This window comes from Streptomyces kryoterrae, assembly GCF_054072135.1.
In genome coordinates this window covers 3,841,115-3,956,457 of sequence record NZ_CM133358.1, presented here as the reverse complement: position 1 = coordinate 3,956,457, position 115,343 = coordinate 3,841,115, and the positions used below count along the sequence as shown (strand labels likewise).

Annotated in this window: 97 protein-coding genes, 1 other RNA gene and 1 riboswitch (2 of these 99 running past the window's edge); of the genes, 69 read left to right on the top strand and 29 right to left on the bottom strand. The window is 70.7% G+C overall.

Annotated features, from left to right (window positions below; all coding sequences use genetic code 11):
• Positions 1-1,601, bottom strand: the beginning of a protein-coding gene (locus ACW4TU_RS16795) for an FHA domain-containing protein (RefSeq protein WP_457430159.1). It extends 2,032 nt beyond the left edge of the window; 1,601 of the gene's 3,633 nt are visible here — the first part of the coding sequence; the start codon lies at positions 1,599-1,601; its stop codon lies beyond the left edge, outside the window.
• A 438-nt stretch (positions 1,602-2,039) separates the two neighbouring features.
• Between ACW4TU_RS16795 and ACW4TU_RS16790 the strand changes: the two genes are divergently transcribed.
• The 4 genes from ACW4TU_RS16790 to ACW4TU_RS16775 all read left to right on the top strand — a co-directional run bounded on the left by ACW4TU_RS16790 (position 2,040) and on the right by ACW4TU_RS16775 (position 7,666).
• Positions 2,040-3,809 carry a serine/threonine-protein kinase gene (locus tag ACW4TU_RS16790; protein ID WP_457428628.1) on the top strand — a complete coding sequence of 590 codons (1,770 nt, stop codon included), beginning with the start codon at positions 2,040-2,042 and terminating at the stop codon, positions 3,807-3,809.
• 289 nt (positions 3,810-4,098) lie between these two features.
• Positions 4,099-5,391 (top strand): serine/threonine-protein kinase, encoded by a 1,293-nt coding sequence (locus tag ACW4TU_RS16785; RefSeq protein WP_457428627.1) that lies wholly within the window; start codon positions 4,099-4,101, stop codon positions 5,389-5,391.
• 235 nt (positions 5,392-5,626) lie between these two features.
• Complete coding sequence (gene prfB / locus ACW4TU_RS16780; protein ID WP_457428626.1) at positions 5,627-6,733, top strand: peptide chain release factor 2; 1,107 nt, start codon at positions 5,627-5,629, stop codon at positions 6,731-6,733.
• A 312-nt stretch (positions 6,734-7,045) separates the two neighbouring features.
• Positions 7,046-7,666 carry a hypothetical protein gene (locus ACW4TU_RS16775; RefSeq protein ID WP_457428625.1) on the top strand — a complete coding sequence of 207 codons (621 nt, stop codon included), beginning with the start codon at positions 7,046-7,048 and terminating at the stop codon, positions 7,664-7,666.
• Positions 7,667-7,772: 106 nt separating this feature from the next.
• Here ACW4TU_RS16775 and ACW4TU_RS16770 read toward each other — a convergent pair whose 3' ends face one another.
• Entirely contained in the window at positions 7,773-7,964 is a 192-nt protein-coding gene (locus tag ACW4TU_RS16770) for a hypothetical protein (RefSeq protein ID WP_457428624.1), read from the bottom strand.
• A 283-nt stretch (positions 7,965-8,247) separates the two neighbouring features.
• On the opposite strand from ACW4TU_RS16770, the gene ftsE reads away from it, so the two are divergent.
• The 7 genes from ftsE (at position 8,248) to ACW4TU_RS16735 (ending at position 17,797) form a co-directional block, all read left to right on the top strand.
• Positions 8,248-8,937, top strand: a complete 690-nt coding sequence (gene ftsE, locus ACW4TU_RS16765) for a cell division ATP-binding protein FtsE (protein WP_164321062.1) — start codon at positions 8,248-8,250, stop codon at positions 8,935-8,937.
• A gap of 74 nt (positions 8,938-9,011) precedes the next feature.
• Positions 9,012-9,932 carry a permease-like cell division protein FtsX gene (ftsX, locus tag ACW4TU_RS16760; protein WP_457428623.1) on the top strand — a complete coding sequence of 307 codons (921 nt, stop codon included), beginning with the start codon at positions 9,012-9,014 and terminating at the stop codon, positions 9,930-9,932.
• Between the two features lie 67 nt (positions 9,933-9,999).
• The gene (locus tag ACW4TU_RS16755; RefSeq protein WP_457428622.1) at positions 10,000-11,178 is read left to right on the top strand and encodes a S41 family peptidase; all 1,179 of its coding nucleotides are present in this window, start codon (positions 10,000-10,002) and stop codon (positions 11,176-11,178) included.
• Positions 11,179-11,290: 112 nt separating this feature from the next.
• Positions 11,291-11,773, top strand: a complete 483-nt coding sequence (smpB, locus tag ACW4TU_RS16750) for an SsrA-binding protein SmpB (protein WP_457428621.1) — start codon at positions 11,291-11,293, stop codon at positions 11,771-11,773.
• Between the two features lie 155 nt (positions 11,774-11,928).
• Positions 11,929-12,331, top strand: a transfer-messenger RNA (tmRNA) gene (ssrA, locus tag ACW4TU_RS16745).
• A gap of 265 nt (positions 12,332-12,596) precedes the next feature.
• Positions 12,597-17,057: an RICIN domain-containing protein gene (locus ACW4TU_RS16740; protein WP_457428620.1), complete on the top strand. Its 4,461-nt coding sequence runs from the start codon at positions 12,597-12,599 to the stop codon at positions 17,055-17,057.
• Positions 17,054-17,797 (top strand): hypothetical protein, encoded by a 744-nt coding sequence (locus ACW4TU_RS16735; protein ID WP_457428619.1) that lies wholly within the window; start codon positions 17,054-17,056, stop codon positions 17,795-17,797. Before ACW4TU_RS16740 ends, ACW4TU_RS16735 begins: the two co-directional genes overlap by 4 nt.
• Positions 17,798-17,888: 91 nt before the next feature.
• Here ACW4TU_RS16735 and ACW4TU_RS16730 read toward each other — a convergent pair whose 3' ends face one another.
• Both ACW4TU_RS16730 and ACW4TU_RS16725 read right to left on the bottom strand, forming a co-directional pair.
• Positions 17,889-18,098 carry a DUF397 domain-containing protein gene (locus ACW4TU_RS16730; RefSeq protein ID WP_457428618.1) on the bottom strand — a complete coding sequence of 70 codons (210 nt, stop codon included), beginning with the start codon at positions 18,096-18,098 and terminating at the stop codon, positions 17,889-17,891.
• A gap of 8 nt (positions 18,099-18,106) precedes the next feature.
• A complete protein-coding gene (locus ACW4TU_RS16725) occupies positions 18,107-18,952 on the bottom strand; it encodes a helix-turn-helix domain-containing protein (RefSeq protein ID WP_457428617.1) in 846 nt (281 codons plus the stop codon).
• Between the two features lie 229 nt (positions 18,953-19,181).
• Between ACW4TU_RS16725 and ACW4TU_RS16720 the strand changes: the two genes are divergently transcribed.
• The 9 genes from ACW4TU_RS16720 (at position 19,182) to ACW4TU_RS16680 (ending at position 26,379) form a co-directional block, all read left to right on the top strand.
• Positions 19,182-19,622 carry an ATP-binding protein gene (locus tag ACW4TU_RS16720; RefSeq protein WP_457428616.1) on the top strand — a complete coding sequence of 147 codons (441 nt, stop codon included), beginning with the start codon at positions 19,182-19,184 and terminating at the stop codon, positions 19,620-19,622.
• Positions 19,598-20,062: a hypothetical protein gene (locus ACW4TU_RS16715; RefSeq protein ID WP_457428615.1), complete on the top strand. Its 465-nt coding sequence runs from the start codon at positions 19,598-19,600 to the stop codon at positions 20,060-20,062. The genes ACW4TU_RS16720 and ACW4TU_RS16715 overlap by 25 nt, the downstream gene beginning before the upstream one ends.
• Before the next feature lie 19 nt (positions 20,063-20,081).
• A complete protein-coding gene (locus tag ACW4TU_RS16710; RefSeq protein ID WP_457428614.1) occupies positions 20,082-20,453 on the top strand; it encodes a holo-ACP synthase in 372 nt (123 codons plus the stop codon).
• 59 nt (positions 20,454-20,512) lie between these two features.
• Positions 20,513-21,988, top strand: coding sequence for an NAD(P)H-hydrate dehydratase (locus tag ACW4TU_RS16705; RefSeq protein ID WP_457428613.1), 1,476 nt, complete (start codon positions 20,513-20,515; stop codon positions 21,986-21,988).
• 77 nt (positions 21,989-22,065) lie between these two features.
• The gene (locus ACW4TU_RS16700; protein WP_457428612.1) at positions 22,066-22,956 is read left to right on the top strand and encodes a L,D-transpeptidase family protein; all 891 of its coding nucleotides are present in this window, start codon (positions 22,066-22,068) and stop codon (positions 22,954-22,956) included.
• A gap of 43 nt (positions 22,957-22,999) precedes the next feature.
• Positions 23,000-24,193, top strand: a complete 1,194-nt coding sequence (alr, locus tag ACW4TU_RS16695) for an alanine racemase (RefSeq protein ID WP_457428611.1) — start codon at positions 23,000-23,002, stop codon at positions 24,191-24,193.
• A gap of 113 nt (positions 24,194-24,306) precedes the next feature.
• The gene (locus ACW4TU_RS16690; protein ID WP_457428610.1) at positions 24,307-25,566 is read left to right on the top strand and encodes an alpha/beta fold hydrolase; all 1,260 of its coding nucleotides are present in this window, start codon (positions 24,307-24,309) and stop codon (positions 25,564-25,566) included.
• On the top strand, positions 25,529-26,080 hold the full coding sequence (gene tsaE / locus ACW4TU_RS16685; protein WP_457428609.1) for a tRNA (adenosine(37)-N6)-threonylcarbamoyltransferase complex ATPase subunit type 1 TsaE: 552 nt from the start codon (positions 25,529-25,531) through the stop codon (positions 26,078-26,080). Before ACW4TU_RS16690 ends, tsaE begins: the two co-directional genes overlap by 38 nt.
• A gap of 131 nt (positions 26,081-26,211) precedes the next feature.
• Positions 26,212-26,379 carry a hypothetical protein gene (locus ACW4TU_RS16680; protein ID WP_457428608.1) on the top strand — a complete coding sequence of 56 codons (168 nt, stop codon included), beginning with the start codon at positions 26,212-26,214 and terminating at the stop codon, positions 26,377-26,379.
• Positions 26,380-26,384: 5 nt separating this feature from the next.
• Here the strand turns inward: ACW4TU_RS16680 and ACW4TU_RS16675 are convergent, their stop codons facing one another.
• Positions 26,385-26,939 (bottom strand): hypothetical protein, encoded by a 555-nt coding sequence (locus tag ACW4TU_RS16675; RefSeq protein ID WP_457428607.1) that lies wholly within the window; start codon positions 26,937-26,939, stop codon positions 26,385-26,387.
• 110 nt (positions 26,940-27,049) lie between these two features.
• On the opposite strand from ACW4TU_RS16675, the gene tsaB reads away from it, so the two are divergent.
• From tsaB to ACW4TU_RS16635, 8 genes are all read left to right on the top strand, one after another.
• Positions 27,050-27,706, top strand: a complete 657-nt coding sequence (tsaB, locus tag ACW4TU_RS16670; RefSeq protein WP_457428606.1) for a tRNA (adenosine(37)-N6)-threonylcarbamoyltransferase complex dimerization subunit type 1 TsaB — start codon at positions 27,050-27,052, stop codon at positions 27,704-27,706.
• 20 nt (positions 27,707-27,726) lie between these two features.
• Positions 27,727-28,317 carry a ribosomal protein S18-alanine N-acetyltransferase gene (gene rimI / locus ACW4TU_RS16665; protein WP_457430157.1) on the top strand — a complete coding sequence of 197 codons (591 nt, stop codon included), beginning with the start codon at positions 27,727-27,729 and terminating at the stop codon, positions 28,315-28,317.
• Positions 28,310-29,410: a tRNA (adenosine(37)-N6)-threonylcarbamoyltransferase complex transferase subunit TsaD gene (tsaD, locus tag ACW4TU_RS16660; protein ID WP_457428605.1), complete on the top strand. Its 1,101-nt coding sequence runs from the start codon at positions 28,310-28,312 to the stop codon at positions 29,408-29,410. Before rimI ends, tsaD begins: the two co-directional genes overlap by 8 nt.
• Positions 29,407-29,661 carry a hypothetical protein gene (locus tag ACW4TU_RS16655; RefSeq protein WP_457428604.1) on the top strand — a complete coding sequence of 85 codons (255 nt, stop codon included), beginning with the start codon at positions 29,407-29,409 and terminating at the stop codon, positions 29,659-29,661. Before tsaD ends, ACW4TU_RS16655 begins: the two co-directional genes overlap by 4 nt.
• 201 nt (positions 29,662-29,862) lie before the next feature.
• Complete coding sequence (locus tag ACW4TU_RS16650; RefSeq protein ID WP_457428603.1) at positions 29,863-30,150, top strand: hypothetical protein; 288 nt, start codon at positions 29,863-29,865, stop codon at positions 30,148-30,150.
• Entirely contained in the window at positions 30,129-30,416 is a 288-nt protein-coding gene (locus tag ACW4TU_RS16645) for a hypothetical protein (RefSeq protein WP_457428602.1), read from the top strand. Before ACW4TU_RS16650 ends, ACW4TU_RS16645 begins: the two co-directional genes overlap by 22 nt.
• 35 nt (positions 30,417-30,451) lie before the next feature.
• Positions 30,452-30,649 (top strand): hypothetical protein, encoded by a 198-nt coding sequence (locus ACW4TU_RS16640; protein ID WP_457428601.1) that lies wholly within the window; start codon positions 30,452-30,454, stop codon positions 30,647-30,649.
• A gap of 79 nt (positions 30,650-30,728) precedes the next feature.
• Positions 30,729-30,959 carry a hypothetical protein gene (locus ACW4TU_RS16635; RefSeq protein ID WP_457428600.1) on the top strand — a complete coding sequence of 77 codons (231 nt, stop codon included), beginning with the start codon at positions 30,729-30,731 and terminating at the stop codon, positions 30,957-30,959.
• A 164-nt stretch (positions 30,960-31,123) separates the two neighbouring features.
• Here the strand turns inward: ACW4TU_RS16635 and ACW4TU_RS16630 are convergent, their stop codons facing one another.
• Positions 31,124-32,803 (bottom strand): hypothetical protein, encoded by a 1,680-nt coding sequence (locus ACW4TU_RS16630; protein ID WP_457428599.1) that lies wholly within the window; start codon positions 32,801-32,803, stop codon positions 31,124-31,126.
• A gap of 250 nt (positions 32,804-33,053) precedes the next feature.
• Here ACW4TU_RS16630 and pstC point away from each other — a divergent pair, with 250 nt between their 5' ends.
• The 9 genes from pstC to ACW4TU_RS16585 all read left to right on the top strand — a co-directional run bounded on the left by pstC (position 33,054) and on the right by ACW4TU_RS16585 (position 45,333).
• Positions 33,054-34,073 carry a phosphate ABC transporter permease subunit PstC gene (gene pstC, locus ACW4TU_RS16625; protein ID WP_457428598.1) on the top strand — a complete coding sequence of 340 codons (1,020 nt, stop codon included), beginning with the start codon at positions 33,054-33,056 and terminating at the stop codon, positions 34,071-34,073.
• Position 34,074: 1 nt separating this feature from the next.
• Positions 34,075-35,382 carry a phosphate ABC transporter permease PstA gene (gene pstA / locus ACW4TU_RS16620; RefSeq protein ID WP_457428597.1) on the top strand — a complete coding sequence of 436 codons (1,308 nt, stop codon included), beginning with the start codon at positions 34,075-34,077 and terminating at the stop codon, positions 35,380-35,382.
• Positions 35,383-35,444: 62 nt separating this feature from the next.
• On the top strand, positions 35,445-37,157 hold the full coding sequence (locus ACW4TU_RS16615; RefSeq protein ID WP_457428596.1) for a phosphate ABC transporter substrate-binding protein PstS: 1,713 nt from the start codon (positions 35,445-35,447) through the stop codon (positions 37,155-37,157).
• A gap of 8 nt (positions 37,158-37,165) precedes the next feature.
• On the top strand, positions 37,166-39,841 hold the full coding sequence (locus ACW4TU_RS16610; protein ID WP_457428595.1) for a hypothetical protein: 2,676 nt from the start codon (positions 37,166-37,168) through the stop codon (positions 39,839-39,841).
• Between the two features lie 142 nt (positions 39,842-39,983).
• A complete protein-coding gene (locus ACW4TU_RS16605) occupies positions 39,984-41,966 on the top strand; it encodes an Ig-like domain repeat protein (RefSeq protein WP_457428594.1) in 1,983 nt (660 codons plus the stop codon).
• 94 nt (positions 41,967-42,060) lie between these two features.
• The gene (locus ACW4TU_RS16600; RefSeq protein WP_457428593.1) at positions 42,061-42,987 is read left to right on the top strand and encodes a sortase; all 927 of its coding nucleotides are present in this window, start codon (positions 42,061-42,063) and stop codon (positions 42,985-42,987) included.
• Between the two features lie 154 nt (positions 42,988-43,141).
• Positions 43,142-43,918: a phosphate ABC transporter ATP-binding protein PstB gene (gene pstB / locus ACW4TU_RS16595; protein WP_457430155.1), complete on the top strand. Its 777-nt coding sequence runs from the start codon at positions 43,142-43,144 to the stop codon at positions 43,916-43,918.
• 207 nt (positions 43,919-44,125) lie between these two features.
• Entirely contained in the window at positions 44,126-44,419 is a 294-nt protein-coding gene (locus ACW4TU_RS16590) for a hypothetical protein (RefSeq protein WP_457428592.1), read from the top strand.
• Positions 44,416-45,333, top strand: coding sequence for a DUF3152 domain-containing protein (locus tag ACW4TU_RS16585; protein ID WP_457428591.1), 918 nt, complete (start codon positions 44,416-44,418; stop codon positions 45,331-45,333). The genes ACW4TU_RS16590 and ACW4TU_RS16585 overlap by 4 nt, the downstream gene beginning before the upstream one ends.
• A 29-nt stretch (positions 45,334-45,362) precedes the next feature.
• Here the strand turns inward: ACW4TU_RS16585 and ACW4TU_RS16580 are convergent, their stop codons facing one another.
• Genes ACW4TU_RS16580 through ACW4TU_RS16565 form a run of 4 tightly spaced genes read right to left on the bottom strand, consistent with a single transcriptional unit; the run spans position 45,363 to position 50,887 of the window.
• On the bottom strand, positions 45,363-47,678 hold the full coding sequence (locus tag ACW4TU_RS16580) for a beta-xylosidase/alpha-l-arabinosidase (RefSeq protein ID WP_457428590.1): 2,316 nt from the start codon (positions 47,676-47,678) through the stop codon (positions 45,363-45,365).
• A 59-nt stretch (positions 47,679-47,737) separates the two neighbouring features.
• Positions 47,738-48,646, bottom strand: coding sequence for a carbohydrate ABC transporter permease (locus ACW4TU_RS16575; protein ID WP_457428589.1), 909 nt, complete (start codon positions 48,644-48,646; stop codon positions 47,738-47,740).
• A gap of 4 nt (positions 48,647-48,650) precedes the next feature.
• On the bottom strand, positions 48,651-49,547 hold the full coding sequence (locus tag ACW4TU_RS16570; RefSeq protein ID WP_457428588.1) for a carbohydrate ABC transporter permease: 897 nt from the start codon (positions 49,545-49,547) through the stop codon (positions 48,651-48,653).
• Positions 49,544-50,887, bottom strand: a complete 1,344-nt coding sequence (locus tag ACW4TU_RS16565; protein WP_457428587.1) for an ABC transporter substrate-binding protein — start codon at positions 50,885-50,887, stop codon at positions 49,544-49,546. Before ACW4TU_RS16565 ends, ACW4TU_RS16570 begins: the two co-directional genes overlap by 4 nt.
• 141 nt (positions 50,888-51,028) lie before the next feature.
• Here ACW4TU_RS16565 and ACW4TU_RS16560 point away from each other — a divergent pair, with 141 nt between their 5' ends.
• The 5 genes from ACW4TU_RS16560 (at position 51,029) to ACW4TU_RS16540 (ending at position 56,611) form a co-directional block, all read left to right on the top strand.
• Positions 51,029-52,081, top strand: a complete 1,053-nt coding sequence (locus ACW4TU_RS16560) for a LacI family DNA-binding transcriptional regulator (protein ID WP_457428586.1) — start codon at positions 51,029-51,031, stop codon at positions 52,079-52,081.
• Positions 52,082-52,218: 137 nt separating this feature from the next.
• The gene (locus ACW4TU_RS16555; RefSeq protein WP_457428585.1) at positions 52,219-53,571 is read left to right on the top strand and encodes a glycoside hydrolase family 10 protein; all 1,353 of its coding nucleotides are present in this window, start codon (positions 52,219-52,221) and stop codon (positions 53,569-53,571) included.
• Between the two features lie 95 nt (positions 53,572-53,666).
• A complete protein-coding gene (locus ACW4TU_RS16550) occupies positions 53,667-54,740 on the top strand; it encodes an LCP family protein (RefSeq protein ID WP_457428584.1) in 1,074 nt (357 codons plus the stop codon).
• Positions 54,741-54,898: 158 nt separating this feature from the next.
• A complete protein-coding gene (locus tag ACW4TU_RS16545; protein ID WP_457428583.1) occupies positions 54,899-55,255 on the top strand; it encodes a YciI family protein in 357 nt (118 codons plus the stop codon).
• A gap of 72 nt (positions 55,256-55,327) precedes the next feature.
• The gene (locus tag ACW4TU_RS16540) at positions 55,328-56,611 is read left to right on the top strand and encodes an RNA polymerase sigma factor (protein ID WP_457428582.1); all 1,284 of its coding nucleotides are present in this window, start codon (positions 55,328-55,330) and stop codon (positions 56,609-56,611) included.
• Positions 56,612-56,675: 64 nt separating this feature from the next.
• Here ACW4TU_RS16540 and ACW4TU_RS16535 read toward each other — a convergent pair whose 3' ends face one another.
• A complete protein-coding gene (locus ACW4TU_RS16535; RefSeq protein WP_457428581.1) occupies positions 56,676-57,860 on the bottom strand; it encodes a class I SAM-dependent methyltransferase in 1,185 nt (394 codons plus the stop codon).
• Positions 57,861-57,950: 90 nt separating this feature from the next.
• On the opposite strand from ACW4TU_RS16535, the gene ACW4TU_RS16530 reads away from it, so the two are divergent.
• Complete coding sequence (locus ACW4TU_RS16530; RefSeq protein ID WP_457428580.1) at positions 57,951-58,901, top strand: polysaccharide deacetylase family protein; 951 nt, start codon at positions 57,951-57,953, stop codon at positions 58,899-58,901.
• Positions 58,898-59,698: a polysaccharide deacetylase family protein gene (locus ACW4TU_RS16525; RefSeq protein ID WP_457428579.1), complete on the top strand. Its 801-nt coding sequence runs from the start codon at positions 58,898-58,900 to the stop codon at positions 59,696-59,698. Before ACW4TU_RS16530 ends, ACW4TU_RS16525 begins: the two co-directional genes overlap by 4 nt.
• A gap of 31 nt (positions 59,699-59,729) precedes the next feature.
• Here ACW4TU_RS16525 and ACW4TU_RS16520 read toward each other — a convergent pair whose 3' ends face one another.
• Entirely contained in the window at positions 59,730-60,416 is a 687-nt protein-coding gene (locus ACW4TU_RS16520) for a hypothetical protein (RefSeq protein ID WP_457428578.1), read from the bottom strand.
• Positions 60,417-60,628: 212 nt separating this feature from the next.
• On the opposite strand from ACW4TU_RS16520, the gene groES reads away from it, so the two are divergent.
• A complete protein-coding gene (gene groES, locus ACW4TU_RS16515; RefSeq protein WP_006377800.1) occupies positions 60,629-60,937 on the top strand; it encodes a co-chaperone GroES in 309 nt (102 codons plus the stop codon).
• 121 nt (positions 60,938-61,058) lie between these two features.
• Positions 61,059-62,684, top strand: coding sequence for a chaperonin GroEL (gene groL / locus ACW4TU_RS16510; protein WP_457428577.1), 1,626 nt, complete (start codon positions 61,059-61,061; stop codon positions 62,682-62,684).
• A 125-nt stretch (positions 62,685-62,809) separates the two neighbouring features.
• Here groL and ACW4TU_RS16505 read toward each other — a convergent pair whose 3' ends face one another.
• The 3 genes from ACW4TU_RS16505 to ACW4TU_RS16495 all read right to left on the bottom strand — a co-directional run bounded on the left by ACW4TU_RS16505 (position 62,810) and on the right by ACW4TU_RS16495 (position 65,169).
• Positions 62,810-63,517, bottom strand: a complete 708-nt coding sequence (locus ACW4TU_RS16505) for an ester cyclase (protein ID WP_457428576.1) — start codon at positions 63,515-63,517, stop codon at positions 62,810-62,812.
• Positions 63,518-63,610: 93 nt separating this feature from the next.
• Positions 63,611-64,384, bottom strand: coding sequence for an SDR family NAD(P)-dependent oxidoreductase (locus tag ACW4TU_RS16500; RefSeq protein ID WP_457428575.1), 774 nt, complete (start codon positions 64,382-64,384; stop codon positions 63,611-63,613).
• Positions 64,385-64,506: 122 nt separating this feature from the next.
• The gene (locus tag ACW4TU_RS16495; protein ID WP_457430153.1) at positions 64,507-65,169 is read right to left on the bottom strand and encodes an MOSC domain-containing protein; all 663 of its coding nucleotides are present in this window, start codon (positions 65,167-65,169) and stop codon (positions 64,507-64,509) included.
• A gap of 129 nt (positions 65,170-65,298) precedes the next feature.
• Between ACW4TU_RS16495 and ACW4TU_RS16490 the strand changes: the two genes are divergently transcribed.
• Positions 65,299-66,198 (top strand): LysR family transcriptional regulator, encoded by a 900-nt coding sequence (locus ACW4TU_RS16490; RefSeq protein ID WP_457428574.1) that lies wholly within the window; start codon positions 65,299-65,301, stop codon positions 66,196-66,198.
• Positions 66,199-66,228: 30 nt separating this feature from the next.
• On the opposite strand, the gene ACW4TU_RS16485 is transcribed toward ACW4TU_RS16490, so the two are convergent.
• A complete protein-coding gene (locus ACW4TU_RS16485; protein ID WP_457428573.1) occupies positions 66,229-66,558 on the bottom strand; it encodes a WhiB family transcriptional regulator in 330 nt (109 codons plus the stop codon).
• 402 nt (positions 66,559-66,960) lie between these two features.
• On the opposite strand from ACW4TU_RS16485, the gene ACW4TU_RS16480 reads away from it, so the two are divergent.
• The 4 genes from ACW4TU_RS16480 to ACW4TU_RS16465 all read left to right on the top strand — a co-directional run bounded on the left by ACW4TU_RS16480 (position 66,961) and on the right by ACW4TU_RS16465 (position 71,367).
• Positions 66,961-67,572: a response regulator transcription factor gene (locus tag ACW4TU_RS16480; RefSeq protein ID WP_003948568.1), complete on the top strand. Its 612-nt coding sequence runs from the start codon at positions 66,961-66,963 to the stop codon at positions 67,570-67,572.
• A 256-nt stretch (positions 67,573-67,828) separates the two neighbouring features.
• Entirely contained in the window at positions 67,829-68,416 is a 588-nt protein-coding gene (locus tag ACW4TU_RS16475) for a sigma-70 family RNA polymerase sigma factor (protein ID WP_457428572.1), read from the top strand.
• Positions 68,417-68,623: 207 nt separating this feature from the next.
• Positions 68,624-70,126 (top strand): IMP dehydrogenase, encoded by a 1,503-nt coding sequence (guaB, locus tag ACW4TU_RS16470; RefSeq protein ID WP_457428571.1) that lies wholly within the window; start codon positions 68,624-68,626, stop codon positions 70,124-70,126.
• 116 nt (positions 70,127-70,242) lie between these two features.
• Positions 70,243-71,367: a GuaB3 family IMP dehydrogenase-related protein gene (locus ACW4TU_RS16465; RefSeq protein ID WP_457428570.1), complete on the top strand. Its 1,125-nt coding sequence runs from the start codon at positions 70,243-70,245 to the stop codon at positions 71,365-71,367.
• Positions 71,368-72,094: 727 nt separating this feature from the next.
• Here the strand turns inward: ACW4TU_RS16465 and ACW4TU_RS16460 are convergent.
• The gene (locus ACW4TU_RS16460; RefSeq protein ID WP_457428569.1) at positions 72,095-73,303 is read right to left on the bottom strand and encodes a nucleotide sugar dehydrogenase; all 1,209 of its coding nucleotides are present in this window, start codon (positions 73,301-73,303) and stop codon (positions 72,095-72,097) included.
• A 295-nt stretch (positions 73,304-73,598) separates the two neighbouring features.
• Here ACW4TU_RS16460 and ACW4TU_RS16455 point away from each other — a divergent pair, with 295 nt between their 5' ends.
• Positions 73,599-75,305: a glycerol-3-phosphate dehydrogenase/oxidase gene (locus ACW4TU_RS16455; RefSeq protein WP_457428568.1), complete on the top strand. Its 1,707-nt coding sequence runs from the start codon at positions 73,599-73,601 to the stop codon at positions 75,303-75,305.
• Between the two features lie 132 nt (positions 75,306-75,437).
• On the opposite strand, the gene ACW4TU_RS16450 is transcribed toward ACW4TU_RS16455, so the two are convergent.
• Positions 75,438-75,569 carry a hypothetical protein gene (locus ACW4TU_RS16450; protein WP_457428567.1) on the bottom strand — a complete coding sequence of 44 codons (132 nt, stop codon included), beginning with the start codon at positions 75,567-75,569 and terminating at the stop codon, positions 75,438-75,440.
• Positions 75,570-75,683: 114 nt separating this feature from the next.
• Between ACW4TU_RS16450 and ACW4TU_RS16445 the strand changes: the two genes are divergently transcribed.
• The 4 genes from ACW4TU_RS16445 (at position 75,684) to ACW4TU_RS16430 (ending at position 84,470) form a co-directional block, all read left to right on the top strand.
• Entirely contained in the window at positions 75,684-77,837 is a 2,154-nt protein-coding gene (locus ACW4TU_RS16445) for a serine/threonine-protein kinase (RefSeq protein ID WP_457430151.1), read from the top strand.
• A gap of 152 nt (positions 77,838-77,989) precedes the next feature.
• A complete protein-coding gene (locus ACW4TU_RS16440) occupies positions 77,990-80,890 on the top strand; it encodes a protein kinase domain-containing protein (RefSeq protein WP_457428566.1) in 2,901 nt (966 codons plus the stop codon).
• 129 nt (positions 80,891-81,019) lie between these two features.
• A complete protein-coding gene (locus tag ACW4TU_RS16435; protein WP_457428565.1) occupies positions 81,020-82,660 on the top strand; it encodes a serine/threonine-protein kinase in 1,641 nt (546 codons plus the stop codon).
• A gap of 97 nt (positions 82,661-82,757) precedes the next feature.
• Positions 82,758-84,470: a serine/threonine-protein kinase gene (locus tag ACW4TU_RS16430; protein WP_457428564.1), complete on the top strand. Its 1,713-nt coding sequence runs from the start codon at positions 82,758-82,760 to the stop codon at positions 84,468-84,470.
• A gap of 61 nt (positions 84,471-84,531) precedes the next feature.
• Here ACW4TU_RS16430 and ACW4TU_RS16425 read toward each other — a convergent pair whose 3' ends face one another.
• Complete coding sequence (locus tag ACW4TU_RS16425; protein ID WP_457428563.1) at positions 84,532-85,476, bottom strand: hypothetical protein; 945 nt, start codon at positions 85,474-85,476, stop codon at positions 84,532-84,534.
• Between the two features lie 219 nt (positions 85,477-85,695).
• On the opposite strand from ACW4TU_RS16425, the gene ACW4TU_RS16420 reads away from it, so the two are divergent.
• The 4 genes from ACW4TU_RS16420 to ACW4TU_RS16405 all read left to right on the top strand — a co-directional run bounded on the left by ACW4TU_RS16420 (position 85,696) and on the right by ACW4TU_RS16405 (position 92,655).
• Positions 85,696-87,189, top strand: coding sequence for a diacylglycerol/lipid kinase family protein (locus ACW4TU_RS16420; protein ID WP_457428562.1), 1,494 nt, complete (start codon positions 85,696-85,698; stop codon positions 87,187-87,189).
• Positions 87,186-88,958 (top strand): serine/threonine-protein kinase, encoded by a 1,773-nt coding sequence (locus ACW4TU_RS16415; RefSeq protein ID WP_457428561.1) that lies wholly within the window; start codon positions 87,186-87,188, stop codon positions 88,956-88,958. Before ACW4TU_RS16420 ends, ACW4TU_RS16415 begins: the two co-directional genes overlap by 4 nt.
• Before the next feature lie 213 nt (positions 88,959-89,171).
• Positions 89,172-90,803, top strand: a complete 1,632-nt coding sequence (locus tag ACW4TU_RS16410) for a succinic semialdehyde dehydrogenase (protein WP_457428560.1) — start codon at positions 89,172-89,174, stop codon at positions 90,801-90,803.
• A gap of 46 nt (positions 90,804-90,849) precedes the next feature.
• Positions 90,850-92,655: a GMC oxidoreductase gene (locus tag ACW4TU_RS16405; protein ID WP_457428559.1), complete on the top strand. Its 1,806-nt coding sequence runs from the start codon at positions 90,850-90,852 to the stop codon at positions 92,653-92,655.
• A 129-nt stretch (positions 92,656-92,784) separates the two neighbouring features.
• Here ACW4TU_RS16405 and ACW4TU_RS16400 read toward each other — a convergent pair whose 3' ends face one another.
• A complete protein-coding gene (locus ACW4TU_RS16400; RefSeq protein ID WP_457428558.1) occupies positions 92,785-93,798 on the bottom strand; it encodes an LAETG motif-containing sortase-dependent surface protein in 1,014 nt (337 codons plus the stop codon).
• 220 nt (positions 93,799-94,018) lie between these two features.
• Here ACW4TU_RS16400 and ACW4TU_RS16395 point away from each other — a divergent pair, with 220 nt between their 5' ends.
• Positions 94,019-95,173, top strand: a complete 1,155-nt coding sequence (locus ACW4TU_RS16395) for a hypothetical protein (protein WP_457428557.1) — start codon at positions 94,019-94,021, stop codon at positions 95,171-95,173.
• A gap of 583 nt (positions 95,174-95,756) precedes the next feature.
• Here the strand turns inward: ACW4TU_RS16395 and ACW4TU_RS16390 are convergent.
• Positions 95,757-96,026 carry a chorismate mutase gene (locus ACW4TU_RS16390; RefSeq protein ID WP_457428556.1) on the bottom strand — a complete coding sequence of 90 codons (270 nt, stop codon included), beginning with the start codon at positions 96,024-96,026 and terminating at the stop codon, positions 95,757-95,759.
• Between the two features lie 424 nt (positions 96,027-96,450).
• On the opposite strand from ACW4TU_RS16390, the gene guaA reads away from it, so the two are divergent.
• Positions 96,451-98,022, top strand: a complete 1,572-nt coding sequence (gene guaA / locus ACW4TU_RS16385; protein ID WP_457428555.1) for a glutamine-hydrolyzing GMP synthase — start codon at positions 96,451-96,453, stop codon at positions 98,020-98,022.
• A gap of 18 nt (positions 98,023-98,040) precedes the next feature.
• On the opposite strand, the gene ACW4TU_RS16380 is transcribed toward guaA, so the two are convergent.
• Positions 98,041-98,508 carry a pyridoxamine 5'-phosphate oxidase family protein gene (locus tag ACW4TU_RS16380; protein ID WP_457428554.1) on the bottom strand — a complete coding sequence of 156 codons (468 nt, stop codon included), beginning with the start codon at positions 98,506-98,508 and terminating at the stop codon, positions 98,041-98,043.
• 197 nt (positions 98,509-98,705) lie between these two features.
• Here ACW4TU_RS16380 and ACW4TU_RS16375 point away from each other — a divergent pair, with 197 nt between their 5' ends.
• Positions 98,706-99,500: a class II aldolase/adducin family protein gene (locus tag ACW4TU_RS16375; protein WP_457428553.1), complete on the top strand. Its 795-nt coding sequence runs from the start codon at positions 98,706-98,708 to the stop codon at positions 99,498-99,500.
• Between the two features lie 32 nt (positions 99,501-99,532).
• Here ACW4TU_RS16375 and ACW4TU_RS16370 read toward each other — a convergent pair whose 3' ends face one another.
• Positions 99,533-100,414, bottom strand: a complete 882-nt coding sequence (locus ACW4TU_RS16370; protein ID WP_457428552.1) for a DUF4429 domain-containing protein — start codon at positions 100,412-100,414, stop codon at positions 99,533-99,535.
• Between the two features lie 254 nt (positions 100,415-100,668).
• On the opposite strand from ACW4TU_RS16370, the gene ACW4TU_RS16365 reads away from it, so the two are divergent.
• Together ACW4TU_RS16365 and ACW4TU_RS16360 are read left to right on the top strand one after the other, a co-directional pair.
• Positions 100,669-101,946: a hypothetical protein gene (locus ACW4TU_RS16365; RefSeq protein WP_457428551.1), complete on the top strand. Its 1,278-nt coding sequence runs from the start codon at positions 100,669-100,671 to the stop codon at positions 101,944-101,946.
• Between the two features lie 263 nt (positions 101,947-102,209).
• Entirely contained in the window at positions 102,210-102,740 is a 531-nt protein-coding gene (locus ACW4TU_RS16360) for a DoxX family membrane protein (protein WP_457428550.1), read from the top strand.
• A gap of 57 nt (positions 102,741-102,797) precedes the next feature.
• On the opposite strand, the gene ACW4TU_RS16355 is transcribed toward ACW4TU_RS16360, so the two are convergent.
• Together ACW4TU_RS16355 and ACW4TU_RS16350 are read right to left on the bottom strand one after the other, a co-directional pair.
• A complete protein-coding gene (locus tag ACW4TU_RS16355; RefSeq protein WP_457428549.1) occupies positions 102,798-103,070 on the bottom strand; it encodes a hypothetical protein in 273 nt (90 codons plus the stop codon).
• Positions 103,057-104,571 carry a PspC domain-containing protein gene (locus ACW4TU_RS16350; protein WP_457428548.1) on the bottom strand — a complete coding sequence of 505 codons (1,515 nt, stop codon included), beginning with the start codon at positions 104,569-104,571 and terminating at the stop codon, positions 103,057-103,059. The genes ACW4TU_RS16355 and ACW4TU_RS16350 overlap by 14 nt, the downstream gene beginning before the upstream one ends.
• A gap of 143 nt (positions 104,572-104,714) precedes the next feature.
• Between ACW4TU_RS16350 and ACW4TU_RS16345 the strand changes: the two genes are divergently transcribed.
• A complete protein-coding gene (locus ACW4TU_RS16345; protein WP_457428547.1) occupies positions 104,715-106,043 on the top strand; it encodes an ATP-binding protein in 1,329 nt (442 codons plus the stop codon).
• A complete protein-coding gene (locus ACW4TU_RS16340) occupies positions 106,040-106,834 on the top strand; it encodes a LuxR C-terminal-related transcriptional regulator (protein WP_457428546.1) in 795 nt (264 codons plus the stop codon). Before ACW4TU_RS16345 ends, ACW4TU_RS16340 begins: the two co-directional genes overlap by 4 nt.
• A gap of 16 nt (positions 106,835-106,850) precedes the next feature.
• Here ACW4TU_RS16340 and ACW4TU_RS16335 read toward each other — a convergent pair whose 3' ends face one another.
• A complete protein-coding gene (locus ACW4TU_RS16335) occupies positions 106,851-107,987 on the bottom strand; it encodes a C40 family peptidase (RefSeq protein WP_457428545.1) in 1,137 nt (378 codons plus the stop codon).
• 475 nt (positions 107,988-108,462) lie between these two features.
• On the opposite strand from ACW4TU_RS16335, the gene ACW4TU_RS16330 reads away from it, so the two are divergent.
• A complete protein-coding gene (locus ACW4TU_RS16330; RefSeq protein WP_457428544.1) occupies positions 108,463-108,816 on the top strand; it encodes a hypothetical protein in 354 nt (117 codons plus the stop codon).
• Between the two features lie 53 nt (positions 108,817-108,869).
• On the opposite strand, the gene ACW4TU_RS16325 is transcribed toward ACW4TU_RS16330, so the two are convergent.
• Entirely contained in the window at positions 108,870-110,072 is a 1,203-nt protein-coding gene (locus tag ACW4TU_RS16325) for a C40 family peptidase (protein ID WP_457428543.1), read from the bottom strand.
• Between the two features lie 8 nt (positions 110,073-110,080).
• A riboswitch (cyclic di-AMP (ydaO/yuaA leader) is annotated at positions 110,081-110,255 on the bottom strand.
• Positions 110,256-110,549: 294 nt separating this feature from the next.
• On the opposite strand from ACW4TU_RS16325, the gene pcrA reads away from it, so the two are divergent.
• The gene (gene pcrA, locus ACW4TU_RS16320) at positions 110,550-113,093 is read left to right on the top strand and encodes a DNA helicase PcrA (RefSeq protein ID WP_457428542.1); all 2,544 of its coding nucleotides are present in this window, start codon (positions 110,550-110,552) and stop codon (positions 113,091-113,093) included.
• 89 nt (positions 113,094-113,182) lie between these two features.
• Here the strand turns inward: pcrA and ACW4TU_RS16315 are convergent, their stop codons facing one another.
• Both ACW4TU_RS16315 and ACW4TU_RS16310 read right to left on the bottom strand, forming a co-directional pair.
• Positions 113,183-114,739, bottom strand: a complete 1,557-nt coding sequence (locus ACW4TU_RS16315; RefSeq protein ID WP_457428541.1) for a M23 family metallopeptidase — start codon at positions 114,737-114,739, stop codon at positions 113,183-113,185.
• Between the two features lie 231 nt (positions 114,740-114,970).
• On the bottom strand, positions 114,971-115,343 hold the 3' portion of the coding sequence (locus ACW4TU_RS16310; protein ID WP_457428540.1) for a lipase family alpha/beta hydrolase. The gene runs 533 nt beyond the window's last position; only the last 373 of its 906 coding nucleotides appear in the window; its start codon lies beyond the right edge, outside the window; the stop codon is at positions 114,971-114,973.

Here is a 115,343-nt window from a genome sequence, read left to right as displayed (position 1 = left end):
TGGGCCACCACCGCGCGGGCCAGTCCCGCGAGCCGCGCGCGAGGCCCCGCCAGTCCCAGTGCTCCGACCTCACGCAGCCCGGCGGTCACCGGTACGGCGGGCAGCAGCCCCGAGCCGTCGGGCGCCGCGCGGTCCGCCGTACCGAGCCGGACCGTGAGCGCTTCCGGGTGCCTGGGGCCGCGCTCCCAGAGCCGGGGGCCGGGGCCCAGGGCCGTGAGCAGCAGCGCCGCCGGGTCGGGCCAGCTCTCCGGTGCCTGCGGCGGGGCGTCCGCGAACTCCGGGGCCGCCGCGTCGGACACCGGCCCCTCGTCGTCGTACACCTCGCCCTCGGTCGTCTCCTCCTCCGCGCGCCCGCCGGTCAGCCGTCGCGCCCACTTGGAGAGCCCGCCGCGCCTGCGCACACCCTGCGGGACGTCCGTGCCCCGGAGAGGCGTCCCCTTGCGGCCGCTGCCCGCGGAGGCCTCCGCGTCCGCCTCGTCGTGAGCGGGTGCCGGTGCTACCGCGGCGGCCCCGGACACCGGTCCCACCATGGAGAACCCGGCGCCGTGGGTGTCCCCGCCACCGCCCGATGCCCTGGCCGTACCCGCCGGGCCCGGGGCACCCCGGTTCTCGATCCTCGGTGCCCCGCCCTGCCCCGGGACGAGCGGCTGCGCCGCTTCCGCCGGACCCCGCGCACCACGCGATCCGGGTACGTCCCCGGCCGTTGCCCAACTCGCCGAACCGTAGGCGTGACGGGTCTCCCCGGAGGGCGGCTTCGCCGTGCCGCCGGGCTGCACGCGCGCGGAAGGCAGCGGCACCCGAGACGGACCGGACGGGGACGCCGTCGGGGAGGAGCGCCTGTTGTGGGTGTCCTCGGTGGTCTGCGACTCGTCCGCCGTCCGCTCCGGGGCCTTCGTGTGCCCTTCGGCGACGCTCACGCGTACGTGCCCCTCGCCGTCCGGGGTCGTGGCCACGCGTGCGCCGGCGTCCCCGGGGGGCGTCAGCCGGAGGGCCGACTCGCCGATGCGCAGCAGCGCGCCGGGTGCGAGGCGGACCGGGCGGGTGCCGAGGCGGGTGCCGGACAGCGTCGTACCGTTCGTGGAGCCGAGGTCCGCGACCCCTATGCGGCCGTCCTCCGCGACCGTGACCGCGCAGTGCAGCCGGGATACGTCCGGGTCGTCCAGCGGGACGTCGGCGTCGGCGGAGCGGCCGATGGTGATCTGGCCGCCGTGCAGGAGATGGACCCCGCCCGCGTCCGGTCCCGCGACCACGTGCAGCTGGGCGGCCACCTCGTCCGCCTCTGGGTGCGGCTCGGGTTCGGCGGGGGTACCGAGGGCGAGCACCGCGCCGTCGACCAGCGGGGGCTCGCCGAGGGTGCAGCGCTGGGTGTCGAGGCGCTGGTCGCCCGCGTACAGCACCACCGGGCCGCCGCTCTCGCGGCCCGGGCCGCGCTCGGGCGTGGACGGAACCCTGTCGCCCGCGACCACCGACGCCAGGGCCGAGGCGACCGCGGCGAGCGCCGTGCCGGCGGGAGCGGTGACCAGTACGTCGCAGCTCGCGGCACGCGCCCACGGCTCCGAGGGCGGCCCCAGCGGGTCTACGACGGTCAGCCGGATCTGCATCGCCGTCAGCGGTCCCTTCTGCACGGACACCCGGAAAGGAGGACGAAGCCACGCCACGGGTCCCACCACCGCGGACTTCCCCCACCGCACACGAGCACGTAGGCCAGTACTGGAGGCATCCTCGCACCTGCCACTGACAACGCGCCCGCCCCCCACCCATAAGTGATCTTGAATGGTCGCCTCTGCCCGCAAAAGTTCCTGACCAGTGACCCGCGGCTGTCCGTTTGGGATCGGTTTGGTAATCGATTTGAGATCGGTCACGTTCGGGATTAGGCAACCGGGGGGACCGATCGAGACGTCTTTCCGTCGAACGCGCGAAGGGAGCCGTACGTAGCCGTCTGTGGACGGCGGTCGTCGCCCAGGGTGTCCTGGGGACGCGGCACTACAGTGGGTCGGACACACCGTGTACGGGATGTACGTACGTAAGGGAGCCATGACGTGCGGCCGGTAGGGAGCAAGTACCTCCTTGAGGAGCCGCTGGGACGCGGCGCCACAGGCACCGTCTGGCGCGCCCGCCAGCGGGAGACCGCGGGAGCCGAGGCGGCCGTGCCCGGCCAGCCCGGTGAGACCGTGGCGATCAAGGTCCTGAAGGAGGAGCTCGCCAACGACGCGGACATCGTGATGCGCTTCCTGCGCGAGCGGTCCGTGCTGCTGCGGCTGAGCCATCCGAACATCGTCCGGGTACGGGACCTGGTCGTCGAGGGCGATCTGCTGGCGCTGGTCATGGACCTCATCGACGGGCCCGACCTGCACCGGTACCTGCGGGAGAACGGTCCCTTCACACCGGTCGCCGCCGCCCTCCTCACCGCCCAGATCGCCGACGCGCTGGCCGTCAGTCACGCCGACGGTGTCGTGCACCGGGACCTGAAGCCGGCCAACGTCCTGCTCATGCAGGACAACGGCCGGATGCACCCGATGCTCACCGACTTCGGCATCGCCCGCCTCGCCGACTCCCCGGGCCTCACCCGCACCCACGAGTTCGTCGGCACGCCCGCGTACGTCGCCCCGGAGTCCGCCGAAGGCCGTCCGCAGACCTCCGCCGTCGACATCTACGGCGCCGGCATCCTGATGTACGAGCTGGTCACCGGGCGTCCGCCGTTCGGTGGTGGGTCCGCCCTCGAAGTGCTGCACCAGCACCTCACCGCCGAGCCGCGCCGCCCCTCGACCGTGCCCGAACCGCTGTGGACGGTCATCGAGCGCTGTCTGCGCAAGAACCCGGACGAACGCCCCAGCGCCGAGAACCTCGCGCGCGGGCTGCGCGTCGTCGCCGAGGGCATCGGCGTCCACTCCAACTCGATGCAGATCGCGGCTGCCGACGGAGTCGTCCACCTGCTCGCACCGGATCCGACGCCGACCGTGGTGCCCGGCTCCGGCGACCCGACGCAGGTGCTGCCCTACGGCGCGGGCGCGGCGGCAGCGTACGACCCGAACGGCGCCACCAGCGTGCTGCCGCACACCGGAGGGCCCGGTTCCGTGGGCGCGATGGGCGCCGTGGGTGCCGCGGACCCCACGGCCGTCCTGCCGTCCATGCCGCAGAACCAGCCCGGTGGCCCCGGTGGCCCCGGTGGCCCCGGCGGGTCCGGAGGGCCCGAGGAGCCGCACCCCTGGCAGAACCAGCTGCGCGCGGCCCGGGACCGCAACGAGCAGACGCAGGTCCAGTACCTGGACCCCGGCGAGGACCCCCTGCGCCGCCGGCCCCAGCGACAGCCGGCCCGGCCGCCGCAGCAACAGCCCCAGCAGCAGCCGTACCAGCAGCAGCCCCCGCCGTCGCGTCAGCAGCGGGGTCAGCAGCCCCAGCCCGGCTACGGCTATCCCCAGGGACCGGGACAGGGCCCTGGGCAGGGCGGGCAGCCCCAGCACCAGCAGTACGCGCCGCCGCCCCAGCACCACCAGCCCCAGCAGCAGCCCCAGCGGTACACGCCGCCCGCTCCCGCCCAGGCGCCCCAGCGCCCTCAGCAGCCCGAGAGCCGGCCGACGCGTGAGCCGAGGGAACCCCGGCAACGCAGCGCCAACCGGATGAAGATCCCGGGGCTCGGCTGCCTCAAGGGGTGCCTTTTCACGATCGTCGTCCTGTTCGTCGCCGCCTGGCTGATCTGGGAACTGACCCCGCTCCAGGGGTGGATCGGGTCGACGAAGGGGTTCTTCGAGCAGATCGGCGACTGGTACGACAAGGTCAGCGAGTGGGTGTCGCGCCAGCAGAACCAGTAGCACGGAGGGTTTCCGGTCGGGCGCGGAGGTTTTCCCGTTACGGGGAGACGGTCCGCACAATCAGGTCGTAGCCGGGGCATTTGCGGATCAGGCGGGCGATGCTCCGGCCGTGTTCCGGTGCGACTCTGGGGATTTGTCGACACCTGGCGGGTGATTTCCGTCCCGGCGGTGAAGGTTGCCCCTCCGGACGCGTAGCTTTGTCGGCTGAGGTCGAGGTCTTGTCGGGTGAGGGTCCCGAGGGAGTCCCCCGGATCGGCGCCGTCGGCAACACGCGTCTGTAGGAGCAGTCTTGGCACGGAAGATCGGCAGCCGGTACACCGCCAACCAGATCCTGGGGCGGGGCAGCGCCGGCACGGTGTGGCTGGGCGAGGGACCCGAGGGTCCCGTCGCCGTCAAGCTGTTGCGCGAGGACCTGGCGTCGGACCAGGAGCTCGTCGGACGCTTCGTGCAGGAGCGGACCGCGCTGCTCGGCCTGGAGCATCCGAACATCGTGTCCGTACGGGACCTGGTGGTCGACGGGAACGACCTCGCGCTCGTCATGGACCTGGTGCGGGGTACGGATCTGCGCACCAGGCTCGACCGCGAGCGCCGGCTCGCCCCCGAGGCCGCGGTCGCGATAGTGGCCGACGTCGCGGACGGGCTGTCCGCCGCGCACGCCGCCGGGGTCGTGCACCGCGACGTGAAGCCGGAGAACGTGCTGCTGGACATGCAGGGCCCGCTGGGCCCCGGTGGCGCGCACCCCGCCCTCCTGACGGACTTCGGCGTCGCGAAACTCATCGACTCACCGCGGCGCACCCGGGCCACGAAGATCATCGGTACGCCGGACTATCTGGCGCCGGAGATCGTCGAGGGCCTGCCCCCGCGCGCGGCGGTCGACATCTACGCGCTGGCGACGGTCCTCTACGAGCTGCTGGCCGGCTTCACGCCCTTCGGCGGCGGCCACCCGGGCGCGGTACTGCGCCGGCACGTGACGGAGACGGTGGTCCCGCTCCCCGGTATCCCCGAGGAACTGTGGCAGCTGCTCGTGCAGTGCCTGGCGAAGGCGCCGGCGTCGCGGCTGCGGGCGTCGGAGCTGGGGGTGCGGCTGCGGGAGCAGCTGCCGTTGCTGGTGGGGATGCCGCCGCTGGACGTGGACGAGCCGGATGCGGAGGACGACGAAGCGCAGTCCGGTCAGGGACACGGCCTGGGCCATGGCCAGGTGCCTGGGCAGGGTTCGCGGGACGAGGTGTACGACGACGTGGCCGTGCCGGCGGGGGAGCGGGTACGGCGGGGTGCGGTGCCGCTGGTGCGGGGGGCGAAGCCGGACTCGAACCGGGACACCCACACGTCGATGCGGGTGCCCGGGCCGGACGAGCTGGCGGGCGGGGCGCTGGGCACGGCCCGCGTGCCGCGTCCCGTGGGTGCCCCGCGGCCCGGCTCGGCGCGGCACCGGGCTTCGGCGCGGCGGCGCAGGGTGACGTTGGGGGCGGCCGCGGTGGTGCTGGTGGCGGCGGTGGGGGTCGGTACGTGGGTGGCCCTGTCGGGCGACGACGCGGGAGTGACACCTCAGGAGACGAGAAACTCGGCCCCGGCGTCACCGTGAGGCCCCTGGAGGCTGCGCCCCCAGACCCCCGCATCGGCCCTGAACGGGCCTCGTCCTCAAACTCTCCCAGAGGGGGGACCCCCAGACGGGCTGAATTACCTGGGCCTGGGCTGGATATATGCGGCAAACGGGCGGGTGGGTGGGAAACACGGCCTGCACTGCATCAGCCTCGCCCCCCTGAAGCTCCGGGCGAGACCGAAATCCCGCCGCCCGGCGGAGCCGTTACGCTGGTGTCGTGGCAGTCGTCGATGTATCCGAAGAGCTCAAGTCCCTCTCCTCGACCATGGAGTCGATCGAGGCCGTCCTGGACCTCGACAAGCTGAGGGCAGATGTCGCCGTGCTCGAGGAGCAGGCGGCAGCGCCGTCCCTGTGGGACGACCCGGAGGAAGCGCAGAAGATCACCAGCAAGCTCTCCCACCTCCAGGCGGAGGTGAGGAAGGCCGACGCGCTGCGCAGCCGGATCGACGATCTGAGCGTGCTCTTCGAGATGGCCGAGGAGGAGGACGACCCGGACACCCGCGCCGAGGCCGAGACGGAGCTGACCTCCGTCAAGAAGGCCCTCGACGAGTTGGAGGTCCGCACCCTCCTCTCCGGCGAGTACGACGCCCGTGAGGCCCTCGTCAACATCCGCGCGGAGGCCGGTGGCGTCGACGCCGCCGACTTCGCCGAGAAGCTGCAGCGCATGTACCTGCGGTGGGCCGAGCAGAAGGGCTACAAGACCGAGATCTACGAGACGTCGTACGCCGAAGAGGCCGGCATCAAGTCGACCACCTTCGCCGTCCAGATCCCGTACGCCTACGGGACGCTGTCCGTGGAGCAGGGCACGCATCGCCTCGTCCGCATCTCGCCCTTCGACAACCAGGGACGCCGCCAGACCTCGTTCGCCGGGGTGGAGATCCTGCCCGTCGTGGAGACGACCGATCACATCGAGATCGACGAGTCCGAACTGCGGGTGGACGTCTACCGGTCGTCGGGCCCCGGCGGCCAGGGCGTCAACACCACCGACTCCGCGGTGCGCCTGACTCACCTTCCCACCGGCATCGTCGTCTCCTGCCAGAACGAGCGTTCGCAGATCCAGAACAAGGCGAGCGCGATGAACGTGCTCCAGGCCAAGCTCCTCGACCGGCGCCGTCAGGAGGAGCAGGCCAAGATGAACGCGCTCAAGGGCGACGGCGGCAACTCCTGGGGAAACCAGATGCGTTCGTACGTCCTGCACCCGTACCAGATGGTCAAGGACCTGCGGACGGATTTCGAAGTCGGCAACCCCGAGGCCGTGTTCAATGGTGAGATCGACGGATTCCTCGAAGCCGGAATTCGCTGGCGCAAGCAGCAGGAGAAGTAGAACTCCGCAGGACGCGCCCGAAGGGCGCCTTGTCGACAAAGCAACCGCCGCCCAGTGGGCGGCGGTTGCTTCGCGTCGGGAGATGTCTGGGTTTTACATCACACTCACAGGATCTGATGTGCGGCAAGCGAGGAGCAAGGGGACATTGCGCGCGCAACGACCTTGACGTGCTCTTGGAAAATCGGAAGGGTGAGGCTCGGCATGCGTATCTCTGGGGCGCATGTGAACCGGGGGTGCGCACTGCCGCCCCTGTCGATCACGGCCCCGAGCGCGGCTCCACTGATGAATTAGCTACATGGGGGTAGCAGCCATATGACGAACAAGACGCGGATCCGGGTCGCGCGGATCGCGGCCGGAGCGGTGATCGCCGCCGGTGCGTCCTTCACCGCCGCGGGCATAGCCTCCGCCGACGAGTGCGACCTGCTCGGAGTCTGCGCCGGTACGCCGAGCCCGGAACCGACCGTGACCGACCCGACCGGCGTCCCGACCGAGCCGGACCCGGAGCCCACCGTCTCCGACCCCGGGCCCACGCTGCCGGACCCGGAGCCCACTGTCTCCGACCCGGAGCCCTCGGAGCCCGACGAGCCCTCCACGGAGCCGAGCGAGCCCACCGAGGAGGACCCGACCGCGACCCCGTCCGACGATCCGACGGACGGCGACGAGACGGGCACCGGCGGCGACGGCTCCACCGGTGGCAACAGCAACACCGACCCCGACGGCGGCTCCAACACCTCCGCCCAGGAGGAGGGCTCCTCGGCCCTCACCGACACGGGCTCGGACACCTCGGCCCAGGGCTCGGGCGACGAACTCGCCGAGACCGGTGCCGCCGAGACGGGCTTCCTGATCATCGGCGCAGCCACCATGATCGCCGGCGGTGTCGCCTTCCGCGTCCTCCCGCGCCTCGTGGGCGGCCGTGGCGGCGCCGCGGCCTAGTGGTGCCCGTAGCGCCTGGCGGTAACCAGTAGGAGCAGTGCGCACGCGTAAGGGCCCGGAGCTTCGCGCTCCGGGCCCTTACGCGTTCACCAGGGCTGTGTTCGGGCTATGCGGTCTGATGCGCCACCAGTGCCAGTGCCGCGATCAGTACCGCCAGCAGTGCGATCAGGGCCATCGGGTTGAGCCCGCCGAACTGGCCGTCCTCCTGCAACCGCTGACGGCTGGCCCGGCAGACGCGACAGCGTCCCTCGTTCACGGGCGCCGCGCAGTTCGCGCACACCAGTCGGTCGAACGTCATGCGCTAGCCCTCCTTGCGCCGCTTCTACGTACACAACGCTTCCGGGGACGCAACCGTTCCCCGGTTCACGCTCCACTGTGCCAGGTTCCGCGGATTTCGGCGCGGCTCGCCTTATTCTGCCCAGCGCTTCCCCGGGTCAGTCCAGGTCGGGCGAGTGTGTGAGGCCGCTCACGACCGGCACAAAAGGGCACAACCCTTGTGCAAAGCACTCCCGTGCCTGCACTCCCGTGCTCGGTTCGCGTATGGTCACGGTCACCTGCCCCCGATGGTCCGTGGTGTATCCGTGATCCGATTCGACAGCGTCTCCAAGCTCTACCCCAAGCAGAGCCACCCCGCCCTCCGGGATGTCACCCTGGAGGTCGAGAAGGGTGAGTTCATCTTCCTCGTCGGGTCCTCCGGCTCCGGAAAGTCCACCTTCCTGCGACTGATCCTCCGCGAGGAGCGCGCCAGCCACGGTCAGGTGCACGTCCTGGGCAAGGACCTCGCGCGCCTCTCCAACTGGAAGGTGCCGCAGATGCGGCGTCAGCTGGGGACGGTGTTCCAGGACTTCCGGCTGCTGCCGAACAAGACGGTCGCCGAGAACGTCGCCTTCGCGCAGGAGGTCATCGGCAAGTCGAAGGGCGAGATCCGCAAGTCCGTGCCCCAGGTGCTCGACCTCGTCGGCCTGGGCGGCAAGGAGGAGCGGATGCCCGGTGAGCTGTCCGGCGGTGAGCAGCAGCGTGTCGCCATCGCGCGGGCCTTCGTGAACCGGCCCAAGCTGCTGATCGCCGACGAGCCGACCGGCAACCTCGACCCGCAGACCTCCGTCGGCATCATGAAGCTGCTCGACCGGATCAACCGGACGGGCACGACCGTGGTGATGGCGACGCACGACCAGAACATCGTCGACCAGATGCGCAAGCGCGTCATCGAGCTGGAGAAGGGCCGTCTCGTCCGCGACCAGGCGCGCGGCGTCTACGGCTACCAGCACTGACGGTCACGGTCACTGTCACTGGTGGTCAGTGACGCCGACGGTCCTCGGAGTTCCCGGAAAGGCTTGAGCCCGCCATGCGTGCCCAGTTCGTACTGTCGGAGATCGGTGTCGGTCTCCGTCGCAATCTGACGATGACCTTCGCCGTCATCGTCTCCGTAGCCCTGTCGCTCGCCCTGTTCGGCGGGTCGCTCCTGATGAGCGACCAGGTCAGCTCGATGAAGGGCTACTGGTACGACAAGGTCAACGTCTCGGTGTTCCTCTGCAACAAGAGCGACGCCGAGTCCGACCCGAACTGCGCCAAGGGCGCGGTGACCGGCGACCAGAAGAAGCAGATCCTCGCCGACCTGGAGAAGATGGACTCGGTCGTCGAGAAGGTCACGTACGAGTCCGCGGACGAGGCCTACAAGCACTACAAGGAGCAGTTCGGCGACTCCCCGCTGGCCAGTTCACTCACCCCGGACCAGATGCAGGAGTCGTACCGGATCAAGCTCAAGGACCCGGAGAAGTACCAGGTCATCGCGACCGCCTTCGACGGACGTGACGGCGTGCAGTCCGTGCAGGACCAGAAGGGCATCCTTGACAACCTCTTCGAGCTGCTGAACCTGATGAACAGGGCGGCGCTCGGGGTGATGGCGCTGATGCTGATCGTCGCCCTCCTGCTGATCGTCAACACGGTGCGCGTCTCGGCGTTCAGCCGTCGGCGTGAGACCGGGATCATGCGGCTCGTCGGCGCCTCCGGCTTCTACATCCAGGCGCCGTTCATCATGGAGGCCGCCGTGGCCGGTGCGATCGGCGGCGGACTGGCCTGTGTCTTCCTGATCCTGGGCCGGTACTTCACCATCGACCACGGCATGGCCCTGTCCTCGAAGCTCAACCTGATCACTTTCCTGGGCTGGGACTCCGTACTGACGAAGCTGCCGCTGATCCTCGCCGCGAGCGTGCTGATGCCCGCGTTGGCCGCGTTCTTCGCGTTGCGCAAGTACCTCAAGGTGTGACGCATGCCAAGGGGGCCGTTCGGACATCCGACCGTCCGGCCCTTCGCCTTGTCCTAGACTCACCGGCATGTCGGGCCGCGACCTGTTCACACAGCCCCGCCGTGCAGGCCGCGGGGCGGCTCTGACGTTGCTCTTCGCCAGCGTCCTGGTCGCCGGCGCGGCCACCGGCTCGCTCCCCGAGCCCACCGAACGGAAGTCCGCCCTCCCGGACACGGCCCGCTCCGCCGTCCCCGCCGGGCGCCACGAGGACGTCGCCGCCGCTGCCGCCGAGGCCATGGCCGACGGCAAGTCACCGATGGAAGCCGCCGAGCGCGCCGTCAGCCGCAGCGGGGACCGCTGGGGAGCGGTGTACTCCCCGGGGGACTACGAGGAGCTCGAGGAGGCCCTCGACGGCCGGTACACGGGCGTCGGGCTGTGGGCCCGGCGTGAGCGGGACGGCCGGATCGAGGTCACCAAGGTGCGCTCCGGGTCGCCCGCGGCCGTCGCCGGGATCCGTAGCGGCGACCGGTTGCGCAGTGTGGACGGCGAGGCGGTCGACGGACGGCCGGTCACCGAGGTCGTCTCCTTACTCCGAGGTGACGCGCAGGACGCCGCAGCCGGTACGACCGTCCGGCTCGGGCTGGAACGCGGCACGCGCGCGTGGAGCGAGACCGTACGCCGGGCCCAGCTCTCCACGGACTCCGCGACCGTGCGGCAGGTCGCCGCGAGCAAGGTCACCGTCATCCGGGTCGCCGCCTTCACCAAGGGGGTCGGCGACGTGGTGTGCGGCGCGGTGCGGGCGGCCCCGGCCGGCGCCGGGATCATCCTCGACCTGCGCGGCAACTCCGGCGGGCTGGTCACCGAGGCCGTCACCGCCGCCTCCGCCTTCCTCGACGGCGGCCTCGTCGCCACGTACGACGTCAACGGCGAGCAGCGCGCCCTGCACGCGGATCCGGGCGGCGACACCACCAGGCCGCTGGTCGCGCTGGTCGACGGCGGCACGATGAGCGCGGCCGAGTTGCTCACCGGCGCCCTCCAGGACCGCGGCCGGGCGGTCGTCGTGGGCTCCAGGACCTTCGGCAAGGGCTCGGTGCAGATGCCGAGCCGGCTGCCCGACGGCTCCGTCGCCGAGCTGACCGTCGGCCACTACCGCACCCCCGCGGGGCGCAGCGTCGACGGCGTGGGCCTCACGCCCGACCTCGACGCCGACCAGGGTGCACTGGAGCAGGCGGAGACCGTGCTGAGCGGTCTGGGCGATCCTTCGTAGCTTGCTCATAGCCCGTTCGTGGTCCGCTCGTGGTCCGGTGGTGGTCCCCACCCGGTCCCCTTGGTAATCGACTTTCCCTCCAGCGCCCTCCTAGTGCGAAAATGGCGGGACTATGGCTAAGGAAACAGGGCGCAAGCTGGTCGCCCAGAACAAGAAGGCACGCCACGACTACGCCATCATCGACACCTACGAGGCCGGTCTGGTCCTCACCGGTACCGAGGTGAAGTCGCTGCGTCAGGGGCGTGCCTCGCTCGTCGACGGCTTCGTTCAGCTCGACGGGAACGAGGCGTGGCTGCACAACGTGCACGTGCCGGAGTACAGCCAGGGCACCTGGACCAACCACAGCGCCCGGCGCAAGCGGAAGCTGCTGCTGCACCGCGCGGAGATCGAGAAACTGGAGTCGAAGTCGCAGGAGTCGGGTCACGCGATCGTGCCCCTGGCCCTCTACTTCAAGGACGGCCGGGCGAAGGTCGAGATCGCGCTGGCCCGAGGCAAGAAGGAGTACGACAAGCGGCAGACGCTGCGGGAGAAGCAGGACCGTCGTGAGACGGACCGGGCGGTCTCGGCCGTGAAGCGCAGGCAGCAGCACGCCTAGCACCGCGCGGCGGCTCGACCGGCGGCTCGACCGGCGGGCGGAATATTGGTGGCACGCGCGCGCGTTGGTCACGTACGATGGCAACCGCACCTCACCGAGGGTGCACCTCCCTCCTCGGAGGGACTCCTCTTCGGAGGGGATTGAAAAAACAACATGGGGATGATCGGTTTCGACAGCGGCTGTCGAAGCAGGTGAAGCGTGTCGAGGAAGCGGCCATGATCTCGTAAACCACAGGCCGAAAAAAATAATCGCCAATTCTAACAGCGATTCTTCCGCGCAGCAGTTCTCTCTCGCCGCCTGATTTCAGGTAGCGACGAGTCTGCTCCGCACTAATGGGAGTGTCAGCCCGGGAGTGTTCCCGACCCGGATCCTGGCATCAGCTAGGGGACTAAACCTTGATCCCGGTCACGGGGTGAAGAGGGAAATCTAACAGTGACTGGGCCCGTCGGCGACTTGTTCGCGTGATTGCCGGGGCCGAGAAAAGCACAGCGAACTGCACACGGAGAAGCCCTGATTCCGCACCGTTGGACGCGGGTTCGATTCCCGCCATCTCCACAATTCCCATGTTATGCAGTGCACGCAGTGTCCAAGGGCCCTGTCGCTTTCGAGCGGCGGGGCCCTTGGCGTTCCCGCCCTCGCGTCGTCATACGGCTGTGTCTTGTGTGGCGCGTGTGACATGTCTATGGTGATCTCCGCGCATCAGGCGGACCCGACCCGTTCGCCATCGCGCACATCAGACTGCGCACGGGGGGAACCGCCGCCAGGTCTGCCTCTTCGGACGGGCAGGACAGGTGACCCCTGCCTGCACGTGTTCACGAGGGGGATGTTCTCTTTGTTGTTGCGAAGATCGACAACGCGCTTCGCGCGTGTGGTTCCGGTCGTTCTCTCCATAGCCGTCCTGAGCGTGGTCACCGCCCGGCCCGAGCTGGCCGCCCGCTACGCCGACGACGCCGCGCCCGTGGCCGCCGCCACCGACAGCTACGACGGATTCGACAGCGCCGCCGCGGAGCAACTGCGCCAGGACCAGTGCCTGATGGCCGACGCGCTGCGGCTCGGTGGCCCGGGCATGTTCAGCACCGCGCAGGACGCGCTCAACCAGACCCCGGACAAGCTGCGCACGGCGGCGAACCGGGAGTACTGGAACACCACTCCGCTGTCGACGGCGTTCGAGCAGGACAGGGCCGCCGCGAGCAAGGAAGGCAGCGCGCTCTACGACCGCCTCGACGTGTGGCAGAAGCCGGTGTCGGATCTGTCGTACCCGGGCGGGTTCACGAGCGTCGCGGACTTCCGGGACCCGCCGGGACTGCCCGGCAGCAAGGAAAAGGACTTCTTCCAGCAGACCGGTATCTCCCAGTGGATCTGGGAGCAGTTCTGGAAGACCGAGGGCGATCTGTACGAGGATCCGACCCCGGCGGCCGACGCGGCCACGGTGACGGCCGTCAAGAACCTCGGTACCCCGCTCTACGGCGCCAGCCCGTCCGGCTCGGATCCCAACTGGAACCAGGCCTACGAGGAGCACCAGGCCTGGGACAACCTCGTCAACTGGAGCATGGAGCCGACGGGTTCGGACAACGCCCGGCTCTTCCTGGCGTCGGGCGGGTTCCCGCGTACGGCCGCCGAACCGGGAACCGTCGAGTACCGGCTCGCCGTCGAGGACCTGAAGACCCGGTTCGCGGCGTGCGGTTGGCGCGGGCCGGTCGACCCGAACAAGGTGCTCGGCAAGCAGGTCGCCGCGGCCTCGGCGGAGTGGCAGCAGGAGATCGCCGCACAGGCCGCGCCGCGCAACCAGATCCTGACCGCCAACCGTGACGCCGTGAAGGCGCTCGCGGCCGGTTCGAAGGCGCTCGGCGAGATGCTGGGCCAGTCCTGGATCGCCGATCACCTCACCCGCTGGCAGAGTTACTGGTCCGCCGGTGGTCCCGGTTGGATCGGCACCAGCCCGATGGTCATCCACGCGAACGGCGCCGCCGACAAGTGCCTCGAAGTCGCGGGCGCGGGCAAGACCAACGGCTCGATCGTGCAGATCTACACCTGCAACGGCGGCGCCGGTCAGAAGTGGCAGATCAGCGGCGACACGCTCCTCAACGTCAACTCCGGCAAGTGCCTGGAGGTGAAGGGCGCCGGTACCGCCAACGGGACCGCCGTCCAGATCGGGACGTGCAGCGACAAGAACGCCGCCCAGAAGTGGGAGTACGACACCCACGCCACCACGCGGCTGTTCAACCCGGGCACCGGCAACTGCCTCGACCTCGCGACGTACGCCAACAGCCGCGACGGCCGGATGTGGGACTGCGCGGGCACCGTCCCGCAGAAGTTCGACATCACGCCGTCCGGTCACCAGGGCACCGACGACCTGGACTACCCGGTGACGGCCGACTTCACCAAGGTGAAGGCGCGCATCACCGCCGCCCGCGCCGAGTCGGTCAAGCAGCTCGCGGTGATCAAGGCGCAGGCGGCCGCCGCGAAGAAGTCGGCCGCGGCGACGGACACGGCTCAGCAGGCCGCGTACGCGATCGCCGACCGGGCCGGTGCCCCCAGGGGCCGCGCGTTGCTGGTCGGTCTACAGAAGGCGCAGGTCACCAAGGCGTCCTCGGCCGCGCTGGACGCGCTGGTGAAGGCCGGTGAGACCGCCGACGCGGCCACCCGTGCCGCCGCCGGCGACAGCGCGACCATCGCCGCCCGCGCGGTGACCCAGACGGCGGCTTCGAAGGCGGCGTTCCGTACGGCCGCCGCGCAGCAGGCCAGGGAGCAGGCGAAGGCGGCTGCCGACGCCGCCGCCGTGCAGGCGCAGGCCGCGAAGGCGGCCCGGGATCTCGCCAAGGCGAAGCTCGTCGAGACGCAGGCGGCGGAGGCGGACGCGAAGGCCGCCGCTGCCGAGGCGCACGCGCAGCGGCTGAACGCGGAGAAGGAGGAGCTGACGGCGAAGGCGGAGAAGGAGACCGCCGCGCAGAAGCAGGCCGAGGCCGCGCAGCACCGGCTTAACGCCGAGGGGTACGCGACCGAGGCCACCAACGCGAAGGGCCGGGCGGAAGCCTCCGAGACGACGGCGCGGGAGCGCCGGCAGGACGCGGAGACGGCGCGGGACAACGCCAAGGGCAAGCGGGACGACGCGTGGGACGCCGAGAGCCGGGCCAACACGGCGCGGGCGAAGGCGGACGCGAAGGAGGCGTACGCCCAGGCGCACGACGCCGACGACCAGGCGACGGCGTCGCGGACGGCGGCCGACGCGGCTGACTCGGCCGCCACGGACGCGGAGTCGGCCGCGGCGTCGGCCCGTGGCGAGGCGAACGCGGCGACGCGGGCGGCGGCCGACGCCGACGCGGCGGCGACGCGCGCGGAGGCCGCTGCCAAGCGGGCCCGTGCGGCCTCGGACGCGGCGAACGCCGCGAAACTGAAGGCCGACGCGGCGGTCCGTACGGCGACGGCCTCGGCGGCCGACGCCATCAAGGCCTCGCAGGTGGCGGCCCAGGCCGCCAGTACGGCGGTGCAACTGGCCGACGAGGCCGACAAGCACGCGGCCGAGGCGAAGGTACACGCCGACGTTGCCAAGGCGGAGGCCGTCAAGGCGGTCGCGGGCGCGGCGGAGGCCGTCGGTCACGCGTACGCGACCGCGCAGGCGGCGGAGGACGCCCGTAACTCGGCACAGCAGGTGGCGGCTCCGGCGAACGACGCGATCCAGCTCGGTTCGCCGTACGTCACCACGGACTCGGCGGCGGGTCTCGCGGTGCTGACCGGACAGTCGACGAAGACGATCGCCGAGCAGCAGGTGGCGGTCGCCGACGCGCACGCGGCCAACGCGGCGCAGGTCGCGACGCAGGCCCAGAGCACCGCGAACGCGGCGACGGGCGACGCGAAGGCGGCCCTGGTACTGGCGTCGGAGGCCGCCGGATTCGCCGTGCAGGCGCGCAAGTCGGCCAAGGAGGCGCTGGGTTACTCGGCGGAGGCGGCTTCGTACGCGGCCGAGGCACAGAGGTCACTGGCCCGCACCATCGAGTACGACCAGCAGGCGACGGCGGACGCGGCAGCGGCCGATCGCTCCGCAGGCCGGGCAGAGGGCTACGCCAAGGACGCCCGCGCCTCCGCCGACCAGGCGGCCCTGGACGCGGCAGCGGCCCGCACGGCCGCGTCGCAGGCCGAACAGGCGGCGAAGGACGCCCGCGCGGCGGCCGACCGGGCGGACGCGGAAGCGACGCTCGCGGAGGAGGCGGCGAAGGACGCGCAGAAGTACGCGGACTCGGCGCAGGAGGCGGCCGACTCGTCGGAGCGCAAGGAGGCGAACCAGACGGTCGCCGAGGGTTCCGGCTCCGGAATCGAGGGTGTCTTCACCGTCATCGACAAGATGACCGACGCGGCACCGGCCGAGCAGCTCAACCAGTGTGACTACGTGCCCCAGGGCTGCACGGTGACGTACCAGCTGCACCTCAACCTGACGGTCAGTTACTACTACTGCGCCAACCCCGATGTCCCCGCCACCGAGACGGGCTGTCCCAAGGCGGACTGGGTATTCCTCGACACGAAGTCGTTCGAGGACCAGGACCAGAAGTGGACCCACCACTTCAGCTTTGGGGACATCACCCGGATCGGTTGGCAGGCACTCTTCGGTGAGAAGGCCGGCGCGATCCTGTATGAGATCGTGCTGGGTGACGTCGCCAAGTGCTCCCACGGCGACAAGTCCAGCTGCGCCTGGGCTGCCACGCTCGTCGTGCCGCAGTCGATGTTCACGAAGCTCGCAGAGGCGGTCAAGCTTGCCGAAGGCGTCGAACTGGCTGTCAAAACCGGTGAGAACGCCGCTCAGATACTCGCGGACCTGAAGAAGATCTACGGCGAGAAGGGCGCCCTCGATGTCGCCAATGCCACCGGCGCGGCGGGTATGGGGCTGCGGATCGCGACCTCCGTGGCGGAACGGTCCAGGATCGCCCGTGGCGCACTTGACACCAAGCTGCTGGAGCAGCTCAGGGACGCCGGCGCGAAGATCAACAGGGCGAACACGATCTGGATCGTCAACTACGCCAAGCCCGGTCTGCCCATCGCCTGGCTGGAAAAGGGCAACGTCGACGCGGGCCTGACTCACATAATCTTCCGGCACGCCGGAGAGTTCGCACAGGTGGGGGTCAGGGTGGAGGACATCCCGGCCGTCGTGTCGAAGGCCCTGACCGAGGGCACGAGGGTCGGCACCCAGGCATCCGGCAGGCCGATCTACGAGGTCGTCTTCAACGGCAAGACCCAGCGTCTGGCCGTTAGCGTGAGCGACAACGGATTTGTGATCGGAGCCAACCCCGCATGACCTTCGAAGAACCGCGACACCTACTCGTGCAGGCGCGGGGCGAAACTTCTCCGCTGTACGGGACGGAGGACCCCTGGGCCTACGACGACCTGGGCGCCTTCACCCGTTCCGTCCCGCTGGACGACGAGCGGCTGCTCCTCCAGGCGGATCTCGTGGACGCGTTGCGTTCCTGGTCCCTGTCTCGTCCGCCGGGCGGGTTCACCTCCCGTCCGGAACTGCGCGAGCATGTCAAGCGAGGACTGGCGGTCACCCAGCGGCTGGCCCGGCAGCTCGGACCGGCGTGGTCAGTGCGGTTTTGGGACGAGCGGCACGGCACGGCGAAGTGGGTGTGCTGGGGGTGCGACCGGCTTCACTGGGAGCGTGACAGCCACGGCACGCCTCCGCACCCGGTCGACCTCACCGTCGAGGGCGAGTTCAAGTTCGGTCCGTTGCGCTCGGAGGGGTTTGGAGACTTCTTCCCTGACGATCCGGCCGCAGCGCTCGCCCTCTCCGACGGCCTTGTCACCAACCTGTACGAGTGGGCGCGGACCATCGACACCACGGTGAACCTGGACTTGCGGGACCGGGAGGAAGGCAAGTACGACGACGCGTGGGAGCGGCTGTTCCGCGAAGGGGCGGAGCTGGCGAGGCGTGTCGCGCACGAGGTGGGCCCGGAGCGGACAGTGACCTACAAGGGTGTGGCCCATGGTGGTCTGGCCGCGCTGACGTCGGTCAGCTGGCGAGGGGACCGCCAGGTGTAGCGGCAGGTACGACCCACGTGCAGATGTGCGTTGGATGTGGCCGGTGGGGTGGGAGGACTCGTGAACCTCCGCTTCACCGGCCACGCTGTATTCAGCGGGGTGAAGAGGCTTGCCCAGGGGGCGACTTGAGGGCGCCGAGGAAGGGGGCGAAGGCGGAGGGCGAGAAGGTGAGGGTGCGGGTGGTCGGGGCTTTGGAGTCGCGGATGGCTGTGTGGGTGGGGGAGTTGGCTATCTCCACGCATTCGTTGCCGTCGCCGCCACCGGAGTACGACGACTTGCGCCAGGTGCCATGGGTAGTCATCGGGCGCCTCACAGCTCCTTTGCCAACTTGTTGATGAAGTCACGCGAGCGTTCGGGTTCGAGTGACACGGCCTCTATTTTATGGAAGAGCGTTCGAAACGCGTTGAGCTGAGCTTCGGAATCGATGAAGACCGTGCCATGGGGTGCGTCACGTACAACCGTGTCCAGCTTGGGTACGGACCCACTCACGTAGGTCATCGCGTTTCCAGCGTGGGAGAAGCCGTCCAGGTCAAACGGGATCACCCGCACGGTGATGTGGTTCGCTTCGGACAGCTCCAGAATGCGGCCGAGTTGAGCCCGCGACACCGCACGGTCGCTGACCCTGATGCGCAGGGCTGCTTCGTGGATCACGATCTCGACAGGGGTAGGATCCGGGCCTTCGATGATCGCGCGGCGCGCCATGCGGTGCTGTACCCGCAGCTCCAGCTCTTCGGAGGCGAGTTCGGGGATCCTGTCGGAGAACACCGCACGGGCGTAGTCCGTCGTCTGCAGCAGGCCCGGCACGTACACGATGGCCACGTGGCGCTGGAGGCGGGAGTGGTGATCCAGCTCGGACAGGTCCAGGAAGGAAGTGGGCAGCAGGCCCCGGTATTCCTCCCACCAACCGCGTGTCCGATCGGTGGCCATCGCGACCAGAGCCTCGATGAACTCCTCATCTGTACAGGCGTAGTGGGACGCGAGGCGGCGCAGGCGCTGCTCGCTCACTCCGGCGAGTGCGGACTCGATGTGGGTGATCTGCGCGGGGCTCACTCCGAGCAGTGTTGCCGCCTGGCGGGAGCTGAGGCCTGCCGCTTCGCGGAGTCTACGTAGCTCGGTTGCCAAACGTGTCTGGCGAGCCGTTGGTTCGCGCCTCAAAACTCTCGACCGCTCCTAGGTTCAGCGCGCCTGCGGGCGCGACTCGTTCGGGTCAGATTACGCGACCGGCTTGCTGCATCTCTATATTTAGATCTACCGTCAGTGATGCGACGCACACCCTGCGGAACGCCTGGATCCCCGGAAGCGCACCACTCCGTCCTGCCACGACGGCTGCGGCATGCCACCACCCGCCCGACCGCGACCCCCACCACCGAACGGGAGTTGACGCATGCCCGAAATCGATGCCGAACCCGAGTTCACATCCGATCCCGAGTCCTGGGAGTACTCCCTCTACATCCCCAACGACCCCCGAGCCGTCACCGTCAGCCGCCGCACCCTCCGCCTCATCCTCACCATGCACGGACTGATCGGCCTCGTCGACGTCGCCGAACTCCTCGCCACCGAGTTGGTGTCCAACGCCGTACGGCACACCAAGGGCCCCGCCGCCCTACGCGTCCGCTGGTCAGCCGGCGTACTCCGCATCGGAGCCTGGGACGCCGACCCCAAACCACCCGAGCCGCCCCAGGAGTTGGGTCAGCTCACCAACTCGGAGGACGGGCGTGGGCTTGGAATGGTGCGGGCCTGTGCCGATCTCTGGGGATGGCAGCCGCTGAGCAGGTTCGGGAATCGCGGCAAATTCGTGTGGTGCGAGCTGCGGGCCGCCGCGTGATGCGCCCGGAACTGGAAGAGGAGGTCTCCGGTATCGCCACGGGGCTTGTGGCGGCCATGGCTCTGGTGGGCCTCTCGCCCGAGAGGGCCATGGCCGAACTGCACCACCGTCTCAAGGAGATCCTCGAACGGGATGGGTTGTCGCCCGGAGAGATCGCGTATCTGCGGGGAAAGGTCGAGAACTGGCCGCCGGGATACGCCGAGCGGTGGGCCATCGGCTACGCGAACGGCCTGGCGAAGGGGAAGGCCAGCACGATTCTGACCGTGCTGGAAGTAAGGAGGCTCCCCGTCTCCGACGACATCCGCGACCGCGTCACCACCTGCGCCGACCTTGCCCGCCTCGACGACTGGCTCGACCGCGTCGGCACTGCGGAGCGCGCCGAGGACCTGTTCGCCGGGGACCCGGAGGTTGTGCCGGGTCGTGCTCCTGAACAGGGCTGACGGATCGTAGAGTGCCCGGATGAGCATCATCGGAGTCGGGATCGACGTCGCCGAGATCGAACGGTTCCGGGCCTCGCTGGAGCGGACGCCCGGGCTGGCCCAACGGCTTTTCCTGGAGAGCGAGTTGCTGCTGCCCAGCGGTCAGCGGCGCGGTGCTGCCTCGCTTGCCGCGCGGTTCGCCGCGAAGGAGGCGCTCGCCAAGGCGCTGGGCGCTCCGGGCGGCATGCTGTGGACGGACGCGGAGGTCTGCGTCGAGGACAGCGGGCGGCCCTGGCTGAGAGTCACGGGGACGGTGGCCGCGCGTGCGGCGGAACTCGGGGTGCGGTCGTGGCATGTCTCCCTCAGCCATGACGCGGGGGTGGCTTCGGCTGTGGTGATCGCGGAGGGATAGGGCCCCTTGTCCGGCGGGCTCTGCGGGCCGGTCAGCCGGTGGTGCGGGAGACTCGACGTATGCGAACTGCGTACAGCGTGGAGACGGTACGGGTGGCCGAGCGTGAGCTGATGGCGCGGGTGCCGGAGGGTGCGCTCATGCAGCGCGCGGCGGCCGGACTGGCCGTCGCCTGCGGCCAGTTGATGGGGCGGGTGTACGGCAGCCGGGTTGTTCTGCTTGTTGGTAGTGGTGACAACGGGGGTGACGCGCTGTACGCCGGGGCCCGCCTCGCCCGGCGCGGAGCCGGTGTCACGGCGGTGCTGCTCGCGCCGGAGCGCACGCATGCCGGAGGGCTCGCGGCATTGCGGGGAGCGGGCGGGACGGTCGTGGGCGCCGGTGCTGCCGAGCAGGCGATCCGTCGCGCCAATCTCGTCGTCGACGGCATCGTCGGGATCGGGGGGAGGGGTGGGCTGCGCGCCGATGTCCTGCCGCTCGTGGAGGCTGTGCGGGAGTCGGAGGCCGCCGTGGTCGCCGTCGATCTGCCCAGCGGGGTCGACGCCGACAGTGGTGAGGTGCCCGGGGTGGCGGTGCGGGCCGATCTGACCGTGACCTTCGGGGCCCACAAGCCGGGGCTGCTCATCGATCCCGCGCGGGAGTACGCCGGGACGGTGCGGCTCGTCGACATCGGGCTCGGGGAGGTGCTTCCCGAGCCGGCCGAGCTGGAGGCGTTGCAACACGCGGACGTCGCCCGGCTGTTGCCGGTGCCCGGCGTCGAGAGCGACAAGTACCGGCGGGGTGTCGTCGGGATCGCGGCGGGGTCGGCGCGGTATCCGGGGGCCGCTGTGCTGGCTGTCGCGGGCGCGCTGCGGGGCGGGGCCGGGGCCGTGCGGTACGTGGGGCCGGCGGCCGACGCGGTGATCGCCCGCTTTCCCGAGGTGCTCGTGTCCGACCAGGGGCCGCACAAGGCGGGGCGCGTACAGGCGTGGGTCGTGGGGCCCGGGGCCGGGGACGACGCCGCGACGGTCGCCGAGGTGCTGGCGGCGGACGTACCCGTGCTGATCGACGCGGACGGGCTGCGGCTGGCGGAGCGGGAGGCGGTGCGGGGGCGCACCGCGCCGACGCTGATGACTCCGCATGCGGGGGAGGCCGCCGCGCTGCTCGGTGTGGGGCGGGGAGAGGTGGAGGGGGCTCGGTTGTCGGCCGTGCGGGAACTCGCCGCCCGTTATGGGGCGACCGTGCTCCTCAAGGGGTCGACCACGCTGGTCGCCGACCCGGCGGGGGGTGCCGTACGGGTCAACGCGACCGGCACCGGGTGGCTTGCCACCGCCGGGAGCGGCGATGTGCTGTCGGGGCTGAGCGGGTCGTTGCTGGCGGCAGGGCTTTCGGCGCTGGACGCCGGGAGTGTGGGGGCGTATCTGCACGGGCTGGCGGGGCGGCTGGCGTCGGAGGGTGCGCCGGTGGGGGCGCAGGATGTCGCGGAGGGGGTGGGGAGGGCCTGGCGGGATGTTCGGGACAGCCATGACGGCCAGGATGTTCGGGATGTTCGGGGCGTTTGATGTGCTGAGGCGCACGGTCGGGTGACCTCGCCGCGCGGCTGAGCCCGGTGGCGTCGACCCCGCGTTCTCCTGATCACATGATCAGTCGACGACCGTTCGTGCTCCAGGGGCTCACCGCGCTGCTTGTCGCAGTGGCCGTGCTGCCCGTCGGCCCTGCCTTCGCGGACCCCGTGCTGCCCGCGCCCGGCCCCGAGGGCGTCCTCGTGCCCGGTGTGCCCCCCGCCCCCTCCCAGCCCTGGACCTTCGACACCCCGGACCAGGTGCTCGCGCCGCAGGTGTACACGCCGACGAGGCAAGAGGACGCCGTCGAGCCGGCCGAGGTCGCGCAGGGGACGTACGACCTCATCGAGTACGTACCTCTGCGCGACGCCGCCCGGAAAGTGGCCTGCTCCAAGCTGACCGGGCCCTATCAGCGCCAGGTCGAGTTCTGGCTGAAGCTGAGGGTGGACGGGAAGCAGTCCGCCGCCGACTGCCGGGCCATCCGCGACTTTCAGCGCAAGTACAAGATCAAGCCGGACAGCGGATTCGCCGGGCCCGTCACCTGGTCCCGGATGCAGCTGCTGTCCGCGAAGAAGAACCCGAACGCCGCCGGTAAGTGTCCCGTGCGGACCTACCGCGTCGCCTGTGTCGATCTCGGGCGGCAGCTGACCTGGGTGCAGAAGGGGAGGAAGGTCGTCTACGGGCCCGCGCCCGTGCGGAGCGGGCGGACGGCCTATCCGACGCGCGGCGGCTGGCACAAGGTGTACTGGAAGCACAAGAACCACCACTCGACCCTCTACGACACCCCCATGCCCTACGCCCAGTTCTTCAGCGGCGGCCAGGCCTTCCACGCCGTCTACGGCAGCATCTACACCACCGTCGGCTCCATGGGCTGCGTCAATATGCGGCTCGCCGACGCCCGTACCCTCTGGGGCGTTCTGCGGACGGGCGACCGGGTGTACGTGTGGGGACGCCGGGCAGCGGGGTAGCCGCGGGTGTGCTCCGCGGTCCCTCTGAGACACTGGGGGCGCCATGAGTGAGACAGCAGCCCCGCCGGCCGCCGCCCTGCGAGCCCGCGCCGAGATCGACCTGGCCGCCCTGCGGGCCAACGTGCGGACCCTGCGCGCCCGCGCGCGCGGCGCGGCCCTGATGGCCGTCGTCAAGTCCGACGCGTACGGCCACGGGGCGCTCCGGTGTGCTCGGGCGGCCGTCGAGGCGGGCGCCGAGTGGCTCGGCACCGCCACCCCCGAGGAGGCGCTCGCCCTGCGGCGGCCCGACTCAGGGATTCCCCATCACGTACGCGTCATGTGCTGGCTCTGGACGCCCGGCGGGCCCTGGCAGGAGGCGATCGAGGCCGACATCGACGTGTCGGTGGGCGGGATGTGGGCCCTGCGGGAGGTCGTCGAGGCCGCCCATGCCGCTCGGCGGCCCGCCCGCGTCCAGCTCAAGGCCGACACCGGGCTCGGGCGCGGCGGCTGCCAGCCGGGGGACGACTGGTGCGCGCTCGTCGCCGCCGCGCTGCGCGCCGAGCGGGACGGGCTGATCCGCGTCACCGGCCTCTGGTCCCACCTCGCCTGCGCCGACGAACCCGGACACCCCTCCGTCGACGCCCAGCTCACCCGCTTCCACGAGATGGTCGCGTACGCCGAGCGGCACGGACTGCGGCCCGATGTGCGGCACCTCGCCAACTCGCCCGCCGTGCTCAGCCGTCCGGACACGCACTTCGACCTCGTACGCACCGGGGTGGCCGTCTACGGCATCTCGCCGAGCCCCGAGATCGGTACCTCCGCCGACCTCGGGCTTCGCCCCGTCATGACATTGGCCGCCTCGCTCGCGCTGGTCAAGCACGTACCGGGCGGGCACGGCGTCAGCTACGGGCACCACTACGTCACCCCCGGCGCCACCACCCTCGGCCTCGTCCCCGTCGGCTACGCGGACGGCATCCCGCGCCACGCCTCCGGCACCGGTCCCGTCCTGATCGGCGGGAAGTGGCGGACCGTGGCCGGACGGGTCGCCATGGACCAGTTCGTCGTCGATCTGGGGGGCGACGAGCCCGCAGCGGGCGCGGAGGTCCTGCTCTTCGGACCCGGCGACCGAGGCGAGCCCACCGCCGAGGACTGGGCACAGGCGGCCGGGACGATCGCGTACGAAATCGTCACCCGCATCGGAACCCGGGTGCCGCGCGTCTACGTGAATGTGAATGAGGAAGAGGGACAAGAGGGGTAGGCGCCCGCAGGGTTCTTCGGCCGGCGGCACGAGTAACCGCGGCAACTTCAGTGGTGGTTCCAGCCTTAGTGGCAGTTCCAGCCTTCAGTGGTAATTCCAGCAAGGAGCGGTACGTGAGCGAGAGCAGTGCGGAGGTCCTCGCGAGCGCCGCCACGGCGGTCGTGGCCTCCGCCGCGGGGGCGACGGGCGGGGGGTGGCGCCGGGCGACCGGTATCGCGGGCGTCGCCATAGGGGTGGTGGCCGCCGGTGCCGCCGCGGGGGTCGCCGTCGAGCGGCTCACCGTGGGGCGCGGTATCCGCCAGCGGGCGCGGATGGCGCTCGACTCGACGGGCCCGTACGGCGCGCTGCGCGGCACCCCGGGCAAGGCGTACGCCGATGACGGCACCGAGCTGTACTACGAGGTCGACGACGTCGACCCGGCGACCGCGCCGTCCCTCACTCCGCGCCGGCGTCGGCTCTTCGGGCGCAAGGCCCCGGCCCCCGTCACCGTCGTCTTCAGCCACGGCTACTGCCTCAGCCAGGACTCCTGGCACTTCCAGCGGGCCGCCCTGCGCGGGGTCGTCCGCAGCGTGTACTGGGACCAGCGCAGCCATGGACGGTCCGGGCGCGGAGTCGCCCAGCACGAGGGGGTGGCCCTCTCCATCGACCAGCTCGGACGGGACCTGAAAGCCGTCCTCGACGCCGCCGTGCCCGAGGGGCCGATCGTGCTCGTCGGGCACTCGATGGGCGGGATGACCGTCATGGCCTTCGCCGACCAGTTCCCGGACGTGGTCCGGGAGCGGGTCGTCGCGGTCGCCTTTGTCGGTACGTCGTCCGGGCGGCTCGGCGAGGTCAACTTCGGGCTGCCCGTCGCGGGCGTGAACGCCGTCCGGCGGGTGCTGCCCGGCGTACTGAAGGCGCTGGGGCAGCAGGCCGAGTGGGTGGAGCGGGGGCGGCGGGCCACCACCGATCTCTTCGCCGGCATCATCAAGCGGTACTCGTTCTCGTCGCGGGACATCGATCCCGCCGTCGCCCGGTTCGCCGAGCGGATGATCGAGAGCACGCCCATCGATGTCGTCGCCGAGTTCTACCCGGCCTTCACCGAGCACGACAAGACCGAGGCCCTCGGCCACTTCAAGGACCTGCCCGTGCTGGTGCTGGCCGGGGTCGGCGACCTCGTCACGCCCAGCGAGCACAGCGAGGCCATCGCCGACCTGCTGCCGGACGCCGAACTGGTCCTCGTGCCGGACGCCGGGCACCTGGTGATGCTGGAGCACCCGGAGGCGGTCACCGACCGGCTCGCCGACCTGCTCACCCGCGCGGGTGCCGTGCCGGCAGGGGCTACGGTTTCCGGTTATGGAAGCACCAGCAGCAGCGCAGGACACCCCGGCTGAGTCCCCCGCGCGCCCGACGCCCGCCTCGTCCGCCGAGCTCACCGTCCACTCGCCCGAGGAGATGCGGGAGTTGGGCCGTCGGCTCGCCGAGCAGCTACGGGCCGGCGACCTGGTGATGCTCACCGGTGAGCTGGGCGCGGGCAAGACGACGCTGACGCGCGGGCTCGGCGAGGGGCTCGGGGTCCGGGGCGCGGTCACCTCGCCGACCTTCGTGATCGCCCGCGTCCACCCCTCCCTCGGCGACGGCCCGCCGCTCGTCCACGTGGACGCGTACCGGCTGGCCGGCGGTCTCGACGACATGGAGGACCTTGATCTCGACGTCTCGCTGCCCGAGTCCGTCGTCGTCGTGGAGTGGGGCGAGGGCAAGGTCGAGGAGCTGACCGACGACCGGCTCCATCTCCTCATCCACCGCGCCGCAGGGGACACCACGGACGAGGTGCGGCACGTCACCCTCACGGGGGTGGGGGAGCGGTGGGCGACGGTTGACCTGAGCGCCGTAGGAAAGTTCGCGTGAACGATCGCGTGAATGTTCCGACAATCCGTCGGCAAGATATTGCGTTCGGCGTCTCGCGCGTGGTCACATGGTACCCAGTTCGTGGTTAGGGTTACCTAACTACGTCCGCCCCCGAACTTCAGGAGGCGTCCATGTCGGCTGCAGAGAGCCCGAGTACCGGCACGCGCAAGCCGAAGCCCTACGCGGTCCCCGGGGTGTCCATGCGTGATCTGCTGGCTTCCTGTGCCGCCGCCCGCGCGATCTCGACGCCTCCGTGCCCGCCCGAGGCGCCCGTCCGGCAGCGGTCGAAGGCCGCGTAGCGCGCTCAGCGGATCACGACGACCTTCTCGCCGATCGTCGCGAACTCCCACATCGCGTCCCCGTCCGGCCGGGTCTCCCGGATGCCGCCCGTGCGCGCCTCCGGGTCCTGCCGTGGAGCCGAGCCGTCCAACGCCGCGCTGAAGCCGATGCCCACGCCGTCCACGCAGGTGAACCGCACGACGTGCTCGATCGGGGTGCCGTCGGTTCCCGTGATCGAGTTCGAGCGGGACGTGACCTGATAACTGCCCGGCGCCGGGTCGACCGACCCCGGCGCGACGGGGAACGAGCGGCGCACCCCGCCGTTGTCGCCGACCAGCCACACCCGGTCGTCGTCCAGGGAGTACACGACCCGCCTGCCCGCCCCGGACCCGGGCGGCAGGGCGCCCGGGTGCCGGGTGTCCCGGGGGACCTTCGAGGCCGTCACCGGCGCCGAGGGGGATGTGCGCTCGGCGCCCGGGCGCAGCGGGGCGTTCGCCGAGGCCTGGTAGGCGAGGAAACCGACCGTGGCGAGGGCCGCCGCGGTGAGCCCGGCCACGAATCCCGAGCCGCTCCTGGTCACCAGCGCTCACCTCTTCGTCTCGTACGTCCCGTTTTGCGGTGACGGTAGCAGCAGCCGTACCGCCGACCGGAGCGGCCGTGCGCGGGGCGCGGGCGCCGTAGGCTGTTCGCGTGCTCTTGCTCGCTCTGGATACCGCCACCCCGGCCGTCACGGTCGCCCTGCACGACGGGACGGCCGTCGTCGCCGCGTCGAGCCAGGTCGACGCGCGCCGGCACGGGGAACTGCTGCTGCCCGCCGTCGACCGGATCCTCGCCGAGGCGGGCACGGGCCTCGACGCCGTCACCGGCGTCGTCGTCGGCATCGGCCCCGGCCCCTACACCGGGCTGCGCGTCGGCCTGATGACCGCCGACACCTTCGGATTCGCCCTCGGCGTCCCCGTACACGGCGTCTGCACGCTGGACGGCCTCGCGTACGCCGCCGACGTCGAGGACGGCCCCTTCGTCGTGGCGACCGACGCCCGCCGCAAGGAGGTCTACTGGGCCCGCTACAGCGACTCCCGTACGAGGGTGACGGAGCCGTCCGTCGACCGGCCGGCGGACATCGCCGACCAGGTCGCGGGCCTGCCGGCCGTCGGCGCGGGCGCCCTGCTCTACCCGGACACCTTCCCGGACGCGCACGCCCCCGAGCACGTCTGTGCGGCGGCCCTCGCCTCCCTGGCCGCCGAACGGCTGGCGGCGGGCGTCGAACTCCCGGCCGCCCGGCCCCTCTACCTGCGCCGACCCGACGCCCAGGTCCCCAAGAACTACAAGGTGGTCACCCCCAAGTGACGACTGCCGTGCTGCGCGAGATGCGCTGGTGGGACATCGAGCCCGTGCTGGAGCTGGAGAAGGACCTCTTCCCCGAGGACGCCTGGTCCCGGGGCATGTTCTGGTCCGACCTGGCCCACGCGCGGGGACCGCGGGCGACCCGGCGGTACTTCGTCGCCGAGGACGAGCGCGTGGAGGGGGGCGGCAGACGGATCATCGGGTACGGGGGGCTCGCCGTCGCCGGTACCGAATCCGACAGTGCCTCCGCCACGGGGGCCGACGTACAGACGATCGCCGTCGCCCGCGAGTGCTGGGGCACCGGCCTCGGTGCCGTGCTGCTCACCGAGCTGCTGCGGGCGGCGACCGCGTTCGAGTGCACCGAGGTCATGCTGGAGTGCCGGGTGGACAACGTGCGCGCGCAGAAGCTGTACGAGAGGTTCGGCTTCGAGCCCATCGGGTTCCGGCGCGGCTACTACCAGCCGGGGAACATCGACGCCCTGGTGATGCGGCTGCGCGACCCGTCGGCAGCGCTGCCGACGCGAGAGACCGACGTGCGGGAAGACCTGCGGACAGACGTACAGCACACCGACGTACAGCACATCGACGTACAAGGAACCGAGAGCAATGGCTGACTCCAAGGACGTGCCGCTCGTCCTCGGCATCGAGACCTCCTGTGACGAGACCGGCGTGGGCGTCGTCCGGGGGACCACGCTCCTCGCGGACGCCATCGCGTCCAGCGTCGACGAGCACGCCCGGTTCGGGGGTGTCGTGCCCGAGGTGGCCTCGCGCGCGCACCTGGAGGCGATGGTGCCGACCATCGAGCGGGCGCTGAAGGAAGCGGGGGTGAGCCCGAAGGACCTCGACGGCATCGCCGTCACCGCCGGTCCCGGGCTCGCGGGCGCCCTGCTGGTCGGGGTCTCGGCGGCGAAGGCGTACGCCTACGCGCTGGGCAAGCCGCTGTACGGCGTGAACCATCTCGCCTCCCACATCTGTGTCGACCAGCTGGAGCACGGCCCGCTGCCCGAGCCGACGATGGCCCTGCTGGTCAGCGGCGGCCACTCCTCGCTCCTGCTCTCCTCGGACATCACCTCCGACGTACGGCCCCTGGGCGCGACCATCGACGACGCGGCCGGCGAGGCCTTCGACAAGATCGCGCGGGTGCTGAACCTGGGCTTCCCCGGCGGCCCGGTCATCGACCGGTACGCGCGCGAGGGCGACCCGAAGGCCATCGCGTTCCCACGCGGGCTGACCGGGCCGCGTGATCCGGCGTACGACTTCTCCTTCTCCGGGCTCAAGACGGCCGTGGCCCGCTGGATCGAGGCGAAGCGGGCGGCGGGGGAGGAGGTGCCGGTGCGTGACGTGTCTGCCTCCTTCCAGGAGGCGGTGGTGGACGTGCTGACCCGGAAGGCGGTGCGGGCCTGCAAGGACGAGGGCGTCGACCACCTGATGATCGGCGGAGGCGTCGCCGCCAACTCGCGGCTGCGGGCGCTCGCCCGGGAGCGCTGCGAGGCGGCCGGTATCCAACTCCGGGTGCCCCGGCCCAAGTTGTGCACGGACAACGGCGCGATGGTGGCCGCCCTGGGCGCCGAGATGGTCGCCCGCAACCGGGCCCCCTCCGACTGGGACCTGTCGGCGGACTCCTCGCTGCCGGTGACCGACCCGCATGTGCCGGGCCATTCGCACGGTCATGTGCATCGGGCGAGCGAGGGGAACCTGTACGCGTGACGGTCGCGTTGATGTGGGAGGCGCGGGCCGTCGAGGGGCGTGGGGGTGAACTCCTCGCCTGGGCACGGGCGCAGGAGCTGCCGACGGAACCCCTGCGCCGGGAGACGCTCCGGGCTCCGCAGGACCGCGTGCTCGTCATCACGTGGTGGGACGCGGAGTATGACGCGGCATTGCCCGAACTTCCGGAGCCGGGGGCGGGGTTGGTGACACGGGCGGTGCATCGATGGCGGTTTGAGGTGGTGGGTGAGTGATGTCCCCATCTCCCGTCAAGGATTAGGCAACTCCGGCTTTGCCCGGATGAGGGCCGATCTCCTGGATGACATGGGCAAATAGGGTGTTTCGGTGGGTCGGCTCTGCCCGCCCGGGCATCCCCTTTGAGTTCGCTTTGGGTTTCCCGGGGGCGCTGTTGAGGTGATCCCCGCCCGGGTCTGTCCCGACCCGGATGATCAAGCGTGACCATCGCGCCGGACTCGATGCGCGGGCGCCTCGTCCACGCCCGCCAGACCAACCCCTGGGCGCTCCTCTGGGGGCGGCTCGTCCTCTGGGCCGCCTTGTCGGTCCTGGCGGGACTCACTCCCTTCTCCGTTCCTGACGCACCCGTCTGGATCTGGCCGTTCGCCCTGGTCGCCAGTCTCCTCATGGCCGGCCGGACGATCGGCGTCATGCGGAGGAAGAAGCGCGATGGCAGTGGGAGTGAGAAGGGGAGGAGGGGAAATTTGTGGAAGTCGTCTCGCACGTGATCGGGTTCGCCCTCGCCGCGGTTCTCATCGGGGGAGGCGTACTCCAACTCCTGGGCCGCCGAATGCCGGCAGGCCTGCCGGAGAGCCGGCGCAGGAGGGGCGCGTGGTCGAACATTTTGTTCGGTGTCGGGCTCGCCCTCGCCATCGCGGACCGTATCCCGAGCAGCCACCGTCTCCTGTGGGACGACCTGCTCCTCGGCCCGGCGTTCGTCTGTGTCCTGATCGCGGCCCTGGTGTACGCCGGGCCCTGGCGGACCGACCGGTGACCGGCCCGGTGGTCCGCGGCGGCAGAGGTGTCTCCGTGCGTCGTGACCGAGCCGCTCCGATCGCCACCCTGATCGTCTTCGGCACGCTCTCGGCCTGGCTGTTGCCCGACGGCTGGAGACTGGCCTCGCTGCCCCTCGCCCTGGTCTGCGCGACGATCGCCCAGCGGTACGTGGCCGGGCTCCCGGCGCGGAGGCGGCTCGGGGACGACGGCAGAGGAAACGGCCAGGAGTGACACGAACGAACCCTCCTGGTACGGCGTCCGGTGCGTTTTCCGTCACCGGCACCTGGAGGTGTACGAGGAGAGGGCGACCTTGTGGGTCGCCCGGTCCCTGGGCGAGGCGATCGCCCTTGGAGAGGCGGAGGCCGCCGCGTACTGCGAGGGCCTGGACGGCGTCGAGTACACGGACTTCGCCGAGGCGTACGCCATGGTCGACTCCCCGGGGGAAGGTGCCGAGGCGTTCTCCCTGATGCGGGAGAGCGGGCTCCCGCCGGACGACCACGTGCGCAGGTTCTTCGCCACGGGGGAGGAACGGGCCGGCTGAGGCGGGAGCTTTCCGCGGTCGGACGGGCCGGTCCGGAGACCGGTGAGGATGCGCCAGAGGCCTGCGGTGATGACGAGGTCCGCCTCCCGGCGACCGGCACGCGATCCGCCCGGGTGCGGCCGATGAGCCGTGACCCGGGCGGGATGCCGGTGGGGTTGGAGCGGTCAGCTCACGGTGATCTTCAGCGAGGGGCTGTGGGCAGCGGCGAAGGCGGTCGTCGCCGTGGTGAGCAGGCGGTAGGTGAAGGTGCCCCTCGTCCTCTCGGTGACGGTGAAGGTGACTTGGCCCGTGCCGGACTGGGGCTTGGAGGTGAGGGTCGTCCAGGTGCCGTTGCGGTACACCTGAAGCTTCACCGCGGCGCCGGTCTCCTTCGAGGTGACGGTGCCGCTGAACCTGACGGTGGCGCCGCGCTTGACGGCGGTGGCGGATGCCTTCAGCGTCACCTTCGGTGACACCGACACCTTGAGGGCGGCCGAAGCCGGTTCGGTCCCGGCCGCGGCGACCAGGCGCAGGCTCTCGTTGCGGGCCGGCCTGGTGGTCAGCGCGATGACGCCGTCGCCGTCCGTCGTGCCGGTGACCACCGTCGTCCACAAGGTGCTGCCGGCCGGCCGGGCCTGAAGCGAGACGGTACGGAACGGCAGCGGGTTCTCCGTGCCCGTGGTGAGCAGGCCGGACACCGTCACCTTCTGCCCGAGCACCACACTGCCCAGGGCGCTCGCGGTCAGCTTGTCGGCGGTCACGACCGGCTTCACGGAGGCGGTGGTGACCGCCCCCGTGCTGTCGGTGACCGTGACGGTGACGGTGTGCGTACCCAGCGACCAGCCCGAGGTGGAGAGGCCGTCGCCCCAACTGGTGCTGGTGTAGTGGCCCTCGCTCCGCGCCTGGAGCGGGGAGAACGGAAGGTCGTTGTCGGCGTAGGACCGCACGGTCGTGCCGTCGATCGCGACCTCCTCCTTGGTCAGCCACACCTCGGTGTACCCGGTCCTGTTCCAGCCGTACGGCACGGCGGCCGTCCACTCGACGGACATCGGGTCGGCGCCGCCGTAAGCGAGTTTCGGCGTGACCGTGGTGGCCTTCACGGTCGGGCCGGGGGTGGCCGTGACCGACAGCGACACCGGGGCCGAGCGGTAGCCGTCCTTGTCGACGACCACGGCTTGGACGAGCGGGCGGTAGGCCATGGTCGAGTACGTGCTGGTGTACGTGTAAGGAGCGCTGCCGTCCGTGGCGCGGGGCTTGTTGGTCCTGGTGAACAGGGCCGTCTCGTAGAAGGCGACGTGGTCGATCGCGGGGCCGCCGGTCGCCGCCTGGGCGTCCACGCCGTACGTGGTGGCCCCCCACACGAGCGCGTGCGACCGCGGAGAGGTGAACACCGCCGACGGATTGGCGACCCTGAGGCCGACGGTGCCGGTCACGCTCCGGTACATGCCCCCGGAATTCGTGCCGTCCGGGGTTTCGGTGATCCTCACGTCCAGGGTGTTCGGGCCGTCCGGCAGATCCCGTGTGTCCAGCCTGAAGTAGCCCGTGCCGAGGGAGGAGATGGGCACTCCGGTGTAGCTGACCGAGCCGGCACGTGTGGTGAACGCCGCCTTGCCGATACCGGCCTCGAAGTGGAAGCCCGGGTCGGCCACCGGCGTGAAGCGGACGAGGACATCACCCCGGTAGGCACCCGAGGCGGCCTGGGCCTCCTGGGCCCCGGTGACCGAGTCCGGCTGCTCGACGACGCTCACGTCACTGACGATGCCGGTACCGGACGGGCCGTCGTCGGCCAGGGCGGGCCCGGCGGTCGAGGCGGAGAGGAGAAGGATCAAGCCCAGAGCTGTGGCCGCACGCAGGGAAGTCCGCACCGTGGCGACTCCGTAGGAAAGGGAGCGGTTTCGGCCACTCCGGATCACTGAGAGCCACACCGTACAGATGTTCCATGAACGCGGGATGCCGGGGGGTGTCTCCACAGTTGACCCACCAGGTTGACATGGCTCGTTCACTTGATGTCCACATCTGGCGCGTCGGGACGTCAGGATCCGGCCATTGACTCTCCTCGCACGGTGCCTTCAGCGCCGCGTGGGGAGAGTCGTTTTCGTTTCTTGAGGGGCGTACGTGGTGTCCACGCAGGTGGGTTCCGGCAGACCGGAGTCCGACAGACCCGTGCCTCGGCGGTTGTCCACCGCCAGGGGGTTCGGTGACCGGGTCTTCCGGATCCAGTTGACGGCCACCGGGGTCGTGGTCCTCGCCATCATGGCGGCCGTCGGGCTGTTCCTGTTGCTGAGGGCGGGACAGGCCCTGCGCGCCCGGGGCCCGGCGTTCCTCACAACTGCCGCCTGGCAGCCGGACGTTCACAACTTCGGCATCGCCGCCGTACTCACCGGCACCCTGCTGATCGCCCTCGTCGCGGTGGCCATCTCCGTACCGCTGGCCGTCGGGACGGCGCTCTTCATCTCCGACGTGGCCCCGCGCGGGCTGCGCCGCACCCTCGTGAGCATGGTCGACCTGATGGCCGCCGTACCGTCGGTGGTGTACGGGCTGTGGGGGCTGTTCTTCCTGCAGCAGCATGTGATCGGGCTGTCACGCTGGCTGTCCGACTGGTTCGGCTGGATACCGCTGTTCACGGTGGACGGCGTCCAGCCGGGCGATCCGCTCGCCTCCGACAGCGTGTACACCGCGTCCACCTTCGTCGCCGGGATCGTCGTCGCGCTCATGGTCGCGCCGATCCAGTGCTCGGTGATGCGCGAGGTCTTCTCCCAGGCCCCGGCGGGCGAGCGGGAGGGCGCCTACGCGCTCGGCGCCACCCGGTGGGGGATGATCCGCTCGGTCGTCCTGCCGTACGGCAAGGGCGGCATCATCGGCGGAACGATGCTGGGGCTCGGCCGGGCGCTCGGCGAGACCATCGCGGTCTACCTGATCATCTCGCCGGTCTTCACCATCCAGCCGCACATCCTGCAGACCGGCTCGAACTCGGTCTCCTCACTGATCGCCCTGCACTACGGAGACTCCTCCGAGTTCGGGATGTCGGCGCTGATGGCGGCGGGCCTGGCGCTGTTCCTGCTCACCCTGGCGGTCAACTTCACCGCCTCCTCCGTCGCGGCCCGCTCCCGCTCCGGTGCCCAGAGCGAGGCCTGAGATGACCGTCGTAGCCGTAGAACCAGAAAAGACCTCCGCCGAGGGCGATGCGCTCACCGGGCCCCCCGCGCCGGAAACCGTGTCTCCCCCCGAACAGCCCCGCCGTATCGGTGGCGTCAGCCGCTCCGCCGTGCTGTCGCTGGCCGGTGCCGCCGCCTCCGCGCTGTGTGTCACGGTCCTGCTGTTCGGTGAACTCGCCCCGTTCTCCGGAACGTTGGGCTTCGCCGTCACCGCCTATCTGGTCTTCCTCGCCGTCTACGCGGTGCTGACCGGGTTCGAGGAGGACGGACAGGCCGTACGCGACCGGGTGATGACGGTCGTGCTGTGGACGGCGGCCTCGCTGCTGTTCACCGCCCTCGCCCTCGTCGTCGGGTTCACGGCCTGGCGCGGCAAGGACGCCCTGCCGCACGCCAACTTCTTCACCCAGGACATGCAGGCGGCGGGCCCGCTCGACCCGTTGACCAACGGCGGCATCGCCCACGCGATGGTCGGCACGCTGATCATGATCTCCATCGCGCTGACGATCACCGTGCCGCTCGGACTGGCCTGTGCCGTCTACCTCAACCAGATCCCGGGGCGCTTCTCCCGCTTCGTCCGCACCATCGTCGAGGCGATGACCGCGCTGCCGTCGATCGTGGCCGGCCTGATGGTGTACGCCGTCTGGATCCTCGGCCTCGGCATGCAGAAGTCGGGCCTCGCGGCCGGGTTCGCGATCAGCGTGATGATGCTGCCGATCGTGATCCGGGCCTCGGACGTGGTGCTGCGGCTCGTACCGGGCACCCTCACCGAGGCGGCGGAGGCGCTCGGCGCGCCGCGCTGGCGCACGGTGTGGCACGTCGTCCTGCCCACCGCCCGCTCCGGGCTCGCCACCGCCGTCATCCTCGGCACCGCGCGCGGCATCGGCGAGACCTCGCCCGTGCTGCTGACCGCCGGTTTCACGGCGGCGCTCAACGCCGACCCGACCGCCGGGCCGATGGTGTCCCTGCCGCTGGCCGTCTTCAACTTCGTCAAGTCACCGCAGCCGGAGATGATCGCCCGCGGCTTCGGCGCGGCGGCCGTGCTCATGACCATGGTGCTGGTGCTCTTCGTGATCGCCCGGGTGATCGGCGGACGCGGCCCCGGCCACCAGACCCGCCGCCAGGCCCGCGGTACCGCCCGCGCCTCCCGCCGTGACGTCGCCCGCTTCGACGAACTCCACACGCCCGCACCCGAGTCCGTGCCCGGGCTGTCGCTGTTCGAGGACGCCTCCGCCGCTCAGCCGCACGACACCGCCGCGCCCGCCGCCCCCGCACCCGGAGAGACCGACTGATGCCCAGCCACCTGACCGCCCCTCTCCGCCGCCTCCGGGCGCTGGCAACCCTGGGCGGGGTCATGACAGCGATCGCCGTGCTGCTGGCCGGCCCGCTCGCGGCGCCCGCCGCGGCCGAGAGCTACACCCCGGTCGCCGGGGCCGGTTCGACCTGGGCGGAGAACGCCATCGAACAGTGGCGCAAGGCCGTCAACCAGTACGGCATGCGGATCAGTTACGCCGGCAGCGGCTCCTCCGACGGCCGCCGCCAGTTCCTCAGCGGCACGGTGGACTTCGCGGTCTCGGACATCCCGTTCCAGACCAACCCGACCGACGGCTCGGCAGCCGAGCGCCCCTCCTCCGGCAGCTACGCCTACATGCCGATCGTGGCCGGCGGCACCTCCTTCATGTACCACCTGACGGTCAACGGCAGGAAGGTCACCAACCTCCGCCTCTCCGGAGACGTGGTCACCAAGATCTTCACCGGCGTCGTGAAGTACTGGGACGACCCGGTGGTCAAGGCCGACAACCCGGGGCTCCAACTCCCGCACCGCGCCGTCGTCCCCGTCGTCCGCTCCGACGGCTCGGGCTCCACCGCCCAGTTCACGATGTGGATGGCCAACCAGCACGCGTCGCTGTGGAAGGCCTACTGCGCCCGCGTCGGCCGCTCGGGCGCCTGCGGGCAGACCTCGTACTACCCGACCGTCGCCGGCATGATCGCCCAGTCCGGTGACCCGGGCGTGGCGGGGTACGTCGCCCAGAACTACGGCGAGGGCGCGATCGGGTACGTCAACTACTCGTACGCCATCAACGAGGGCTATCCGGTCGCCAAGGTCCTCAACCACGCGGGCTACTACACCGAGCCGACGCCGAAGAACGTCGCCGTCTCGCTGCTCAAGGCGAGGATCAACACCAACAAGGCCTCCGCCGACTACCTCACCCAGAAGCTCGAAGGCGTCTACAACGACGCCGACAAGCGCAACTACCCGCTGTCCAGCTACTCGTACATGATCCTGCCGCTGAAGGTGCAGGGCACGTTCACCAAGGACAAGGGCAAGACGCTCGGCGCGTTCTCCTACTACTTCATGTGCCAGGGCCAGCAACAGGCGCCCAAGCTCGGCTACTCGCCGCTGCCGATCAACCTGGTGCAGGCGGGCTTCGACCAGATCCGGCGGATCCCCGGCGTGAAGACGCAGAACATCAACATCAAGGGCTGCAACAACCCCACCTTCAGCGCCGACGGCCGCAACAGGCTCGCCGAGACCGCCCCTTACCCGGCCGCCTGCGACAAGAAGGGCGCCGCGCCCTGCACCACGGGCAGCGGCGGCGCCAAGCCGGCCTCCGGGAGCGGTGGTTCGGGTGGTTCGGGAAGCTCCGGCGGTACGACGTCCGGGGGCACGACCGGCGCCGCGGCGTCCGGGGGCACCGCGTCCGGGGGGACCACCGGCGGCTCGGCGAGCGGCGGAGGCGCGGCGGGCGGCGCGGCGGCGAGCGGGGGCGCGGGCGGCGACGGGAAGCCGGCCGTCGACCCGGACACGGGGCAGGTGCTGTCCGCGTCCTCCGGAGGCGGCGCCACCGGCTCGGGCGGCGGCACCGCCGTCGACGGCACGATCGCCCTGGCCCAGCCGGTCGCCGTGGCCGGACGCGGCGGCTGGACCGGCACCCAGACCCTGATGGTGCTCGCGGCGCTGCTCATCCTCGGGCTCGTCCTGCTGCCGTCCGTCGTCGCACGGGCGCTCGGCGCACGCGGCGGCAACGGCACCGGCGGCGACACCACGGACGGGAACTCGCGATGAGGACGGCCATGAGCACGAGTCGGATACGCCGGCTGCTGACGCGCCTCGTCGCCGGGGCGGCCGTCGGGGCCCTCGCCGGCCTCGCCGTCGCGCAGACCGCCCCGCCCGCGACCGCCGACGCGGGCAGCGGTTCCGCGGTGACCGTCTCCGGGCGCGGCGAGTTCAAGGACATGAGGTTCACGGTCAGCCAGACCGAGCACCTCACCAGCCAGGCGGTCACCGTCTCCTGGACCGGCGGCACCCCGACCACCCTCGCGGGCACCCTGTTCAACACCGACTTCGTACAGATCATGCAGTGCTGGGGCGACGACGACGGCACCGTCCCCGCCAACCCCGGCCCCTCACGCACCCAGTGCCAGTACGGCGCCTCCCCGACCACCGACCGGGGCAGCTGGCCCGGCAACGAGTACGACGACACCCGCAAGGTCTTCTACAGCGCCGACCCCACCAACTACGGCCAGGACAACCGCTACGGCGCCGGAAACGTGACCGGCCTCGGCGAGGTTCCCTTCAAAGCCGTCGACGGCACGCTGATCACCTCCGGCACCCAGAACAACGCCCTGTTCAACCGCAACACCACCAACGAGGTCGACTTCGCCCGCACCGGCGCCGACGGCACCGGCCGGGAGTACGTCGAGGTGCAGACCGCCAACGAGGCCCCGCACCTGGGCTGCGGCACCCCCATACGGCAGAACGGGACCGTGCGGCCACGCTCCTGCTGGCTGGTCATCGTCCCGCAGGGCCATCTTGACCTGGACGGCAAGCCGTACGCCGACACCAGCCAGGTCAACGCCGGTTCACCGGTCTCCGCGACCAACTGGAAGAACCGCGTCGCCGTCAAGCTCGGCTTCAACACGGTCGGCGCCAACTGCGCGCTGGGCTCCGACGAGCGCGCCACCAGCGGCAGCGAACTCGCCGCCGACGCCATGAGCAGCTGGCAGACCGCCCTCTGCCCGAGCGGCAAGGTGTACGGCTACACGGAACTCGGCGAGCCCGACACCCGCTCCGACCTCATCGCCGACGGCTCCTCGGGCCTGGCGTTCACCACCCGGGCCCTCGGCGCGGACCCGGGCACGACCGCCCCGGTGGACCCCACCGTCTACGCGCCGACCACGCTCTCGGGGACCGTCATCGGCTTCACCGTCGAACGCAGACCCAAGGCCGGCGCCTCCGAGGCGATCCGTAAACTCGCCGGCACCAAGGTCGAGTCGCTCGACCTGACCCCCCGGCTGGTAGCCAAGCTGCTCACCGAGTCCTACCGCAACTCTCCCTGGGGAGCGGTCGTCGGCACCACCGCCGCGAAGGGCTACGGCTGGGCGAAGTCCAACCCGGCCGGGCTGGCCAGTGACCCCGAGTTCATCTCGCTCAACCCGGAGTTCGCCGAACTGTCCGTCCCGGAGACCCCGGCCACCGACACCGACCTGCTCACCGCGCTGGGCCACAGCGACTCGGCGCGCGCGGTCTGGCAGTGGATCGTCTCCGACAAGGAGGCGCGCAACTTCCTCGCGGGCGTCTCCGACGACTGGGGCATGAAGGTCAACCCGTACTTCAGCACCAACACGGACGTGAACCCCACCGGCTTCGCCTTCGACCCGGCGGCCATCGACACGTACCCCAAGAGCGACCCGTGGTGCACGATCCCGCCGGGCACCGGCGCCACCGCCGAGCAGTGCATGATCGACTTCCACCCGTACGTCTCGGACATGCACGCCGGCGCCCTGCACACCCGGCGCGCCGACAGTCTCTGGAAGGCGACCTGGGACCCGCTGGCCAGCCCGCCCGCCTACAAGACCCCCGGTCCGCAGACGGTCGGTTCCCGGTTCGTGATCACGGTCACCGACGCGGCCTCCGCCGCCCGCTACGGCCTCCAGACCGCGCGGCTGCGCAACGCCGCCGGCGCGTTCACCGCACCGACCCCCGCTTCCCTCACCGCCGCGGCGGCGAGCGCGGTCGGCGCGAACGCCCCCGAGATCAGCCCGGCCAAGGCCACCGCGAAGGGCGCGTACCCGCTCGCCCAGCTCGTCTACGCGGCCGTGCGCCCGGCGAAGCTCGACGCCGCCGCCCGCAAGGACTACGCGACCCTGCTGACGTACGCGGCCGGCCAGGGCCAGATCAGCGGCGCCGACCCGGGCCGTCTCCCCGGCGGCTACGCACCGCTGCCGAAGGCCCTGCGGGACAGGACGGCCAAGGCCGCCACCGCCCTCGCCCACTACACCGGCCCGTCCGCCGACCCGGGCGGCTCGTCCTCCTCCGGCGGCGCGAGCGGGGGGTCCAGCGGCGGCGGCACGTCCGGCGGCGGCACGGGCACCTCCGGCGGTCTCGGCGGTTCGGGCGGCACGCAGGCCGGGGCCGCGACCGACGGTGGTACGACCGGCGGTGCCGCGTCCGGCAGCGGCGGCGCGAGCGCGAAGCCCAGCGACCGGCCCTCGTACGGCGGCGGCCAGGCCGTCGAGACCACCGCCCTCGGCACCACGCCCGCCGACCCGGCCAACGCGCTGCGCTACGCCGTCCCGGTGGGCGCCGCGCTCGGCGCCGCGGCCGGTATCGGGGCGCCCTTCGCGGGCGGCGGCAGGCTGCGGCTGCCGCTCCGGGTCCCGCTTCCCGGCGGTCGCACCGTGACCGTCGTCCCCCGACTCACCCTGCCGGAGCGGCTGCGCAGGCTGCTGCCACCCGGCCGGGGCTGAGCTCCGGAGCCACGGCCACCCGGCCGGGGCTCCCCACAGACGGCCGCCCGCCCCGAAAGTCAGTCGGGGCGGACGGCCCGTACCACCCTGCCAGATCTGCCAGATCCATCGGTTCCACACGACGCACAACAGGAGAACCTCGATGCGCAGAACGCGCCTCACGGCGGCCATGGTCGCCGCCGCCGTGGTGTCCGGCACGCTGGCTCTCGCGAGCCCGGCGTCCGCCGACCCCACCCCCGCCGGAACGTTCCGCCAGCTCGTGGGCGTGGGTTCCGACACCACCCAGGACGTCCTGAACGCCCTCGCCGGCGACAAGGTCGCCGAGAACAGCTACGCCGACACCGCTGTGAAGTCGACGTCCGGCGCGGGCATCGCCTCGTACGACGCGATCGGCTCCGCCACGATCCAGACCCGCTCGGGCGGTACGACGTTCAACCGGCCCAACGGGTCCGGTCCCGGCCGGACCGCGCTCAGCATGTCGCTGACGGGTGACCTCTTCCCCAACGCGACGGGCGTCTCCGTCAAGGGTCAGGTCGACTTCGCCCGCTCCTCCGGCGGCCCGAGTGTCTCCGGCACCGCGCTCACCTACATCCCGTTCGCGCGGGACGCGGTCGGCGTCGCGGTGCGCGGCTCCGGCCTCGACACGCTGACGGTCGACCAGCTGCACGACGTCTACGCGGCCGGCAGCGACCACAAGGTGAACGGCCAGACCGTGCACCCGGTCCTCCCGCAGAGCGGCTCGGGCACCCGCAAGTTCTTCCTCGGGGCGATCGGCCTCAACGAGAACACGGTCGACACGAGCATCGCCACCACCCAGGAGAACCAGGCCGACACCGCGCTCACCGCGGACGGCACGCTCGTCCCGTTCTCCGTGGGCAGCTGGATCGCGCAGAACAACAACATCGCCCCCGACCACAGCAAGGACGCGGTCGCCGCCGGCGCGCACCTGGCGAGTGTCACGCTGCCCGGCGACACCGGCGCCACCAGCCCGGTCACCACGGTCAACGGCAAGCTCTCCCCGGTCACCGGCTACTACGAGAACGCCACCTTCGGCCGCGACGTCTACAACGTCGTCCCGACCCGGGCGATCGACCCGAGCAGCGTCTTCTTCGACAAGGACCTCTACGACGTCTTCGTCACCAGCGGCACCCACGAGGCGGCCCTCGCCTCCGACCCCGCCGAAGGGGTCATCGCCAAGTTCGGCTTCGTGAACGAGTCGTACAACGGCTCGGTCAACCTCGCCAAGCACGCCAAGGTCGGCGGCCTGGAGATCAGCGGCCTCGAAGCCAAGACGCCCGCCGCGCCCGCCCTGAAGACCACCCTCGGCGACGCGAGCGTCAAGCTGGCCTGGACCCCGGCGAGCCCCGCCCCGGCCCAGCCCGTCACGGACTACCGCGTGACGCTGCTCGACGCCGACGGCGGCGTCGTGGCCACGAAGGACGTTCCGGCCACGACGACGTCGTACACCTTCTCGGGCCTGGCCACCGGCACCTACACCGCCTCGGTCGCCGCCGCCAACCTGATCGGCACCGGCGACGCCGCCTCCTGGACCGGCGCCGTCAAGTACGCCAGCACCACGAAGGCGACCGCCGCCACGACCGCGTACGGCGTCGCCCCGAAGGTCGCCGTCACCGTGACCGGCACCCACGGCGTCGTCCCCGCCGGCAAGGTCACCGTCAAGGAGGGCGCCACCACCCTCGGCACCGGCACCCTCAGCAGCGCCGGCAAGGTCACCGTCAGCCTGTCGAACCACCTCAAGGTGGCCACGCACACGCTGACCGTCTCCTACGCGGGCGGCGCCAAGCTCAACTCCTCCTCGGCGACCGTCTCCCTGAAGGTCACCAAGGCGACCCCGGCCGTCACCGCCACCGCCCCGGCCTCGGTCAGCCACACCGCCCGCGCCAAGGTCACGGTGAAGGTCACCGCGACCGGCACCACGCCCGCCGGCACGGTCCGTGTCTACGAGGGCACCCGCATCATCGCCACCGGCACGCTCAGCGCCGGCAAGGTGACCGTCACCCTGCCGAAGCTGTCCAAGGGCAAGCACACGCTGCACGCCTTCTACGCCGGTTCGACGACGGTGGTCTCCAAGAACGGCGCGAACTTCGTCGTCAAGTCCACCTGATTCCCGTCCCTCTCCACCCGACACCCGGGGGACCGCCGCCACGGTCCCCCGGGTGTCGTCCCGAACCCCTGAACCGCGAAGGAGGCGGGCCGCCGTGACGGTCGCCGTACAGACCACGCCCGCACCGGCAACGGCACCGGCAGCATCCGCGTCCCGGACACGCGTCGCCGGCGTCACCGTCGTGCGCCACCTCTCCCGGGGCGGCCTGCTCAGCCTCGCCGCCCTGCTGCTCGGCGTCACCGCACAGCTGCTGCTGGTCAGCGGCATCCAGCAACACAGCGCCCAGCAGGCCGCGTTCGACGCGCTGCGCGACCAACTCGCCCAGGGCACCGCCCCGGTGGCGCAGGTCGACCAGGAGGGCAGGCTGCTCGCACCGGGCACACCGGTCGCGCTGATCGACGTACCCGCCCTGCACCTGTCCCAGGTCGTCCTGGAGGGCACCGACTCCGCCGTGCTGACCGACGGCCCCGGTCACCGCCGGGACACCCCGATGCCCGGTCAGGCCGGCACCAGCGTGCTGATGGGCCGAGCCGCGGCCTACGGCGGCCCCTTCGGGCAGCTGGCCGACCTCGCCGCAGGAGACACCTTCACCGTCGTCACCGGCCAGGGCAAGGCGAAGTACCAGGTCACCGGCGTACGGCGGGCCGGTGATCCGGCGCCCGCCGCCCTCGCCGCCGGGAAGGGGCGCCTGGTGCTGGTCACCGCGACCGGCCCGCGCTTCATGCCGGACGGTGTCCTGCGCGTCGACGCGGACCTGGTGTCCGCGCCCGCCGAGACCCCGGCCGCCGTCATCCGCTCCGGCACCCTGCCGCACGCAGAGGAGCCCCTCGCCCGTCCCTCCGGGGTGCCCTGGCCGCTGGTGATGTGGCTCCAGGCCCTGCTGCTCGCGGCGGTCGCCGCGGTGTGGACCTGGCACCGGTGGGGCCGGCACCAGACGTGGATCGTCTTCGCCCCGGTCGTCGCCGTCCTGGGCCTCCAGGTCGCCACCCGCGCCACCGAGCTGCTGCCGAACCTGCTGTGAGCCTCGCGGCAACGCCTTCCGCGCCCGACTTCTCCGACACGAGGTACCCGACGTGACCGACGCCCTGACCGAATCCCTGACCGATTCCGTGACCGACACGGTCGTCCTGCCCGCCGTGCCGGCTTCGACTCCGGCGCCGGCCGGTGCGGCCACCGTGCCCGCCACGCTCGAAGCCCGCGCCGTCGCGGCCTGGTTCGGCAGCCACCAGGTGCTCAGCCGGGTCTCCCTCACCATGCCCGCCGGTCAGGTCACCGCGCTCATCGGTCCCTCCGGCTGCGGCAAGTCGACGTTCCTGCGCACGCTCAACCGTATGCACGAGATGATCCCGTCGGCGGCGCTGGCGGGCGAGGTGCTCCTCGACGGCGAGGACATCTACGACCCGTCCTGGCGGCTGACCGACGCGCGGCGCCGGATCGGCATGGTCTTCCAGAAGCCGAACCCGTTCCCCGCCATGTCGATCTACGACAACGTGGTGGCGGGCCTGCGGCTGACCGGAGCGCGTACCGGCCGCCGCGAGAAGGACGAGATCGTGGAGGAGTCGCTGACCCGGGCGGGCCTCTGGAAGGAGGTGCGCGACCGGCTCCGCCAGCCCGGCGGCGCGCTCTCCGGTGGTCAGCAGCAGCGCCTGTGCATCGCCCGCGCGCTCGCCGTACGCCCCCGGGTCCTCCTCATGGACGAACCCTGCTCGGCCCTCGACCCCACCTCGACCCGACGCGTCGAGGAGACGATCCACGAACTCGCCGGCCAGGTGACCGTCGTGATCGTCACCCACAACATGCAGCAGGCCGCCCGCGTCTCCCAGCAGTGCGCGTTCTTCCTCGCCGAACAGGGCACACCCGGCGGCATCGTCGAACACGGATCCACCGACGACGTGTTCGGCACCCCGCAGGACCAGCGCACGGCGGACTACGTGGCGGGCCGCTTCGGCTGAGCCCCCGAGCGGGCCGACCACGTGGCCGATTTCTGGGCCCAGGAGAAAATTTCCGGAATCCCTTCAACCTTTCCGCCCCGAGCGCGCTCAAGAACAGGTGAGACACAGACCTGTGAGCGTGTGAGGGGCGTGATGCGTATGAGGCACGTGTGCCTTTACGGCATGTGAGCTCCACAGCCATACGCAGGACGGGAAAAGGGAGAGTGGATGTCGGCGACGATCCGGCAGCGGGACTTCGAGGAGTACGCGCGCACGGGCCGGCGCGGCTGTACCGGACCGCGTATGCAGGAGGCGAACCACGCGGCGGAGGACGCGGCCGGAGAAGGGACGGACTCCACGGGCGAGGCCTCCCCCGCCCCGCCCGCCACACCCGAACCGTTCACCGCCGAGCCCTCCAGAGCCGAGCCCTCCAGCGCCGAGCCCTCCAGCGCCGAGCCCTCCTCGGCGACCGACGCGAGCAGTACCGACAGCACGAGCGAGACAGGCGGTTCCCCCCGATGAGTGAGCAACGACGTGCGGTGAACGGGTCGCGCCGGCTGAGCGCGTTACGACGGCGGCAAAGGCGCCGGACCCGTATCGGGGCGATCGGCGCCACGGTCTGCCTCGCCGCGCTCGGTACGGCGGCGGTGCCGGTACTCCTGCCCCGGCTGCTGCCGGACACCGCGTCGCAGGCCCGCGCCCCGGAGGTGGTCCTGACACCGGCCGAGCCCACCCCGGCGGCCACTGGGACGGACGGCACGAGCCCGCCCCCCGACGACTCCACCGCCGCCGGGTCCCCCGAGGCCTCCGAGTCGCCCAGGTCCCCCGCCGCCGGCCGCACTTCCGGATCCGGGAAGGGCTCTTCCACGCAGCCCACCATCCCCGCGTCCGGCCCCGGCACCTTCCGGACGGCCCCGCTCACCGGCACCGGGCCCGCCTCCGGAACCCCCTTCCGCGTCCAGGTCGAGGACGGCGCGGGCGTCGACCCGGCGGACGCCGCCCGGCAGATCGGCGTCATCCTGGGCGACCGGCGGGGCTGGGGCAGGGCGGGCGCCGGCTTCCGCCAGGTCACCGGGCCGGAAGCCGAGTTGACGTTCCGCGTCGCCACCGCGAAGACCACGGACAAGCTGTGCAACGTGCGGCAGCCGGAACACCTCGGGGAGGTCAACTGCCGTGCGGGAACCGACGTGGTGATCAACCTCAAGCGCTGGCAGCTCGGATCCCCCGAGTTCGACGGACCGCCGGTCGAGTACCGAGCCCTGATCGTCAACCACGAGGTCGGCCACTGGCTCGGCCACGGCCACGAGACCTGTCCGGGTCCCGGCCGCCCGGCGCCCGCGATGATGCAGCAGATCGACGGTCTCAAGGGCTGCAGGTCCAACGCCTGGCCGTACGACACCCAGGGCCGCTACCTGAGCGGCCCCGCCGTGCCCTGAGCCGGCGGGGCCGAGTCCGCGCTACGGGCCTACGGGGCTACAGAACCGATCTCCGTATCGCACCGCATCCGCCGGTCCGCGCCCAACTCCCTGACCGCGCCCACCAGTCGCACGCGCGCCGCATACCGTACGTCAGCACTCGACGCCGCCAACCGCAGCTCCAGCACCCCCGGTTCGACGATCCTGCGCCCCGAGCGGTCCGTGAACGCCGACAGGTCCGCGTGGAAGCGGAACGTCACCCGGCTCGCGGCCCCCGGCGCCAACTCCAGCCGCACGTAACCGATCAGGCGGACGTCCGGCCGGGTCACCGAGGCCACCGGGTCGTGCAGATACAGCTGCACGACCTCCGCCCCGGCCCGCGCGCCCGTGTTGCGCACGGTCACGGACACCTCGTACGAACCGTCCGTCCCGATCTCCGCCGGACCCCCCTCCGCGAAGTCCTCCCAGCGGAAGGAGGTGTAGGAGAGCCCGTGCCCGAACGGGTAGAGCGGTGTCGGGTCCAGGCTGCTCACCCCGCCCGCCAGCCCCAGCGGCGGCTGGAGGTACGTCCACGGCTGGCCCCCGCGCTCCCTCGGCACACTCACCGGCAGCCGGCCCGACGGGGTGACGCGGCCCGACAGCACTCCCGCGACTGCCGGGCCGCCCTCCTCCCCGGGAAAGAACGCCTGCACGGAGGCCGCCAGCCGCCCGTGCCAGCGCCCGAGCGCGTACGGGCGGCCGGTGAGCAGGACGAGCACCACCGGCACCCCCGTCGACACCAGCGCGTCCAGCAACTCGGCCTGTACGCCCGGCAGTTGCAGCTCCGCCACATCGCAGCCCTCGCCCGACGTACCCCCGCCGAACAGGCCCGCCCGGTCACCCAGTACCGCCACGCACACATCCGCCTCGGCGGCCTTGGCCACCGCCTCCTCGAAGCCCCCGGTGTCCGGCTCCGAGGTGGCGCAGCCCTCCGCGAACGTCACCTTGGCGTCCGGGAGTTCGGCGCGCAGGGAGTCCAGGAGCGTGGGGATGTCCACGCCCACCGGGGTCTCCGGATGGCTGGGCAGGACATGCGACGGGAACGAGTAGCAGCCCAGCATCGCCAGCGCGTCCGCCGCCCTCGGCCCGACCACCGCGATCCGGGTGTCCGGGGCCAGCGGGAGCAGCCCGTCCGGGTTGTCCAGCAGCACCACCGACTCCTGGGCCAACCGGCGGGCCAGCGCGCGGTTTCCGGCCGAGTCCAGGTTGATCGGCCCGCCGTCCGGCTCCGGCCGCCAGTCCTCGTCCAGCAGGCCCAGCTCGCACTTCTGCGTCAGCACCCGGCGCGCCGCCCGGTCCACCAGCGACTCCGGTACGTCTCCCGCCCGTACCGCAGTCACCAGCGCGTCGCCGTAGCTCGCGAACGACGGAAGTTCGACATCGATGCCGGCCGCCAGGGCGAGGTGCGCCGCCTCGGCCGGCGTACCGGCGACCCGGTGCAGGGACTCCAGGAAGCTGATGCCGAAGTAGTCCGAGACCACGGTTCCCGTGAACCCCCATTCCTCACGCAGGAGTTGGGTCAGGAGATACGGGTCGGCCGAGGCCGGGACGCCGTCCGTCTCGTTGTAGGCCGCCATCACCGAACGCGCCCCGCCCTCGCGCAGCGCCATCTCGAACGGGGGGAGCGTCACGTCCGCGAACTCCCGCGCGCCCGCCCGTACCGGCGCCAGATTGCGGGCGCCGGCCGAGGACGCGTACCCCGCGAAGTGCTTCAGCGTGGCGATGATCCCCGCCGACTCCAGGCCCCGCACATACGCCGACCCGATCGTCCCCACCAGATACGGGTCCTCGCCGATCGTCTCCTCGACCCGGCCCCAGCGCAGATCCCGTACGACGTCCAGGACCGGGGCGAGGCCCTGGTGCACGCCGACCGAGGCGAGGTCGTGGCCGATGCGCGTGGCCATCTCCTCCACCAGCTCGGGGTGGAAGGTGGCACCCCAGGCCAGCGGGACCGGGTACGCCGTCGCACGCCAGGCCGTGAAGCCCGCCAGGCACTCCTCGTGGGCCAGCGCGGGGATGCCGAAGCGGCTCGCTTCGACGATCCGGCGCTGGGCGCGGGCCAGTGCCTGCGCGCCCAGCGGCGGGTCCACGGGGGCCGTGCCGAAGGGGCGCGTGAGCTGGCCCAGACCTCGGGTGATCAGCTCGTCCCACTCGTAGTCGGCGGTCAGGTCGTGCTGGTGCGGGGCGACCCCGTGGCCGTCCGTCGAGGCGCCCACCCACACGCCGTACAGCTGGGCGGTCTTCTCCTCCAGGGTCATCCGGGAGAGCAGGTCGTCGACGCGGGCGTCGGCGCACAGGGCGCGGTCACGCCAGGGAGCCGTGGTCATGAAACTCCTGTCAGAGAAGGTGAGTTCACCGGCGTCGCTTTCCGTCGGTTCCCGTCGGTTCACTTGCCGCCCACGCCCATCAGGCCGCCGATCAGTGCGCGCCGGGCCACCAGATAGACGGCGAAGATCGGGATGCCGGAGAGGACGACCGACGCGAGCAGGGCGGGGATGTTCACGCCGAACTGGCTCACGAAGTTGAAGAGGCCGAGGGTCAGGACCCGGGGTTCGTCGGACTGGGTGAAGATCAGCGGGAAGAGGAAGCCGTTCCAGGCCTGCAGGGCCGCGTAGATCACGACGGTGCTGATGCCGCCCTTGGCCAGCGGGACGGTCAGCTGGAACAGCATGCGCAGGGGAGAGGCGCCGTCGAGGGCCATCGCCTCGTACAGGTCCTCCGAGATGTCCCGCAGGGTGCCGGTGAGGACCAGCACCGAGACCGGCATCGCGAAGGCCGCCGTCGGCAGGATCACCGCCAACAGGCTGTCGTACAGGTCGAGTTTGGCGATGAGGAGGTAGAGGGGTACCACGACCGCCTGGGCCGGGATCGCCACCCCGAGCAGGAACAGCCGGAAGGCGGCGCCCGACCAGCGGGTCCGGGTGCGCACGGCCACGTACGCCAGCGGCACGCAGAGCACGAGGACGATCACCACGACCGTGACCGCGACGATCACCGTGTTGCTCAGCAGATGCCAGAAGCCCGAGTTGAGGACGGTGTTGTAGTTGTCGAGGGTCGGATCGGTGGGCGGCTTCAGGGGGTTGCCGGTGAGGGCCTTGTCGGGGCCGGTGAGCGAGGCCGACAGCATGGCGTAGATCGGGACGAGGACGATCACCAGCCAGACGATCGAGCCCAGGCCGGCCAGCGGGTTGGGACGCCGGGTCCAGTGCCTGCGCCGACGGCCGGCCGGCCGCCGCCCCGGTTGTTCCGGGCGCTTGCCGGCGGTCGTGGGACGAGGAAGCGTGTCGTGTGACACTCCGTCACATCCCTTCACGCGTACTGCGCATGCCGCCGAAGCCGGTCAGCCGGATGAGGATCAGGGACAGGCCGGTGGCGGCCAGCACGAGGGCGGAGGCGATGGCGCTCGCGTAGCCGAAGTCGTACGTCTTGAAGCCCGCCTCGTACATCAGGTACGGCAGGATCGCCGTGTCCGTGCCCGGGCCGCCCTTCGTCAGGATCAGCACCGTCTCGAAGTACGTCAGCGAACCGACGACGATCAGCACGGTCGACGTGGTGATCGTGTGCCGCAGTTGCGGGAGCGTGATCGAGAAGAACTGGCGGTAACGGCCCGCGCCGTCGATCGCCGCCGCCTGATAGAGGACCTGGGGGATCTGGCGGGCCCCGCCCTGGTAGATCAGCGTATGGAACGGGATGAACTGCCAGCCGCCGACGAACACGATCGCGAGGAACGCGCCGCTGGACGAGCCCAGCGTGTCCTTCTGGATGATGCCGAAGTTCGGGTCGAGCAGGGCGTAGAAGAGGACCGAGATGGCGGTCGAGGAGAGCAGGAACGGCACGAAGAAGATCGCCGAGAGGACGGCCCGGTTGCGTTGCCGGCCTGCCGCCCACACCCCGAGGAGGAGTGCCACGACGGTCTGGAACGCCCAACTCGCCGCGGTGAGAAGGACGGTGAGCGTGAGTGACTGCGTCAGCCGCGGATCGTCCAGCAGCTTCTGCCAGTTGGCGAGGCCCACCGGTTTCGGATCGCCGAGGCCGTCCCACTTGGTGAAGGAGAGATAGAAGGCCAGGCCCATCGGGACGACGGCGAAGAAGGCGAAGAAGAGCACCGCGGGGAGCGCCCAGACGGCGCCCGGCCGCCCGGCCCGCACCTTCCCCCGCTGAACCTTTTCGCCTCCGGAAGCGACCGTGACGCTCACTTCAGCCCCTTGCAGGCGGACACGAACTCACCGGGCGACGACTTGCCGGTGAACAGCTTCCCGATCTCCGTGTGCATCTTCGTGCCCAGCTCGTCGCCGAGCGCCTGGTCCCAGGAGAGCGTGAACGCGGGTGCCTGCTGGACCAGGTCGTACTGGAACCTGGCGTACTCGGGGTTGGGCGCGGAGGACAGCAGCGCCGCCGCGTTCGAGGTGGTCGGGACGTCGCCGAGGGCGACCAGGTCCTTCGCGTACGCCTCGGACGCGCAGTCCTTGAGGAACGCGATCGCCGCGTCCTTGTTCTGTGTGCGGGGGTTGATCGACCAGTAGTTGGTGGGGTTGCCGACGACGTTGCGGACGTCGCCGGTGCCGTCCTCGATCTTCGGGAAGGCCGCCCAGCCCAGGTTCGACTTGGCGAAGTCGGGGAACTTGCCGAGCTGCGTCGAGTACTCCCACGAGCCCATCAGATGCATCGCCGCCTTGCCCTTGGCGAAGACGGCCGGGGCACCGCCGTTGACGTACGACACCGAGGTGAACTTGGAGCCGAAGGCGCCGTCGTCGATGAGCTCCTTCACCATCTCGGCGGCCTTCAGGACGGCCGGGTCGCCCCAGCCCTCCGCGTCGCCGTCCTGGATGCGCCGGAAGACCTCGGGGCCGCCGATACGGTCCACCAGGTACTCCAGCCACATCAGTTCGGGCCAGAGGTCGGAGCCGCCGAGGGCGAACGGGGTGATCCCCGCCTTCTTCAGCTTGGTGTTGATGTCGAGCAACTGGTCCCAGGTGGTGGGCGGTTGGAGCTTCTGCTCGGCGAAGACGGTCTTGTTGTAGAAGAGGATCACCGGCTGCATACCGCGCATCGGTATGCCGTAGTGGCGGCCCCCCAGGTCCCCGGCGGCGAGTACGGAGGGCAGGAAGCCGTTCTTCAGCACCGGGTCGTTCTCGATGACGTCGGTCAGGTCGACGATCTTGTCGGCTTCCTGGTACGCCTTGATGGAGCCGCCGCCCCAGTTGAAGAAGACGTCCGGGGCGCTGGGCGACCCCATCGCCGTACGCAGCTTGGGCAGATAGTCCGAGCCCGGGATCTTCTCCAGCTTGACCTTGCCCTTGGCCGTCTTCGCCGCCGCCGACTTGTTGAACCGCGCGACGGCCGCCGCCTGGACCTTCACGGCGTCGTCCCCGTACACGAACGCGGTGATCGTGTCCCCGCCACCGCCCGAACCCTCACCCGAGCCGCAGGCGCTGAGGCCGGTGGTGAGCAGGGCGGAGGCTCCGGCACCGAGCACCCAGCGCCTGCTGAACCCCGTACCGGTGGACCCTGTGGACCGCCCTCTGTTCGACTCCATGACTGCACCTCTCGCGAATGTTCTGAACGAAACCTGAACGAGTCTCTGTACGAATCTTTCGGGTGGTACGTCGAATGTTCCGGGAATTTATGGGGGGACAGGGTCTTCGTCAAGAGGTCGCGCAGGGATACGATCGCCGCCATGAGACCCTCGAAATCCGTTGAAACGCAGACGACACCGCAGTCCACCCAGACCGCGACGCTCGCCGAGATCGCCCGCGAGGCAGGCGTCTCCGCTCCGACTGTTTCGAAGGTGCTCAACGGCCGCGCCGATGTCGCCCCCGGCACCCGGACCCGTGTCGAGGACCTGTTGCGGGCGTACGGCTACCGGCGCCGCCGCGCCGAGGCGACCCGCTCCCCGCTGATCGACCTGGTCTTCCACGAGCTGGAGAGCGCGTGGGCGATGGAGGTCATCCGGGGGGTGGAGAACGCGGCGCGGGAGGAGGGGCTGAGCGTCGTCCTCTCCGAGAGCGCGGGCCGTCTCACCCCGGGCCGCACCTGGGCCGACCAGGTCGCGGCGCGCCGTCCGCACGGCGTGATCCTCGTCCTGTCCGGCCTCGACGAGTCCCAGCGGGCGCTGCTGACCAGCCGCTCCATCCCGTTCGTGGTGATGGACCCGGCGGGCGACCCCGGCGACAACGTGCCCTCGGTCGGCGCGACCAACTGGCAGGGCGGTCTGGCGGCCACCCGCCACCTCGTCGAACTGGGCCACACCCGCATCGCGTCGATCAGCGGCCCCTCCCGGATGATGTGCAGCCGGGCCCGCGTCGACGGCTACCGCGCCGCGCTGGAGACGGCCGGCCTGCCGGTCGACCCCGCCCTGCTCAAGGTGGGCGACTTCCACCACGAGACGGGCTACCGCGCCGGCCTCGAACTCCTGCGTTCCCCGGACCGCCCGACCGCCGTCTTCGCCGGCAACGACCTCCAGGCCCTCGGCCTGTACGAGGCAGCCCGCGAACTCGGCCTGCGCATCCCGGAGGACCTGAGCGTCGTCGGCTTCGACGACCTGCCGATCGCCCGCCTGGTCGGCCCCCCACTGACGACCGTCCGCCAGCCCCTGATGGAAATGGCGGAGACGGCGGCCAAACTGGTCCTGAATCTGGGCAGGGAGGACGGCACGTCGGGGGCGACCAGGGTTGAGCTGGCAACGAGCTTGGTGGTGCGCAACAGCACGGGAGCACCGCCAGCGGTCTAGAGCGGGACAGTGCAGTCCACCGGCGGCCGAAACATGGGCCTACCAGCGGCACAACTGTATTGACGAGTGACGCGAGGCCCCCCAAACTGCACCGAAGTCAATCGGTTGAACAGCCGAAACTTTCGGAGGCACCCGCAATGAGCCCCTCCAGAACAGCATTACGCCCACGTCTGCTCGCGCTCCTCGCAGCCGCAGCCACCAGCGCCACCCTGCTCCTCGCCGGGACGGCAACCGCGGCGGAACCCCCACTGCGTGACCTCGCCACCACCAAGGGCAAGGTCATCGGCACCGCCGTCACCGGCTCAAAACTCACCGGTACGTACGGCGACCTGGCCGGCGCCCAGTTCAACTCGCTCACTCCCGGCAACGCCATGAAGTGGGAGTCCGTGGAGCCCAGCCGGGGTACGTACAACTGGACCGAGGCCGACCAGATCGTCGCCTTCGCCCAGGCGCACAACCAGCAGGTACGCGGCCACACCCTGGTCTGGCACAGCCAGAACCCGGGCTGGCTGGCCAACGGCACCTGGACACCGGCCCAGCTGAGCACCGTCCTCCAGGACCACATCACCACCGAAGTCACGCGCTACAAGGGCAGGTTGGCGGCCTGGGACGTGGTGAACGAGCCGTTCAACGAGGACGGCACCTACCGCTCGACGCTGTGGTCCACCAACCTCGGCACCGACTACATCGCGCAGGCCCTGACCTGGGCACGGGCGGCCGACCCGACGGCGAAGCTCTACGTCAACGACTACAACGTCGAGGGCGTCAACGCGAAGAGCACGGCCCTCTACAACCTGGTCAAGTCCCTGAAGGAGCGCGGGATCCCGATCGACGGAGTGGGCCTGCAGGCGCACCTGATCCTCGGTCAGTACCCCTCGACCCTCCAGCAGAACATCCAGCGGTTCGCCGATCTGGGCGTCGACGTGGCGATCACGGAACTCGACATCCGTATGCAACTACCCGCCACGGACGCCAAGTTGACCCAGCAGGCGGCCGACTACAAGTCGGTCATGGACGCCTGTGTGGCCGTGACCAGGTGCGTCGGCGTGACGGTCTGGGGTTTCACGGACTCCGACTCATGGATCCCGGACGTGTTCGACGGATACGGCGCGGCGACCCCGTACACGGAGAGCTTCGCCCCGAAACCGGCGTACTACGCCATCGCCCAGTCGCTCGGCGGCACCCCTTCGACGGAGGGCTGCACGGCGACGTACAGCGTCCCGAACCAGTGGAACTCCGGGTTCACCGGGCAGGTGACGATCGCCTGTTCCGCGGGCCGGTCGCTGTCGTCGTGGAAGGTGAGCTGGACGTACGGCGCGGGCCAACGGGTCGCACAGGCCTGGAACGCCGCCTGCACCCAGTCGGGGGCGGCGGTGACCTGCGTGAACGCCTCGTACAACGGGACGGTGCCGAGTGGCGGCTCGGTCAGCTTCGGGTTCAACGGGACATGGAGCGGGAGCAACCCGCTACCGACGGTAACGCTGGGGTGATCCCGGTCTGATTTTGGGCTGAGAAGCGTGAGATTCTCCGAAGAATCCCGGGCCGGCGCCCCTGCGCGTAATAATTCGGACGTACGTTCCTCCGTGTGACGGGAGACGAAGAGAAGACGTCGGATGACGACGGGGGCGCGGAAAGACAGGTGGGCCGACGGTCGTCGCGCTGGATGAAGGCCGTCGGTTTCACGCTGGCAGGCACCCTGGTGATCGCGGCCGCAGGCGCGGGTTATGCCTACTGGCACCTGAACCGCAACATCAAGAGCGTCGACATCAACAGCGCGCTCGGCGACAACCGCCCGGCCAAGACGCAGTCACTGCCCTCGGCAGGCGCGTCCGCCTCGGCGTCACCGTTGCCGAGCGAGGCGCTGAACATCCTGGTCCTGGGGTCGGACTCGCGCAGCGGCAAGCGCAACCAGGCGCTCGGCGGTGGCAGCAGCGAGGGCGCGCGGTCCGACACGGCGATGGTCGTCCACCTGGACGCGGGCCGCACGAAGGCGACGATCGTGAGCATCCCGCGCGACACGCTGGTCACGCGCCCGTCCTGCCCCCTGGCGGACGGGGGTTCGACGGCGGAGGCGTACGGCGTCATGTTCAACACGGCGTACTCGGTCGGCGGCCCGGTCTGCGCGGTCAAGACGGTGGAGGCGATGACGAACGTCCGCATGGACCACTATCTGGAGGTCGACTTCGCCGGCTTCGCGGACCTGGTGGACGCGCTGGGCGGCGTCACGGTCACCACCGACGAGGACATCCACGACGAGGACAGCCACCTCGACCTGAAGGCGGGCGAACACCACCTCGACGGCACCAAGGCGCTCGCCCTCGCCCGCACCCGGCACGGCATCGGCGACGGCAGCGACCTGGGCCGAATAGGCCTCCAGCAGACCCTGGTCAAGGCCCTCCTCCAGCAGATCTCCTCGACGAACCTGCTGACCAGCCCGGCCAGGCTGTACAAGGTCGCCGACGTGGCCACGGCCGGCCTGACCACGGACACCGGCCTGAACTCGCTCAGCGAGCTGATGAGCCTGGGCCAGAGCCTCCAGGGCCTGTCGGCGGACGAGCTGAAGACGGTGACGATGCCGGTGGTGACGGCGGCATCCGACGCCAACCGGGTGGTGGCCCAGCAGCCGGAGGCGGCGGAGTTGTGGGCGACCTTGCGCTGAGGGCCTTGCGGCGCGGGGGGATGCCTCTGAGCTGCGGAAACGACCCCGGGGAAAGATTCCCGAAGAAATTTCCGCAGCTGTGTCGATCCGGGTCCTCCCCGTTCGACGCACAGGTGAGAGCCCGGAAAGGAACCGGGCCCCGCCCAAGGAGGAACCCCATGCCCCGCTATCTCTCCCTCGTACAGATCGACGAAGCCACCGTCCCCGCCGAGGGCCCCAGCCCGGAGCTGATGCAGCGCATGGGCGAGCTGATCGAGGAGGTCACCAAGGCCGGGGTGATGCTCGACACGGCCGGTCTCACGCCCGCCGCGCAGGGCACCCGCGTGCACTGGCAGGACGGAAGGATCTCGGTCACCGACGGCCCCTTCACCGAGTCCAAGGAGGTCGTCGGCGGCTACGCGATCATGCAGTGCAAGGACAGGGCCGAGGCCCTGGAGTGGACCAAGCGCTTCCTGAAGGTGCACGAGGAGCACTGGACGGTCACCTGTGAGGTGCGGGAGATCGCGGAGGGCTGAGCGAACCGCTCGTCACCCCCGCTCTCCCAGCCTCCTTGGCCGATCGCCGCCGACGGTGTCTGATGGTGGGCTGTGACCCAGCAGCCCACCTCCGACTCCGACTCCGCGACCGAGCGATCAGTCGAGACGGTCTTCCGCCTCGAATTCCCCCGCATCATCGCGGCCGTCACGCGCACCGTCCGGGACATAGGCATCGCCGAGGAACTGGCCCAGGACGCCCTGGTCGCGGCCCTCGAACAGTGGCCCCGCGACGGCGTCCCCGACAACCCGGGCGCCTGGCTCATGGCCACCGCCAAGCACCGCGCCATCGACCTGGTCCGCCGCCGCGAGACGTACGCCGGCAAGCTGGCGGAGATCGGCCGGACCCTGGAGACGACCGCCCCGCCGGTCGAGCCGTCCGCCCCCGACGACATCGACGACGACCTGCTCCGCCTCGTCTTCACCGCCTGCCACCCGGTGCTGTCCGCCGAGGCCCGCATCGCCCTCACCCTCCGCCTCCTCGGCGGCCTCACCACCCCCGAGATCGCCCGCGCCTTCCTGGTCCCCGAGGCCACCGTCGCCCAGCGCATCGTCCGCGCCAAACGGACCCTCGCGACGAAGAACGTCGCCTTCGAGGTCCCGTACGGCCCACAGCGCGAGGCCCGTCTCGGCTCGGTCCTGGAGGTCATCTACCTGATCTTCAACGAGGGGTACGCCGCCACAGCCGGCGACGACCTGCTGCGCCCCGCCCTCTGCGAGGACGCCCTGCGGCTGGCCCGTGTGCTGTCGGGCCTGATGCCCAAGGAACCCGAAGTGCACGCGCTGACAGCCCTGTTGGAGCTCCAGGCGTCCCGTTCGTCGGCCCGCACCGGCCCGAACGGCGAACCGGTACTCCTCAAGGACCAGAACCGCTCCCGCTGGAACCGCATGCTGATCGCCCGCGGCTTCACGGCCCTGGCCCGAGCGGAAGCGGCCGGCGCCACGACAACCACGTCAGGCCCGGGCCCGTACGCCCTCCAGGCCACCATCGCCGCCTGCCACGCCCACGCCCACTCCTACGACGACACGGACTGGCCCCGCATCGCCGCGCTGTACGCGGCACTCGCCGCCCGGTCCCCGTCCCCCGTGGTGGAGTTGAACCGAGCGGTGGCCGTCTCGATGGCGCAAGGCCCGGCCCCCGCCCTACGCGTCATCGACACCCTCATGACCGAACCGGCCCTGCGCGACTACCACTTGCTCCCCAGCGTGAGAGGCGACCTGCTCCTGCGCCTCGGCCGCGCGAAGGAGGCCAGAGCCGAATTCCTGCGAGCAGCGGACCTGACCCAGAACGCACGCGAACGGGACCTGCTACGAGCCAGAGCGCAGGAGTGCGGCTGAGCTTTCAGGGGCGTGGCAAGCCCTCACCGGGCCCGCGGTGGACGAACCGCCCAACCGGCGGAGCTCACCGCGCGGGGTGGCCGATCAGCATCGCCGGCGCCCCCGCCACCCGGGTAAGAAAAACCGTCGCCGAGTTGGGCCCCCGAGGCTTCACCATCTTCCGGAGCTCCTCGGGCTCGACGGCCGACCCCCGCTTCTTCACGGTCAGCACCCCGACCCCCCGCTCCCGCAACAACGCCTTCAACTTCTTGACCCCGAACGGCAGTCGGTCGGTGATCTCGTACGCGGAGGCGTAGGGCGTGGCCCGCAGCTCATCCGCCGTCACATAGGCGATCGTCTCGTCGAGGAGCCCCCCACCGACCTCCTCGGCCACCTCCGCCACCAGATGCGCCCGGATGACGGCGCCGTCGGGCTCGTACAAGTACCGCCCCACCGCACGTACTTGAGGATCCGGCAGCCCCCGACCGGCCAGAACACGCGGCCCCGGCAGCAGAGTCGCCCGCACGACCCCCGGCTCGGTCCCGAACCACAGCACCGCTTCCTTCACGTCCCCGCCGTCCGAGATCCACTCGGCCCCCGCGTCGGAGGGAATCGCCTCGTGCGGCACACCGGGGGCGATCTTCAGCGCGGCCAGCGGAGCCTTCCGCGCCGCCCCCGTGGCCCACGACAGGGGCGGTGAGTACGCCTCGGGATCGAAGATCCTCCCGCGCCCGCCCCGCCGCCCCGGATCGACGAACACGGCGTCGTACGAGGACGTGTCGACGTCGGTGACGTCCGCCTCCCGCACCTCCACCAGATCCCCGATCCCCAGCGCCTCGACGTTCGCGCGCGCGACGGCGGCCGTGAGCGGATCCCGGTCCACGGCGAGGACGCGGATCCCGGCCCGGGCGAGCGCGAGGGCATCGCCCCCGATCCCGCAGCACAGGTCGGCGACGGAGGTCACGCCCAACTCCCTGAACCGGCCCGCCCGGTACGCGGCCACGCTCGCCCGCGTCGACTGCTCGACCCCGTTCGGCGTGAAGAACATCCGCCCAGCGTCCCCGGCACCGAACTTCGCCACCGCCCGCTGCCGCAACCGTTCCTGTCCCAGCGCCGCCGAGACCAGTTCGGCGGGGTGCGCGCGGCGCAGCCGGGTGGCGACGGCCAGTTCACGGGCCGGCTCGGTACCGCGCACCTCGTCGAGGAGGGCGCGGCCCTCGGGGGTGAGGAGGGCGGCGAAGGCGGAGAGGGGTGCGGCGAGGTCGTTCACCGGGTCATTGTGGGCCAGCCGGTGGACGGCGTGCTTCCGGTGGCGGTGTCGGCCAGCTTCCTCGGTCCCGCCCTGGGAAGATCCGACACCATGCGATCAGTAGGACAAAAATACAAAAACGGGTCTATTTTCCGTGCTGGGATCGCCGCGCTCGCCGTGGCCACCCTCGCCTCCGGCTGCGCGGAAGGCGGCCCGGAACGGGGCGCGAAAGACGGTGCCCCGCCGAAGAACGTCCGCCCTGCCCCCGGCCAGGAACTGCGCCTGAACGCACCCCCGGCGCGCGCCCTCGACGCGTACGCCCGGAAGCTGCGCCGCACCTACGCGGCCCGCGCGGCCACGGCCAGGCGCTGGGGCCTGGCCGAGCCCCCGCTGACCGCACCCCCGCCCCCCGCCCGCAAACCGAGGCTCACCACCCGCAAGGGCTTCGAGGTGGACGACCACGAGGAACGCGGCCTGCCGCCCGTCTTCACCACGATCCCGACCCGCGACAAAATCGTCTTCCTCACGATCGACGACGGCGCCGAGAAGGACCCGGCGTTCCTGCGGATGATGAGCGACCTGAAGATCCCGTACACCGCCTTCCTCAGCGACTACCTGGTCAAGGAGGACTACGGCTACTTCAGGAAGATGCGCGACCTGGGCGTCGTACTCAACAACCACACCCTCCGCCACCGTTACCTGCCCGCCCTCTCCTACGAACGCCAGAAGACCGAGATCTGCGGCATGCAGGACGTGATCAAAAAGCGGTTCGGCACCCGCCCGACCCTCTTCCGCCCGCCCTACGGCAACTACGACGAGGACAGCCTGCGCGCGGCGAAATCGTGCGGCGTGAAGCACGTACCCCTCTGGAACGAGGAGGTCTTCGCCGACCACTGGGACTACCGCGAGTGGGACCGGGACATCCACCCCGGCGACATCGTCCTCAGTCACTTCCGCGGCAAGGGCGAGGGGAAGGGCACGATGCCCGACATGGTCCGCCGCTTCATGAAGCTCGTCACCGCCAAGGGGTACGCGGTGGCCCGCCTGGAGGACTACCTGTGACCGCGCGCCCGCTGGCCGCCGCCGCCCTCGCCGCCGTGCTCCTGGCGGCGACCGTCGCCGGCTGCGCCCCGTCCGTGGACCCCATCGAACGGCTCGGCAGGAAGGCGGCCCACGCGGCCCGGCAGGCCGCCCGTACGTCCTCCCCGGCCGGCGACGCACACGCGTACCGCCGCTGGGGCCTGTCGTCCCCCGTGCCCCTGGCCCCGCCCCCGTCGCCCCGCCCCCGGATCCACGCGGCGGGCCCCGGCCTCCCCCCGGTCGTCGACCGCGTCCCGACCCACGACAAGGTCGTCTTCCTCACCTACGACGACGGCGCCGAACGCGACCCCCGGTTCGTCGACCTGGTACGCGAACTGCGGCTCCCGGTCAGCATGTTCCTCACGGACAGCGTCGTGGGCCCGGGCTACGCACACTTCGCCCGCCTGCGCGAGGTCGGCGCGAACATCCAGAACCACACCCTGGACCACCAGTCCCTACGAGGCCTGCCGTACGCCGGCCAGCGCGCCGAGATCTGCGGCCAGCAGGACAAACTCCGGGAACGCTTCGGCCTCCGCCCCCGCCTCTTCCGCCCGCCCTACGGCACCTACGACCCGACCACCCTGAGGGCGGCCGGGGACTGCGGGGTCTCGACGGTGGTCCTGTGGACCGAGGGGGAGCGCCTCCGGGCGGGCGACATCCTCCTGGTGGGCCCGGACGACGACCTGGACGGCACTCCCCTGGTCGAGCGGACGGTGAGGCTGCTCCGCGAGGTCCAGGAGAGGGGGCTCGGCGTGGGCCGCCTGGAGGACTACCTCTGACGTCCGGGGTCGAGCCGGTCCAGAGGTGGCCTCAGGGGCCGGTCGGCGGGGCGACGACCAGCTCGGTGCCCGGGTCGTGGTCGTGGTCGGTCTGCGGAGGGCCGGCGACGATCATGGTGGCCCGGGCCCACGGCTGTTCGCGCAGCATGAACGGCAGTTCCTCCAGCAGCCAGTTCGCCACGTGCTCCCGCTGCTCGGGGGAATCACCGTCGCGGACGGCCAACAGGCGCTGCTGCTCGTCGAGGTCACCCTGCATCCACACCGAGGCGTCCAGCCACGGGGCGAGCTCCTCGCGGATGATGCCCGTGCCCTCGACCCAGACGAAGTCGCCACCGGCGGGGACGGTGATCGATCCGGGCCGGTCGTGCCGGATCCAGGCGTCGGGGCGGAAGCCCACCGCCTCACCCCGGTGCAGGGGGCGCAGGACGTTCTCGACGAGCACGGCGCCCCAGTCGAAGCAGGCGTGGTTCCAGGCGATGTCATCGGTGTGCACGACGGCGGAGCCGGGCGCCGCGCCGCGCAGCAGCTCGGCCAGGGTCGTCTTGCCGGCGCCGCCCCGGCCGTCGATCGCGATCACCCGGGGACGTCCGGTGACGTCCGGCGTCGCATCGCGCAGCTGCCGGACGGCGTCGGGCACGGCCACCACGCGCCAGCCGACGGCCTCGGTCTCGCCCGGACGCAGCCGCATCGCCACCCTGTCTTCGACCCCCTTCGCCACGTCCCACGAGCACCGGAAACCCCGCACGACCGACGACGCGATTGGCACTCCGCTTGACCGAGTGCTAATCGCAGTCATAGTCTCAGGTCTGGCACTCCCCACTGGAGAGTGCCAATAGCGACGGGCAGGTCCGGCACCCGCGACGACGGATCGACCTGGTCGCCACCTCAGACAGTTAACCCCGTGAGATCTCCGAAGGGGGAGGTCGGATCGTGACGACCACCAGCTCCAAGGTTGCCATCAAGCCGCTCGAGGACCGCATTGTGGTCCAGCCGCTCGAAGCTGAGCAGACCACGGCCTCTGGCCTGGTCATTCCGGACACTGCCAAGGAGAAGCCCCAGGAGGGCGTCGTCCTGGCTGTTGGCCCGGGCCGCTTCGAGAACGGCGAGCGGCTTCCGCTCGACGTGAAGACCGGCGACATCGTGCTGTACAGCAAGTACGGCGGCACCGAGGTGAAGTACAACGGCGAGGAGTACCTCGTCCTCTCGGCTCGCGACGTGCTCGCGATCGTAGAGAAGTAATTCACCCGGTTTTAACAGCATTGCAGTGAACTGCGCCCCTGGCCCCCGCGACTCTCAACAAGCCGGGTGCCGGGGGCGCGGTTCGTTCACCCAAGTTTTCCGAGAGGGCTGAACCGCTCCTATGGCGAAGATCCTGAAGTTCGACGAGGACGCCCGTCGCGCCCTTGAGCGCGGCGTCAACAAGCTTGCCGACACTGTCAAGGTGACGATCGGCCCCAAGGGCCGCAACGTCGTCATCGACAAGAAGTTCGGCGCTCCCACCATCACCAACGACGGCGTCACCATCGCCCGCGAGGTCGAGCTCGACGACCCGTACGAGAACCTCGGCGCCCAGCTGGTGAAGGAGGTGGCGACCAAGACCAACGACATCGCGGGTGACGGTACGACCACCGCCACCGTGCTGGCCCAGGCGCTCGTCCGCGAGGGCCTGAAGAACGTCGCCGCCGGCGCCTCCCCGGCCGCCCTGAAGAAGGGCATCGACGCGGCGGTCAAGGCTGTGTCCGAGGAACTCCTCGCGACCGCCCGCCCGATCGAGGAGAAGTCCGACATCGCCGCCGTGGCCGCGCTCTCCGCGCAGGACACACAGGTCGGCGAGCTCATCGCCGAGGCGATGGACAAGGTCGGCAAGGACGGTGTCATCACCGTCGAGGAGTCCAACACCTTCGGCCTGGAGCTGGACTTCACCGAGGGCATGGCCTTCGACAAGGGCTACCTGTCCCCGTACATGGTGTCCGACCAGGAGCGTATGGAGGCCGTCCTCGACGACCCGTACATCCTGATCCACCAGGGCAAGATCGGCTCCATCCAGGACCTGCTGCCGCTGCTGGAGAAGGTCATCCAGACCAACTCCTCCAAGCCGCTGCTGATCATCGCCGAGGACGTCGAGGGCGAGGCCCTGTCGACCCTGGTCGTGAACAAGATCCGCGGCACCTTCAACGCGGTCGCGGTCAAGGCCCCCGGCTTCGGTGACCGCCGCAAGGCGATGCTCGGCGACATGGCCGCGCTCACCGGCGCCGAGGTCATCGCCGAGGAGGTCGGCCTCAAGCTCGACCAGGTCGGCCTCGACGTGCTGGGCACCGCCCGCCGCGTCACCATCTCGAAGGACGACACGGTCATCGTCGACGGCGGTGGCGACAAGGGTGCCGTGGCCGGCCGGGTCAACCAGATCAAGGCCGAGATCGAGAACACCGACTCCGACTGGGACCGCGAGAAGCTCCAGGAGCGCCTCGCGAAGCTGGCCGGCGGCGTGTGCGTAATCAAGGTCGGCGCCGCCACCGAGGTGGAGCTGAAGGAGAAGAAGCACCGTCTCGAGGACGCCATCTCCGCGACCCGCGCCGCGGTCGAAGAGGGCATCGTCTCCGGTGGTGGCTCCGCGCTCGTCCACGCCGTGAAGATCCTCGAGGGCAACCTCGGCAAGACCGGCGACGAGGCGACGGGTGTCGCGGTCGTCCGCAAGGCCGCCGTCGAGCCGCTGCGCTGGATCGCCGAGAACGCCGGCCTGGAGGGTTACGTCATCACCGCCAAGGTCGCCGAGCTCGACAAGGGCCAGGGCTTCAACGCCGCGACCGGCGAGTACGGCGACCTGGTCAAGCAGGGCGTCATCGACCCGGTCAAGGTCACCCGCTCCGCCCTGGAGAACGCGGCCTCGATCGCCTCCCTCCTCCTCACGACCGAGACCCTGGTCGTCGAGAAGAAGGAAGAGGAAGAGTCGGCCGCCGGTGGCCACGGTCACGGCCACTCCCACTGAGCCAACAGCTCACGCGGCACGAAGAAACCCCCCGTTCCTGGCTGGAACGGGGGGTTTCTCCCTTCGCGGGCGGTCAGATGATCCCCGTACGCACGCGCCCCAACTGCTCTGCCCTCTGCTGCTCTCTACTGCTCCAGCGAGTCCAGCACTCCGAGCTGTCCCATCAGCCCCAGCCGGTCGTACTCCCACCAGCCCTCGGCGATCTTCCCGTTCGTGTCGAACCGGTGGATGGTCGCGCCGGTCATCGAGGCCTTCCTGCCACTGTTGGGAATCCCGAGGAAATCGCCCCGCTGGGTCCCGTTCCACGTCCACCGCGTGCAGACCCGGTCACCCTGGGCGATCTGCTCGTGCACGGTGAACGCGAAGTCGAAGCCCTCGCGCCACATCTGCATCTCGCGCCGGGCCGCGTCCAGCCCGACGACATCCTGCTCGTTGGACGGGTCGTGGTCGTGGTAGCTCTCCACGAACAGGTCGTTGAGCGGGGGCAGTTCACCATGGGTGGCGATCACCTCGAAGAACCGCCGCGCGGTGTCCGCGCACAACTGCTCGTCCCGCACCACGTCCAGATCCGTGAACGTCGGCATCTCGTCGCACAGGGCGACCATCTCCCGGAAGATCCTGTCGGTCTCGGGAAGGTTCGAGTTCCGCATCGCCTCCTCGTACGACGGGAACTCCACGATCTCGACGAAGTGCGACGAGTCCGAGAGATCCTTGCCCATCAGCGTGTGCGTCGCGCTCCGCTTCCCCCTGGTCTGTTCCACCCAGGAGTCCATCAGCCGGTTCATCTCGTCGAACCGACTGGTTCTGCAGTCAATCAGCTGTACGAATGTCATGGCGCCGCCTCCGGCCCCCCTGGGTCCGGTACCTCTCTCCATACTCCCACCGGAGCCGCGGCACCACCTCCTCCACCAAGACCGGTACAGATCTCACCGAGGCCCGTACTTCCGCCCCGTCTTCGACGAGATCCCGCCGAGCAGCGCCCTGGGCGTCACCTTCACCACTCCCATCAGCGCCTTGTAACGCGGATCCGGAATCGACAGCGACTTGCCCCGGGACAGATCGGCGAGCGCCGCGGCCACCAACTTGTCCGCGTCCAGCCACATCCAGTTCGGGATGTTGTCGGTCCCCATCCCGGCCCGCTCGTGGAACTCCGTGCGCACGAAACCGGGAGCCAGCGCCATCAGCCGCACCCCGCTCCCCGCCAGGTCCTTCGCCGCCCCCTGGGTGAACTGCACGACCCACGCCTTCGACGCCCCGTACGTACCCCGCGGCACGAAGGCGGCGACGGACGCCACATTGACGACACCCCCGCGCCCCCGCTCCCGCATGGCCTCGGCCGCCGCACTGGTCAGCCGCAGCACCGCCTCGCAGTGCACCTTGAGCATTTTCAGCTCGTCCGCCATCGACACGTCGAGATAGCGGCCCTTGTTGCCGAAGCCGGCGTTGTTCACCAGCAGGTCGACGGGATTCTTGCGATCGCCGAGACGAGCGGCCACCGCCTCGATGCCGGCGTCCGTCGCGAGGTCGGCGCTCAGCACCTCCGCCTCGATGCCGTGCCGGTCGTGCAGTTCGGTCGCCTGCTCGCCGAGCCGCTTGGCGTCGCGCGCCACCAGGACGAGGTTGTGGCCGTCGGCCGCCAGCCGCCGCGCGAACGCGGCACCGATTCCCGCGGTCGATCCCGTAATCAGAGCCGTTGTCATGGCGCAAGATTAGTGACCCCGACCGCGCTCGTCCGCCCTCCTGCACGCTCCCTCCCGATCGTGAAGCCCCCGCACGGGGCCCCGGCGTAGTCCCTTGTCAGCAGCCGTGCCGCCCCAGCGCGTCAGCCGTGCTTCTTCACATACTCGCGAACCGCCGTCGCCGCCTCGGAATGCAGCGCCGCACCGGCCGTGAGCAGCCGTGGCAGCAGTGCCCGCTCGATGGTCAGCGCCCGGAAGTACAGGGCGACCGTCACGTCGTGATCGGGCCGGTGCACGATGTCGACCGGGTCGCCCGCCTGTATCGCGCCCGACTCGATCACCCGAAGATAGGCACCCGGCGCACCCCGCTCCGTGAACCGTTTCACCCATCTTTTCTCACCCAGATGGCCCTGAAACGTCACACAGGGGATACGCCCGCTGCTGACCTCCAGGATCACCTCGGACCCGATCCGCCAGCGCTCGCCGATCAGCGCGCCGGACACGTCGAGGCCCCGGGTGGTGACGTTCTCGCCGAACATCCCGTCGCGCAGCGGGCGGCCCAGCTCGCGCTCCCATTCGTCGAGATCCTCGCGCGCGACCGCGTACATCGCCTGTTCGTCGCCGCCGTGGTGCTGCTTCGAACACACCGTGTCCCCGGCCAGACCGCTGCCGCCGATCCCCTTGGGCCCGGGCGCCGCGACCCGAACCGGCCCGTCCACCGGCCGTTTGTCGATACCGGTGCCCTGCGGATGATCCGTGTACGGCACGGACTGCGCACGACCCACGTTCACGGACAACACCTTCATCACGCACTCGCCCCCGCACTCGTCACTTCGACACCACATTCATGACCACGACCACACGCTAAGTCACTCCTGCCCAAAGCGTCGACGCATTATTCGTCAAAATACCCAAGGTTCACTTATGATCGAAAAATGATCGAAGCCCGTCATCTCCGTGTCCTGCGCGCCGTGGCCACCACCGGCTCCTTCTCGGCGGCGGGCCGCGAACTGGGCTGCACCCAGCCCGCCGTGAGCCAGCAGATGAAGGCGCTGGAAGCCTCGGTCGGCACCCCGCTGCTCATCCGCAGCGGGCGCGAGATGCGCCTGACCCAGGCGGGCGAGGCCCTGGTGCGACACGCGGCCGGCATCCTCTCGGGCCTCACGGCGGCGGAGGAGGAGGTCGCCGCGATCGCCGGTCTGCGGGCGGGCCGGGTCCGGCTGGTCTCCTTCCCCAGCGGCAGCTCCACCCTCGTCCCGACAGCGCTGGCCGCCCTGCGCGCAGCCCACCCCGGCACCCGGGTCTCCCTGGAGGAGGCCGAACCCCCGCACTCCGTCGAAATGCTGCGCCAGGGCGACTGCGACGTGGCCCTCGCCTTCCGGTACGAGGGTGCGGCCGGCGCCGGCGAGTGGGACGACCTGGTGGTCCGCCCCCTCCTCACCGACCGGCTCGTCGGCCTCGTCCCCGAAGGTCACCGGCTGTCCCGCGCCGAGTCTGTCGCCCTCGGCGAACTCGCTGCCGAGTCGTGGATCGCCGGCTGCCCGCGCTGCCGGGGCCAGCTCGTCGAGGCCTGCGAGAGCGCGGGCTTCACCCCGCGTATCGACTTCGCGACCGACGACTACCCCGCGGTGATCGGGCTGGTGGGCGCGGGTCTGGGCGTGGCGGTCCTGCCCCAGCTCGCCATCGAGTCCGTACGGCCGCGGGGTGCGCGCACGGTGACGTTGGAACCGGCGGTACGGCGGGAGATCGTCGCGCTGACCCTGCCCGATCTGGCGCAGGTGCCGGCGGTGGCGGCGACGCTGGACCAGTTGGCGCGGGCGGCGACGCGGGACTGAGGCGGGCCCGGCCCGGGAAGAAACGTTCCTTCAGTTGTTCGAACCGAAGTCCCCGCCACCGGCCGACGCCGACACCAGTCGATTGCGCGCGCGTCCCATCAGCTCTTCGCGCTCGTCCTCGGTCAATCCGCCCCACACGCCGTAGGGCTCACGCACCGCCAGCGCGTGCGCCGCGCACTGTGCGCGGACCGGGCATCTCATGCAGACCTCCTTGGCCGAGTTCTCGCGAGCGCTCCGTGCCGCACCGCGCTCTCCTTCCGGATGGAAGAAGAGCGAGCTGTCGACCCCACGGCAGGCCGCGAGGAGCTGCCAGTCCCAGAGGTCCGCGTTCGGACCGGGAAGGCGGGAGAAATCTGCCATTGCGTGTCCCCTTGTTGCCGTTCTGGGCTGAGTTGTTGCCCCTGACCGTACAACTACGATCTAAGGAGATGAAAATATGACTCATTGCGAATCTAGCCTCAGACACCAATAAAAGGGAAGAAAAACGTCTGAATGGGGCATAGGTTGTGTTGAAAGCTTGAGGGTCTGTTGCGCATGTCTGCACCGTGTGCGGGCCCTCACGTAGAGTGCCGAAGACGACACACGGCCCCGTAACTCTTTCGAGTGACCATCGTTGAGAGTGCGAGGCGGTTGGAGGGACAAGCGCTCGAACGGGCGGCAGTACCCACTGCCGGGAAATTCGGTCGAGCGTCAACCGCACAGGTGACGATATGTACCAGCCTGGAGGCTCAAGGTGACGCGCATCAGCTGCGGAGGGCGGCCATGACATCCGTCCTCGTCTGCGACGACTCCCCGCTTGCCCGAGAGGCGCTCCGCCGCGCGGTCGCGACCGTGCCCGGTGTCGAGCGCGTGACCACGGCGGCCAACGGCGAGGAAGTCCTCCGCCGCTGGGGTGCCGACCGTTCGGACCTGATTCTGATGGACGTACGCATGCCCGGTCTGGGCGGCGTCGAGACGGTCCGGCGGCTGCTGTCCGCCGACCCCGGAGCACGCATCATCATGCTCACCGTCGCCGAGGACCTGGACGGCGTGGCGCTCGCCGTCGCCGCCGGGGCCCGCGGCTATCTGCACAAGGACGCCTCGCGCGCCGAACTGCGGGCCACGGTGACGCAGGCGCTGGCCGACCCGACCTGGCGGCTCGCGCCGCGCCGGCTGCGCTCGGCCGAGATGGGCGCGGCGCCCACGCTCACCGCGCGCGAGATCCAGGTCCTGGAAGGCATGAGCCACGGCCGGTCGAACGCGGAGATCGGACGCGAACTGTTCCTCTCCGAGGACACGGTGAAGACGCACGCCAGGCGCCTGTTCAAGAAGCTCGGCGCCTCGGACCGAGCACACGCGGTGGCGCTCGGTTTCCGGTGGGGTCTGGTCCGTTAAGTGGACCTCGCCGGGGGTGGAGAAGTCCCCGCCCACCGCAAGGTGGGCGGGGGTCGCAGAACGGCCCGCCGGATGCCCGCTCCTCGTTTCGGCGCGGATGCCGCATCCTTGAGGTGTGGAGTTCCTCGGGGACGAGTCGGTCGAGCGGAAGGGGAGGGCGCAGGAGATGAGTTCCGGCGCACCTGCTCATAACGCTTCGGTGCACAACAACGGACGCGGTGCCACGGAGAGAGCGGCGCCAAGGCACCATGGTCCGATGCGTGACGACGAGGCGGCTTATACCCATGGGGTGATTGGTGGTCTCGTCCACCGCGCCGTCGACGGCGACGAGCAGGCGACGCACGACCTGCTCGCCCATGTCCACCCTCTCGCCCTGCGCTACTGCCGTACTCGGCTGTCCCGACTGCCCGGCGACGCGCGGCACTTCGTGGAGGACCTGGCGCAGGAGGTCTGCGTCGCCGTACTCCTCGCCCTGCCGCGCTACCGCGACACCGGACGCCCGTTCGAGGCGTTCGTCTTCGCGATCGCCGCGCACAAGGTCGCCGACCTCCAGCGCGCCGCGATGCGCCACCCGGGTTCGACGGCGGTCCCCTCGGACGAGATGCCGGAACGCCCCGACGACTCCCTGGGCCCGGAGGAACGCGCCCTCCTCAGCAGCGACGCCGAATGGGCCAAGAAACTCATGGCCAACCTTCCCGAGAACCAGCGCGAACTGCTCCTGCTGCGCATCGCGGTGGGCCTCACCGCGGAGGAGACGGGCCAGATGTTGGGAATGTCACCCGGCGCGGTGCGCGTGGCCCAGCACCGCGCGCTGAGCCGGCTCCGGGCGCTGGCAGAACAGTAGGAGCCGCGGCGGCGGACCCCTTTCCCCGGCCCTGGGTGAACGGTCTCTTCCCGGCCCTGGGTGAACGGTCGGAGCACCGACTCCGTACGAACGGACGACTCCGTACGAACATACGAAGCCCCGGGGCAGCTCGCACCGTGGAATTCGGGACCCGTGCTTCCCGTTAGCATGGACATCCGCACCGATCAAGGCTTTGGGGAAGGTGTCATGACTGCGAACGTCGACGGAGTGCCCGCCAAATTCGCGACACTCGGGCTGACCTACGACGACGTGCTGCTGCTGCCGGGCGCATCGGAAGTGCTGCCCAACGCTGTCGACACCTCGTCCCGCATCTCCCGCAACGTGCGCGTCAACATCCCGCTGCTCTCCGCGGCGATGGACAAGGTGACCGAGTCGCGCATGGCGATCGCCATGGCCCGGCAGGGTGGCGTGGGCGTGCTGCACCGCAACCTCTCCATCGAGGACCAGGTCAACCAGGTCGACCTCGTGAAGCGCTCCGAGTCCGGGATGGTCACCGACCCGATCACGGTGCACCCGGACGCGACGCTGGGCGAGGCCGACGCGCTGTGTGCCAAGTTCCGCATCAGCGGAGTCCCGGTGACCGACGCCAACGGCAAGCTCCTCGGCATCGTCACCAACCGCGACATGGCCTTCGAGACCGACCGCTCGCGGCAGGTCCGCGAGGTCATGACGCCGATGCCGCTGGTCACCGGCAAGGTCGGCATCTCCGGCACCGAGGCCATGGAGCTGCTGCGCCGCCACAAGATCGAGAAGCTTCCCCTGGTCGACGACTCCGGTCTCCTCAAGGGCCTGATCACGGTCAAGGACTTCGTCAAGGCCGAGAAGTACCCGAGCGCCGCCAAGGACTCCGAGGGCCGGCTGCTGGTCGGCGCGGCCGTCGGCGCCAGCCCCGAAGCACTGGAGCGTGCCCAGGGGCTCGCCGAGGCGGGCGTGGACTTCCTCGTCGTCGACACCTCGCACGGGCACAACAGCAACGCCCTGAGCTGGATGTCGAAGATCAAGTCGAGCGTCCACGTCGACGTGATCGGCGGCAACGTGGCCACGCGCGACGGCGCCCAGGCCCTGATCGACGCGGGCGTCGACGGCATCAAGGTGGGCGTCGGCCCCGGCTCCATCTGCACCACCCGCGTGGTCGCCGGCATCGGCGTACCGCAGGTGACGGCCATCTACGAGGCCGCCCTCGCGGCCCGCGTCGCCGGTATCCCGGTGATCGGTGACGGTGGCCTGCAGTACTCCGGCGACATCGGCAAGGCGCTCGCCGCCGGTGCCGACTCGGTGATGCTGGGCAGCCTCCTGGCCGGCTGCGAGGAGTCCCCGGGCGAGCTGCAGTTCATCAACGGCAAGCAGTTCAAGTCGTACCGCGGCATGGGCTCGCTGGGTGCCATGCAGTCGCGCGGCCAGGCGAAGTCGTACTCCAAGGACCGCTACTTCCAGGCCGACGTCGGTTCCGACGACAAGCTCGTCCCCGAGGGCATCGAGGGCCAGGTGCCCTACCGCGGTCCGCTGGCCAACGTGCTGCACCAGCTCGTCGGCGGTCTGCGCCAGACGATGGGGTATGTGGGCGCGGCCACCGTCGGTGAGATGGAGACCAAGGGCCGTTTCGTCCGCATCACGTCGGCGGGTCTCAAGGAGAGCCACCCGCACGACATCCAGATGACGGTCGAGGCGCCCAACTACAGCCGCAAGTAGGCGCGAGCAGTAGCCGGACGTGCGAGAGGCGGTCCCGGAGGTACTCCGGGACCGCCTTCGTCGTGCCCGTCGGGGATACTGGGAGGCGCAGAACCAAGGATGGAAAGGCCACACACGTGACTGAGATCGAGATCGGGCGCGGCAAGCGCGGCCGTAGGGCGTACGCCTTCGACGACATCGCCGTCGTCCCGAGCCGTCGTACGCGCGACCCGAAGGAGGTCTCGATCGCCTGGCAGATCGACGCCTACCGCTTCGAGCTGCCCTTCCTGGCGGCACCCATGGACTCAATCGTCTCCCCGGCCACCGCGATCCGCATCGGCGAGCTGGGCGGCCTCGGCGTCCTGAACCTCGAAGGCCTCTGGACGCGGTACGAGGACCCGGAGCCGCTCCTCGACGAGATCGCCGAGCTGGACGTGGACACCGCGACCCGCCGCCTCCAGGAGATCTACGCGGCTCCCATCAAGGAGGAGCTGATCGGCGCGCGCATCAAGGAGGTGCGCGACTCGGGCGTGGTCACCGCCGCCGCGCTCTCCCCGCAGCGCACGGCCCAGTTCTCCAAGGCCGTCGTCGACGCCGGCGTGGACATCTTCGTCATCCGCGGTACGACGGTCTCCGCGGAGCACGTCTCCAGTGCGGCCGAACCGCTGAACCTGAAGCAGTTCATCTACGAGCTGGACGTCCCGGTGATCGTCGGCGGCTGCGCCACGTACACCGCGGCCCTGCACCTGATGCGCACCGGCGCGGCCGGCGTGCTCGTCGGCTTCGGCGGCGGCGCCGCGCACACCACGCGCAACGTGCTCGGCATCCGGGTCCCGATGGCCACCTCGGTCGCCGATGTGGCCGCCGCCCGCCGCGACTACATGGACGAGTCCGGCGGCCGGTACGTGCACGTGATCGCCGACGGCGGCGTCGGCTGGTCCGGCGACCTCCCCAAGGCCATCGCCTGCGGCGCCGACGCCGTGATGATGGGCTCCCCGCTGGCCCGCGCCACGGACGCGCCCGGCAAGGGCCACCACTGGGGCATGGAGGCCGTCAACGAGGAGCTGCCGCGCGGCAAGAAGGTCGACCTCGGCACGGTCGGCACGATCGAGGAGGTCCTCTTGGGCCCCTCGCACATCCCCGACGGGTCGATGAACTTCTTCGGCGCCCTGCGCCGCGCCATGGCGACCACCGGCTACAGCGACCTCAAGGAGTTCCAGCGCATTGAGGTGACGGTGGCGGACTCGACGCACATGCGCTGAGGTGACGCTGCGCTCGGCCTGAGCTGAGGGAGGGGCCCGGTTACCCGTGGGGGTGGCCGGGCCCCTCCGCGTGTCCAAGTGGGCCTGGTGGGGCTTGCTTTGCGGGAGGGGGGCGCACGGTTCCTTTCGGGGCGAACGCGGGCCGATCAAGGGTGGCAAGGCCGCTAGCGTGTGTCGGCGCCCCAGTTCTCTGGAGCGCCCCCTTCCAGGGACATGGTTCCGGACCCCCGCCCATCGGGGCCCGGCCCGAGTTCCAGCAAGCCGCCTACCGGGTCTATGGGCGGCGTCGGGGGAGGGGGCGCCCATGGGTCGTCACCGCAAGCCCACCCGCTGGGATCGGATCCGTCTTCGGGCGGTCAAGTTCCGGAGGAGGTGTCTCTTGTGGACATACGGAAAGTGAGCGGCCACCCCCAAGAGCACTAGGGGTGGACACTCCGTTCACTTTTCAGGAGCCTGCCGCAGTGACCGCTGCGGTGGGCTCCACCTCTTTGTACGGTACCGGGTTTGCCGTTGGGCGGCCCGGTATCGTAGATGGTGCATCTTGCGGACCTACGGATGGTGAGCGGCCACCCCTAAGAGAAGTAGGGGCGGACACCCGTAACCCATCCAGGAGCCCGCCGCAGTAAAACGCTTCCCGGCTGCGTTGGCCTCCACTTCGTACGCTACCGACGCAAGCGTTCCCCGCGCCACCGTCCCAGGAGGCGCAGCCACCCGCACGCGCCCCCCTTCACAACCGATGCGCCGCCCCCGTAGGCGTGGCCCCCCGTGTGTCCAGCAGCAGCTGCGCCTTCACCGACAGCCCCTGGAGGTCGTACGTGCGGTGCTGCTGGAGAAGGATCGTCAGGTCGGCGTCGGCTGCCGCCTCGTAGAGGGAGTCCGCGCGCGGGAGGGGGCGGTCCAGGACACTCCAGGAGGGGACGTGGGGGTCGTGGTAGCTGACGGCGGCGCCCAGTTCCATCAGGCGGATCGCGATCTCCTGGGCGGGGGAGCCCTGTAGGTCGGCGAGGTCGGGCTTGTAGGTGACGCCGAGAAGCAGCACGCGGGCGCCTCGGGCCGACTTGCCGTGCTCGTTCAGGAGAGTGGCCGCGCGCTGGATGACGTACTGGGGCATGTGATTGTTGACCTGTTGGGCGAGTTCCACCATGCGCAGGGTGCGGCCGGTGTGGCTCCGCAGGTCCTGGGGGGTGGCGTGGCCGCCGACGCCGGGGCCCGGGCGGAAGGCCTGGAAACCGAACGGCTTGGTCTCCGCACAGCGGATGACGTCCCACAGGTCGACGCCGAGGTCGTGGCAGAGGACGGCCATCTCGTTGACGAGGGCGATGTTGACGTGCCGGAAGTTGGTCTCCAGGAGTTGCACGGTCTCCGCTTCCCGGGGTCCACGCGCGCGTACCACCTTGTCGGTGAGCCGGGCGTAGAAGGCGGCGGCCGACTCGGTGCAGGCGGGGGTGAGGCCGCCGATGACCTTCGGGGTGTTGGCGGGGGTGAAGTCGCGGTTGCCGGGGTCGACGCGGCTGGGGGAGTAGGCGAGGTGGAAGTCGCGGCCCGCCTGCAGTCCGGAGCCCTCTTCGAGGAGGGGGCGCAGGAACTCCTCCGTCGTGCCCGGCTGCACGGGCGACTCCAGGATCACCGTGGTGTGCTGGCGCAGACGGGCGGCGAGGGTGCGGGCGGCTGCCTCCACCTGGCTGAGGTCGAGCGTGCCGTCCGCGCCGCGCGGCGTGGGGGCGCAGATGACGGCGGTGCGTACGCGACCGAGCTCGGCGGGGCCGGCGGCCGTCCGGAAGCCCCCGGAGAGCATCCGGCGCAGCTCGGCGGCGGTCAGGGAACCGGCCTCCGGGCCGGTCTTGTACCCGAGGGTGGGGATGCCGGCGGCGACGGCGGCCTGGGCCAGCGGCAGGCCGAGATGTCCGAGTCCGATGACGGCGAGATCTGCGGGCATGCGTGGGCCGTCCTTCCCAGTAGCCGAAGCGGGACAGGTGCGCAAGCCCTGTGGACAGAACGAGCGAGCGCAATGTCAGACTAGGAGTAAATATGACCGATATGCGTGATTGGGTGGGCGAGTTTCCACAGGTGTTTCTGTGTGGGTTGTCCACAGGCTGAGGGCGGGTGGTGGCCGAAGTCGGGCAACCCGGTCAGAATTCGGGCAGGGGATTCGGGCAGACGCTTCCGTACGGCGGGACACAGTCGGCCGGCCGTACGGAAGCGGCCGGCGTGACCGACAGCAGGAGGCAGCGATGAGGACAGCGGCACTGGGACCGGCGCAGCGCGCCGAGTCACTGGCAGCAATGGCCGAGCGTGAGCTGGACGTGCTGGTGGTGGGCGCGGGTGTGGTCGGTGCGGGCACCGCGCTCGACTCCGTGACCCGCGGCCTGTCCACGGGCCTGGTGGAGGCCCGTGACTGGGCGTCGGGCACGTCGAGCAGGTCCAGCAAGCTCATCCACGGCGGACTGCGCTATCTGGAGATGCTCGACTTCGCCCTCGTGCGGGAGGCGTTGAAGGAACGCGGGCTGTTGCTGGAACGGCTCGCACCGCACCTGGTGAAGCCGGTGGCGTTCCTGTATCCGCTTCAGCACCAGGGCTGGGAGCGGCTGTACGCCGGAGCGGGCGTCGCGCTCTACGACGCCATGTCGATGGCCCGCGGGCACGGGCGGGGCCTGCCGCGCCACCGTCACCTGAGCCGCCGTCACGCCCTGCGTGTCGCGCCCGCCTTGAAGAAGGACGCGCTGGTCGGAGCGTTGCAGTACTACGACGCACAGATGGATGACGCCCGCTTCGTGGCCACCCTGGTGCGCACGGCGGCGGCGTACGGCGCGAAGGTCGCCAACCGCGCGCGGGTGACCGGCTTCCTGCGTGAGGGGGAGCGGGTCGTCGGCGCCCGGGTACAGGATGTCGAGGGCGGCGGGGAGTACGAGATCCGCGCCCGGCAGATCGTCAACGCCACCGGGGTGTGGACCGACGACACCCAGGGAATGGTCGGCGAGCGAGGCCAGTTCCACGTTCGGGCGTCCAAGGGCATCCATCTGGTCGTCCCCAAGGACCGGATCCACTCGACGACCGGGCTGATCCTGCGCACCGAGAAGTCCGTGCTGTTCGTGATCCCGTGGGGCCGGCACTGGATCGTCGGGACGACGGACACCGACTGGGACCTGGACAAGGCCCACCCGGCCGCGTCCAGCGCGGACATCGACTATCTGCTGGAGCACGTGAACTCGGTCTTCGCGGTGCCGCTGACGAGGGACGACGTCCAGGGCGTGTACGCGGGCCTGCGGCCCCTGCTCGCCGGTGAGTCCGACGCCACCAGCAAACTGTCGCGCGAGCACACCGTGGCGCACCCGGTGCCGGGCCTCGTGGTCGTGGCGGGCGGCAAGTACACGACGTACCGGGTGATGGCGAAGGACGCGGTCGACGCGGCGGTGCACGGGCTCGACCAGCGGGTCGCCGAGTGCGTGACGGAGGACGTGCCGCTGCTGGGCGCCGAGGGCTACCGCGCGCTGTGGAACGCCCGGGCGCGGACGGCCGCGCGCACCGGCCTCCATGTGGTGCGCGTGGAGCACCTGCTGAACCGGTACGGCTCACTGGCGCAGGAGGTCCTCGACCTGATCGCCGCGGACTCCTCGCTCGGCGAGCCGCTGCAGTCGGCGGAGGACTATCTGCGGGCGGAGGTCGTGTACGCGGCCTCGCACGAGGGGGCGCGGCATCTCGACGACGTGCTGACGCGGCGGACCCGGATCTCGATCGAGACGTTCGACCGGGGGACGCGCAGTTCCCGGGAGGCGGCGGAGCTGATGGCGCCCGTCCTCGGCTGGGACAAGGACCAGATCGAGCGTGAGGTGGAGCACTACGACAAGCGGGTGGAGGCGGAGCGTGAGTCGCAGCGGCAGCCCGACGACCTGACGGCGGACGCCGCGCGGTTGGGTGCGCCGGACATCGTGCCGCTCTGACGCCTCCGCAACTCCCGGTCGCGAACCGCGGGTTTCGGACTTCCGGCGGCTTCCTTGCCGCACCTCTCGAACTCCCGGGCGTCACTCGAACGAGTGTCGTGAGCTGGGATCTTTGCTCGGCACCCGTCCGTTCTACGGGGTGCGGAGCGAGAACTCGGCGGCGAACCGGGCCGGTTCGAGGCCGGGGTCCGCGCTCGCGTCCGTGTTCAATCGGGAGGGGGGAAGACAGTGGCAGCAGGTCGGGCGGCGGATCGTCTGCTTCACGCGGTCTTCCTTCCCACGGGCCGCCGTCCGTCCCGAGGGGCACCCGGGGCATCGGCCGGTTGTCGGGTGAGGGACAATGGAGGCTCTGTCAGGGCGGGTTGCATGAGGGGACGCATGTCGGAGGCGGAGCGGGCGGGAGCATCCCGTCAGGACAGGAGTGAGCGTCTCCTCGCCGGGCGGTACCGGCTGGGAGGAGTCCTCGGCCGCGGCGGCATGGGCACGGTCTGGCGGGCGGAGGACGAGACCCTCGGCCGGACGGTCGCTGTCAAGGAGCTGCGGTTCCCGGGGAGCATCGACGAGGAGGAGAAGCGGCGTCTGATCACGCGGACACTGCGCGAGGCCAAGGCGATCGCGCGGATCCGCAACAACAGTGCCGTGACCGTCTTCGACGTGGTCGAGGAGGACGACCGGCCGTGGATCGTGATGGAGCTCGTCGAGGGCAAGTCGCTCGCCGAGGTCATCCGTGAGGACGGGCTGCTGGAGCCGCGGCGCGCGGCCGAGGTGGGCCTCGCGATTCTCGACGTGCTCAGGTCCGCGCACCGTGAGGGCATCCTGCACCGCGACGTGAAGCCGTCGAACGTGCTGATGTCGGAGGACGGCCGGGTCGTCCTCACCGACTTCGGTATCGCGCAGGTCGAGGGCGACCCGTCGATCACCTCGACCGGGATGCTCGTCGGCGCTCCCTCCTACATCTCGCCGGAGCGGGCCCGCGGCCACAAGCCCGGCCCGGCTGCCGACCTCTGGTCCCTCGGCGGCCTGCTGTACGCGTCGGTCGAGGGTGTGCCGCCGTACGACAAGGGGTCCGCGATCGCGACGCTGACCGCCGTGATGACGGAGCAGCTGGAGGAGCCGAAGAACGCGGGCCCGCTGAAGGACGTGATCTACGGCCTGCTCACCAAGGATCCCGCCAAGCGGCTCGACGACGCCGGTGCGCGCGCGATGCTCAACGCGGTGATCCACGCGCCCCAGCGCAAGCAGGTCGAGCCGGAGCCGGTGGACGTCACGAAGGTCGTGCCGTTGCCCCCCGTCCCCGGCAGGAACGAGCGGGCGGACAAGAGCGCGGAGAGCGGGAGTTCTGCCGACTCGGGCTCCGGGGGCAAGCGGGGCGAGGACGCCGGCGAGCGGTTCCGGGGGGCGTTCCGGTCCGTGAAGAAGGCGGCCGTCGCGGTGGGTGCCGGGGCGGGGGCGGCGGTGCGGACGAAGTCCGCCGACTCCACTGACTCCGCCGGGGTTTCCGGGGCCGGAGGGACGGCGGGGGCCGCGGTCTCCGAGACCGCGGTCTCCGGGAGTGTGGCTGCCGCCGGTGTGGCGGACGAGGCTGCGAAGAGCGGCGGTACAAGGGAATCCGGGAAGCCGGCCGGGGACGCTGCTCAGGGAGCCGTTGTTCCCGGCGCTCGGGACGGTCAGGGTCGTGACAGTGCGGCTCAGGGGGCCGGTACCGGTGGGCGGAGTTCGGGGTGGCCTGTGGTGCCGCCGCCGGATCTGCCGCCTCGGTCCGTGCCCAGGGCGCCCCTCACCGACGTGGTGCCGAAGCGCACGCTGGTGATCATCGCGGTGGTCGTCGCGGTCATCGTGCTCGGCGTGGTGCTGGCCCTCGTGCTCGGGGGCGACGACTCCACCGACAGTTCCGCCGGCGGGGCGAAGAGCGGTGGGGGCAAGGTGACGTCCACGTCCTCCTCCTCCGCCGAGACCAAGGAGGACAAGGACGAGGGCACCCGTGCGGACGGCGGGCAGAGCGCCGACGCCACGAAGAGCGCGGAGGCAGGGGCCGGCTCGGGCGCCGGAGCGGGCCCGGGGCATTCGGCCAGTGCGTCGGCGAGTGCGTCCGGTGAGTCCGCGGGTGTGTCCACGTACAGGAATGGGCAGGGATTCTCCATCGGACTGCCCGCCGGGTGGAAGTACGAGTCCACGGGGGCCGCGGGGGCCCGGTTCGCGGGACCCGAAGGGCAGAAGCTGCTCGTCGGATGGACCACCACGCCCAAGAGTGATCCCGTGGCGGACTGGAAGAACCAAGAGCAGTTCATGACGCGTTCGCAGTACGACCGGATCCGAATAGAGAAGGTGGGCTACCGCGGCTGGAACACGGCCGACTGGGAGTTCACCTACACGGAGGGCGGGACGAAGTACCGGTCGGTGGACCGGGGGTTCGTCGTCGACGACCAACTCGGATATGGGCTCATGTACACGGCGAAAGCGTCGAATTGGGACAGCGGGCTGCGCAAGGAGACATGGCGGACCTTCACGGAGACGTTCGAGCCGAAATCGTGATGCCCGCGCTTCCGAGTTGAGGCCGTCAGATCTCGAATCCCCTCTTTGCGAGTTGCCTCCGGCACGTATCGTGAGTGGTTGCGGACCGTACGCATGCAGAACGGGACGTATGGCGAACGGAATTGAGCAGCCGGACGGCCGGGGGAGGCATCGTGGAGGAATATGCGGGGCGGGTGCTCGCCGACCGCTACCGCCTGCCGCTGCCGTCGTCCGATGAGTTCGAACAGCCCGAGACCCGCGCTTTCGACACATACAGCGGGCAGGAAGTCCTCGTCAGGCAGGTGCCGTTGCCCGAGGTCGTCGAGGCCGAGGTGCTCGACGCGGACGGGCTGCCGGACGGTTTCGTGGCGCGGGACGGGCGTCGGGCGCGCGGCGCCACCGCGCGGTCCGCGGCCACCCGCCGACCCAGCGATCCGACCGTACGGCGTGCCATCGAGGCCGCGCAGGCCGCCGCGTCCATCCCTGATCACCCACGGCTCGACCAGGTCTTCGACGTGTTCGCGCAGGGTGGCTCGCTGTGGATAGTGAGCGAACTGGTGCCGGCCCGGTCACTGGAGTCGCTGCTCGCCGAGAAGCCGCTGACGCCGTACCGCGCGGCCGAGGTCGCCGCCGACGTCCTCATGGCCCTGCGGGTGCTGCACGCCCACGGCTGGGTGCACCGCAACATCACCGAGCGCACGGTGCTCGTCTGCGACGACGGGCGCGTGATGCTCACCGGGCTGGCGGCCGGGGCGGCGGAAGAGGCGCTGTGCGGATACGACCCGGTACCCGGCCGGGACACGCCGGGGGCGGCCGGTGCTCCGGAGGACGCGAAGGTCACAGGGGGCGCGAGCACGACAGTCGGCGCTCCGGGCGCCGGCGGCCGTAGCGGGGGCGGAAGCTACGGGGTTGCCGGGGGTACGTTCGCCGGGGGTTCCGGGCTGGATGCCGAGGCCGCCCGGCGTGCCGCCATCGAGGCGCGGAGCGGTTCGGGTTCGCCGGGTGGTCGTGGCGGGGGCGGTGGGTACGGGCAGTCGGCGGGTGAGCCGGGTGTGGTGAGGCCGCAGGGCCTGGCCGGCGGCGAGGGCGGCGGTCCGGGTCATCCCGGCGGAAGCTACGGGGTCGCCGGGGGTACGTTCGCCGGGGGTTCCGGGCTGGATGCCGAGGCCGCCCGGCGTGCCGCCATCGAGGCGCGGAGCGGTGGAGGGGTGCCCGGGGCGGGCGTCGAGGGGCGCGACCCGGGCACCGCCGGGGGCGAGCAGCGGGCGTTGGAGACCGGCGGGGACATTCGGGCGGCGCGGGCCGGGGCGATCGCCGCGTACCGGGCGGGAGCGCGGGCCGCGGCCCGGGTTCAGGAGGCCGAGCAGAGCGGGCGCACCGCGCTGCCCGGCGCCCGGCCCTCGATCGAGGCGGCCGGTGACACCGGTGGCGGCGCGTACGGCACTGGTGCGGAGCGCGGTCCGGCCACTCCGCCGCCGGGGCAGATCGCCGACCCCTACGGCGTACGCAACGCGACCGCCTGGCATGGTGGCGCCGCCCCCGCGACCGGGGTTGCCGGGCAGATCGGGCCGCAGGCCGGGCACACCGGACCGGCCCGGACCGCCCTGTCCGCCGGAGGAAGCGGCGCCGCGACGAGCGGGGTCGCCGACAGCGTCCCGCAGCAGTACCAGCAGCAGCCCCGCCCGCTCACCCACGCCGACCCCCACCCCCAGGACCAGCCCCCGCCGACCGACCGCGCCCCCGGCCGGCCCCCGGGCCGTTGGGACGACAGGGCTGTCGCCGATGCCCCCAGGCGTGGGCCGGCCACCGCGCTGGCCGCCGAGCGGGCACGGCAGGCGCGGATGTCCGTCGTCGGGGCGGTGACCGAGCGTTGGGCGCCCGAGCAGGCCGGGCCCGTGCACGAGAACTGGCAGCTGGCCCCTCCCATCGGTCCCGCGACCGACCTGTGGGCGCTCGGCGCGCTGCTCTTCAGGGCTGTACAGGGACATGCGCCCTACCCCGAGGAGTCGACGGCCGAGCTGGTGCAGCTGGTGTGTGCCGAGCCGCCCGCCTTCGCTGAGGAGTGCGGGCCGCTCAGGCCCGTCGTGGAGTCGCTGCTGCGCCAGGACCCCACCGAGCGGCTCGACTTCGAGGAGCTGAACGGCTGGCTGCGCTCCCTCGTCCGCTCGGCACCCGAGCCGGAGGCCGGCGCGCATGTCGTCGCCGCGCCGCCCACCGATCCGCGCCGGCTGCCGATCGTGCGGCGCCGGGGCGAACTGGTGCGCAGGCGCCGGGCAGGCCTGCCCGCGACCGGCCGGCACAAGCGGGCCAGGCAGGAGCAGCGGGCGCCGCGCAAACTCGGCCGCAACCTGCTCCTCCTGATACTGCTCGCGCTGGCCGCGGCGATCGCGTACGCCATGTACTTCATGCCGAAGGGCGGCAGCGACGGAGCGCGGGACGGCGAGCGGACCGGCTCCGCCGGGGAGGTGAGCGCGGCGCCGGAGCAGTCGGCCGACACCCCGGACGCGAGCAGCGAACCGCGGCCCGAGCAGACCTCACCCGACGGCGGGAAGGGCAACAGTGCCTCCCCGTCGGCCAGTTCGTCTTCGCCCGAGTCGCCGTCGGCCTCCGGGCCCGATGCCGCCGCCGGCTTCACCGTGCGCACCGACCCCGCGGGCTTCCGCGTCGCCGTAGCCGACGGCTGGGACCGGACGGGCAAGAACGGGCGCGGCCAAGTCGTGTACTCGCACGGCTCGTTCCAGCTCATCGTCGTACCGGGCCGGGACACCACCAAGGCGTACGGCGCCGATCCGATGGCGTACCAGCGGGAGCGGGAGTACGAGTTGCAGCCGTTCCGCGATTCGACCTGGGCCACGTCCAGCGGGATGCGGACCATCGAGGTGGGTGGACGGACCATGGCCGAGGGGCAGTTCACCTGGCAGAACAGCTCCGGCAGCGAGGTGTTCGTACGCAATCTCGCGATAGTCGTCGGCGGCCGGTACCACGTGGTCCAGGTGCGCGGGCCGGAGGCCGAGCGGGACGAGGTGACCCGTCTGTACGAGCAGGCGGCGGCGACCTATCAGCCCACCGGCTGACCTCGAGGCCAAGCCCTCCGGGCAGAACCGTCACAGTGCTGTCCCCGTAGGGCCCCCTGCGGTTCCCTCAGGCGTGGGCGCTCCTTAGTCTTGCCCCTGACAAGACCATTGCGGGGAAACGTGAATCAGATGCAGGGTCAGCTCCTCGCGGGCCGCTACCGGCTCGTCGACGTCATCGGCAGCGGTGGCATGGGGCGGGTGTGGCGTGCGCACGACGAGCTGCTGCACCGTGCCGTCGCCATCAAGGAGTTGACGGCCGCGCTGTACGTGTCCGAGAGCGAACAGGCCGTCCTGCTCGCCCGTACCCGGGCCGAGGCGCGTGCGGCGGCGCGGATCAACCACTCCGCCGTCGTCACCCTGCACGACGTGCTCGACCACGACGGCCGGCCGTGGATCGTGATGGAACTCGTCGAGGGCAACTCGCTGGCCGACGCGGTCAAGGAGGCCGGGCGGGTCGAGCCGCGCGAGGCCGCGAGGGTCGGCCTGTGGGTGCTGCGCGCGCTGACCGCCGCGCACGCCGCCGGGGTACTGCACCGGGACGTCAAGCCCGGCAACGTCCTTCTCTCCCAGGACGGCCGCGTCCTGCTCACCGACTTCGGCATAGCCCAGGTCGAGGGGGACACGACCATCACCCGTACGGGAGAGATCGTCGGGTCGGTCGACTACCTCGCCCCGGAACGGCTGCGCGGTGAGGACCCCGGACCGTCATCCGACCTGTGGGCGCTCGGCGCCACGCTGTACACGGCCGTCGAGGGCCGGTCCCCGTTCCGCCGCACCTCCCCGCTGACCACCATGCAGGCGGTCGTCGAGGACGAGCCGACCGAGCTGCGGTACGCCGGTCCGCTCGGGCCTGTCATCACGGCCCTGCTCCTCAAGGATCCCGCCGTACGGCCCGGAGCGGCCGAGGCCGAGCAGATGCTCGCGGAGGCGGCGGAGGGGCGGCGGCCCCGCGCGGCCCAGCAGTACGTGCCGACGCAGCACGTCGGGTCGGTGCGGGCACCTGCGGAGGGCGAGGTCGGAACCTTCCGGATAGGCGGGGCGGCAGCGGCAGGGCCGGTCGTCTCCGACACGCCACAGCAGGGAGTCGTCGTCGGCCCTCCCGCCCCGGGCCGGCCGCGGCGCCGGGGTCGCACCATCGCCCTTGTCGCCGCGCTGGTCGTGCTCGTCGGCGGGGGCGGCGTGGTGGCGCTGCACCAGTGGAACCAGGGGTCGCGGACGGCCGGCTCCGCCTCCTCGGCCGCTCCGTCCGCCAGTGCCTCGGCCTCTGCCTCCAGCTCCGCCTCGGCCATTCCTCCCGCCGCTGCCCCCTCCGTGGCGAAGGGCTGGGTGCGGGTCGACGATCCGGCCGGTTTCAGCCTCTCGCTGCCCGAGGGGTGGACGCGGAAAGAGGAGAACGGGCAGATCGACTACTCGCCCGACGGCGGCGAACACTTCCTGCGTATCGCCATCGACGAGTCCCCCGACTTCGACGACCCCTACCTCCACCAGCGCGACCTGGAACAGCAGCTCAAGCGGCTCAGCGAGTACCGGACGGTGAGCCTGGAGTCGAACGTCTACCGCGACCGGAAGGGCGCGCTCTGGGACTTCACCTGGACCGCCCTGGCCAAGGACTCGGAGTTCCCGGGGCCCCGGCGGGCCATCGAGCAGGCGTATCTCGGCCGGGACGGAGCCGAGTACGTGATCTACATGTCCGCTCCGGCGGCCGACTGGGCGACCGCGAGGGAGCAGTTCACAGCGGTGCTGCGAGGGTGGCGGCCGGGCTCCGGCTGACCTCGGGGCCTGCCCCGGAGGCCTGGTACGGCGGTTGTCGGTCATCCACCGCGCACCGTCCCGGAGCCCCGTCCTCCGGTGCGGCATGATGAGGCGCATGGGGACAGAGGGGGAGAGCTTCCGACTGATCGCCGGGCGGTACCGTCTGGAGACGAGACTCGGCCGGGGCGGTATGGGCGTCGTCTGGCGGGCGACCGACCAGCTGCTCGAACGGCGGGTCGCGGTCAAGGAGCTGACGCCGGACACCTCCCTCGCGACGGACGAGGCCCGGCTGCGGCGCGACCGTACCCTGCGCGAGGCGCGCGCGGTCGCCCAGTTGCACCACCCGCACATCATCGTCGTGCACGACATCGTCGAGGACGACGAACGCCCGTACATCGTCATGGAGTTGATCGACGGCGGCTCGCTCGCCGACCGGATCTCCCAGCGTGGCCCGGTTGACGCCGACGAGGCCGCCCGGATCGGCATCGCCCTGCTCGGCGCCCTGGGCACGGCCCATGCCGCCGGTGTCCTGCACCGGGACGTCAAGCCCGCGAACGTGCTCATCGAGGACGGCACCGACCGGATCGTCCTCACCGACTTCGGTATCGCCCAGGTCGCGGGCGCGACCACGCTCACCGAGAGCGGCTCCTTCGTCGGCTCGCCCGAGTACACCGCGCCCGAGCGGATGTCCGGGGTCAGGACCGGGCCGGAGTCCGACCTGTGGTCGCTCGGCGCGCTGCTGTGCACGGCCCTGAGCGGCGAATCACCGTTCCGGCGCGACTCACTGGGCGGCATCCTGCACGCCGTCGTGATCGACGAGGTACGGCCACCGGCGCAGGCCGCGCCGCTCCTGCCCGTCGTACGGGGTCTCCTGGAACGCGATCCCGAGCGACGCCTCGACGCGGTGGAGGCGGAACGGATGCTGCGGGCGTTCCGGGCGACGGGGCGTACGCCGAGACCGTCGGCCGCGTACACGTCCGGCCGGCAGCAGACGCAGCGGCGCGAGGAAACCGGCGGCCGGGTGTCGACGCCGACGGTCTCTCTCCGTAAGCCTTCCTCCCGTACGGACTCCTCCCGTACGTCGGACCAGCCGCCGCGGCCCTCGGGGCGGGCCGTGCTGATCGCAGCGGTGCTGGTCGCGGCGCTGGCAGGGGCGGGAGTGTCCGCGGCGGCCCTGCTGATGAACTCGGGGGACGACGGGGGCGGCACACCCAAGAACACGGCGACAGCGGCGCCGGCGGTGTCGGGGGCTTCGGAGGTGTCGCCCAGCAGGACGGAGGCGTCGCCCGGTACGACAGAGGCGTCGCCCGGCACGTCGACGGTGTCGCCCGGTACGGCGGAGGGATCGCCGGGTACGGCCGGGCCGTCGCCTTCCTCCCCGACCGCTCCCTCCGGCTACCGCCTCGCCCACGACCCCCGCGGGTTCTCGCTCGCCGTGCCGGACGGCTTCACGCGGTCCGAGCAGAAGGAGCGCGTCTTCTATCTGTCGCCGGGGGAGACCTTCCGCCTCGGGATCAAGGTCCTCGCTCCCCAACCGGGCGGCCCGCTCGCGGTGATGGAGCGGGCGGACGCCAACGGGGCGACCGCCAACCCGGGTTACCGCGACGGGCGGGTCACCGAGACCGTGCACGCCCAACAGGCCGCCGCCCTCTGGGAGTTCACGTGGGACGGCTTCAGCGCGGCCGAGGGACCACGGCACACCTACGATCTGTGCTGGGAGCAGGGCGGGCGGATGTACGACGTGTGGGTGTCGGCGCCCGTCGGCAAGGTGCGGGAGGCGAAGGAGTATTTCGATGTCGCCCTGGACACCTTCGTCACGGCCGGCTGACCGGAAAGCGATGGAAGCGACGGAAGCGACGGAAATATCGGAAAGCCGTGGGGCGGCGATTTCAGAAACGGACAGCCGCCCTGACAAGTCCCCTTTTCCCGGTCATACCCACTCGCAGAGCGAAACCGCCACCGGGACGGGAAACCGCCTTCGCGTGCCAAAGCCCGTTCCGACGCCACCACTTGGCCGCCCGCAGCCCTTTCGGTAGCTGCGGCAAAGGCAACACCCTTTCCCCGAGCCGGAGTTCGCCGCTCCACACGCCCGGACCGAGCTCGGCGACGGGCACGGAGACGGTGAACTGCTCGCCGTGCGGGGGTTGTACGGCGGTGAAGACCGCCGTGGCGTCGCCCGGCTCCTCCCCGTTGCGCAGGTGCACGGTCAGCGCCCCGCGCGGGCACGCGCCGAGTGTGCAGCGGCCGGTGATCAGCAGCTCGGTGGGCCGGCCGGCGTGCCAGCGGACGTCCCCGAACGCGATCCGCTTCAGCACCGGGTGCTTCCGCTCGCCGAGGTCGATCGTGTAGTTGCCGTACGGGACGGTGGTGTAGAGGGTGACGGCGCGCCGACCGCGTACGGTCTCCGCTATCCGTACGTCGGGACGGCCCGGCAGCCGGTCGGCCCGGCTGCTGCCTATGCGCACCTCGCGCGTCAGGCCCTGGGCGCCGACGGCCAGGGAGATGTCCCACAGCCCGTCGTCGAGGGGCGATCCGTCGGCGACGGAGTCGATGTCGAAGGCCGCCTCGAAGCCGGCCTTCTCGTACGAGTACCGCCCGTCGTCCTCCTCGGCGCCGAGGCACGGGGACGCGGTGTGGGTGACGGGCAGCCGGTACTCGGTTCCCGACTCCCGCTCACGCAGGACGAGTTCGGTGGTGACGTCATGCGTCTCGACCCGGTGCAGATACGCGTGCCCGGCCAACCGCACCCGGGTGCCCCGCAGTTCGGCCCGCGAGACGTGATGCCGTATCTCTGTTTCCTGCTGTCTCAGAGAATTCGTTTCGGGCACGGTCATCGTCACGTTCTCCAAACAGTGCGAAGTGTGAAGTGCGAATGCGCGCGCCGATATCGGGTATGCGTGGCGACTGGCTCGTGAAGATACCGTGACCTGATCGTGTCTTCAAGGTAAGAGCGCCGTGATCATCCTGCTCAGCGGGGTGAACCGGGTCACCCTTGAATCCCGCTTTGTTCCGCCTGTGAGCAGGCTGAATGCGAACTCTGCTAGAACGTCGACATGGACATGGGTACCGGCGTGAACAACGAGCTGTTCGGGCGTGCGCACGCCCGGCAGCGCTGGGCCGCGCGCGGTGCGCTCGGAGCCGCCGGGCTGGCCGTGCTGCTGCCGATCGGCTACGCGGGCATGGGCAGCCTGCTGCTCGCGGTGGTCGGCGTGGGCGGGGCCGTACTCACCGCCTCCGGTCTGTGGTGGGCGCTCGCCCGGCGCGGCATCGTGCGGGGCGTGGGGGCGGTGCTCGCCGTCGCCACGCCCATCGCCGTCGTCGTCCTCTTCGCCGCCGCCAAGCTGCTGGGGCCGGCCATCGCCTCCCTCGGCCTGTGGGGCCTCGCCGTCTGGGCCGGAAAATTCGCGCTGAGCAGCACCAGGTCCCATGTCCTGCCGGTCCTTGAGTACGAGTCGCCCGCGCCCCTGCGGCCCTTCCTCCTCATGAACCCGCGTTCCGGTGACGGAAAGGTCGAGCGTTTCCGGCTGCGCGAGAAGGCGGAGCTGCTCGGCGCCCGCGTGTACCTGCTCGACACCGACAAGGCCGAGCCCGAGGACGTCGTCGCCCTGGCCCGGGAGGCGGTCGCGGCGGGCGCGGATCTCCTCGGTGTGGCCGGCGGCGACGGCACCCAGGCCCTCGTCGCGGGCGTAGCCGTCGAACACGGCCTGCCCTTCCTGGTCGTGTCCGCCGGTACGCGCAACCACTTCGCGATGGACCTCGGCCTCGACCGCGACGACCCGGCGACCTGTCTCGACGCCCTCACCGCCGCGGGCGGGGTGGAGCTGAGGGTGGACCTGGGCTTCCTCGACAGCGGCGTCGCCATCGCCGACGACGGCGGTACGGCGGACAGCCACCCCTTCGTCAACAACGCCTCCTTCGGCGCGTACGCCTCGATCGTGCAGAGCCCCGCCTACCGCGACGACAAGGTCGGCACCACCCTGGGGCTGCTGCCCGAGCTGCTCACGTTCGAACGCGGCCCGACCCTGACCGCGCGGGCGTATCCACAGGGGCGGACGCAGCCGGGGGAGACGGTCATCCACGCGCCGCAGGCCGTGCTGGTCAGCAACAACCCCTACCGCCTGGACGACCTCGCCGGCCTCGGCCGCCGCGAACGCCTGGACGCCGGTCTCCTCGGCGTGCTCGGCATCAAGGTCGAGGACGCGGCCCAGGCCGCCGAACTGCTGCTCGGCCGGTACGCCAGCGGCATGACCGTCGTCACCGCCCACGAGGTCGTCGTCGACGCCGACCTGCCCGAGATCGAGGTCGGACTCGACGGCGAGGCCCTCGTCCTGCCCACCCCCGTCCGCTGCCGCGTCGAACCGCGCGCCCTGCGCGTCCGCGTCCCCCGTGACCGGCCCGGTGTGCCCGCCCCGACGCCCCCCATGGACTGGCGGCGGCTGCGCAAACTGGCGGCGACGGTCGGTCGTACGGCACTGCCCCGTCGTACGACGGACGCCCTGAACAGGCGTCGACAAGCGTCGGGCCCGCAGGGTAGGGATGGGGCATGAGCAACGGCGGGGAAGGCGGCGCGCACCAGGGTGGGGGGAACCGGAACGGGAGCGGCGAAGGCGACGAGGGGCGGCTGGTCGGGGGCCGGTACCGGCTGACCGAGCGCATCGGCTCCGGCGGCATGGGCACCGTGTGGCGGGCCCAGGACGAACTCGTCGAGCGTGAGGTCGCCGTCAAACAGCCGAGGCTGCCCGGGGACCCGCGGGACGCCGCCCACCAGCGGATCGCCCACCGTCTTCACCGGGAGGCGCGGGCCGCCGCACGCGTCGACCATCCCTCGGCCGTCACCGTCCACGATGTCGTCGTCGAGGACGGACTCCCCTGGATCGTCATGGAGTTGGTGCGCGGCGAGTCGCTGCACGAGGTGCTCCAGCGCGGCGCCCTCAAGCCCGCCGAGTCCGCGCGCATCGGCCTCGCGGTGGTCGGCGCGCTGCGCGCCGCGCACTCCGTCGGGATCGTCCACCGGGACGTGAAACCCGCCAACGTGCTGCTCGGACAGCACGGCCGGGTCGTCCTCACCGACTTCGGCATCGCCCACATCATGGGCGAGGAATCCCTCACGATGAGCGGGGAGTTCGTCGGCTCCCTGGAGTTCATCGCGCCCGAGCGCATGTCCGGCCGGGGCGCCGGACCACCCTCCGACCTGTGGTCGCTCGGCGTACTCCTGTACGCGGCCGTCGAGGGCTGGTCCCCGTTCCGCCGTACGACCGTGGAGTCCACGCTCGCCGCGATTCTCGCCGCCGAACCGGTCAAGCCCCAACAGGCGGGTCCACTCGGCCCGTTGCTCGTACGGATGCTGATGAAGGACCCCGCCGAGCGCCCCGACGCGGACGAGGTCACCGCAGCCCTGGAGGCGGTCTCCAAGGGCTGGCCGCTGCCGAAGGCGCCGGAGCGCGTCGAGTTGACGAAGCATCAGGAACCGTCCGGTATTAGGGAGTTCGCGGACGATGCCGGGACGATGCGGCTGAAGGCCGGGGGCGGGACGCCCGGGTCCGCGCCGGTGCCGGGTTCCGGGCCGGGTTCCGATTCCGGTTCCGGGACAGCCGTCCCCGGCGCATCGGTGCCCGAGGCCCCCGTGCCCGGGCCCTCGCCCGAGACGCAGGCCACCTCGCTGCCTGCCCCCGGGCGGCCGCGTCTGCGCCGTCCCCGGCGCCTGGTCCTCGCGGTCCTCGCCGGTGCCGTCGTGCTCGTGGCCGTCGGCATGGTGTTCGCGGGGGTGGTCGTCGAGACCAGCGGCGAGGACACGGGGGTCACGGTGGAGGAGCCGCGCGGTACCCCGGACGTCGTGCCTTCGGAAGCCCTCCCCACCCTCGACAACTGGCCGGCCCACGACGAGAAGGACCTGAGGGCGGTCCTCGCCCTGCCCCGCCAGTACGTCCGTTTCCACCAGCAGGGCGACGCCGTCGACCAGCCCCGGATGGCGATCTACGACAACGACGAGGCCATCCAGGTCCGCCTCACCCTCTGGGACAAGGCGCCCCGCTCGCCCCTGGAACAGGCCAAGAAGGCCGCCGAGACCTGGTCGGGATACGGCGAGTCGACCACCCGGTACACCGACACGACCGTCGGCGGCTACCAGGCCGTCCAGGCCGACACCACGTACGACACCGAGGGCAGGCTCGTCAGGGTCATGCAGGTCGAGATCCTGACCGACGACGGCAGGCTCTACGAGCTGCGCGTCGACATGCCCAAGGGGACGGCGGACGAGAAGCGGGGGATGGACGTCTTCAAGGGGGCGCGTGACCGGCTCGAAATCGACAGGAAGTGACTCCCGGTCGGCTACCGGCCGAGAAAAAGTGACGCAACCCGCTGTCCGAGGCTGTCCCCGGCCGAGCGCGCGACGCCCAACGCCCTGATCAGCGGATTCGTTGCCAGTGCTCACTGGCGGCATGCCGCTGAGAGCCGGTGCCGTGTGCGTACTCGGTGAATCCGGGTTACCCATGGGTACCCAAAGCCTCCGAGCCGTCATACCCTGCGGCTCATGACGGACTCGCAGGCCCCGGTAAAACCCGGCACCGACGCCCCCACCGGTACGAACCCCCTGGCACCCGCGCCCACAGGCGCCCGCACCGCCGCCGACGTGGTCACCCCCGAGCTGGTCGCCCAGCTCACCAAGGGTGTCGTCGGCTCCGGTCGCACCGCCAACCACACCCCGTTCACCGGCGAGAAGCTGGCTGACCTGCCCGAGTCCACCCCCGAGGACGTGGAGACGGCGTACGAGCGGGCCCGCGTCGCCCAGGCCGTCTGGGAGCAGACCCCGGTTCGGCAGCGCGCCGCCGTGCTGCTCCGCTTCCACGACCTGGTGCTGGCCCGCCAGGCCGAGGTGCTCGACCTCATCCAGCTGGAGACCGGCAAGGCCCGCCTGCACGCCCACGAGGAGGTCCAGGCCGTCGCCGTGGTCGCCCGCCACTACGGCCGCACGGCACCCCGGTATCTGAAGCCGAAGCGGCACGCGGGCGCGATGCCCACCCTCACCAAGGTCACCGAACTGCGCCACGCGCGCGGGGTGGTCGGCCAGATCGCCCCCTGGAACTACCCGCTGGAACTCTCCGTCGGCGACGCGCTCCCCGCCTTCGTCGCGGGCAACGCGGTCGTGATGAAGCCGGACACCGAGACCTGCCTGACGGCCCTGTGGGCCCGGGACCTGCTCATCGAGGCCGGTCTGCCCGCCGATGTCTTCCAGATCGTCCTCGGCGAGGGCCCGGTCATCGGCCCCGAGGTCGTCAGGCACGCCGACTACGTCTCCTTCACCGGTTCCACCCGCACCGGCCGCGAGGTCGCGCAGAGCGCCGCCGCGCGCCTGGTCGGGGTGTCGCTCGAACTCGGCGGCAAGAACGCCATGTTGGTCCTGGAGGACGCCGACATCGAGAAGGCGGCGTCGGGAGCGGTCCGGTCCTGCTTCTCCTCCGCCGGTCAACTCTGCGTCTCCATCGAGCGGTTGTACGTCCACGAGTCGATCGCGGACGCGTTCGTCGAGCGCTTCGCGGCCCGTACGAAGGCGATGCGGCTCGGTACGTCCCTGGCGTACGGCGCCGACATGGGCTCGCTGGCCGGCCAAGGTCAGCTGGAGACGGTGGCGCGGCACGTCGACGAGGCGGTCGCGAAGGGCGCGAAGGTCGTCGCGGGCGGCACGGCCCGTCCGGACATCGGCCCGTACTTCTACGAGCCGACCATCCTCGACGGCGTCGAGACCCCGATGGCCGTCTGCTCGGAGGAGACCTTCGGCCCGGTCGTCTCGATCTACCGCTTCAAGACGGACGACGAGGCGGTTGCCCTCGCCAACTCCACGCCGTACGGCCTGAATTCCTCGGTCTGGACGAAGAACGGCGCCCGTGGCCGCGCCCTGGCGGCCCGCGTGCGCTGCGGCACGGTCAACGTCAACGAGGGTTACGCGGCCGCGTACGGCAGCGTCCAGTCGCCCATGGGCGGCATGAAGGACTCCGGCCTCGGCCGCCGCCACGGCTCCGAGGGCATCCTCAAGTTCACCGAGGCCCAGACCATCGCCCAGCAGCGCCTGCTGCCGCTGGCCCCGGCCCTGGGCATGGACGACGAGAAGTACGCGGAGTTCATGAGCAGGAGCCTCAGGGTGATGAAGGCACTGAGGCTGCGGTAACACCGCGGCTGCACCAGGCAAGTTCTGTTCTCAACGAGGAGAGCAAGTGTCGTACGAGAGCGATCACGACTCCGGCTACGCCTATGACTACGACGTCCTCGTCGTCGGCTCCGGCTTCGGCGGTTCCGTCACCGCCCTGCGCCTGACCGAGAAGGGGTACCGGGTCGGCGTACTGGAGGCGGGCCGCCGCTTCACGCGCGACACGCTCCCCAGGAACTCCTGGGACCTCAGGAACTACCTCTGGGCGCCCAGGCTCGGTATGTACGGCATCCAGCGCATCCATCTGCTGGGCAACGTGATGGTGCTGGCGGGCGCGGGAGTCGGCGGCGGCTCGCTGAACTACGCCAACACCCTCTACGTACCGCCGAAGCCGTTCTTCGAGGACCCCCAGTGGCGTGACATCACGGACTGGCAAGGGGAGCTCCGCCCTTACTACGACCAGGCCCGGCGGATGTTCGGCGTACGGCTCAACCCGACGATGACCCCGTCCGACGTCCATCTGAAGGCCGCGGCCGAGCGGATGGGCGTAGGCGACACCTTCCATCTGGCGCCGGTGGGCGTCTTCTTCGGAGACGGCGCGGACGGAGAGGGCGGGGAGGGCGCGGTGAAGGCGGCGCCGGGGGAGCAGGCCCCGGACCCCTACTTCGGCGGCGCCGGGCCCACGCGCAAGGCGTGCGTCGAGTGCGGGGAGTGCATGACGGGCTGCCGGCACGGCGCGAAGAACACCCTCAACGAGAACTACCTCTACCTGGCCGAGAAGGCGGGCGCGGTCGTCCACCCCCTGACGACGGTCGTGTCCGTCACGGACGACTCACGCGGCGGCTACGCGGTCGCCACGCTTCCGACCGACAGGAAGAAGAGCGGCGGGCGCACCCTCACGGCCCGCCGCGTGGTCCTCGCAGCCGGCACGTACGGCACCCAGACCCTGCTGCACCGGATGAAGGCGGGCGGCCAACTCCCTTACCTGTCCGACCGGTTGGGTGAGCTGACCCGTACCAACTCGGAGGCGCTCGTCGGCGCCCAGACCGACGACCGCCGCTACCGCAGGGCGACCGGCGAGACGAAGGTCGACTTCACCCGCGGAGTCGCCATCACGTCGTCCATCCACCCCGACGAGAACACCCATGTCGAACCGGTCCGCTACGGCAAGGGCTCGAACTCGATGGGCGGGCTGTCGATCCTCCAGGTCCCGTACGCGGAAGGGTCGTCGAGGGCCCTGGGCTGGCTGGCGAACGCCGCCCGTCACCCCCTGCTGGTCCTCCGCTCGATCTCCAACCGCCACTGGTCGGAGCGGACCATCATCGGCCTGGTGATGCAGTCGCTGGACAACTCCCTGACCACGTATCTGAAGCCGAAGGGCGCGGGCAAGGGCCTGCTGACGGCCCGTCAGGGCCATGGCTCCCCCAACCCCAAGCAGATCAGGGCGGCGACGGAGAGCGCGTCGGCCATCGCCGCGGAGATCAACGGCTTCGCCGGCAGCAACGTGGGTGAGCTGATGGGCATGCCGCTGACCGCCCACTTCCTCGGCGGCTGTCCGATCGGCGACTCACGGGAGACGGGCGTGATCGACCCGTACCACCGCCTGTACGGCCACCCCGGTATCTCGGTGGTCGACGGCGCCGCGGTCTCCGCGAACCTGGGCGTCAACCCGTCCCTCACGATCACCGCCCAGGCCGAACGCGCGATGTCGTACTGGCCGAACAACGGCGAGGCGGACCCGCGTCCGGCCCAGGGTGCCGCGTACGAGCGTCTGCAGCCGGTCGAGCCGAAGGCGCCGGCGGTCCCGGCGGAGGCGTTCGGCGCGCTGCGGTTGCCGTTCCTGGGGATGCCGTCGGTGCCGAAGAGGAAGTAGCGGACGGACACCGAACCGGCCAAGGGGACCGACCGGGGAGGCCGACCGAAGAGGCCGGAAAAACAAAAGGGAAGGACCCGCGCCCCCCTCCGAGCGCAGGTCCTTCCCTTGTTCTTGGCGGAGGCCGGACTACGCCTCCGTGCCCGACTTCCGGCGGCGCATCGCGAACACCGCACCCGCACCGGCGACGACGGCGACACCGCCGACCAGACCGATCACCGGCAGCGCCGAACTGGAGCCGGTGTCGGCGAGGTTGCCGCTCGGCAGGTCCGAGACGCTGCCCTGGGGCTTGTGGACCGGGTCCTTGGAGCCGCTGTCGCCCGGCGTGGCCGTACCCGGGTCGGGGTTCGAGGAGCCGGCCTTGAGGACCTCGAAGTCGTACTGGGCCCAGCCCTCGGCGATGCAGTCCTGGCCGTCGACGTTGTCGATGTAGGCGCCGGAGCCGAAGGAGTAGGCGTCGCCCGCGGGGGCCTGCTTGTCGATGCTGACGCGCAGGTCGACGGACTCGCTGGCCCCGGCCTTCAGCTTGTCGACGTAGAAGAAGTAGTCGCCGGACCAGTCGTCGTTGCCGATCCGGTCCCAGCTGCCGGTCTCCGGGTTCTTGAACTCCAGGTCGACGTACGGGCTCAGGAACTTCGCCTCGTCGAACTCGTAGTTCTCGATCTCGGCGTAGAAGGCGACACCCTTGATGTCGGCCTCCGAGTCGTTGGTGACGACCAGCTCGAAGCCGTGGAAGCCGTCGCCCGCGACGATCTTGCCCGGCAGGCCCTTGATGTCGGCGGACACCTGGGCGTCGCTGTAGTCCTGGTCGAGGTCCTCGCAGTACGGGACGTCCGGGTCCGTCGGCGCCTCGCTCGGCTCGGCCGAGACCGAGGGGGAGGCGGAGCCGGACGGGGAGCCGGACGTGGAGGGCGAGGCGGAGCCGCTCGTGCTCGCGCTCGGCGGGACGCTGGTCGACGGCACGTCGGACGGCAGACCGGTGTCGGAGGGCGTCGCCGACGCGGTGTCGCTCGGGCTCTGCGAGGGAGTCTCGGTGACGGCCGTCTCGGTCGGGGTGGCGGAGGGCGACTCGTCGGCGAACGCGGCGGGTGCGGACAGCAAAGCCAGCGGGGCTATGACAGCTGTCGCCGCTGCGGCGGCCATTGCACGGCGAAGCTTCATGAAGACCTCGAGATCTCAGGACGTCCAGGTACAGGGCACGGTCGTGCCGCCTGGTTCTGAACGTGTGACATGCGGCGCCTGTGAATGGTTGCTCTTCGCTCACACAAAATTTATGTGTGCTGGGTCACATGTGGACTGCTCGTCAGGTTTTGGGTGGGGGCTTGTTGTGGATCCGCTTTCGGATCGCCTAGAACTGTCCCTCGTGTCTGATAATCAGTCCGACGGTAAGCCGTCCGAAGAGCCCGAGCTGTCGGTTCCCGACGACATTTGGGAGAAGTTCACCCGCGACACCGAGCGGGACATCCGCGCCTCCGCGCAGAAGGAGCCGTCTGCGCGTGCGCGGATGGTCGCCGAGCGGCTGCGCCGGCAGGACGCGCGCGGCGAGCAGCCCGCGGGCTGGCGCACCGGCCCTGCGTGGCAGGAGATGGACGGCCGGGCGGCGAGGCGACGGCGCCGGTGGGCGTTGGTCGGTGTACCGCTGGCGATCGCGGTGGCCGTGGTGGCCATGAAACCGTCGCTGCTCCCGGGCGACCCCTTCGGCTCCGCCCTCTCGGACGGAACCTCCGATGCCTCGCCGCTGCCCGAGGAGACGGCTGCGCCGTCCGCGGCGCCGTCGGCGGTGGACCCGGATGTCCCCACCCTCGCCAGGCCGTTCGCCGGATCACCCGCTCAGCAGTACTCGGACGGCGCGGCCGGAATCGTCCTGCCGCCGGCAAAGACGGTGGGCTCGTTGTCGAAGGCCCAGGTGGAACGGGCGTTGCGGCAGACCAGGCAGTTCCTGATCGACGCGAACCTCGACCCGGCCACCCTGCGCGGCGCACGCCCCGAAGCCGTGCTCAAGGTGATCGACCCCACCCAGAAGGACCTGCTCGGCGACCTGAACACCGCCCTGCGCCGGCCGGACGAGAAGCATGATCCGCTGTGGATGTTCAGCCGGTTCAAACCCACCGAGGTGCGTCTGGCCGGTCAGGTGATCAAGACCCGCGGACGGATGACGTTCCAGGCGGGCAAACACGACACCGTCGTCGTGCACGCCGACTACACCTTCGTCTACCCGCTGGTGCAGGCCCGCGCGGGCGCGACCGAGGTGGCCCGCACCATCGTGCGCCGGGTTCTCGACATCGAGCTCTACGACCCGGCCAAGTACCAGGTCACTCCGGGGAAGATCAGCGTCGCGCGCTACGACAGTGAGCTCGGCAACTCGGACTGCGAGGTGTTCGACGGCTTTCTCCACCCGCACTTCGCCTCGGACACCGCCACGACGGGTGCCAACCCCACCGGCCCCACGACCGACCCCTACGATCGCAGCGGCGACGTGCGGGACGGCGGGGGCTGCGGGACCGTCACACGTTCCTGAGTCCCGGGCGCGGGCGCCGGGCAGAGCGAAGGGCCCCGCGGGGCGGAGCCGCGGGGCCCTTCTCCGTCAGCACCGGCGTCAGGGCAGCGCCGGTGCCTGGGGGAAGCGGCGCCGGGGGGTTGCGCCGCATTGTTGGTCTGTACCCATGGTCGGCGCCGCGGCGTACGGGAACACACGCCTGGTCTGGACCAATGGCAGTCAGGGGTCGCAGGTCAATGTACTTGCCTGCTAGGGGACTTGGGGTGGTTCTTGCATCGTGCTGGAAGGTCGTCGAGTACGCAACCTTTTGACCCGGGCTTGCACTTTTTGGCCCTTGTGCAGTGTCGACCACGCTGTGTCGACGGTGCTGTTCCGGCTGCGCTGTTCCGGCTGTGCTGTCCCGACTGTGCTCTGCCGGTCGGCCCCGGGCGTCCCCGGAGCCGGCCGTTCTCGGGGTGACCGGGCTGCTGTCCCCTGCGGTCCGGTCACCACCCTGGAGCCACGCGTGGTTTGTGCGGGCCCGCCCCTGGCTGGCACGGACACAGGTACCAACGAAGGGGGAGTACGGCGGTCACGCACCGGACGGGTGAGACGGCGCCCGAACTCAGATACGACCCCGGCACAGCTCCAGCAACGTCATCGCGAGAGAGGTGCCGGGCCTGCCCAGCGCCTCCCGGTAGCGGCTGAGGACCTCCAGCTCACGGGACAGGTTCACGCGCCGCCCACCGGAGACGATCCGGGCCTGCTGGATCACGGCGGACACGGCCATGCGCTCCTGGACGAGACCGATGATCCGGTCGTCGAGGGCGTCGATGCGTTCACGTGCGTCGGCGATCACTTCGGTGGCGTCGGCGGTGGCGTCGGTGGTGGTCATGCGGGGCTCCTTGTCGGACGGGGCGGTGAGCCCCGGACCGGACGGACCCGGAAACGGCAGGCGCCCCGGGCCTTGTCGGCCCGGGGCGCCTGGGAAGTCGCTTGTCAGTTGCTCAAGCAGCACGACCATGGCAGCCGGTGGGCCGGTTGCCATAGGTAAAGAGGAAGGTCGGGTGCGTGAGCATGGGGGCCAGTATGCATGGAGAAGGGTGCCCTTCCAAATGCGCGGAGAAGGGTGCTTTTCCAAGCGGGGGCTTGATCTCTCAGCGCCGGCCCGCATCTCCAGCCCGTCCGGCGTTTGAGGACAAGGCCCGTTCAGGGCCGGAGCGGGGGTCTGGGGGTGCAGCCCCCAGTGACGGCGAGGTGTCCACCTCCCCCGGTAGAATCGCCCCCACAGACCCCCGCCCAACCGCCGGAAGGCCCCCGTGTCAGCAGCGACCCCCGCCCCCGACACCGTCCTGGTCGTCGACTTCGGTGCGCAGTACGCCCAGCTCATCGCCCGCCGCGTCCGCGAGGCCCGGGTCTACAGCGAGATCGTGCCGAGCACCATGCCGGTCGAGGAGATGCTCGCCAGGAACCCGGCGGCGATCATCCTCTCCGGCGGCCCCTCCTCCGTGTACGCGGAGGGCGCCCCCAGCGTCGACCGCGCCCTCTTCGAGGCCGGCGTCCCCGTCTTCGGCATGTGCTACGGCTTCCAGCTGATGGCGACCACCCTCGGCGGCACGGTCGACAACACCGGAGCCCGCGAGTACGGCCGTACGCAGCTGGCCGTCACCAAGCCGTCCTCCACCCTCTTCGAGGGCACTCCGGCGGACCAGTCGGTGTGGATGTCCCACGGCGACGCCTGCTCCGCCGCCCCCGAGGGCTTCTCCGTCACGGCGTCCACGGACGTCGTCCCGGTCGCCGCCTTCGAGAACGACGAGAAGAAGCTGTACGGGGTCCAGTACCACCCCGAGGTCATGCACTCCACGCACGGCCAACAGGTCCTCGAACACTTCCTCTACCGGGGCGCGGGCCTGACCCCGTCCTGGACCACCGGCAACGTCATCGAGGAGCAGGTGGCGCTGATCCGCGAGCAGGTCGGCGACAAGCGTGCCGTCTGCGGCCTCTCCGGCGGCGTGGACTCGGCGGTCGCCGCAGCCCTCGTGCAGAAGGCCATCGGCTCCCAGCTGACCTGCGTGTACGTCGACCACGGGCTGATGCGCAAGGGTGAGACCGAGCAGGTCGAGAAGGACTTCGTCGCCTCGACCGGCGTCACGCTGAAGGTCGTCGACGCCGAGGAGCGCTTCCTCGACGCACTCGCCGGGGTCTCCGACCCCGAGGAGAAGCGGAAGATCATCGGGCGCGAGTTCATCCGCGTCTTCGAACAGGCACAGGCCGAGATCATCGCGGACGACGGTCCCGAGGTCGCCTTCCTGGTGCAGGGCACCCTCTATCCCGATGTGGTCGAGTCCGGTGGCGGTACCGGCACCGCCAACATCAAGTCCCACCACAACGTGGGCGGGCTGCCCGAGGACCTCGAGTTCGAGCTGATCGAGCCGCTGCGCCAGCTCTTCAAGGACGAGGTCCGGATGGTCGGCCAGGAGCTCGGCCTGCCGGAGGAGATCGTCCAGCGCCAGCCGTTCCCCGGCCCCGGCCTCGGCATCCGGATCGTCGGCGAGGTCACCAAGGACCGCCTCGACCTCCTCCGCGAGGCCGACGCGATCGCCCGCGAGGAACTGACCGCCGCCGGCCTCGACCGCGACATCTGGCAGTGCCCGGTGGTCCTCCTCGCGGACGTGCGCAGCGTCGGCGTCCAGGGCGACGGCCGTACGTACGGCCACCCGATCGTCCTGCGCCCGGTCTCCTCCGAGGACGCGATGACCGCCGACTGGTCCCGCCTCCCGTACGAGGTACTGGCGAAGATCTCGACGCGCATCACGAACGAGGTCGCGGACGTCAACCGAGTCGTCCTCGACGTGACGAGCAAGCCGCCGGGCACCATCGAGTGGGAGTAGTCCCGCAGGCCGTGCGGGTCACGTCCGCCTGAGAGTCCGCACCGGCTCTCCGGGCTGCCAGACCTGGACGACCAGGTACTTCTCGTCCTCGACGTACGTCCGTACGACCTCCGTCAGCTCGGTACGGAAGAGGTGGAACGGCTCCGGCGGTTCCACCTCTTCCACGTACGCGGCCTTGGCGGCCGGATCCGCCACCTCGTACGCCCGCCCGCTGATCCGGACATCGCCGCCGCCCATGTCCGTCCCCGCGCCGGGATTCGCCTGGAGCGCGAAGCGGGGGTCGCGGCGCAGGTCCAGCGCCTTCAGCGAGTCCGGCATCATGGCGAGCCACAACTCGCCGTGCAGGAAGCGGACTTCGAGGCCGGAGGTGCGCGGGGAGCCGTCCTTGCGGAGGGTGGCGAGGGTGTGGTGTGTGAAGGCGCGGAAGCGCTCTTCGACGGTTGTGGCCAGCTCGGGTTCCGTGGTGGTGAATACTGCCCAGTTCATGGAACCGAGTCTGACGCGGATACCCGACATCCTTTGACGTGTATTCGCCGCCTCCTTGCTCCTTTTTGCTGGCGTCCCGTCGGTGTCTCGGGTCCCTGGCTCAGATATCTGTTTCATCTCTTCGCCAACATCCCTGTTCTCCTGCGCGGACCGACGGTAACTTCCGCTCCGTAAAGGAACCCAGTGCTGGAGGACCTATGCACGGGCCTACTCCGCCCCTGCCGTTGCCCACCGACCAGCTGCAGTTCGCGATGCCCCCGATGTACGAGTCGCTCGACGACGAGCGCGGGCACCGCAAGGAACGGCTGGCCGGAGCGATCAGACTGTTCGGACGGTTCGGCTTCGAGGACGGTGTCTCGGGGCACATCACGGCGCGCGACCCCGAGTACAGCAACTGCTTCTGGGTGAACCCGTTCGGGATCCCCTTCAAGCAGGTCACCGTGAGCGACCTCGTCATGGCCAACCAGGACGGCCAGGTCATCGAGGGCCGCTACCACATCAACCAGGCGGCCTTCACCGTGCACGCCCAGGTGCACGCCGCCCGCCCGGACGTCGTCGCCGTGGCCCACTGCCACTCGGTGCACGGCCGTGCCCTCTCCGCCCTCGGCGACCTCCTCGACCCGATCACCCAGGAGAGCTGCGCCTTCTACGAGGACCACGCCCTCTACGGCGCCTACACGGGCGTCGCCGTGGACGCCGACGAGGGCCGGCGGATCGCATCCGCGCTGGGCTCCCGCAAGGCCCTCGTACTGCGCAACCACGGGCTGCTCACGGTGGGCGACTCGGTGGACGCGGCAGCCTGGTGGTTCCTGTCGATGGAACGGTCGAGCCAGGTCCAGCTGACGGCGCGCGCGGCGGGCCGCCCCATCCTGATCGACCACAAGCAGGCGGTCTCGACGCGTGAGCAGCTCGGTGGTGACCTGGTCGCGTGGATCAACTACCAGCCCCTGTGGCGGGACATCAGCAGGAGCGAGCCGGACCTGCTGAGTTAGCGGTCCTGGGGAAGCCGGAAAACCCGGGTGGGTCAGAATCCCCGCAGGACGGCCGCCTTGGTGGTCGCGAACTCCTCGTCCGTGAGCACGCCCTCGCGGTGCAGCTCGCCCAACTCCCGGAGCCTGCGCAGGAGTACGTCGTGATGATCGGACCGGGGCGGAATCGCGGGCGTGAGGCGGGGCCGCTCCACGTGGTCGACCGCTCGGGTGGAGGGGTGCGGCAGACGGGCGGTGACCGCGGTCGCCACGAGTGCCGTGAGCAGGTCGCGGCGGGTGCTGCCCCACAGGTCGAGTGCGTAGGGGTCCTTCTCGGGCGGCAGCTTGGACAACACCGTCTCGCGGGTCACGAAACGCATGAAGCCGTCCTGGTAGCCGGAGTTGGGCAGCCAGTCGACCTGGACGAGATCGTGGGTGGAGATGATGCGGGGGCCGGTCGCCCGCTTGACCCGGTCGGAGGAATCGGCCCAGTCGATACGGACCTGCGTACCGTCGAACGACACCATGCCGTCGCTGGACCGCACCGACACCGGCACGGGCGGGCCCGGGAGCAGATACGCCTTGGCCGGCTCCTCGGGAACCTGGTCGAGGAGCAGGGCGTGCCGGATCTCCTCGGCCACGTACTCGGCGACTCCGGACCGGTCGATGTCCACGATCAGCCGGTACGGGTCGGCGGCGTCCGGAAGCCGTCCGCCGGTCGCCTGGAGCAGCGGGTCGGCGCCCTCGCGGAGCCGGAGCCGCAGCCGCCCACGCTTGCGTTCGGGCTCGTACACGATGCCCGACACGGCCTCCAGGGGTACGGCGACCTCGCCGTACGTCTGCCGGAACAGCGGTACGGAACGGTGGCGTCCCGGCGTGATCCTGACCGTGCTGCCGTCGAAGGCCCAGGTTCCGTCGCGCTGGATGATCTCGGCCATACGCGAATTCTCGCAGCCGGGTCAACACGGGGGCCGTGGTTTCACTCGCCTTTTCCGCTGCAGGGGCCGACCTGCCGCACACGACGGGTGTTAGGTAGGGCACAATTCGCTCTCGTCGTGGGGGAGTTGCGCGAGCCAGGTTACGGGCTCCAGAAGTCCCGGTGTAGGCCGGTTTGTCCCGGTGGGCTTTCCGGTGGGTCGATGTCCTGGTTCGTGATGTGTCGTGTCGGGTGTGGGGAAGGCGGGCGGCGGACGTGGCGTTGCAGGAGGCGAGACAAGGTGTGCTGCCCGGGGAACACGGGGGTGGCTGCACCTGCGGGGACTGCCCGCACGGGGCGCGCGCGGGACACCGGCGCGCGGTCGCCGAGTTCCTGCTCATGCGGGACGGGTTCGCGGCCGGGCAGGGGCTGCCGGCCGCGGTGGCCCACTCGGCCTCGGCGTCCCGCCAGTGGGTCTCGGACGAACTGACCCAGTCCGCGGCGATCGTCGCCGACCGCGGCCGGGCCGAGGGCGAGGTCTGGCTCGCCCGGCTGTGGCGCCGTACGGCGTTCACGGTGTGGGTGCTGATCGGCGTCCTGCTGCTCGTACAGGCGCTCACCGCGATCGGGGCGGGCTGGACCGCCGCCCGGACGGCCGGACTGGTGGCCGCCGTACTGGTCGGCGGCGCGCTGACCGCCGCGTCCTGGTTCCACCGGGCGCGGGGCGGGGCGCTGGCGCCCCTCATCGGCGAGGACAACCGCCTGTCGACCTCCCGTGTGGTGGCGGCGAGCTGGGTGCTGTTCCTGGCGTACGCCGTGCTGGTGCTGGTGGGCCGGCTGGCCGCTGCCTCCGGCCACGCGGAGCGCGACGCGCTGATCGCCGGCCTCGACCTCGCCCGGGGCGCGGGCGTCGTGACCGTCCTCGCGGTGGTGTGCGCCATCGCGGTGCTCGTGCGCAGGGTGGTCGGCCTGCGCGTGCTCGGCCAACGCCTGCAGAAGGTACGCGCGGACCGCCCGCGTGCGGCCGACCTCCTGACGGACGACGCGGGCCGCGGCACCTTCGCGGACATCCAGTACGTGATCATCGGCACGGTCGCTCTCCTGTTCGCGGTCGTACGGCTGGCCCGGCGCCCGGACCAACTGCCGGATCTGCCGTGGGGACTGGCGGTGGTGGTGCTGGTGTCGGCGGCCACCTATGTGGCAGGCAAGTACTCGGAGGGCGGCCGGCCGGTGATTCTTTCGGTCGTCCGGTCCCGGGAGGCGGGCGACCTGGACGGCCCGATCCGCACCGGCGACGACATCGAGATCCGCGGCGCCGGTTTCGTGCCCCCGGGTGCGGGCACCGCCGACCGGCTGTCCCGCATGGTCGTCCGCATCGGCCCGGTCCACGTCCATGTCCCCCTGGTTCCGGTACCCGGCGGCTTCAGCAACCCCCGCGACGAGGTACTGACCGTGCCGGTACCGGCGGATGTGGAGCCGGGCCGGGTGGAGGTGCAGGTGGTGACCGCGGCGGGCGTGGAGACGAACCGGTGCGTGATCGATGTGACGGACTGAGCAGTCGGTTCGGGTGGGTGGGCCTCCGGTGGTAGGGGCGCTCGTCGCGCGCTGTGCCGTCGTGTGAGGTCGGTGCCGCGCCGGGGGATCCGCCCTCGGCGGGCGTGAAATCGGGTCGGTCACCAACGCGAGGGCTTGCTCGGCCACCCCTGCTTCCCAGATACGGGCGGGAAAAATGCCGTGCCGGAGGTGAGCGGGGTCACGTTGTCGTGCGTATCGTCTGTTGAGGGGTCAACGGTGGCAGGCGAGAGGCGGCTAGGGCGATGGCTCACAGCACTCGAACGGACACGCACTCTCCTTATCTCGACGGCGACCGGGACTGGCGGGACACCGCCACTCGGTACGCCCTGCTGCCCCTGCGCGTCTTCCTCGGCGTCACCTTCATCTACGCCGGCCTGGACAAACTCACCGACAGCTCCTTCTTCGCCAGCTCCGGATCAGGCTCCGTCGGCGACCTGATGCGCACGGTCCGTGACTCCTCCGCGATCCCGGCCCTGGTGGACCTCGCCCTCAAGAACCCTTCCGGCTTCGGCTACGCCATCGCCCTCGGTGAGCTGGCCGTCGGTATCGGCACGCTGCTGGGGCTGCTGGCCCGGCTGGCGGCGGTCGGCGGCGCGCTGATCTCGCTCAGCCTGTGGCTGACCGTGAGCTGGGCCTCCGATCCGTACTACTACGGCAACGATCTCCCGTACCTGATGGCCTGGCTCCCCCTGGTCCTCGCCGGCGCGTCCGTCTTCTCCGTGGACGCCGCCCTGCGGGCGCGACGGCGGCAGCGGTCCGGGGGATATCGCTAGCAGATGGCTGGGCGCCGGTGCGCGTGAGCGTCGTCTCGACAGCGGGCGGTGGGCCGGTCAGTTCGGTATCTCAGGTCGCCTTGACTGTCCTGTCGCCTCCGTCGTGTTGTCGGTGGGTGCTGCCGCGCGGCGAGCCCTTGTGCGGCGGCGTATCGCCCCGGTCAGAAGGGCCACCAGGCCTGCCAAAGTCAGGCCGGACACCAGGAGCGGGATCACCGCGAACCACGGTGTCTCCCAGGCGTCGCCCGCGTCGCCCACATAGGTGATGCCGGCGATGGTGACGAAGAGGCCGGCGATCAGCTTTCCGGGCTGGAACTCATGACGTAGCACGGGTCACCTCCGCCTGTCCCAGGCCGACTCCGAGGTCGAGGTCGACCGTGCCGGCGTCGGCGCTCCCGCTCGTCGGCGACAGCGTGACCTGCTTGTGCTTGCCCGGTGCCACGTCCACGTCCTGTCTGTCGTCGCCGGGCAACTGGATGTCCCCCATGCCCACCTCGATGTCCGCCTGCACTGTGACGCCCTTCGGCACGATCACCTCGATCCGGCCCACACCCACCTCGACCGCCGTCGTCACCGTCTGCCCCCTGGCGAGGCGCAGCCCGGTCAGGTCCAGCGTGGCGACACCCGTACCGAGGTCATATCTCGGTAGTACGTCTGCCACCGCGGCCGGTGTCCACCGCGTGCGCACCCAGTGGGTGCTGACGTCCTTGGGCAGTGCGGCCGAGCCCGCCAGCAGGGCCGCCGTGATGATCGCCAGGAAGATCGACCCCGCTCCGGTACGGCCGAGGAACGCGCTGACCGTGATGCCCACGCCGAACACCGTGAGCGCGCAGGCCAGACCGGTCTGCAAGCTGGTGGCGAGTGCCTCGTCGTCCCATTTCACGGCCGTGCCCAGGAAACCGGCGAGGAGGGCGAGCAGGAGGATCCAGCCGCCGATCCAGCGTGGGCCGCGTGGCTTCGGCTGGCTGGGCCAGGAGGTCCGTAGGCCCGGATGGTGTCCGCCGTAGTTGCCGTAGGTGATGTTGACCGCTGCGGAGATGTCCCGGTCGCGGGTGTCGTGGGGGCCCCACAGATAGCCCGTACCGCCGACGTGTGTGCCGTCCTTGACGATGGGGTCGCGCCACCAGGAGGGGTAGGCGGAGGGGACCGGGGGCGCCTGCGCCTCCGGCGGGGCGTCGGCGACGGCCTGGGCGGCCAGCGGGTCGGGGTCGGGGGCGCCGCGGTTGCGCGACCAGTAGCCGGCGCCCGCGAGGAGAATGGACAGTATGACGGCGAAGGAGAGCACCCCGCCGTTCTTCAGCATCGTCAGGAACACACCGCAGCCGACCAGAGCGAAGAGCACGCCCGCCAGCGCCTGGCCGTCCACGCGGCCGGTGAGCAGCTTGCGGACCTCGTTCTCCTCCTCGTCGTCGTACGGTACGAACAGCCAGGCGAAGCCGTAGAAGATGAGGCCGATGCCGCCGGTCGCGGAGAGCACCGCGAGCGTGATCCGGAAGATCACCGGGTCCATGTCGCACGTCCGCCCGAGACCCGCGCACACCCCGCCCAGCATCTTCTGCCGTCGGTCGCGCCGGAACCTGGCCGGCAGCTGCTCGTCGGCTGTGGCAGCCGCGGTTGATGCCTCGGACGGGCGGGGACTCGCGTGCGCTCCCGCGCCCGCACCTGAACCCCTGTCCGCTTGTGCGCCCGTGTGCTCGGGCGCGCGCGGTTCCCCTTTCTCCGTGGGCGGGGTCGCCGCGGCGGGTGCGGCATCCTGCGGCCCGGCGCCCGGGGCGGGGCGCGGGCCGAAGCCGGGTCCCGGACCCGTCGCGGCGTGTGCGTGATCTGTCATGCGTCCATGTTGGCGCCTCGGGCGGCCCGGCGGCAGTCGGAACGACCCTGGGCGAACCCTGAAATCGGCCCTGAGGGAGGGCGGGGGAAGCGTTCGACGGCAGAAGGGTTCGAAGATCAGGGGAGTCTCGGGGGCCGACCCTGATGCCCGGGCCCGCCGGGCGTGTGAACATCGATGGCATGCCGGATGCCGCAGCGTTGCCACTCGTCGAACCGCGGCCCCCGCGCAAGCTCTACCGCAGCAGCGACGGACGCTGGCTCGGAGGCGTGGCGCGAGGGCTCGCCGGGCATCTCGGGCTGCCTGTGGTCTGGCTGCGCCTCATGTTCGTCGGCCTGTTCATGGCGGACGGCCTCGGTGCGTTGCTGTATGCGGCCTTCTGGTTCTTCGTCCCGCTGGGCGTCGGCGGTGTGGAGGCCCAACGGCCCCCGTCCCTCGTCAGCACCGAGACCTCGCCCGACGGTCGCCGCAGACTCGTCGCCCGAAAGCCGGACAAGGGGCAGATCGTCGCCCTGCTCCTCATGGTCGTCGTGGCCATGGTCTTCGTCGGCAATGTGAATCTCGGCGGAGGCGCCAAGGCCTATCTGTTCCCGACGGTGCTCGTCGCCGCCGGCGTCGCCCTGGTCTGGCGCCAGGCGGACAACGCACGGCGGGCCCGCTGGATGGAGGTCGGCGGCCGCCGACGCACGCTCACCCTCGTCCGGGCCGCGGCCGGCGTCATGCTGGTCACGGCGGGAGTGTCCGGAGTCTTCGTCCTGCAGGGCTCCGCCGCCCACCTCGGCTCGGTCCTGCAGGCGGCGCTCGCGGTGCTGGTCGGGACAGCGCTGCTGGCCGGTCCGTATCTCGTTCGTATGACCCAGGACCTCTCCGAGGAACGCCTGATGCGTATTCGCGCCCAGGAGCGTGCGGAGGTCGCCGCCCATGTGCACGACTCGGTGCTGCACACCCTGACCCTGATCCAGCGCAACGCGGAGAGCGCGAACGAGGTGCGCCGCCTCGCCCGCGCGCAGGAACGCGAACTGCGCAACTGGCTCTACAAACCGGAGGGCACCGGCAAGGAAGAGGACGACGAACCCGGCACCCTCGCCGAGGCGGTGCGGCGCAGCGCGGCCGAGGTCGAGGACAAGCACGGTGTCCCCATAGAGGTGGTGGTCGTCGGTGACTGCCCGCTCGACGACAGAACCGGCGCACAGATGCAGGCCGCGAGGGAAGCGATGGTGAACGCCGCCAAGTACGGTGGCGAGGGCGGCGCGGTGCAGGTCTACGCCGAGGTCGAGGGCAGGACGGTCTTCGTGTCCGTCCGGGACCGCGGACCCGGATTCGACCTCGACTCCATACCCGCCGACCGCATGGGCGTCAGAGAATCGATCATCGGCCGTATGGAGCGTCACGGCGGTACGGCGCGACTGCGCGCGGTGCCGAGCGGCGGCACGGAGGTCGAGCTGGAGATGGAGAGGGCGGAGAGCACGTCATGAGCGAGGCGCACGGGGACAACAGGCAGACCGGTTCGGCCGGTTCGGCGGAGTCGAGCGGGCCGACGGCAGCCGCCGCGGCAGGACAGGCCGGCGAGTCCGCCGCCGTCGGCGGGGGCGGTGACGCGGGCGGGCGGCGGGTGCGCGTGGTGCTCGTCGACGACCACCGGATGTTCCGTACGGGTGTTCAGGCCGAGATCGGGCAGACCGAGCGGACCGGCGTCGAGGTGATCGGCGAGGCCGCCGACGTCGACCAGGCGGTCACCGTCATCACCGCCACCCGGCCCGAGGTGGTCCTCCTCGACGTCCATCTGCCGGGCGGTGGCGGTGTCGAAGTCCTGCGCCGCTGCGCCCCGTTGATGGCCGACGCGACGCGGCCGGTCCGCTTCCTGGCGCTGTCCGTCTCGGATGCCGCGGAGGACGTCATCGGCGTGATCCGCGGCGGCGCGCGGGGATACGTCACGAAGACGATCACCGGCACGGACCTCGTCGACTCGATCTTCCGCGTCCAGGACGGCGACGCGGTGTTCTCGCCGCGTCTCGCCGGGTTCGTCCTGGACGCGTTCGCGTCCACGGACGCCCCGCCGGTGGACGAGGACCTCGACCGCCTCACCCAGCGTGAGCGAGAGGTACTGAGGCTGATCGCCAGGGGCTACGCGTACAAGGAGATCGCCAAGCAGCTCTTCATCTCCGTGAAGACGGTGGAGTCGCATGTGTCGGCAGTGCTCAGGAAGCTCCAGCTGTCGAACCGGCACGAGCTGACGCGGTGGGCCACGGCACGGCGCCTCGTCTAGGCGGGCCCGCCTGTCCTCACACCACCCTCGTGGCTCCCGCGAACGGCATCTGGTCCAGAGGTGCCACCCGTACCGGCGCCGACGGGTTCGGAGCGTGGATCATCTGGCCGTGGCCCACGTAGATGCCCACATGGCTGATGCCCGAGTAGAAGAACACCAGGTCGCCGGGGCGGAGTTCGGACTGCGAGACACGCTGACCGGCGTCGATCTGGGCGTAGGTGGTGCGGGGCAGGGAGATGCCCGCGGAGCGGTACGCGGCCTGGATGAGGCCCGAGCAGTCGAAGGCGTCCGGGCCGGTGGCGCCCCAGACATAGGGGCTGCCGAGCTTCTGGTAGGCGTAGGAAACGGCAGCCGCCGCACGCGAGTTGGGCGCCTGGGCCACTCCGGAGGTTCCGGAGACCCCGGAAGCACCGGACGCTCCAGCGGCGCCGGTTGCGCCCAGCGCGCCGAGCCCCTCCCGGGCGCCCTCCGACGACCGTGAGGCATGCGCCCCACCCCAGGCTCCGCCGCCACTGGCGTCCGCCGCCGTGATTCGGGCGCGTTCCTCGGTGGTGAGGCGGGACAGCAGTCGGCGGGCCTCACCCAGCTTTCCCGTCACGGTCTTCTTGTGGCGGTTCAGCTCGGCCTGGCGGGCCTTGAGGGAGGTCAGTTCGACATGGGCGGCTCCGCGCAGCTGTTCGATCTCGCGCAGCTGTTCGCGTACCCGGGCCACGTTCGACGCCTGTCTGCTGCCCGCCCGTTCGGCGAACGCGGCGCCGTCCAGATAGCCGTCGGGGTCCTCGGAGAGGGCGAGTTGCAGTGCGGGGTCGAGCCCGCCGGAGCGGTACTGTGCCGCGGCCATCGAACCCAGCGCCTCCCGCGCCGAGTTGAGCCGTTCCTCCCTGCGCGCCGCCTCGTCCCGCAGGGTGCCCAGCCGCCGCTCCGCCCGATCGGCCTTCTCCTTCGAACCGTTGTACTTCTCGGTGGCGACCTCCGCCTCCTCGTACAGCTTGTGCACCTTGGCCTCGACCTGCGCGGAGGTCAGCTGTGGCTCGGCGTACCCGATGCCGTCGAAGCCGGTCGCCGTCGCCGCGCCCGCGAGGGCGATCGTCGCGGCGGTGCGGGCCGTATTGCCGTTGAGCGAGCGCTGTCGGGGCTTGCGGTGCGCTGCCACCGGGGTGTCACGTCCTTTCGTACGACCGCCACTACGACTACCGCCGGAGGACTGCCTGGGAAGCGGACCCAGGAGGGCGGTTGCGCGTCCGGCGACGGCTCGCACAGGGGGAGCGGTCCGCCGCCGGACTTTCTCGGCGGTGGTGTCCGACTGCCGCCCCTGGCCCGGGCGGCGGTGGGGAGCCGGGCACCTGGTGGAGGACGCTAAACCTGAGTGGGGAGGGGGGTAACGCCATGTACGGAACTGGCTTGAGCCGATCACCGGGTGACCGCATGCGACCGTGATCCGGTTCCGGCGCCGCCGACTTCACGCAGACGGCTGACCGATGCCGGGGTTCAGGGGGCACGTGAGGGTGACACGGTGCTATGGGGTGCATATATGCGAGGTCTCAGGGCGCCGCGCATACGCCTCGCGAACGCCGTACACCCGGCCCGGTGTCGTACGGCGTGTGCGCCGCTGACTAGGCTCCGGGCTCATGGACGTACTCATCCATCTCGTCGTCGGCCTGCACATCATCGGCATCGCCTCGCTCCTGGGCGGTTTTCTCACCCAGCTGAAGGCGATGGGGCAGGGCACGGCCCGCTTCGTGCCCGCGATGCTGCACGGCGCGTTCACCATGCTGGTCACGGGTGTCGCCCTGGTGGGTCTCAACCAGGCCGACGACCAGCCGGTCAACAACGTCAAGATCGCTGTGAAGCTGGCCCTGCTGATCGTGATCCTCGGCCTCGTCTACGTGCAGCGGGACGACGAGACCGTGGACAAGCGGCTGTTCGGCCTGGTGGGCCTGTTCACCATCGCGAACATCTTCATCGCCGTGCTCTGGACCTGACCCGACCTGACCCGACCTGACCTGGCCCGACCCGACCTTCCGTCCGCTGTGCGTCAGGCCGGGCGCACCACGCTGTGGATCGTCGACTCGCCGTCGTAGAAGATCGACTCCTCACGGACGTACGCACCCGGTTTCGGGGCGTGGATCATCATGCCGTTGCCGATGTACAGGCCGACGCGGCTGATGTCGTCGCAGAAGAAGACCAGGTCACCGGGCTGGATATGGGAGAAGGAGACCGTCGTGCCCGCGTTCGCCTGGTCGTAGGTGGTGCGCGGGAGGGTCACTCCGGCGGCCCGCCAGGCGGCCTGGGTGAGGCTGGAGCAGTCGTACGAGTCCGGACCCGTCGCACCCCAGACATACGGCTTGCCGACCTGTGCGCGTGCGAAGGTCAGGGCCTTCTCGGCCTTGGTGGCGTACGAGGAGTCGGGGACTGTCGTCGTCGACGTGCCCGAGGCGCTGCTGCCTGTCGGCCGCTGCGTGGTCGCTGCTGCTTCCGGCTGGCGTCGCTGCTCCGCCGCCTGTCGCTGTTCGGCGAGTTCCTGTGCCTGGCGGAGGGCCTTGGCCTGCTTCTCCCGTTCGATCGCCGCGAGTCGCAGCCTCTCCTCGGCGGTGAGGCGGGAGAGCAGCCGGCGGGCCTGCACGAGCTTCGTCTGGACGGCGGTCTTGGTCGTCTGCAGTTCGTCCTGGGACTCCGTGAGCGACTCGAGGCTCACGGTGGCCTCCCGGTGTTTCCGCGTCGTCTCGGCCTGCTGCGTGGTGTAGTCGTCGACAGCGTCCTTCTGGCGGGCGGTCAGGCGGTCCATCGGCTGGTTCTGGTCGAAGTGGTCCTGCGGGTCGTCCGCGAGCAGGAACGTCGTGGTCGTGTCGGGGGTGACGGATCCGGTGCGGTACCGGGCAGTGGCGAAGGAACCCAGCTCCGCGCGCGCGTCGTTGAGCTTCTGGGTGCGCCGGGCCACGTTGTCCAACAGGGCGTCGACGCGCCCCTGCTGCTTGGAGGTCGTCTCCTTGGCGGCGTTGTACTCGTCGGTGGCCGTCTCGGCCTGGCGGTACAGGTCGCCGATCTTCGCCTCGACCTCCTCCATGCTCGGCTTGTCGTCGGAGGAAGGCGTCGGGGGTGTGGCGGGCGCCGTGGGTGCGGCGTCGGCGGTCTGGGACAGCAGGGCAACGGAGGTCAGGGCCGCCGTGGCGAGGGCGGGGGTCCGTGTGCCTGCCGCGCGCGTTCCCGTAGGACGCGACTTGCGGTGCGACGACGCCAAGGGAGGCGACTCCTTCCACGTTCCGCCTACCGGGTTAGCTGTCGGGTTCGGGCGGGTGGTTCGGAAGGATTGCCCTACGGTCCGTGCCCTGGACGGCGGTCGGACCGATTCACCCCAGGTTTTCGGTGGGTCCCCGGCTCCTGCCGCCCAGGGCGGCACGATCGGACTCGGCGGAGGCCGCGCGGCCCGGCGATGTTCGCCGGTGGGGGTCGAGCGGCCTTACGGCACGCTAACCAACAGGTGTGGCTCCTGTGAAGGTTGATGACCGCTATGCCCGATACGTATGTGTGACCTCGGTCCTAGACATGGCTCTATGTGATCAATCAGAAGGAGTCTGATGTGTTAGCTGGTGAATTGTGGATTGCACCCCGTTTCATGACCACTGTCCGTGCGGACCCGGTCGTCCGGTGCGGATTCCGGGGGATGTTTTCGGGGTGGGGGCGGGCTGTCAGTGGGGAGGCCTAGACTCGGAGAGCGATGAGCAACCTCTTTGACGACAGCTTCCTGGCGGACCTCCAGGGCCCTCGGGCCCACGAGGAGGAGCCCCCGCCGCCGCCCGAGGACGAGCATGAGCCGGAACCCTTTCCGGACGACCTGTTCGGCGGGAAGTTCGACGCGCCGCCGGACCGGGACGCGTACTACCGCGGCGGCGCCCCGCGCCCGGTGGTGGACCCGGCCGCGCTCCTGGACGGGCTGAACGAGAACCAGCGCGCGGCCGTCGTGCACGCCGACACCCCTCTGCTCATCGTGGCGGGCGCCGGCTCCGGCAAGACACGTGTGCTCACCCACCGCATCGCGTATCTGCTCGGCGAGCGGGGCGTCCACCCCGGCCAGATCCTCGCGATCACCTTCACCAACAAGGCCGCCGGCGAGATGAAGGAGCGCGTCGAGCATCTCGTCGGCCCGCGCGCGAACGCGATGTGGGTGATGACGTTCCACAGCGCGTGCGTGCGGATTCTCCGGCGGGAGAGCAAGAGACTCGGTTTCACCTCCTCCTTCTCCATCTACGACGCCGCCGACAGCAAGCGGCTGATGGCGCTCGTCTGCCGCGATCTGGACCTGGACCCCAAGCGCTTCCCGCCCAAGTCCTTCAGCGCGAAGATCTCCAACCTGAAGAACGAGCTGATCGACGAGGAGGACTTCGCCGCCCAGGCGAGCGACGGTTTCGAGAAGACCCTCGCCCAGGCGTACGCGATGTACCAGTCGCGGCTGCGTGAGGCCAACGCGCTCGACTTCGACGACCTGATCATGACGACGGTCAACCTGCTGCGCGCCTTCCCGGACGTCGCCGAGCACTACCGCCGCCGCTTCCGGCACGTCCTCGTCGACGAGTACCAGGACACCAACCACGCCCAGTACGCGCTCGTACGGGAACTCGTCGGCACCGCCGAGCACACCGGCGACGACGTTGACGTACCGCCCAGCGAGCACGACCTGCCGCCCGCCGAGCTGTGCGTGGTGGGTGACGCCGACCAGTCGATCTACGCCTTCCGAGGCGCGACGATCCGCAACATCCTCCAGTTCGAGGAGGACTACGCGGACGCGACGACGATCATGCTCGAACAGAACTACCGCTCCACGCAGACGATCCTGAGCGCCGCCAACGCGGTCATCGAGCGCAACGAGTCCCGCCGCCCGAAGAACCTGTGGACCAACGCGGGCGCGGGTGCGCGCATCACCGGCTATGTCGCCGACACGGAGCACGACGAGGCGCAGTTCGTCGCCGAGGAGATAGACCGGCTGACGGACGCGGGCGACGCGAAGGCGGGCGATGTCGCCGTCTTCTACCGGACGAACGCCCAGTCCCGTGTCTTCGAGGAGATCTTCATCCGCGTCGGCCTGCCCTACAAGGTCGTCGGCGGCGTCCGCTTCTACGAGCGCAAGGAGGTCCGGGACGTCCTGGCCTACCTGCGCGTCCTCGCCAACCCGGAGGACTCGGTGCCGCTGCGCCGCATCCTCAACGTTCCCAAGCGCGGCATCGGCGACCGTGCGGAGGCGATGATCGACGCGCTGTCCCAGCGCGAGCGGATCAGCTTCCCGCAGGCGCTGAAGCGCGTGGACGAGGCGTACGGGATGGCCTCGCGGTCGACCAACGCCGTCAAGCGGTTCAACACGCTGATGGAGGACCTGCGGACGATCGTGGAGTCGGGTGCGGGCCCGGCGACCGTCCTGGAAGCCGTCCTCGAACGCACGGGCTACCTCGCCGAGTTGCAGGCGTCGACCGACCCGCAGGACGAGACCCGGATCGAGAACCTCCAGGAACTCGCCGCGGTCGCCCTGGAGTTCGAGCAGGAATCAGCGGCGGCCGAGGCAGCGGGTGAGGCGGACCAGCCCGCGGACGGCGAGCCGCCGGCCCCGACCGGGCTCGCCGCGTTCCTGGAGCGGGTCGCCCTGGTCGCCGACTCGGACCAGATCCCCGACGAGGACGACGACGGCTCGGGCGTCATCACCCTGATGACCCTGCACACCGCCAAGGGCCTTGAGTTTCCCGTGGTGTTCCTGACGGGCATGGAGGACGGCGTCTTCCCGCACATGCGTGCCCTCGGCCAGGCCAAGGAACTGGAGGAGGAGCGGCGGCTCGCGTACGTCGGCATCACGCGCGCGCGTGAACGCCTGTATCTGACGCGATCGTCGCTGCGCAGTGCGTGGGGGCAGCCGTCGTACAACCCGCCGTCGCGTTTCCTGGAGGAGATCCCGGCGGCCCATCTGGACTGGAAGCGCACGGGCGCGATGGCTCCGGCGACGTCTTCGGGGCCGGCCTCCGGGGTTGCGTCCTCGCTGTCGTCCTCGCGCTCACGCTCCGCGGCCTCGGGCGCGTCCGGCTTCGCCACACGTCGCGGCGGTGTCGAGAAGCCGGTCGTCGCGCTGGCGGTGGGGGACAGGGTCACGCACGACCAGTTCGGGCTGGGCACCGTGGTGGGTGTCAACGGCACGGGCTCGAACGCCGAGGCGACGGTCGACTTCGGCGAGGACAAGCCGAAGCGGCTGCTGCTGCGGTACGCGCCGGTGGAGAAGCTTTAGCGCTCCGCCGGCAGCGCGGGAATCACCCTGCGGGCCGGTGGGGGCTGTTCGCGCAGTTGCCCGCGCCCCCTGTACGGGGCGCGCGTGGGCTACGTCGGGTCGAGGCCGTGGCTGCGCAGCCACGGGAGTGGGTCGATCGCCGAGCCGCCGGCGGGCCGTACCTCGAAGTGCAGGTGCGGGCCGGTCGAGTTGCCGGAGTTCCCGGAGTACGCGATGGGGTCGCCGGCCTTGACCGTCGTACCGGACGCGACCTGGTAGCTGGAGAGGTGGCAGTACCAGGTCTCCGTGCCGTCCTTGTCCGTCACGATCATCATGTTGCCGTATGCGCTGTTCCACTGCGTCCGGACGGTGCCGTCGGTAGCGGCCATCACCGTCGTGCCGTACGAGACGGGAAAGTCGATCCCGGTGTGTACGGACATCCAGTTGATGCCGGCCTGGCCGAAGTAGGCGCTGAGGCCGCGCTGTTCGACCGGGAGGGCGTACTTCGGGCGCAGTCGCTCCCTGCGGGCGGCTTCCGCCGCGGCTGCCTTCTTGTCGGCGAGCTGCTGAGCCTTGAGGTCGATACGTTCCTGCGTCCGGCTGGCCCGGTCGGCGAAGTCGTCGGCGCCCGCCGAGAGGCTCTCCAGCTGGGAGTCCAGCTTGTTGTTCGCGGTGGACGGCTTCACGGCGACACCGTCCGACGCCGACGTCACCGTGTTCTGCTCGCTGTCACCACTCATCCCGCCCACGGAGGCGGCGGCGATACCCGCGACCCCCATCACACACGCGGACGGAACGGCGATGGTCAGCAGGGCGGAACGTTTGGCCGGGGTACGCCGCCTGGACCGGCCCGCGTTGCGCGCCGCCGTACGGGACGCCGCGCGTCCGACTCCGGGTACCGCGCCCGGAGCGACCTCTTCCTGGCCGTCGAGCAACGGGGCCTCGGCGGGCAGCTCGCCATCGGTGAAGGGGTCCGACTCGTCGTGGGCGAGGGCGTGTTGGTCGTACTCCGGTGCGTCCGCCACGTCCGTGATCTGCTCGAACAGCGCGGTGGCCTGCTGGTCGTACTCGTGGTCATGCGCGTGGTCGTACTCGGAGGACGGGGCGGGAGTGCCCTCCGAGCCGCTGTCCGAGTTCCACTGGGTGGCGTCGTACACACCGGAGTCGAAGGCCTGCGTGCCCCATTCCCACTGCTGGGTCTGGTTGGCCGGGCCGGCCTGCTCGGGCTGGAGCCAGGCGTTCGCGTCCCACTGACCGCTGGTGTCACCGCCGGGAGGCGGTGTCTGCGCGGGGATGCCGGCGAGCTGCTGGTAGTCGGGCGTCCAGGTGGAGGTGTCGTACGCCCCGGTGTCGTAGGCGGCGTGGTGCTGGGCCGCATAGGGGTCGTAGTTCAGGGTCTGGTGACTACCCGTGGACCACTGGGAGTTGTCGTACGAACCGGTGGTGTCCTCGCCCGGCATGTTGCCGAAGAGCGGGTCGGTTTCGAAATTTCCGGTGCCGGTACCCGTGCCCATGCCCGCGTCGAAACCGTTGGCGAAGGTGGGGTCGTGCGTGGTGAAGTCACCGAAAGGGACTTCCTGCGTGCCGTACGACGCGTAATGAGCCGTCGCGGCATCGGAAGCCGGAGCCGGGGTGGTCATGGTCCCCGACGGGTGACGTTCGTTCACCAACTTCTCTTTCGCCTCGACAACAGGGGCTGGCAGAGCAGTGCGGCGACTGTACCCGGCGGTACGCGGGCACGACAATCTTCTGCAGGTTTCGTGCTTGCGGGAAACGGGCAATCGGCCGTGTTTCGGGGGACTGCGGGCACGGGTTTGGCCTGGCGTTCGAAGAGTGTTCGAATTCCGGAGGCTGTTCGGCAGTTCTGACCCGCCTGTGGGTGGCGTTCGGGACAGGGTTCACGCCACGGTCAGTCCGCCGACTCGGACGTGGTCGTTCTGCCGCACGGCGGTGAGGGCGTGGTCGCTCTCGTCCAGGGCCTGCCGTATCCCGGTCGCGACGGCGGGGTGCACGGGCAGGGCGAGGTGGCCGATACCGGTGACCTGCACGTTCTGCGCCAACAGGTCCGGGTGATCGATGCAGGCCGTCTCCGGCTGGTCCATCAGCTGGTCCAGATCGCTCCAGAAGCTGACGAAGCGCGTACGGCAGTCCGGCGCGGGGAGGCGTAGTTCCTCGATGAGCTCCGATCCGGGCCGCATCTGGCGGACGATCGGGTGCGCGTCGGCCAGCGGGACGACCCGGGTGCCGGAGTGCGGGGTGCCGAGGGTGACG

What these genes read in the sequence shown, in the direction of transcription:
- ACW4TU_RS16585 (WP_457428591.1), top strand. Translation starts at nt 44,416, where the DNA reads ATGAGTGAGCAACGACGTGCGGTGAACGGGTCGCGCCGGCTGAGCGCG.
- ACW4TU_RS16460 (WP_457428569.1), bottom strand. Translation starts at nt 73,303, where the DNA reads ATGCCCGCAGATCTCGCCGTCATCGGACTCGGACATCTCGGCCTGCCG.
- ACW4TU_RS16420 (WP_457428562.1), top strand. Translation starts at nt 85,696, where the DNA reads ATGGACATGGGTACCGGCGTGAACAACGAGCTGTTCGGGCGTGCGCAC.
- ACW4TU_RS16560 (WP_457428586.1), top strand. Translation starts at nt 51,029, where the DNA reads ATGAGACCCTCGAAATCCGTTGAAACGCAGACGACACCGCAGTCCACC.
- ACW4TU_RS16415 (WP_457428561.1), top strand. Translation starts at nt 87,186, where the DNA reads ATGAGCAACGGCGGGGAAGGCGGCGCGCACCAGGGTGGGGGGAACCGG.
- tsaD (WP_457428605.1), top strand. Translation starts at nt 28,310, where the DNA reads ATGGCTGACTCCAAGGACGTGCCGCTCGTCCTCGGCATCGAGACCTCC.
- ACW4TU_RS16390 (WP_457428556.1), bottom strand. Translation starts at nt 96,026, where the DNA reads ATGACCACCACCGACGCCACCGCCGACGCCACCGAAGTGATCGCCGAC.
- ACW4TU_RS16490 (WP_457428574.1), top strand. Translation starts at nt 65,299, where the DNA reads ATGATCGAAGCCCGTCATCTCCGTGTCCTGCGCGCCGTGGCCACCACC.
- ACW4TU_RS16755 (WP_457428622.1), top strand. Translation starts at nt 10,000, where the DNA reads ATGTCGGGCCGCGACCTGTTCACACAGCCCCGCCGTGCAGGCCGCGGG.
- ACW4TU_RS16555 (WP_457428585.1), top strand. Translation starts at nt 52,219, where the DNA reads ATGAGCCCCTCCAGAACAGCATTACGCCCACGTCTGCTCGCGCTCCTC.
- ACW4TU_RS16475 (WP_457428572.1), top strand. Translation starts at nt 67,829, where the DNA reads ATGCGTGACGACGAGGCGGCTTATACCCATGGGGTGATTGGTGGTCTC.
- ACW4TU_RS16425 (WP_457428563.1), bottom strand. Translation starts at nt 85,476, where the DNA reads ATGACCGTGCCCGAAACGAATTCTCTGAGACAGCAGGAAACAGAGATA.
- ACW4TU_RS16545 (WP_457428583.1), top strand. Translation starts at nt 54,899, where the DNA reads ATGCCCCGCTATCTCTCCCTCGTACAGATCGACGAAGCCACCGTCCCC.
- ACW4TU_RS16345 (WP_457428547.1), top strand. Translation starts at nt 104,715, where the DNA reads ATGCCCGGGCCCGCCGGGCGTGTGAACATCGATGGCATGCCGGATGCC.
- ACW4TU_RS16775 (WP_457428625.1), top strand. Translation starts at nt 7,046, where the DNA reads ATGACGAACAAGACGCGGATCCGGGTCGCGCGGATCGCGGCCGGAGCG.
- alr (WP_457428611.1), top strand. Translation starts at nt 23,000, where the DNA reads ATGAGTGAGACAGCAGCCCCGCCGGCCGCCGCCCTGCGAGCCCGCGCC.
- tsaE (WP_457428609.1), top strand. Translation starts at nt 25,529, where the DNA reads ATGGAAGCACCAGCAGCAGCGCAGGACACCCCGGCTGAGTCCCCCGCG.
- ACW4TU_RS16720 (WP_457428616.1), top strand. Translation starts at nt 19,182, where the DNA reads ATGCCCGAAATCGATGCCGAACCCGAGTTCACATCCGATCCCGAGTCC.
- ACW4TU_RS16615 (WP_457428596.1), top strand. Translation starts at nt 35,445, where the DNA reads ATGACAGCGATCGCCGTGCTGCTGGCCGGCCCGCTCGCGGCGCCCGCC.
- ACW4TU_RS16495 (WP_457430153.1), bottom strand. Translation starts at nt 65,169, where the DNA reads ATGAAGGTGTTGTCCGTGAACGTGGGTCGTGCGCAGTCCGTGCCGTAC.
- ACW4TU_RS16435 (WP_457428565.1), top strand. Translation starts at nt 81,020, where the DNA reads ATGCAGGGTCAGCTCCTCGCGGGCCGCTACCGGCTCGTCGACGTCATC.
- ACW4TU_RS16360 (WP_457428550.1), top strand. Translation starts at nt 102,210, where the DNA reads ATGGCTCACAGCACTCGAACGGACACGCACTCTCCTTATCTCGACGGC.
- ACW4TU_RS16445 (WP_457430151.1), top strand. Translation starts at nt 75,684, where the DNA reads ATGTCGGAGGCGGAGCGGGCGGGAGCATCCCGTCAGGACAGGAGTGAG.
- ACW4TU_RS16505 (WP_457428576.1), bottom strand. Translation starts at nt 63,517, where the DNA reads ATGACATTCGTACAGCTGATTGACTGCAGAACCAGTCGGTTCGACGAG.
- ACW4TU_RS16330 (WP_457428544.1), top strand. Translation starts at nt 108,463, where the DNA reads ATGGACGTACTCATCCATCTCGTCGTCGGCCTGCACATCATCGGCATC.
- ACW4TU_RS16375 (WP_457428553.1), top strand. Translation starts at nt 98,706, where the DNA reads ATGCACGGGCCTACTCCGCCCCTGCCGTTGCCCACCGACCAGCTGCAG.
- pcrA (WP_457428542.1), top strand. Translation starts at nt 110,550, where the DNA reads ATGAGCAACCTCTTTGACGACAGCTTCCTGGCGGACCTCCAGGGCCCT.
- smpB (WP_457428621.1), top strand. Translation starts at nt 11,291, where the DNA reads ATGGCTAAGGAAACAGGGCGCAAGCTGGTCGCCCAGAACAAGAAGGCA.
- ACW4TU_RS16740 (WP_457428620.1), top strand. Translation starts at nt 12,597, where the DNA reads ATGTTCTCTTTGTTGTTGCGAAGATCGACAACGCGCTTCGCGCGTGTG.
- ACW4TU_RS16730 (WP_457428618.1), bottom strand. Translation starts at nt 18,098, where the DNA reads ATGACTACCCATGGCACCTGGCGCAAGTCGTCGTACTCCGGTGGCGGC.
- ACW4TU_RS16380 (WP_457428554.1), bottom strand. Translation starts at nt 98,508, where the DNA reads ATGAACTGGGCAGTATTCACCACCACGGAACCCGAGCTGGCCACAACC.
- ACW4TU_RS16590 (WP_457428592.1), top strand. Translation starts at nt 44,126, where the DNA reads ATGTCGGCGACGATCCGGCAGCGGGACTTCGAGGAGTACGCGCGCACG.
- ACW4TU_RS16350 (WP_457428548.1), bottom strand. Translation starts at nt 104,571, where the DNA reads ATGACAGATCACGCACACGCCGCGACGGGTCCGGGACCCGGCTTCGGC.
- groL (WP_457428577.1), top strand. Translation starts at nt 61,059, where the DNA reads ATGGCGAAGATCCTGAAGTTCGACGAGGACGCCCGTCGCGCCCTTGAG.
- ACW4TU_RS16500 (WP_457428575.1), bottom strand. Translation starts at nt 64,384, where the DNA reads ATGACAACGGCTCTGATTACGGGATCGACCGCGGGAATCGGTGCCGCG.
- ACW4TU_RS16340 (WP_457428546.1), top strand. Translation starts at nt 106,040, where the DNA reads ATGAGCGAGGCGCACGGGGACAACAGGCAGACCGGTTCGGCCGGTTCG.
- ACW4TU_RS16580 (WP_457428590.1), bottom strand. Translation starts at nt 47,678, where the DNA reads ATGACCACGGCTCCCTGGCGTGACCGCGCCCTGTGCGCCGACGCCCGC.
- ACW4TU_RS16605 (WP_457428594.1), top strand. Translation starts at nt 39,984, where the DNA reads ATGCGCAGAACGCGCCTCACGGCGGCCATGGTCGCCGCCGCCGTGGTG.
- ACW4TU_RS16700 (WP_457428612.1), top strand. Translation starts at nt 22,066, where the DNA reads ATGATCAGTCGACGACCGTTCGTGCTCCAGGGGCTCACCGCGCTGCTT.
- ACW4TU_RS16410 (WP_457428560.1), top strand. Translation starts at nt 89,172, where the DNA reads ATGACGGACTCGCAGGCCCCGGTAAAACCCGGCACCGACGCCCCCACC.
- ACW4TU_RS16430 (WP_457428564.1), top strand. Translation starts at nt 82,758, where the DNA reads ATGGGGACAGAGGGGGAGAGCTTCCGACTGATCGCCGGGCGGTACCGT.
- ACW4TU_RS16705 (WP_457428613.1), top strand. Translation starts at nt 20,513, where the DNA reads ATGCGAACTGCGTACAGCGTGGAGACGGTACGGGTGGCCGAGCGTGAG.
- ACW4TU_RS16565 (WP_457428587.1), bottom strand. Translation starts at nt 50,887, where the DNA reads ATGGAGTCGAACAGAGGGCGGTCCACAGGGTCCACCGGTACGGGGTTC.
- ACW4TU_RS16735 (WP_457428619.1), top strand. Translation starts at nt 17,054, where the DNA reads ATGACCTTCGAAGAACCGCGACACCTACTCGTGCAGGCGCGGGGCGAA.
- ftsX (WP_457428623.1), top strand. Translation starts at nt 9,012, where the DNA reads ATGCGTGCCCAGTTCGTACTGTCGGAGATCGGTGTCGGTCTCCGTCGC.
- ACW4TU_RS16530 (WP_457428580.1), top strand. Translation starts at nt 57,951, where the DNA reads ATGCGATCAGTAGGACAAAAATACAAAAACGGGTCTATTTTCCGTGCT.
- ACW4TU_RS16485 (WP_457428573.1), bottom strand. Translation starts at nt 66,558, where the DNA reads ATGGCAGATTTCTCCCGCCTTCCCGGTCCGAACGCGGACCTCTGGGAC.
- rimI (WP_457430157.1), top strand. Translation starts at nt 27,727, where the DNA reads ATGCGCTGGTGGGACATCGAGCCCGTGCTGGAGCTGGAGAAGGACCTC.
- ACW4TU_RS16680 (WP_457428608.1), top strand. Translation starts at nt 26,212, where the DNA reads ATGTCGGCTGCAGAGAGCCCGAGTACCGGCACGCGCAAGCCGAAGCCC.
- ACW4TU_RS16370 (WP_457428552.1), bottom strand. Translation starts at nt 100,414, where the DNA reads ATGGCCGAGATCATCCAGCGCGACGGAACCTGGGCCTTCGACGGCAGC.
- pstA (WP_457428597.1), top strand. Translation starts at nt 34,075, where the DNA reads ATGACCGTCGTAGCCGTAGAACCAGAAAAGACCTCCGCCGAGGGCGAT.
- ACW4TU_RS16610 (WP_457428595.1), top strand. Translation starts at nt 37,166, where the DNA reads ATGAGCACGAGTCGGATACGCCGGCTGCTGACGCGCCTCGTCGCCGGG.
- ACW4TU_RS16710 (WP_457428614.1), top strand. Translation starts at nt 20,082, where the DNA reads ATGAGCATCATCGGAGTCGGGATCGACGTCGCCGAGATCGAACGGTTC.
- guaB (WP_457428571.1), top strand. Translation starts at nt 68,624, where the DNA reads ATGACTGCGAACGTCGACGGAGTGCCCGCCAAATTCGCGACACTCGGG.
- ACW4TU_RS16400 (WP_457428558.1), bottom strand. Translation starts at nt 93,798, where the DNA reads ATGGCCGCCGCAGCGGCGACAGCTGTCATAGCCCCGCTGGCTTTGCTG.
- ACW4TU_RS16455 (WP_457428568.1), top strand. Translation starts at nt 73,599, where the DNA reads ATGAGGACAGCGGCACTGGGACCGGCGCAGCGCGCCGAGTCACTGGCA.
- ACW4TU_RS16480 (WP_003948568.1), top strand. Translation starts at nt 66,961, where the DNA reads ATGACATCCGTCCTCGTCTGCGACGACTCCCCGCTTGCCCGAGAGGCG.
- ACW4TU_RS16770 (WP_457428624.1), bottom strand. Translation starts at nt 7,964, where the DNA reads ATGACGTTCGACCGACTGGTGTGCGCGAACTGCGCGGCGCCCGTGAAC.